The following is a 112,473-nucleotide window of genomic DNA, read 5'->3' on the forward strand; positions in this document are numbered from 1 at the left end:
TTTAGAGATAAATCAATAGGTTTTCCTAAATTCAAAAGTAAGAAAAGTAACTATAACAGTTATACAACCAATAATCAAAATGGAACAGTTTATATCAAAGATGAACATATTAAATTACCTAAATTAAAATCCATGATAAAGATAAAACAGCATAGAGAATTCAACGGAATAATTAAATCATGTACTGTATCCCAGGTTCCGAGTGGTAAATATTTTATATCTATACTGGTTAATTGTGAGATTAAAAAGCTGCCTGAAGTAAGTAAAAAAATAGGAATAGATATGGGGCTAAAAGAATTTGCAATATGTTCAGATGGATATAGAGAGGCCAACCCAAAATATCTGAGAAAATCAGAAAAAAGGCTTGTCAAACTTCAAAGGGATCTATCAAGGAAGAAAAAAGGCAGTAATAACAGAAAAAAAACTAGATTAAAATTATCTAAATTACACGAGAAGATAGTGAATCAAAGGGCAGACTTCTTAAATAAGTTATCAATAAAACTAATCAGAGAGAACCAATCTATAGTTATTGAGGACTTAAAAGTTAAAAATATGCAGCAGAATCACAGGCTGGCAAAGGCAATAAGCGAAGCAAGCTGGAGTGAATTCAGAAGAATGCTGGAATACAAGGCTGAGTGGTACGGCAGAAAAATAATAGTGGCACCCAGTAATTATGCAAGTAGTCAATTGTGTTCAGTTTGTGGATATAAGAATAGAGAGGTGAAAAATCTTGCACTCAGGGAATGGACCTGTCCTAAATGCGGCACACACCATGACAGGGATATAAACGCCAGTAAAAATCTGCTGAAATTAGCCATATAATTTTGGTAATACATTGAGGTTGGTTCGACCTTTAGAGCTTAGGTAAACTTGTTCCGTTAGGAATATTGACTAAGAAGCCATCCACTTCTATAAGTGGTGGTAGTTCACTAGCGGTTATTTCGGCTGAAATTAAAGGCCGGATTTTTTTATCCACTTATTTGTTTTCCAGATCGAGAGCATATATTATGTATTGTAAATTGAACAAGTATATCAGCCTTATGATGAATAAATAGAAAAATATACTAAAGCATATTGCATTTTTATAAGTATTTATGTATAATTATAAAATATATCAATGATTTGTGATAATGTATATATTTAATTGCTTAAAATTAAGGGGGATTGATAATGAAAAAGTTAATGGCGGCTTTAATTATGATTATTTTTAGTATAGTATTATTCACAGCTTGTGGGCAAACTACTAAAAATGGTACAAATTCAAATTTGCTGGATAAAGTAAAAAAATCAGGTAAAATCACTATAGGGACAGAAGAGGGATATCCTCCCATGGAATTTAGGGATAGCAATGGTAAATTAGTAGGATTTGATGTGGATTTTTCCAATGAAGTGGCAAAAAGGCTGGGAGTTAAAGCAAATTTCCTAGTTATGGATTTTAATGGACTTATATTGGCTCTTGATTCAAATAAATTTGATGCGGCTATTGCATCCATAAGCATAACAGATGAGCGTAAGAAAAACACGGATTTTTCTACATCCTATATAAATGGAGGGCAGATTATTGCAGTAAAAAATGGAAGAAAGGATATAAAGGGAATAGATGATTTAAAGGGAAAGGTCATAGCCTGTGAATTAGGTACTACAGGAGAAAAAGTGGCGAATGGAATTAAAGGCGTGAAGGAGTTAAAAAAATATGATAAGATAACGGAAGCCTTTCAAGATATGTCCATAGGCAGGATTGATGCCGCAGTAATGGATGAGCAGGTAGGTGGATATTACATCCAGAAGAAAAAAGGCCAATTTAAAATAGTACCGGGTGCGCTGAGCAAAGAACCTATGGGAGTGGCTTATAGAAAAGGTGATGATTCACTAAAAAAGGAAATAGATAAAATCATAGGAGATATGAAAAAGGATGGAACACTTTCAAAACTTTCAGTAAAATGGTTTGGATTTGACGCCTATAAAGAATGATTTCAAGGAGGAGATATTTGTGGCTGATTTAAAAGGAAGAAGTTTTTTAACTCTTAAGGATTTTTCACAGGAAGAGATAAGATATCTGCTGGATCTTTCTAAAAAACTCAAAGAGGAAAAGCACAGCGGAAAGGAAAAAAAGAGATTACAGGGAAAAAATGTAGCGCTTATATTTGAAAAGGATTCTTTAAGAACAAGATGTTCGTTTCAGGTGGGAGCTTATGATGAAGGTGCTACAGTGACTTATATAGGTCCCACTGGAAGTCATATGGGTAAGAAAGAATCGGTAAAAGATACTGCTAGGGTGATGGGTAGAATGTTTGATGGAGTGGAATACAGGGGATTCTCACAAAAAAATATGGAGATATTTGCAAAATATTCGGGAATTCCTCTGTGGAATGGACTCTCAGATGAGGATCATCCCACTCAGGTATTGGCAGATTTTTTAACCGTAGAAGAACATGTAAATAAACCTCTTAAAGATGTAAATTTTGTATATCTTGGCGATGGTAGAAACAATGTGGCAAATGCCCTTATGATAGGGTCAGCGAAAATGGGAATTGATTTTAAAATTGTAACGCCAAAGGAGTTGTTTCCTGAGGATGAATTGATTGGAGAATGTAAAAAAATATCGGATAAAAATGGAGGAAACATTACAATAAGTGATGATATATATGGCAGTGTAAAGGGCGCAGATGTCCTGTATACGGATGTATGGCTTTCCATGGGTGAAGATAAGAACTTGTGGAAAAATAGAATTGAAGCCCTGATGCCCTATCAGATAAATAGCAAACTCATTGAAGCCTGTGAAAATGAAAATGTAAAGTTTATGCACTGTCTTCCGGCTTTTCACAACAGGGAGACAGATACTGGTGAGGATATATACCAGAAGTTTGGATATGAAGCATTAGAAGTTACAGAAGAAGTGTTTGAGGGAAAACATTCTATAGTATTTGATGAAGCAGAAAACAGATTGCACACTATAAAGGCGGTCATGGTAGCAACTTTGTGCAGTAATATTTAGAAAGAAGGAATATTATGAATTCCATATTGTATTTAGAAGATGGAACTGTATTCATGGGAAAAGCTATAGGAAAAAAGGGTATAACTACAGGAGAACTGGTTTTCAATACTTCAATGACAGGGTATCAGGAGATACTTACTGACCCTTCTTACAGAGGACAGGTGATAACCATGTGTTATCCTTATATAGGAAATTACGGCGTTAACCATAATTTTAGCCAGTCCAAAGAAATACAGGTAAAGGGGATAGTATTAAAAAATATCTACAATGATACATCTCATTATTTAAGTGAAGATAGTTTTACAAATTTTTTAGAGAAAAACGGCATAGTGGGTATCAGCGGCATAGATACAAGGAGTATAACTAAGAAGATAAGATCCAAGGGAACTATGAAATGTGTGATATGTAATAAAAATGAGTCCATAAGTGAAATAAAAAATATGCTGAATTCCAATGATGATAAAGAGCTAGTTCAGCAGGTAAGTACTCCTTTTATAAAAAGGATTGAGGGAAAAGGGCCTAAAGTGGCGGTTTTAGATTTTGGTGCAAAGAACAATATAATTGAAAATCTAAAATATAGAAATTGTGATATAACTGTGTTTCCATATAATTCTTCTTATGAGAATATAATGGAGATACATCCCAGTGGAGTGCTTTTGAGCAACGGACCGGGAGATCCAAAGGACTTAAATGAAATTATACCCACTGTAAAAAAATTAATTGGCAGTATTCCCATATTTGGTATATGCCTGGGACATCAATTATTAGCTCTTGCGCTTGGAGGAGATACCTATAAAATGAAGTTTGGTCACAGGGGCGGCAATCATGGAGTATATGACAGAAATCTGGATAAGGCTTTTATAACATCTCAGAACCATGGCTATGCAGTTAGAAAAGAAAGTTTAAACAGAAATGTTGTTGAAGTAACTCATGTGAATTTAAATGACAATACGGTAGAGGGAATAAGACATAAAAAACTTCCTATATTTTCGGTACAGTTTCATCCAGAAGGCTCTCCAGGGCCTACAGATACAGCCTATTTATTTGATAAATTTTTAAAATATATGACTCTATAGTATAAATAGCAAGGAGAAGTGATATAATGCCGTTAAGAGAAAACTTGAAAAAGGTTTTGATAATAGGATCGGGTCCTATAATAATAGGTCAAGCTGCAGAATTTGATTACTCAGGAACTCAGGCTTGTGAAGCAATAAAAAAAGAGGGAGTAGAGACAGTTCTTGTAAACAGTAATCCAGCAACTATAATGACGGATAAAAATATTGCAGATAAAACCTATATAGAACCTTTGACTGTTGAATCATTAGAGGCAATAATAGCAAGAGAAAGACCAGATGGTGTTTTAGCAGGCTTTGGTGGACAAACAGCTTTGAATCTGGCAATGGAATTGAATAGGGCTGGGGTTTTAGAAAAATATGGGGTGGAGTTACTGGGAATAAAGGTTGAATCCATAGAAAATGCAGAGGACAGAAAGAGTTTTAAAGATCTCATGGGAAAAATAAACGAACCCATAGCAGTTAGTACCATAGCTACCAACCTGGATGAGTGCAAAGAATTCTTAAACAAAATTAGTCTGCCTATTATAATAAGACCTGCATATACTTTAGGAGGCACTGGTGGAGGTATTGCAAACAACTATGAGGAATATCTGGAAATATGCAAAAATGGTCTAGAAGAAAGCCCCATAACTCAAATATTGTTGGAGCAGAGTTTAGCGGGATGGAAGGAACTGGAGTATGAAATAATGAGGGATAAGAAGGACAACTGCATGGTAGTGTGCAATATGGAAAATTTAGATCCTGTAGGTATACACACGGGAGATAGTATAGTGGTAGCCCCTTCTCAAACACTAAATGACATGGAATACCAAATGCTCAGAAGATCTGCCATAAAGATAATAAGAACTTTGAAAATAGAAGGCGGGTGCAACATACAGTTCGCACTGGATCCAGAGAGCAGCAAATATATGGTTATAGAAGTGAATCCTAGAGTGAGCAGATCGAGTGCACTGGCGTCTAAAGCGGCAGGATATCCAATAGCTAAAATTGCGGCTAAAATTGCACTGGGATATACTCTGGATGAATTGAAAAACTATGTTACAGGAAGTTCCAGTGCCCTTTTTGAGCCGGCTCTTGATTATTGTGTGGTCAAAATGCCCAAGTGGCCTTTTGACAAATTCAAAACTGCAGATAGGAGTTTGAAAACCCAGATGAAAGCTACTGGAGAAGTTATGGCCATAGACAGGAGCTTTGAGAGTGCCCTTTTAAAAGCTGTAATAAGCCTGGAGGGAAAGATAATAGGACTTCAACTGGATAAACTGGAGAAACTTGATATACCGGAGATAATTGATAAATTGAACAGACAGGATGATGAAAGATTGTTTGCCATGGCGGAAGCTTTGAGAAAGGGAATAAGTGTAGATAGACTCTATGAAATAACTAAAATAGATAAGTGGTTTATAAATAGGATAAAAAATATAATAGAGATGGAGAATAAATTGGTAAACAATGCTCCAACTGTGGAAAATATACAACAAGCTGAACTTATGGGATTTACGGATGAGTATATATGCAAATTGATAGGTATGAAGCTGGAGGATTTGAAACAGATTAAGGAAGTAAACAGGATAAAGGTAGTGTACAAGATGGTGGATACCTGCAGTGGTGAGTTTCAGGCAAAGACTTCCTATTATTATTCCTGCTATGATCTGGAAGATGATAATATGGTGTCAGATGATAAAAAAATACTTGTAATAGGTTCCGGCCCAATTAGAATAGGTCAGGGAATAGAATTTGACTACTGCTGTGTGAATAGTGTATGGGCAATAAAAAAAGCAGGGTATAAGGCCATTATAGTAAATAATAATCCCGAGACTGTAAGCACGGATTTTGATATTTCAGATAAACTTTATTTTGATCCCCTGTATATAGATGATGTGATGAACGTTATAAATGAGGAAAAAGTAGATGGGGTTGTAGTACAATTTGGAGGACAAACAGCCCTGAACTTATCGAAAAAGTTAAATGATGCTGGGGTAAAATTGTTGGGAACTTCCTTTGAGTCCATAGATGTGGCGGAGGATAGAGAAAAATTTAGGGTTCTTTTAAAAAAATTGGGTATTAATTCGCCCATAGGGGGTTCTGTGACAAGTTTAAAAGAGGCAGATGAACTGGTGCATGAAATAGGCTACCCTGTAATTGTGAGACCTTCCTATGTAATAGGGGGAAGAGCTATGAAAGTTGTATACAACCACGGGGAATTATCCCAGTATTTAAAGGATGCAGTAAATTTGTCAAAAGAGTATCCAGTATTGGTGGATAAATATATATTGGGCAGAGAAATAGAAGTAGATGCCATATCTGATGGACAGGATTTGATAATTCCTGGAATAATGGAGCATATAGAGCGGACAGGAGTACATTCTGGAGACAGCATTGCAGTATATCCTGCCAGTGATTTACCAGAAGAGGTACTGAAAAAAATAGAGGATTATACGGTGAAGATATCAAGGGAGCTGAATGTAAAGGGACTTTTGAATGTACAATATGCTTATGACGGAGATAAAGTATATGTCATAGAGGTAAATCCAAGAGCTTCAAGAACTGTACCAATATTGAGCAAAGTTACAGATATACCGATGGTGGAAATAGCTGTACAGGTTATGTTTGGTAAGAAAATAAAAGATTTCAGCTACAGACAAGATGAATACAAATTCAGTGATATTTATGCTGTAAAGATGCCTGTATTTTCCAGTAAAAAATTGCCTGGGGTGGATGTAGCCCTGGGACCTGAGATGAAGTCCACAGGGGAAGTTCTGGGAGTCGATTTTAATAAGGATAAAGCTGTATACAAGGCCTTCAAGGCAGCAGGGTTTAAAATTTTTCAAAAAGGCAATGTCTATGTTTCTGTAAATGACAGGGATAAACTTGATTCCGTGCATGTAATAGAAAAATATGACAAATTGGGATTTAATATTTTTGCTTCTGCAGGAACCTGTGAATTTTTAGATAAAAACGGAATTAAGTGTACCAGAATTGATATACAAGATGTAGTAAAGTATATAGGAGAAAATAAAATAGATATAGTTATTGATATACCTACTCAGGGATATGACAGTAAAAAACCTGGTTTTGAACTAAGACGTACTGCATTGATTCATGATAAGATAATATTTACTTGTCTTGATACAGCCAATGCTTATATTGAGACTATAATAGTAGAAAAAAATGATGAGGATATAGAATACAGAACAATGAAGGAGTATTTAGAAAAAAGAGTTAAGAATAGAGAAATTGTCAAGTGTAGTTAAATAAAAATGGGACTAAAATTATATTGACTGTAAAAGTTGCTTAGGAAGTATCTTTTACAATCAATATAATTCCTATACATAATTGTGAGATAAACTATTTTTTAGGTATGGTCGTATTTTTAAGATTTTCGTATAAAAATTTTTCCAGCGCCTCATCCAGTTTGTTGTTCACCTCCGAGATTTTATCTGTACTTGCATTTTGACGGATCAACGACTCAAGTTTCCTTTTTAATTTATAAATTTCTTCTTTTGACAAAATTAACACCCCAAACTTAATTTAAAGTGTAAGGTACAAGCATAAAATATCAAATTCAGTTGATTTTCGGCTTTACCCGAAAATTTTCATTTATGTAATTTAATTTTATACAATAAATGAGCTAATTGCAAATTAAATTTAAATGCAAATAGCTTGTAAATATACTGCTTTTATATTATAACTTTTAAGAATTAAAACATTAACAATGATAACAAACTTTGATAGAATATAATTATTGATGTAAATTGTAAAAAATATTGCAAAATTGGAGTTGCTTTGTGAGAATTTGGGAGGAAGATGATTATATGGATTTTAAGACAATATGGACAGATCCTGAAGAGCTTGATGAAACTTACCCTGCGATGATACAGGGTGTTGATTATAATAGCGGTGGATCTAGAATTCTGGGGGTAATATACATAGCTCAGGGTATAGGCCCTCATGCCACAGTAATTTTATTACATGGATTTCCAGGATATGAACAAAATTTTGATCTAGCTCATGTGCTGTTGAGAAGTGGATACAACGTGTTGATATTTCACTATAGAGGAAGCTGGGGAAGTGGGGGAGATTACTCAATAGACCATGTACTTGAGGATGTTGAATCCTCAATTGAATTTTTAAAATCAGATTTTGCCAAAAAATCATATAGAATTGATGATAAAAATATAATTTTAATTGGACACAGCCTGGGAGGATTCAGTGCCCTTATAACTGCAGCAGGTCATGATGAGATCAAGTCAGTGGGGTGTATTGCAGGTTTTAATTTTGGCCTCTATGCGGAAAATATTTCTAAGAGTAAATCCCTAATGGATTCTGCTGCAAAAAAATGGGAAAAAGCAGTTATATCTCTTAATGGCATGACTGTGCAAAATTTTATTGATGATATTGTAAAAAATAAGTACAGATGGAATTTGTTAAATATATCGGAGAATTTAAAAAATCATTCTGTATTGATGATAGGCGGAAGAAAAGACGTAATAGCACCTTTAGAGGAGCATTATATGCCTCTTGTACAGTCACTTAAGGAGCAGAAAGTTGATCTCAAGGAAATAATTTTAGATGGTGATCATTCTTTTGTCAGCAGAAGAATAACTCTTGCCAAAGAAGTGCTTAAATGGCTTGAAGAGCAAAAAAGTAATTAGCTATTATTATAATTGCCATGCATAAAGTCAATATATGTACATACAATAATTGTTGATAATTGTAAAATTGGAGTGGTTCATTTTATGAGGAAAAGGATAATTGTATTTTTTATATTGATATGCATGTGTTTTAGTATACATGAAAAAGTTAGGGCCGTTGATTACAACACTACATTGAAGCAGGACATTTTGTGTCTTATGATGGCCTATCCAGGATATATTACAGATGTGGAAAAGGATAATGGCGGCAGTGTGTATATAGTAATGAAATCAGGTAAAAAAATTTTGTATGATGATAAAAGGGAAAAAAGTTTTGAAGAGAAATTTCAAAATACAGATCTACAGGATATGATGGAACAACCTTATCAGCTGGGAACTGTAGATGGAGCTGCACAGAAAAATTCTGATCCAGGAAGGCTTAGAGTTTACTCTCTTTTAAAAGAGGTGTATGGTGATAATAAAAATTCTGTGGAGTCAAATCTTGAAATGGCCAATTTAGGATATAGGAGATTTCAGTTTAATGGAAATAATGGCGCTTCAATATCTCTTGAAAATGCAATGAAGGAACTTATGCCTATTTCACAAAAAAGGGGAGATATTTCAAAATGTCTGTTCCCCAGCAGCGGTACTTTCAATTACAGGTATATTTCTGGAACAGGTATGTTGAGCCCTCATTCCTTTGGAATAGCTATTGATCTTGCTAGAGATAGAAGAGATTATTGGAAATGGGTGCCCAGGACAGAAGGAAGCCTGAGGATAAAAGAGTATCCCAGAGAAATTGTAGAAATATTTGAAAAGAATAATTTTGTATGGGGAGGAAAATGGAGTCATTTTGATACACTGCATTTTGAATATAGGCCTGAGATAATTCTAAAATCCAGATATTTTGACGATAAGTCCCAAAATAAAAAATATTGGTATGAAGGTGCCCCCTATAAAGATGAAAGTGTAAAAAATTATATCGGAAAAATCAATGAAAAATTATAGTGGATATTCTGTAATAAATATGAAGCTTTTATCAAAATTTACAGGGTGATTATTTTTACAATTGGGTACAATAAGTGTACAAATTATATGAAATTTAATCTATTATTAAATTGTATGAGGAGTATAGCTTATGAAACATTCCTTAATAAAAAGAGTTTTTATGATCACAATGGTAATTTTAGTTATATTTTTTGTATGCCCTTTTAAAGATATACATGGTGAAGAAATTGATGAGAAAAATGAGATCATAAATTCTGCGAAACAAATATTTGAAGATAGAAATAAAGCCATATTAAATGGTAATTTAAAGCTTATAGAATCTAAATATGACAAAAATACGAGATATGGTATCTGGGCTTATGAACATGAAGAGAAAAAGATGAAATATTTGAAGAATTGGGAAGAAAAACAAGGGGCTAAATTTATTGAAATAATACCTGATATAGTAATTAAGAGAGTGAGAGGCAGTGATGATAAATTTTCCATCAACTTGATATGTTCCACTGAATATAAATATATATACAAGGATGCTCCAAAATTTATAAACAGTTGTAGAATAGGAACTTCACATATATTGAACATGGTAAAAAAAGATGGAAGATGGATTATTACAAAAGAATGGTACAAAGATCCCTTTGAAGACTCTCTGAATTTAGATAATTTAAAGGTGGATTCTGTAAAGCAGTATATATTGTCTCAAAGTAAAAGAGATTTTTCCAGTATGACGGACAGGAGAAGATCTTCTGTGGAATACGCAGATAGGTACTGTGGTATAGCTTCAGAAAAAAAATATGGATATACCTATAATAAAAAATATAGAAACTATAATTCCAGAGGTGGTGACTGTGCTAATTTTGCCTCTCAGGTACTGCACGAGGGCGGAAAATTCAGAAAAAATTCTGCCTGGAATTATGACAGATCTGGAGCTACCAGTTCCTGGCTTAATGCAGATGGATTCAAAAATTATATGATATACAGCGGAAGGGCATCGGTCATCGCCCATGGGAGTTACGAAAAGGTCTATAAGGCTTCCTACAGGCTTATTCCAGGGGATTTCGTAGCATACGAAAAAAAAGGAGATATAACTCATATCTCTGTAGTAACAGGTGCAGATTCCAGAGGATATTCACTGGTGAGCTGCCATAATACAGATAGGAACAGGGTACCTTGGGATTTGGGGTGGAGCGACAAAAATATAAAATTTTGGCTTGTACATGTAAATTATTAACTGGTGCAACAGTTCATTTCTATTTAAATATTTATCCAGTGGCGTACCAGTTCTAAACCTGCCATGTTGTAAAACTGGCAGGTTTAGAACTGGTAACCGCCGGATAAGTTAGAATCTATTTGAACCTAAGAATTGCTTGATGAAGATAAACTGGTTTTGGAAAATTTATTTACTACATCCTCTATGTCTTTTTGAGAATCTTTTATAGCTTTGTCAATACCAACGGAAGATGTATCTGTGCCCTCAACCAGTATACTTTCAAATTTATTTACCCCCAGAAACTTAAATACATCTCTGAAATAATCAATGGCATGGTTGAATTTGGAATCAAATATTTTGGGGTAGATTTCTCCACAGGATTGTATATAGACCATGTTGCGAGTTTTATCATCTAAGAGTCCCACTGCATCATCCTGTGATATCTTAATGACTTTGTCATTTATCATAATACAGTCCAGATATGACTTAAGCCTTGAAGGATAACCTAAATTCCACATGGGAGCTGCGATTACATAAGTATCTGCATTTAAAAACTGATCACAGAGTACATTGATTCTGTCCACTGATTTTTTATCTTCTTCTGATAGGGCATTATAAATATCTCCAGAAGCCAGCTGTCCCCTTCCATTAAATATCCTGTGATTTATTTCAGGAATATTTTCATTGTATAAGTCTAATTCTTCTACAGTGTAGTTTTGAACTTTAGATATAAAATTGTTTATAAAACGTCTTCCTACGGTCTTGCTTGTAGATGTCTCTTCAGGTTTTGTATTTGCAGTAATATACAGTAGTTTTTCCATTTTATACCTCCTCGTAATGTTCAATTACATTCTGCTAACTATTTTTAGCTTATAAATTTAATTTATACTATTTTCAAAAATATAAACTTACAGATAATGCTCATAAGAAAATGTAATTGTATACATGGTAAGAATAAGAATATTCTATTTGATTGGCCTCTTTACAGGTAGTAGAATATAATTGCTTTTGTATAAAACTATAGAGGGGATGAAGTGCTGTAATGAGGAAAAGGATTAGATGTGTAACTGTTTTTTTTACCTTGTTGTTTTTTGCACTGGCAGTATCTGCCTGCAGCAATGGGCAGCAGAGTAAAAGTGATGAAGGCTATAAGAGTATTTCGACTAAAGAGGTAAAAGACAATCTTGGAAAAAGCAATTGGGTAGTAGTGGATACCAGAGAAAATGATGCCTATATTGGCTGGAAACTGGATGTAGTGAAAAGAGGAGGCCATATAAAAGGAGCTGTAGACTTTTCATCTGCATGGTTGAAGGTCAAGGATAAAGATAAGGACAAGAGATTGAAAGAGGCATTGAAAACGAAAAAAATATCTTCTGAGAAAAATATAGTACTTTATGCGGCAAATGGAAAAGATAATGTTGAAGTGGCCAAGTACTTATCTAAAAATGGATATAAGAATTTATATACTTATGATGTAAAAGATTGGGCTAAAGACACCAGTCTTCCTATGGAATCCTACCCTAATTATCAGGAATTGGTTCCAGTTTCGTGGGTTAAGGATTTAGTAGATGGAAAGAAGCCTGAAACCTATAATGGTGGTAAATATAAAATTTTTGAAGTTTCCTGGGGCGATGAATCAAAATCTCCAGATTATTTAAAAATAGGACATATAAAGGGAGCTGTACATATAAATACAGATGAAGTAGAGGAGGGCCCACTTTGGAATCGTCTATCCGATGCTAGGCTTCAGAAATTTGCTGAGAATAATGGAATAACTACAGATACTACAGTTGTATTGTATGGAACTGATTCCATGCCATCTTTTAGAGTAGCTGTAATATTAAAATATATGGGTGTTAAAGATGTCAGAGTAGTGAATGGAGGATTTACTAAATGGCAAAATGCAGGATACGCACTGCAGAAGACTTCAAATCCGAAAACACCGGTAAGTTCTTTTGGGGCAACGGTTCCTGTGAACAAAAATTATATTATTGATCTGCCGCAGGCAAAGGAAATACTGGCGGATAAAAAGGGCAGCAAGCTGGTAGATGTGAGAAGTTGGGACGAGTATATAGGAAAAATCTCAGGATATGATTATATAAAGCCAAAGGGACGTCCTGCAGGTGCGGTTTGGGGACATGCTGGCACGGATTCTTCAAATCTACAGGATTATAGAAATTTGGATAATACGATGAGGAATAAGGATGAAATACTTGCTATGTGGAAAGAATGGGGAATTACGCCGGATCAGAGGTTAGCTTTTTTCTGCGGAACAGGATGGAGAGCAGCAGAAGCTTTAACTTATGCGGATGTAATGGGATTAAAAAATATTTCTCTTTATGATGGTGGATGGAATGAATGGAGTGGAAATACGGGTAATGCTCCTAATCCAATAGAAACAGGAGATCCTAGAAAATAAGAGGCAGGATATGACGAAAATCAGAGCTGTTTTCAAGAAATTCCTTTCCGTTGTTCAAATATGCCTTGTTTTATTTTCTGCAATCTTTTGGCATTTGTCCAATGAGAAAATGGGTATAATGCGTTGGCTTGTATATGAAAATGAAAGATATGATAATTTTTTTATGAGAAATAAAATTATCTGGACTTTGGTGATAATTTTGATTTTGTCTATAGCAGCTGCAGTGAAAATTCATAGAAAGCCGGACAAAAAGTATATATTATTTGTAATGGTCAATTTTATTGTGATTTTATTTGCATTTAAGTTTGATTCGGAAAAAATAATATGCTATTTTGTAATCAATGTAATATTTATTATTGTATTGATTGTACAGTTGATAAAACTTATTTTTTATTGGAAATAGTAACAGCCAGGTAGCTAAAGACTATCTGGCTGTTATTTTTTTTGACAGCTGCATTTGAACTATAGATGTATAAATTAATAGAAGGAGGATATGCTACAGTAAGAATATATTTTATTGTTTAAAAAAGATATGGTGGAATTAGGAGGGAATATATATTGTTTAAATTGGGGAAGACACAAAAGCTGACAGGAAATATATATGTAGTGAGAACATTGATTTCTAATTTCTTTATATATTCTGATTGTGAAACTACTATATGCTTTAATGCAGGTTTTATGCCCTCTGTTATAGATAGAGAACTGAAAAAAATAGATATTCACCCCCAATCAGTTTGTGGAATATTTTTAACTTATCCCAATTTTTATCATATGGGAGGAATTAAATTATTTAAGAATGCGGATATTTATTTTTCAGCGGATATATCCATAGAGAAATCGAAGAAAATATGTTTTCATATTGAAAATACTGAAAGTTTAAATTATGAAAGGCTTAAAGATGGAGATGAAGTCAATATAGGCAAGATAAAAATAAAATCCGTTATATTTCCAGGGCATAAAAGAGGAGTTATTTCTTACATAGTCAACGATAGCATTTTGTTTGTATAGAATTTGTTAAAAAAATTATATTTATTTAAGAGAAACAAAATAGGCAATTTATGGACAAACAGTGCATATAATAGATGTATATTGACATTATCATAAGCTTAGTGTACTATTATAATAGTACACTAAGCTTGATAACTTGATGTGGAGGTGAGAGGATGGATAGCGAATTTGATCCCAATATACCCATATATGTTCAGATAATGAATATTGTAAAGAAAAAAATAGTAAATGAGGAATTAAAACCCGAGGATAAATTATTTTCTGTAAGGGAGATGTCTGTAAAACTTAAAGTCAATCCCAATACTATTCAGAGGGCTTATCAGGAATTGGAAAGGCAGGGTATTGCTTATAAGCAAAGAGGTATGGGTACTTTTGTAAGTGGAGACATTTCTATTATAAAAAAGTTAAAAAAAGAAATGGCTCAGGATATATTGTGTAATTTTATAAGAGGTATGAAAGAGCTGGGCTTTTCGTCAAAAGAAATAGTTGAAGTAGTAAGAGAAAATATACAGGAGGATGTTTAAAAATGGAAACAATACTAAAATGTACTGATCTAAAGAAATACTATTTCAGGAAAATTGCTTTAAATGGACTCAATTTGGAAATTAAAAGAGGGAGAATAATGGGACTTCTAGGACCAAATGGAAGTGGGAAGACCACTTTTTTAAAAATAGTGGCAGGAATACTAAGGCCGAGTTCTGGAGAAATATTTATAAACGGAAACAAGCCAGGAAGAAAAACGAAGGCTCAGGTTTCATATCTGCCTGACAGGGATTATCTTTATAAATGGATGAGAATAAGTGATGCCATAGACTTTTTTAAAGATATGTATGATGATTTTGACGAAGGAAAAGCAAAAGAGCTGCTGGAGTTCATGGATCTAAATGAGGACAGCAAAGTCAAAGAACTGTCCAAGGGCATGAGTGAAAAGCTCTATCTCACTTTGGTGCTTTCAAGAAAATCACAGCTTTATGTTCTGGACGAACCTTTAGGAGGAGTGGATCCCACTACTAGAGAAAAAATATTGGATGCAATACTCAAAAATTATACAGAGGACAGCTCCATACTTATAACTACACATTTGGTAAGTGATATTGAAAGATTGTTTGACGATGTGGCCTTTATATCTGAGGGCAAGATAATATTATTTGGAAATGCAGAAGAACTCAGGTCAGAAAAGAAAATGTCCATAGATGAAATATACAGGGAGGTATTCAAGTAATGTTTAAATTTGTAAAATATGATCTTCAGGGATGTTTTAAGGATTTTATAATAATGATCTGCACTATAATAATTTTGAATATACTGCTGTTTACAAGAATAAATACTTGGACGTGGGAACCACAGCTTATAGTTTTTTTGAATCTTGCCATAAACTTTGCAGCGGGTATAGTAGTTATAATATGGAATATAAGGCTGTTCAGCAGGGATATATATGAAGACACTGCCTATCTTGTCTTTACTACGCCTAAAAGCGGCGTGAATATATTGATGAACAAGATCATTACAGCTATCCTTCAGTGCCTGATAATATCATTTTTTTCATTGGCATTTACGGCTATTTTGATTCAAATATTAAAGCTGACCCCGGGATTTGCACTTTATACGGGAATATCTTTCAGTCAGATTTTTAGTGCTGTAACTCTGCAATTTATAGTATATTCCATATTGATATTAGTTATAGTGTATATTTCATTTTTACTCACTGTATATTTATCTCTTGCATTGGGCAGGGTTGCCATTAAAAACAGAAAACTGGGTAAAATAGGCACATTCGGCATATTTATAGTACTGTGCATTATACAGGCCAAAATAGAAAATCTTTTTTCAAGTGTATTTCCCCAGGGTTTTATGCTGAGGATATTTAACTTTGATAATGGAGAACCATTGATAAAAAGTACAGTAAATACTTTTGCTAATCCAAGTAATATTTTTTCCTCAGGAGTGGTAAATCTGAATGTAGCTGAGACTGCTGTATCATTGATCTTCATTGCGGCCATGTTCTATGCCACAGCTTATCTTATAGAAAATAAATTGGATTTATAGTCCAAATTATTAATAATAATTTAAATTTTATAAATATTTGAAGGATTTATGTAAAAGGGGGAGAATATAAAATATAGAGAGGGGTTGGTTATATTATGGGAAAAGTACATGTTTCAAAATCACAGCTAATAAAAGATAAAACCGATAAAATTGAAAAAATATTTGGTGATTTAAAAGAAGATTCCAGCTTAGAGGGATTTATAGGAATGTTTAAGCAGAATTATCCTGAAGATTGGAATAGGATAGTGAAACGTTATGATGAACATAAAAAACTGAGGAAAAAAGGGAAGAATTATCCTATGCCTGAACCCAAAAAATATCTTGAAAATATCTACAATAGCTATATTGATAAAAAAAATTGATGGATTGGAATATTGGAAAAGAAGTTGCCTCAAAATAAATCTTGAGGTATTCTTTTTTATATAATATAAAAATTTCTGTACAAATTATTTTATTTCCTATATTATATTAATGTAAATGGATAAAATGATTTGTATTTTTAAAATAATATATTTAGGGGATATATATAAGATGAATAGAACTATTTTGATGGTGGACGATGAACAGAGGATGAGAGTTCTCATAGAGGCATATTTGAAAAGAGAGGGATTGAATGTCATTTTGGCGGAAAATGGCCGGGATGCGCTTGAAAAATTTAAGAAAAACCAGGTGGATTTGGTAGTACTTGATATAATGATGCCTGTAATGGATGGATGGGCAGCCTGTAAGGAGCTTAGAAAAATTTCAAATGTTCCAATAATTATGCTTACTGCTAGAGCTGAAGATGAAGATCAACTTTTGGGATTTCAATTGGGTACAGACAGTTATGTTACCAAACCTATAAGTCCTAAAATTTTAGTAGCTAAGGTAAAGGCGCTTTTAAAAAGAGTTTACGATGAAGATGACAGCGTGAGAGAAAATATTTATGGCGGTATTTTTATAAATGAGGAAGGACATGAAGTAAAAGTAGATGGGGAAACCGTATATCTTTCACCAAAAGAGTTTGAACTGCTGTGCTATTTAATAAAAAATAAGAACATAGTCTTGAGCAGGGAAAAAATTTTAGATTCTATATGGGGATTGGACTACTATGGAGATCTTAGGACAGTAGATACTCATGTTAAAAGATTGAGAGAAAAATTAGGAGTAAAGTCCTATTTAATAACTACAGTCAGGGGAATTGGTTATAAATTTGAGGTAAAAAATAATGAAGATAAAAAACATTTTCTGGGAAAATAGATTTATATTAAAGATAAGAAAAAATATAACCTGGAAATTATTTATAATAACCACTTTGGTGTTTATAATTTTTATAAGCAGCACTCTGATTTTTCAATCGTTATTTTTTGGAAAATTCTATATAAATAGGAAGGAAAAAAGTTTACAGAATGAGACACAAAAATTTAAAGCAGTTTATAATAGGGCAAAGGATGAAGATGAAGTAATAGATATTATAAGAAGTTTTGAAGAAGATAATAATGCTAAATTGGTTATAATGGATAAATATGATAAAATAAAATTTATAACAAAATTGAACAATGAAAATTATGATGCGGTTAGAATAAAGATAATAGATGATATTATAGTAAAATGGGCAGAAAATTCTAACCTTTTAAATGAGATGAAAAAATACAATAAAGCTGTAACTGTAATTACTGATAGAGAAATCTATGGGAGAAAAAATATCCTCACGGCTGTTCCAGACAATAAAAAGGAAGAGATAATATTTGCAGTGACTTCACTTCAGCCGGTGGATGAAGCATCTTCCGTAATAAAAGAATTTTATATATATTTTTATATAGGTGCAGTAGTATTAATACTCATGCTCTCTCTTATATATACAAATATGGTATCAAAGCCTCTGGTTAAGTTAAATGATACTGCAAAGAAGATGGCGTCACTTGATTTTTCGGAAAAATGTGATATTAAAAATGAAGACGAAATAGGAAATTTAGCAAATACTATGAACTTTTTATCTGATAACTTAGATAAAGCTTTAACTTCACTTAAAAAGGCCAATGAAAAATTGGAAAAAGACATAGAAAGGGAGAGGAGAATAGAAAAAGTTAGAAAAGAATTTGTGGCTTCCGTATCTCATGAACTTAAAACTCCAATAAATTTAATAGAGGGATATGCGGAGGGGTTAAAGGATAATATATTTAAAGCAGATGAAAAGGACTATTACATTGATGTCATAATAGATGAAAGCAACAAGATGGCAAATCTGGTAGCAGATATGCTCAATTTATCTCACCTTGAATCCGGTACGATTAAATTGGATAAGGAGATATTTTTTATGGATGAACTCATAATTTCTGCATCCAGAAAATTTTTAAAGATTATAAAAGATAAAAATATAAGAGTCGATTTTAAAATGCTGAAGAATGTTAAGGTGTATGCTGACTGGAATAAAATGGAACAGGTTATGGTCAATTTTACTACCAATGCTATAAAAAATACAGAAGAGAGTGGAAATATAAACTTTTCCATGACAGAAAGTGGAAATGAGGTTATTATATCTGTAGAAAATACTGGAAAGAATATACCAGAAGAAGATATGGATAAGATATGGAACAATTTTTATAAAATAGATAAGTCCAGAAACAGGGAATTAGGCGGTACTGGCATTGGTCTTGCCATAGTTAAAAATATATTGGAATTGCACGGTTACAAATATGGTGTAAGAAATACAGATAAAGGGGTTATATTTTATTTTGTTATGCATAAAATACATGAATAAGAAGCTTTTATTAATAATAGATTATGAATTTGTTAACAGAATGTTAAAAAACCTGTCATTTAAGTGTCACGTAAATGATATAAAATATAATCTAAGATCTAACTTATATTTAAAGTGATTGCTTAGAAGAGAGGAAATAAAATGAGGTTTATACATGTTAAAAACAGAAGAATGTTTGATGGATTATTTAATTTATTGGCTAATAATATAGATGTTATTTTATTTTTTAGCATAGTTTATGTAAAACTTATCTCCTATGAAAAGAGCATATCTTCAGGCTATATGGACAAGTCTGTGATTTTCCCAATAGCTGCATCAATATTGATATTAATAAGTTTTTCATTTCTTTTTAAAGAAAAAAATAGGACTAGTTTTTTATACATAGTCGATATTGTGTTAAGTGCAATACTTGTGGCAGATTTGATGTATTATAGATATTTCAAGGATATAACCACAGTGGCTGCTATAAGGAATGCTAAATTATTACAGGGAGTGTCATCAAGTGTAGGCAGTGTGGCTAGTGCAAAAGACCTTTATTATTTTTTGGACTTGTTTATTTTACTTCCTTTAGGAAGAATTTATAAAAAGAGGAGAAAAAATTCGAAGCCTCTACCTAAAAGAATATTGAGCTTTTTAATAATATTTGCATTGGGAATTGGAATAAATGCCGGTGTTTTTTACAGGGTTTCTAAAGAACAGCCTACACTGCTTACAGCTATGAGCAATAGAATATATTTAACCAATATGATAGGAAATATAGATTTTCATTTGGTAGATTCTTATAATTATATAAACAATGCTGTAAAAAATTCAAAAGACTTGCCTGAGGAAAGGGTAAAAGATATCAAAGCATTTTTACAGAAAAACAATAGTTCTACGGAGGAAAGTAATTTTAAGGGCATAGGAGAGGGAAAAAACCTGATAGTGATTCAGGTAGAAGCACTGCAGGGTTTTGTGATAAATCAAAAGGTAAATGGTCAGGAAATTACCCCAAATTTGAATAAATGGGTAAATAAATGCATGTATTTTGACAATTACTATTATCAGGTTGCAGGAGGAAATACATCAGATGCAGAGCTTATGTCCAACAATTCACTTTACCCAGCACAGTCCGGGGCTGCCTATTATACTTACAGTGGTAACAAATATGATTCCCTGGCAGCTGCACTGAAGGATAAAAATTATTATACTGCAGCTTTACATGGTAATAGTGAGGGATTTTGGAACAGAAATGTTATGTATAAAGCTCAGAGTTTTGACGATTTCTTTGGGGAACATAGTTTTAATGTAGATGAAAAAATAGGATTAGGGTTAAGCGATAAATCCTTTTTAAATCAATCACTGGAAAAAATGAAGAATTTCAAACAGCCCTATTATTCTTTTTTAGTCACATTAACGAGCCATTTCCCCTATGAAGCAGTAGATAAATATGGAGATTTTAATGTGGGCGAATATGAGGGAACATTTATTGGAAAATATTTAAAAGCCATACACTATACAGATGCACAACTTGGGAAATTTTTAGATAATCTTGAGAAAGATGGGATAATGCAAAACTCTATTATAGCCTTGTATGGAGATCATTTTGCCATTCCCAAAGACAATGCCCAGCAGCTTTTTAAATTTGAAAATGAAAGCAGCAGCGATGATTATACCTGGTTTAAATATCAAAAAGTACCTTTATTGCTTCATTTTCCAAATGATGAGTATGCAGGGGTAAACCATAGGTATACCTGCCAGATGGATTTATACCCTACACTGGCTAATATGTATAATTTACCCAAAAATTATATGTTTGGTAAAGACATGCTAAACGGAAACAGCCAGAAAGTTATTTTTAGAAATGGTTCTTTCATAGATGGACAAAACTTATATGTATCCTGGTCAAACACTTACTATGATTTGAAATCTGGGACTAAAGTAAATGAGACAGAAAAACTGAAGAAGGAAAAGGACGAGTATACAAAAGAACTGCAGTATTCGGATGATCTGCAGAATCATAATCTGATAAGTGAGTTCAGCCAAAAAAAATGAAAAGGGTATTGCAGTAAGTAAAAAAATAAACCACATCATAGTTAATTTTTCTATGATGTGGTATTTTATCTGCTATATTCCGTTTTAATAATTGTTGGCGATATCTTTTAATATTTGAGAACTGGCTGAGAGTTCTTGTAAAATGGCATTTATGTCTTCAAATTTTGAAACTTCATCGTTGAAGGTACCGTTTATACTATTCATATTTTTGTATATATCCGATATGGAATATTGAATCTTTTTTAAAATCTCGTCAATTTCTTTTAGAGAATCTGAACTGGAAGAGGATAGCTTTCTAATTTCATGGGCTACTACATCAAATCCCTTACCATATTCCCCAGCCCGGGCAGCTTCTATAGAAGCATTTAGGCCAAGTAAATTAGTTTGATTGGCTATATTTTTTACAAACGCCAATATTTCATCTGTTTCACTGGATTGATTTTTTGTATCTTCAATGCTGCTCTTTATGCTGCTGTTAGTTTTTGCCATAGCTTGTATATCTATTGACATGCTGTTGGTAGATTCACTGATTTTAGATAATGCATCTGAAAGAGATTGTGATAAATTAGATATTTTATAACTTCTGCTTAAATCTTTTACTATTGCGGCAGATCCTACTACTATACCCTTATCATCTATAACTGGAATGGACGTGGATTCAACTTCTTTCCCGAAAATTTTTTCTGGAATTCGTTCTGTGGCAATTTTTTTGGATTTCATTGCAGTGTAATCAGAACCTGAATTTGTTATTTTATCGCCAGGTTTTACATTTAAATTGAATTTTTCATTTCCAAATATATATGTATATTTTTCAGTGTCAGAAGTGGATATCAAGATGTCCTCTTTGAAAAAATTTTGTAAAAAAGGAGCTATGGAGGTAAATGCCTCTGATTGCTTAGTAGTAAAAAAAGTTTCCATTTGATTGTATTCCCCCTAGATATAAAGTTAGATCGTCTTGTAATTATGATTATATCATATTATATAGATATGAAGATAATATTTTAGTAAAACTGTATTAATTAGTATATGTAAAAAATTTAAAGCATATTATTTATAAATAGTACATATATAATTTTTTATTTTAATGGACATATTTTATTTATGAATTATTTAGCCGGCTGTAGTGGGGAGGAGTTTCATTTTTGAAACTGAAAAATCAGTTATGTTGATAGAAAATATATTACAGATCATTTTTGTTATATTTATATGTATTATACCTTTGAGTTTATTAATTCTGGTGTGGTGTGATGTAAGAGAATTTATTGAAGAAATACGGAATATTCATAAAAAATAGCAATTTGTAGGAGAATAATATGACAGATGGAGATTTTTTTACTTTTAGTGAATATATGAAAAAGGAATATGATGTTTTGACAGCATCTATGGAAGATTATCTTGAAATGACTTATAGATTAGCTTATAAAGAAGGTTTTACAAGGATTCATGAACTGGCAAAGGCCTTGAATGTGCAGCCTCCTTCGGCTACAAAGATGATTCAGAAACTTGCTGAGTTAAAATTTATAAAATATGAGAAATATGGTATAATAATTCTCACAGAAGAGGGCAAGAATATGGGACAGTATTTGCTGAACAGGCATAATATTGTGGAAAGTTTTTTAAAAGTTATTGGCATATCGGAAAATGTATTAGAACAAACAGAAAAAGTGGAGCATACCATAAACAATCAAACTATAATGCATTTAAAGGATTTTATAGACTTTGTGCATACAAGACCTGATGTAATTGAAGATTTTATAACCTTTAGAAATAAAAGAGCTATCTTAAATAAGAATTCTAAATGAAAGATACAATACTTTATTAAAACTTATTTTATGATATAATCAATTTATAATAATAATTATAAAGGTATAAAGGGATGAGTAATATGGATTTTATATTTAAAAATTTTTCTTTGGTTTGCAAGGTTTTGTTGGCATTAGCTGCTGTATTTATATTCATAAGGATAATACCTTTAGTTGTGATAACTGGTGTTGCTGTATTTGCTTTCTTTAATGTGAAGAAATATTTTAAAAATAGAAAAATAGATAAATTCAGGCATAAAAACGTAAATAATATAAGAAAAAAGGAAGATATACCTTTTGACATCTCACGTGAGAAAATTGTAGATGTGGATTATGATGAAATTAAAAAATAGCCAATAATAAATAAGAGAATGTTATGATTTTAAGGATTAGCTGGGAAAGGAGCTGAAAACCTTTTAGGTTATACTATGATAGAAACTGCTGTAATTACAATAAGTGATAAGGGGTCACAGGGGAAGAGAATCGATAAAACTGGACCTGAAATAAAAAATATTTTGGATAAGTCTAAATACAACATTGTATATTACAAAATAATACCTGATGAAATTGAGGATATAGAAAGTGAATTGTGTTATGTTTGTGATGAGCTGAAAGTAAATTTAGTACTTACAAATGGTGGGACAGGCTTTTCACCTAGAGATGTTACTCCAGAGGCTACTTTAAAAGTTATAGAAAAAAATGTGCCGGGAGTAGCAGAGGCTATGAGAATGAAATCTATGGAGATAACTCCAAAGGCCATGCTTTCCAGATCAGTGTGCGGCATAAGAAAAAGTACATTGATTGTAAATCTGCCTGGAAGCCCTAAGGGGGCAGCGGAGAATCTTCAATTCATATTGCCTGCACTACCCCATGGTATTGACATATTGATGGGCTGGGATTCTGAATGTGGTGAGAGAAAATGAAGAAAGGGAGAATAGCTTATGGAGTTGACACATATAAATAAACAGGGTAGAGCGAGAATGGTAGATGTAAGCGAAAAGGAAAATACAAAAAGATATGCGGTAGCTATAGCTTCCGTATATATGAAAAAAGAGACATTATCCATTGTAGCAGAGGGAAAGGCAAAAAAAGGTGATGTTTTATCGGTAGCCCAGGTGGCAGGGATTATGGCCGCAAAGAATACTGCCAATATAATTCCAATGTGTCATTCTTTAAATATAACAGGGTGTGACATAAAATTTACACTGGATTTTGAAAAGTCCAAAATTGACATAGAGGCTTCTGCAAAAATTTCTGGAAAAACGGGAGTTGAAATGGAAGCATTGGTGGCAGCCAGTACAGCAGCTCTTACCGTATATGACATGTGTAAGGCTGTGGACAGGGGAATGGTAATATCGGATATAATGCTTGTTGAAAAAAGTGGAGGTAAGTCTGGTCTATTTAAAAGAAAACTTTAAATATGTTCTGTAGGAGATGAAGAAAGAAACTATGGCAAAGGTTGTTTCGGTAAACATAAGTGAAAAAAAAGGAGAAATAAAAAAACCTATAGGTAAGGGATTATTCAGGCAAAATAATGGATTGGAAAATGACGCTCATGCTGGAAATTGGCATAGACAGGTAAGTCTACTTGGAAAAGAGAGCATTGATAAGATGAAATCCCTCGGAGTGAAAGGTTTATCCAGTGGAAAATTTGCAGAAAACCTTACTACGGAAGGTATCGTTTTATATGAACTTCCAGTGGGAACTGTACTCAAAGTAGGGGAAGTGCTTTTGGAGATTACACAGATTGGAAAAGAATGTCACAGTGGATGTGCCATACGTAAACAGGTGGGGGATTGTATCATGCCCAGAGAAGGTGTGTTCGCCAAAGTAGTTAAAGATGGATGGATAGGTGAGGGAGATCCTATAGATTTAGTTAAAAAGTAAATGAGTAAAAAAGATGGATTTTTCCAGAAATTATTTTTCGGAAAAATCCATCTTTATTTTATATATGGAAATTGCTATTCGTCAGTTTTTACACCTAGAAGATTCAATATGAAAATAAACAGGGGTATACCTATGAGAAGACCCCATATACCCATAAGGTGTTCAGAAACTATCAGCACTATAAAGGTAAAAAATATAGGAAGCTGTACTTTAGAAGACATCAGTTTAGGATTCAAGATATAGCTTTCAATAGCATGAATTATTGCAATCATGATCAATACATATACCACTTTAGTAAAGCCGCCTATGCTAAAGGCAATAATACACAATGGAATAAGGGATATTATCACTCCGGCTATTGGTATTAAGCTCAATATGAATATCATAAAGCCAATAGTTACCAGCTGAGGAAAATTCAATATGGAAAGCATTATTATAGATACAATGGTATTGAAAAAGGCTATTAAGATCTGAGCCTGAATTACCTTACCAAAAGTATTTAAAAAATTTTCCCCAAAGAAACATAGATATTCATATAATCCAGATATCTTACTGTGTTTGAATTTTTTTAAGAAGGAAATAATTTTATGTTTTTCCAGCATAAAAAATAAACTGAGCATTATGGAAATAAAAGTGTTAAGACTCCATTTTCCTATATTTGCAGCAAGCTGTATAGATATATTGAATCCTGATTTCAAATAACTTTTTATATCTATTTCACTTAGCATGTTTATTAAATAGCCTTGGACCGTATTTGAATAAGATTTCGAATTTATTTGAAAATCTGATATATTATTTATTATATATTTTGTCTGATTTATAAGCTGTGGAACTAATTTTACAACAATTAATACTATGGATACAAATAAGAGTGTATATAAAATTACAGTAATAAATTTCTCTTTTGCTACAGTTACTTTATGGACCTTTCTTAATATCAGATTTTGAAGGCTGTTCATTATATAGGAAAATAAGAAAGTAAGTAAGAATATGTCAAACACGGATTTAGACCAATAGAAAAAGAGAAGTATAGCAATAAAAAAAAGTATTCTTTTTATGGAATCTTTTGAAAAAAAATCTTTTAGGGAACTCATATCATATCTCCTTGGTATATATTATATAGTATGTATAAAGCATATAATGTATTAATAATAACCTTTTAAAGGAATATTGTCTATATAATATTATAAAAATTATCCTATGGAAATTTCAAGTGATATTTAATAAAAAATTATGGTGAATTAAAAAATATAAAAAGGTTTTGAAATTTATTATTGCATATTTATAATATATAATGTATAATTATAAAAAAGTAATTGGGGGGAAAAGCATGAGAAAAATAGGTATAATAATATTAAGTGTAATTATGGTGTTCGCACTTTTTACAGGCTGTGGCTCAAACAGTAAATCTAGTAATAATGAAACAGATAATTCACTTCAGAGAGTGAAAGATTCTGGTAAACTTTCTATAGGATTAGATGATTCCTATCCACCTATGGAATTTAGAAATGATAAAAATGAATTGGAAGGATTCGATATAGATTTGGGGAAAGAACTTGCTAAAAAGTTGGGAGTAAAATATAATCCTGTAGTTACAGATTTTAATGGAATAATTTTAGCATTGCAATCCGGAAAATTTGATGCCATATTAGCTACATTGAGTATAACCGATGAGAGAAAAAAGAATATAGATTTTGTAGGACCATATATCAATGGAGGACAGATAATAGTAGTTAAATCCGGAAACAAATCCATGAGCACTAAAGAGGATTTGAAAGGTAAAGTAGTTGGAGTTCAGCTTGGAAGCACGGGAGAGCAGGCAGCAGGGAAAATAGAAGGTATTAAAGAAATTAAGAAATATGACAAGATAACGGAAGCTTTTCATGAAGTCAATATAGGCAGAGTTGATGCTCTCATATGTGATTCTGAGGTAGGTGAATACTATGTGGCAAAGGACAAGGTAAATTACACTGTACTTAAAGATAAACTTACTAAAGAGCCCGTTGGAATAGGTGTAAAAAAGAAAGATAAAAAATTACAAGAGGCTTTAAATAAAGCACTGGATGATCTTAAAAAAGATGGTACATTATCTAAGCTCTCCATAAAGTGGTTTGGACACGATATATATAAAGAGAGTAATTGATATTTAAAGAAGGATAAAAGCTACAGATGCACTTTTATCCTTCTTTAATATGTTATAAAATAAAAGAAATAGGATAGGCAATGTTAAATTTGAAAAGGAGGGAAACTCTCTGTGATAGAACAAATAAAAAATGATTTGCAGGATATAGCGGAAACTATCAAGGCAGTAATAGACATTGATATCACTATTATGGATAGAAGGCTTTTGAGAGTGGCAGGTACTGGAAGACTCAAAAAAAAGATTGGATTGAGTGCACCTAAAAATTCCGTGTTCGAAAAATGTTTAAAAAGTGGAAAATCATATTTTATTGAAAATCCAGGAGGTTGTACTGAATGTATAATTTGTGAAACAAAGACTCAGTGTGATGAAAAGGCAGAAGTATGTTTCCCAATAATCATAGATGGTAGGGCAGAAGGTATTATAGCCATGATAATATTTGATGAAGATAAAAAGGAAATGTTTTTAAAAAAAAGGGATAGCTATAAAAATTTTGATAGGAGGATGGGAGAACTTATTTCTTTTAGGATAAAGGAAAAAAATATGCATCATAAATTGGAGTATAAATCTACCGAACTTTTAACTATAATAGATTCTGTAAATGAGGGAATTATAACTATAGACAGTAATAATAGAATATTGAATTTAAATAGATATATAAAAGAAAAATTTAAGTTAAAAGAAACCTATCTTATAAATAAGGATGTAAGTAGAATTATACCGGAAAAAATAGTAAATAAATTCCAACCCAATAATTATTATATAGAGGAAGAAACTGTAACTGTGGATTTTAATAAATCGAGATTTAATTTTTTATTATCTGTGAGACCCATAAATTTTGATAAAGGGATATATGGTGCAGTAATAACTTTTAAGGATTTTAACAAATTGCAGCAGTCTGTATTTAAGATGGACGGAAAGAATTCCATGTTTAGATTTAAGGATATAATAGGAAGCAGCGATGTTTTTGTCCAGGTTAAAGATCAAGTAAAGCAAGTGGCCAAAAAGGATATGCCTGTTTTACTTCTGGGTGAAAGTGGCACTGGAAAAGAATTGTTTGCAAGGGCTATACACTATGAGAGTTATAGAAAAAATGAGGTGTTTATGCCCATAAATTGTGGTGCTATACCTGAAACGTTGATGGAAAGTGAATTATTTGGATATGAAAAAGGAGCTTTTACCGGTGCAAGTAACAGCGGAAAGATGGGTAAATTTGAGATAGCGAAAGATGGAACTATATTTTTAGATGAGATAGGAGATTTGCCCCTTCACATGCAGGTGAAGCTTCTGAGGGCGTTAGAGGAAAAAGAGATTGTGCGAATAGGCGGCATAAGCACTATAAAGGTAAATCCTAGAATAATAGCGGCTACTAATAAAGATTTATACGGCATGGTTGAAAAAGGACAGTTTAGAGAAGATCTTTTTTACAGGTTGAATGTGATTCCAATAAGGATACCTGCCCTCCGGCAAAGGGGAAATGACATATTAGAGCTTTCGCAGTATTTCTTAGATAGATATAATAATATATATGATAAAAATATAAGAGATTTTTCTGAAAAAGTGAAAGAAATGTTTTTAGAATATTCCTGGCCTGGAAATGTAAGAGAGCTTCAAAATCTTATAGAATATGCTATAAATTTTGAAAAGGGAAGTATTATAACTTCTGAAACTATAAGGAGAAGGACAGGAAAATTTAATGACAGGGTTGTGGAAAATGAAAGCCTTAGGGATATGGTATTAAAATATGAGAGGGGGATTATAAATAGTTTTATAGAGAAGTATGGTTCAGATACCGATTCGAAAAAATTAATAGCTAAAAAGCTAAAAATAAGTACAGCTACTTTATACAGAAAAATAGGTGACGAGAAGTATCAAAAATGAGAATTAATTATCATTTTTGATATGTAAAGTAAATTTAAAGCAATAGGAGATAGAGGATGCATATGACGAATATACATCCTCTATATTTTTATCATTATTGAGAATTAATGTGTATAATATGGGTTAAAGTACTGGCATGAAAAGTGCTAATAATATTTAATAAGAGATTTTCTATATAGGATTTACAGCTTATGGGCTATGATATACATTCATCTGTATAAAGTATATAAATATTTAATTGTAGAGGAGGTTATTATCTGTGAAAGATTATGAATTGTTAGTAAATATATTGAGAGATCAAGTAGTGCCGGCTTTAGGCTGTACGGAACCGACAGCAGTAGCTTATGCTGTTGCCAAAGCCAAGGAAGTTTTAGGGGAGGATATAACTGGACTGGAGATATATGTGGATAGAAATATATTTAAAAATGGTAAAGAGGTGGGAATACCTGGTACGGATAAAAAAGGTATTTTGACAGCAGCAGCTCTATCTATGGTCATAGGTAAATCGGAATATAAATTACAGGTATTAAAGGATGTTTCAGATGAAAGCTTAAAAAGTGCACTTGATATAATAGATAGGAATATGATTAAATTAAACCTGAAAAAGGATGTAAAAGGTCTATATATAGAAGTAATTGCAAGAAAAGGCAGAAATTCTTCCAGAGTTATCATAAGAAATAGTCACTTAAATATAGTGATGATTGAGAAAAATGGAACTCAAATTTTTTCAAAAGATAGCGGAAATAACATTGCTGATAAGCCATCTTTGAGAGATAAGATCAGAGAATTTACCATAGAAGATTTTAAAGATTTTGTGGATAATGTCTCTTATGAAAAAATAAAATTTATTGAAGATGGGATAAATATGAATGAGGAAATAGGGAAAACAGGTCTAAAATTGGATCTTGGAATAGGTATCGGGCATTTATTCAATAACAGCTCTAATGCAGAGCAGTATGCTAAGGCCATTACATCTGCTGCTTCGGAAGCAAGGATGTCGGGCTATCCTCTCCCGGTAATGAGCAGTGCAGGAAGTGGAAATCATGGATTGGTGGCTATACTTCCTATAGCTATAATTGGAGAAAAAATGGGAGTTAAAAGGGAAAAGATAGTTAGAAGCGTTGCCTTAAGTCACCTTGTAACTATTTATATAAAAAGCTATACGGGAGCACTTTCGCCAGTTTGCGGATGTGGGGTAGCAGCTGGTGTAGGAGCTAGTGCAGGACTTTCTTATTTAATGGGTGGGAATCTAGCCAAAATAAAGGGAGCCATTAAAAATATGATTGCAGGAATAAGCGGAATGATATGTGATGGTGCAAAGATTGGATGTTCCTATAAATTGGCCATATCAGTAAATGCAGCTTTAGATGCAGCTAAGATGGCAAATAGAAATATCTTTATACCGTCTCAAGATGGCATACTGGATGAATCAGCGGAAAAAACCATACGAAATTTAGGAAGGATATCTGTTGAAGGAATGGCAAATACAGATGGAGTGATTTTAGATGTAATGATGAAAGAATGTAAATAGTGTAAAATTATTCTCCAATTAGATATTTTATGGTAATATTAAATTAAGGAATAGGGAAAGGTTTTATAAAAAGGAGATGTAAACGTTATGAATACAAACAATAATTGTCCAGAGAAGATCACGTATGGGTGGGATAATTTTTCTAAGATCCTAACTTTTATTGGATGCATTTTCTGTTTACTTACTGCCTATGAAGCTTTTTTAGGATTGCTTATGATATCGTATGCTTTTTGGAGAAGCCGATCTAAAAATGTCATGAAAAGAACTAGGGAAGAAAGGTCACTGCTGAAGTTTTTAAATGATGCGTTTCGTGTTATCTATAATATTAGGCATGGTAGAATATCTCTAAAAAATTTGAGGTTGAAGAATAGAAAAAGATATAAAAAATGTCCTAGATGCGGCAATCTTATCTTGTTGAAAACTACAACTAAAAATAATGTGCTATCATGTCCTAAATGCTCTTTAAAATTTAAGGCAAAATAAAGTTAGTGCAGCAGTCTGTTTATAGGCTGCTGTTTTTTATCCAGTTAATTATCAATAGTGATATATATCACTATTGATAATTGAGCAAAAGGTGATATAATTATTATGTTGTAAAAATTTAATTAAAATTTTATAAAAAGTGGAGGGAATAAAGTTTGGAAAAAATTGCATTGATAACGGATAGTACAAGTGATATGCCTAAGGATGTGGCGGATAAATATAATATAAAAATACTTCATTATAGGATAATATATAAAGACAGGGAATTTGTTGATGGGATAAATGTAGATTCAAAGTATATTTATGATAATTTAGATAGGGAAATACCTACATCTTCATTGCCTTCTATGAATGAAATGGAGAACTTATTCAACAATTTACAAGATGAAGGATATACTCATGCCATAGTTGTAACTCTTTCTGGTGGTTTGACTGGTATTTTTAATGGGGTAAAGCTGGTCAGTGAGAATTATCCTAATATTAAGACGTACATATATGATTCCAAGTCCATCTCTGCAGGAGAGGCCATGCTAGTAGAAGAATGTGCAAAACTTATAAAAAAAGGAATGACTTTCGATGAAATAGTAAATAGTTTGCCTTCTTTAAGAAAAAGACTGCATTTGTATTTTGTAGTTGGTACTTTAGAATATTTAAAAAAAGGCGGGAGAATAGGCAAGGTAGCAGGTACTATTGCAGAACTTTTAAATATAAAGCCTATTGTAGCCATTGATGTAAATGATGGAAAATATTTTACTTATGACAAAGTGAGGGGAAGAAAAAAATCTTTAAATAGAATTGTTGAAATTGCAAATAACATTCTTAAAACCAAAAAATGCAGGATGAGTATACTACATGGATGTGCTCTGGAAGATTCTAAAAAAGTATTTGATGAAATTAAAAAAAATCCAAATGTAGTTTCTGCCACTTTTGGAGGAAATATAAGCCCTGTGGCAGGAGTGCACAGCGGACCTGGCCTAGTGGGTTTAGTATTATTTGAGGAAGAATAAATTTTATGGATAAATTTGATTTGGAAAAGAGTACAAAAGAAGAAGAAAAGCGTCTATATAGAGAATACAAGCAAAAGTTAGCTGAGCTCAAGAAGGTGAAGAAAGAGAGGGAAGCTGTAGGACAGGTATTTACAAAAGGTCTTTTACAAATATATGTTCTTTATATTTTAAGCTTGGAAGCTACTAATGGAAATGATATATCCCGAAAAATAGGAGAGAGAACTGGCGGCAGGTGGATACCTAGTACGGGGGGAATTTACCCATTGTTAAAAAAACTGGAGAAAAGTAAATTAATTGAAGGAAAGTGGGATGATTCTAAAAACAAAATGCAAAAAATATATACTTTAACGGATTTGGGTGTCAGTGAATTGAAGAGTAAGAAGAAACTTTTAAAAAATAAAATAGAAGAATCATTAGAAGTGTTTAATATAGTCTATAAAGATCTGTATGGTACTTCAGAGGAATAAAAATTTCCCCTGAAGCCTATTTTTGATTCTAGTTTACTAATTTATTTGATAGAATGCTGTTCTTTAAACTCTTTTAAAGAAAGGGAAACTGGCCTGCTAGTTCTATAAACTCCATAGAGCAGTACAATTAAAGCAAAACCGAAAGATATTACATTTGTTATTATGGGAGAAGTGTAATTATGTAAAAGTCTGTCCTCTAATAGCATTTTAAAAGCTGTATGGGCAAGTATAGCACCTCCCAAGTATATTATCATAGGGTGTTTATTCATAAGTTTTGCTACGTATTGACTTCCAAAGAATATAATGGGGATATTCAACAGTAATCCGAAAATTATAAGAAATATATGACCTTGGGCCGCACCGGCAATCGCCAGCACATTATCCAAACTCATAGTAGCATCAGCTATAACTATATTAGAAATTGCAGTAAAGTATTTACCCGTTGGATTTATATGCTTCTTTTTCGCTTTTTTTGATTCGGGTTTTATAAAATTCCAGGTTATTTTTATAAGTAAAATTCCACCGATTAATTTTATGGGAAGCCATTCTATTAAGAGTATATAGGTAATAAGACATGCAAACAGTATTCTCAGGAAAACTGCAGCAAACACTCCAATCATTGAAGCGGATTTTGCATGTTTTTTTGGCAAATCTCTTGTTGCCAGAGCGATTACTCCTATATTATCACCACTTAAGACTATGTCGAGTAAAGTTATCTGTAAAGCTCCTGATAAAAAGGCAGCTAAATTTTCCATTCTAAAGTACTCCTTTTAACAGTATATTTTGATATTTAAGTTAATTTATATTTATTATTTCTACAGAGTAATATATTCTCTAAATGTGCTAAATATTACCTTAAGGTTATCACTCACATTATTGTAACATATACACTGTATAATGTAAAGTATATTATATAATATGGTTTTAATGTCTATATAATTTAGATTATAATATATGAATGTTGGAGCATTTTATTATGTGAAGTTCCGTAAATAAATTCAGATTAGTTAGAGACTTCATGAGAAGAAGGTGAATTAAAATATTAAGAGCAAAAAATACTTCAGTTATTTTAATGATTTTTATATTGCTATTTTCGAGTATATTTTCTGTAAAAGCCGTATCTGATGAATATAACAAACCCATCCATGGCATGGTTGTTAAAATAGAATCACAGGGAGACAAAAATTCTCAAAGGTTTTCCAATGTGGATGTAAAAATAATTTCGGGAAAGCTCAAGGGCAAAACGGTTACCGTGCAAAACTTTGTAGGAGGGAAGATAAAAGATGAGAACAGCAGCACTCAAAGTTTTGTGAAAGTTGGAGACGAGGTTTTGATAAATGTTGACAAATATGATAAAAGCGGTAATGTGAAGAGTGCATATATATATGAAATAGTCAGGTATAAATACCTCTATAAATTGGGAATATTTTTTATTCTGCTTTTGATAATTATTGGGGGCAAAAAAGGACTCAAATCAGTTATAACTTTGGCTATAACCGGAGTTATGGTGTTGAAGGTTTTAATACCTCTTGTAATACAGGGGTTTGATCCGGTAGTTGTTTCTTCAATTATATGCATGTTTGCGATTGTGGTAAATCTTGTTATAATAGGCGGGAAAAATGAAAAGACACTGGCAGCTATTATAGGCACTTCAGGAGGCGTGCTGATTGCAGGAATTATAACGATGTTTTCGAATTCTATAATAAGGGTAAATGGACTTACAGATGATCAAATGCAATCTATTATCTATACTGCGCAAAATTCTAATTTTGATTTTCAAGGCCTTTTGTTTGCAGGAATAATTATGGGGGCTCTGGGTGCGGTTATGGATGTGAGTATATCAATAGCTTCTTCGGTAAAGGAAATTGAAGATGCTAAACCGGATATAACAGTGAGGGAATTGATAAAATCTGGTATGAATGTAGGTAAGGATATAATGGGAACTATGGCTAATACTTTAATACTCGCCTATGTGGGAGGAGCTATGTACATAATGATTATGGTTTCTTCCTATTCCTACAGCACTTCTATTACTACTGCCATTGATCAGGACGTGATTGCTTCGGAAATATTAAAAGCTTTAGCTGGAAGTATTGGACTGATTTTGGCAATACCCATTACAACAGTTGCAGCTGCACTGCTTGTTAAAAGACATAGAGAAAAAATGCAGGGAATATCTGAAGAGGGAAAGTGAAAGTAACATTTTCTCATCTGAATAAATATAATACAGTGAAACAAATTGAAAAGAAAGGATGAAGTACAATGGAGATCACTGTAAATTTTTACATTGTTTCAGATGAAGATTCCGGAGAATCGGAAAAATTCCACAGCCAGATAAAATCAGAGAATCCTATATATTTAACTCTTCAGGAAGGTGACATTATAGTATCTGAAAAGGATAATTTAGAGTATGCTGTAGTTAAGACCGTAAAAAATCTTTATAAAAAGGAATTAGACGTATATATAACTGGTATAAAAAGTAAAGAAGAGATAATGGATGAAATAGAAAATCTGGCTAATAAAACTGTAAAATCTGTATTGGAGTCCATTAAAGATACATTGGGTTTTGATGAAAAAAAGGATTTTAGTGAGGATTAAGGTTAAAGGCACTGTTGAATTCATTTACTTTTTATGATTTCAATGGTGTTTTTTGATCATAGAAAAATTAAATTTAGGAGTATGAAATATGAATAAAAGCGCACTTAAAAACTTGGCTTGTGAAGGCAGAACTGAACTAATTGAAAAAGTACATATTAGGGCCCTGCAATGTGGCATACACGGAGATGATGCTGAAAGATTTAACCCTGAGGCTATGAATGGAATTACCCTCAGCAATGAGGAAGAATTACAGAGGGAAAAAATAATTGAGAAAATTGAGATCCTGAATAATAGAGGTGAAAATGGATATAAAAAGGTAATTGAGAGAATTGCCTATATCTGGTTTAATAGATTTGTAGCATTGAGGTTTATGGAAGTGAATGATTATCTGCCTACAGGAGTAAGAGCATTGTCTTCTTCTTTACCGGGATCTGTAGAGCCAGATTTAATGAAATACGCTTTTAAAGTGAAGCTCCCTGTAGATACTGAGAAAATATACAAGATGAAATTAAATGGTGATATGGAGGGCCTGTTTAAATATATGATAATAATTCAGTGTAATAGTTTAAGCAACTCTCTTCCATTTGTGTTTGAAAGGCTGGAAAGCAGCTGTGAATTATTGTTTCCAGAGGGAATTTTAATAAATGGAGATTTTATAAGGAAATTGACAGATACTTCCCTTATACCAGAAAAGGATTGGAAAGATGTAACTGTTATAGGGTGGCTCTATGAATACTACATATCCGAGGAAAAAAATAAGCTGATGAAGGCAAAGAAAAAGTATACTAAAGGGGAAATACCATATGTGACACAGCTCTTTACTCCAGATTGGATAGTCAAATACATGGTTGAAAATTCCCTGGGAAGGTATTGGGTAGAAGCCCATCCGGAGCATGGCGATCTAAAAAGAAATTGGGAATTTTATATTGAAGATCTACGGCCTGGAGCTTATGAAAAATTACGGCCTCATATTGATAGAAAATTAAGTATTGAAAATGTTAAATGTTTTGATCCGGCTTGCGGATCGGGACATATACTTATATACATGTTTGATGTATTGTATCAGATATATGAAAGATGTGGTTATGATCGAGGGAAAATACCAGAATTGATTATAGAGAATAATCTTTATGGAATGGACATAGATGACAAGGCATATAGGCTGGCGTGTTTTGCTGTTGTCATGCAGGGAATGAAATATAACAAAAAACTTCTCAAAAATATAGAGAGAAAATCAAGAGACGGGCAGTTTAAAAGCATTGATTTAAATATAGTGTCTATACAAGAGAGCAATGACCTTAATGAAGATGATATAGTTTATATAGCAGGAAGTAAATTTGGTGAAAATTATGTAAAGACGAAGGCATTTATAGAAACATTTAAAGATGCTAAAATATACGGATCATTAATACAACTGAGAGGATTTAAAAAGGATTTTTTTATAAATAGATTGAAATATATGATAAATAATTCAGATTACAATTTAATTCAACATAAAAGAAGGGAAAAAATCATTAAATTATTGTCTGAATTTGTAAAGCAGGCTGAGATAATGTCAGAAACTTATGATATTTTAGTGACAAATCCACCTTATATGGGGAACAGGTATTTTAATCCACTGCTAGGAAAATATATTGCTAAAAATTATCCAGCGGCAAAGACGGATATGTTTTCTGCTTTTATGCTGTATAGTTTTTCAAAAGTTAAATGTAATGGACATCTGAGTTTTATGGTACCTTTTGTGTGGATGTTTATACAGTCCTATGAAGAGTTGAGAAAGATTGTAATTCATACCAGAAATATAAGCAGTTTGATTCAGCTCGAATACTCTGGATTTGAAGAGGCTACAGTGCCTATTTGCACATTTACCTTGAGAAATTACAGTGTGGATATACCGGGAAATTATATAAGATTGTCAGATTTTAAGGGGGCAAAAAGGCAGCCGGAAAAAACCAGAGAGGCAATAGCCAATTCCTGTGTGGATTACAGATTTACTGTGGAACAGAAAAAGATGAAAAAGATTCCAGGAAATAGATTTGGATACTGGCTTACAGATAGGGAGATTGAAATATTGAATAGATCGAAAGTTGTAGCTGATGTTGCGTATCCTTGCACGGGCATGCAGACAGGTAGCAATGATAAATACATAAGACAGTGGTTTGAGGTAGACTATAATCACATAAACTTTTCTGGAGTGAATAGGAATGATAAGTATTGGATTCCATATCAAATGGGCGGCGAGGCAAAAAAATGGTATGGAAATATATCTGAGATAATTTATTGGAAGGACAACGGGCAGAAAGTAAGAGAGGAAAAAGGTTCCATCATACGAAACGAAAAATTTTTTTTCCACAAAGGCATAAGCTGGAAGAGAATAACCTCTGGAAAAAATACCATAAGAATACTGAATGAGGGTTTTATTTTTGACCAGTCTGCTGATTCAATATTTGTGAAAAATGAATTGGACTATGATTATATGTTGAGTTTTTTTAACACCAAGATAATGGCAAATATCTTTGAGTTTATTGCCCCTACGTTAAATCTCACTGCAGGCACTGTTAAGCAGATACCGATATATATGGAACATAATCCATCCATAAGAAAAAAAATTGATCTGCTCTGCAGGGAATGTATATCCATATCCAAAAATAACTGGGATTCTTTTGAAACCTCCTGGAATTTCAAAAAACATCCTCTGCTGATCTACAAGGGGAATTCAAATACCATAGAGAAAGCCTATTACAATTGGGAGAATTTTTCTGAAAAACAATTTTATAGAATGAAGTGTATTGAAGAGGAATTAAATAAAATATTTATAAAAATTTATGGTTTTGAAAATGAAATGACTGCAGAAATTGGGGAAAAAGATATTACAATAGAGAGAGCCAATAGGGAAAGGGGAATAAAGTCCTTTATATCCTATGCAGTAGGATGTATGTTTGGAAGGTATTCTCTGGATATGGAGGGAATTGTGTATGCAGGAGGCAGTTTCAATTCACGGTTTACAATTAACAATTCACAATCTGGAGATAGAATATGGCGGATCAGAAAGGTGGATAAAGATGATGAGGGCCATGTTATATCTGGTTTGTGGACAGATGCTTCCTTTGCTCCGGAGGAGGACAATGTAATTCCAGTATTGTATGAGGATTATTTCAGAAATGACATAGTATCCAGGTTTGTAGAATTTGTGGGAATAGCTTTTGGAAAAAAGAATTTATCTCAGAATATTGCTTTTATAGCACAGACTCTTAAAAAAAAGAGAAATGAAAGCGACAGGGAAACTTTGAGAAGGTATTTTATGAATGATTTTTTTAAAGATCACCTTCAGAGGTATAAAAAAAAGCCCATATACTGGCTGCTTACTTCCGGTGAATACAAAGTCTTTAACTGTTTGATCTATGTACATAGATTTGATAAGAATATATTATCCAAAATTAGAACTGATTATATACGTAAACTTCAAAGCAAATTGTATGAAAAAAAGAATGCCCTGTGTCTTGAAAAAGGAAACACAGCTCAAAAACTTTCAATTCTCCATAATCAGCTGGATGAATTGAGAGAATATGATAAAAAACTGCATCATATGGAAAACATGCAAGTAGAAATTCATCTTGACAGTGGAATTAGAGCCAACTATGAAAAATTCAAGTTGATTTTGAAATGAAATTATGAATTACAAAATAAAAGGGGGTAAGAATGTGAAAGACAGACTTGAGAGAGATTTGCTGGGAGAGAAAAAAATTCAGAGTTCAGCTTATTTTGGCATCAATACTCAAAGAGCCATGGAAAATTTTAATCTGGGCGGCAAAATAGTGAATTTGAATCTGATTAGAGAAATTGCACTAATAAAAAAGGCAGCTGCAATAGTAAACAGGGATTTAAAAGAGATGAGCTCTGATAAGGCTGATGCCATAATTAGAGCCAGCGAAGAGGTTATAGAGGGCAGATTTGATGATCAATTTAATCTGAGTGCGTTTCAGGGGGGAGCAGGTACTTCTACAAATATGAATGTAAATGAGGTTGTAGCCAATAGAGCTATAGAAATACTTGGCGGTAAAAAGGGCCAGTACACTCTGGTACATCCACTAAATGACGTGAACATGTCACAATCAACCAATGATGTGTATCCTACGGCTCTTAGAATTGCAGCTATACGACAGATAAGAAAATTGAGCAATTGCCTGACGGATTTACAGGAAGAACTGCAGGTAAAGGAAAATGAATTTTCTGATATGATAAAATTGGGGAGAACTCAGCTTATGGATGCACTTCCAATGATGGCAGGCCAGGGGTTTGGTGCCTATGCCAAAGCAATAGCAAGGGACAGATGGAGAATTTACAAGGTGGAAGAAAGACTGAGAGAAGTGAACATAGGAGGTACTGCCATAGGCACAGGTCTAAACGCCCGAAATAAATTCATATATGAAATAACGGATGTACTTCAGAATTTAACAGGGCTTGGACTTGCCAGATCCGATTATCCCATGGATATAACCCAGAATTGTGATGTATTCGTAGAGGTGTCGGGGCTTTTGAAAGCTCTGGCTGTAAATCTGATGAAGATTTCCAATGATCTGAGATTGCTGAATTCAGGACCCAGAGGGGGAATTGGAGAGGTAGTACTTCCCGAGGTACAGGCAGGATCTACTATTATGCCGGGCAAAGTAAATCCAGTCATAGCGGAAATGGTGGGTCAGGTCAGTATGAGAGTCATATCAAATGATACTGCCATCACCTTAGCCAGCGGTTCGGGACAGCTGGAGCTGAATGCTTTTACACCGCTTATTGCGGAGTGTCTGCTTGAATCTCTTGAATTGCTGGAAAGATCGGTTACCATATTTAAGGAAAAGTGCATTGAAAATATTAAAATAAATGAAAAAAAATGCAGAAATAACCTGGAATCATCTACGGCGTTGGTAACAGCTCTTGTGCACTATATAGGCTATGACAGGGCTGCACAACTGGCAAAAAAGGCATTGAGAGAAAACAAGACAATAAAAAAAGTGCTTTTGGAAGAAGAAGTGCTGACAGAGGAAAAAATAGATGAGATAATGAATCCATATCAGCTTACAAAACCAGGGATACCTGGCATATAAATATTTGGAGGTGTAATTATGAGCTTAAATGAAACCCCCCGATCTGTGAGAGTACATATAGCCCTGTTTGGAAAAAGAAATGCAGGGAAATCAAGTATTATAAATGCAATAACCGGGCAGGATATAGCTATAGTATCGGATGTAGGGGGAACTACTACAGATCCAGTTTATAAATCCATGGAGATTTTACCTATAGGACCCTGTGTGATAATAGATACGGCAGGACTTGATGATGAAGGCAAATTGGGGCATTTGAGAAAGAAGAAGACCGTGGAGGTACTGAATAAAACTGACATCTCTCTGGTGGTGATAGATTCTGTTCTTGGAATTACCGATTATGACAGATATATAATAAATGAAATAAAAGATAAGGACATACCGCTTATAGTGGTACTGAACAAAATAGATATCCTAAAGAAGGATAATAATTATATCAAAAATGTAAAAGAGGAATTTAATGCTCCGGTAATATCGGTGTCTGCTGTATCAGGTGAAGGAATTAAGAAGCTGAGAAATGAAATAGCAGGTATATTGCCCCAGGATGAAGATAGATTTAAAATAGTAGGAGATCTGATAAGCCCCGGAGATTTTGTGGTGCTCGTCATTCCAATTGACAAGGCGGCACCTAAGGGAAGGCTCATACTTCCACAGCAGCAGACCATAAGGGATATCTTGGAAAGCGATGCCATGGCGGTGGTGACAAAGGAATATGAGCTCAGAGAGACTTTGGAGAATTTGGGCAAAAAACCTAAAGTGGTGATTACGGATTCCCAGGTATTTTTAAAAGTTTCAGCAGATACTCCCAAAGATATTTTAATGACATCTTTTTCCATATTGTTTGCCAGATATAAGGGAGATCTGGTGGAACTTATAAAGGGAGTAAAAGCTGTAAAAAAATTAAAAGATGGTGACAAGGTATTGATTGCAGAGGGATGTACCCATCATAGACAGTCCGATGATATAGGAAAAGTGAAGATACCCAGGTGGATAAGGCAGATCACGGGGAAGAAGATAGATTTTGAGTTTTCTTCAGGCGTTTCTTTTACAGATGATATAAAAAAATATGCACTCGTAGTTCACTGCGGCGGGTGTATGTTGAATAGATCTGCTATGATTTACAGGATAAATACTGCAAAACAATTCAATGTACCTATAGTCAACTACGGCATTTTGATTGCATATGTTCAGGGAATATTGGACAGGGCTTTAAAACCATTTCCGCTGGCTAAAATGGCATGGGACAGCACCGAGGATTAATTATTTTAAATCAAATGTAGAAATTATTAAAAAATTATATATATATATTCTTAATTATTATTGAATAGGTAAAGCATGATTAATATCACATTAGTGAATTAATTATGCTTTTTTAAATGGGAAAAAGAAAATTTAAATTTAAAAATTTTTTAAAAGCACATGATAATTTGCAATTATGAATAAATGCCGTAATTTATATTCATTAAACGTATACATGATTGATAATATTTAAAAAAATAGAATGATTATATAAGAAAATAATAAAAAATATAACATAAAAATATTAAAATATTATTGAATTGAATAATAAATGGTGATATTTTTATAAAAACATTCATTTGAATTTGTTTTTTTAGTATAATTTTGGGAGGATGACTAGAATGAAAAGAAATAAGGGAATTAAAAGTAAAATATTAATTTCGCTGGTATGTATTCTTGCACTTATTTTACCTGCCTGTGGAAGTTCAGGTGGAAGTTCCGGAAGTTCTGGAGGAGAGAAAAAGATCATTAATATAGGAATGATGAATGCACCAAGTGGTTTCAATCCTTTGGAGTGGACAGACGTAGCCCAGGAAGTAAGCTGTGGACTATTATTTCAAGCTCTAGTAGAATTGGATGACGATATGAAATATAAGCCTATGCTGGCCGATTCCATTACAACTAAGGACAATAAGACATTTACAATTAAACTCAATTCAAAGGCGAAATGGAGTGACGGGAAGCCTGTAACAGTAGATGATGAATTGTATACTATTGGTCTTATATCCAACCCTAAAGTTCCATCCACTGTGGCATCAAATTTTAACATAGTTGAAGGTTTGGATGAAAAAGGGAAAAATGCTGCAGGGGGTACAGATATATCTGGTGTGAAAAAAGTTGACGACCACACCATGACAATCACTACAAAGCAGCCTATGGAATTGACACTGTTTGAAGATACAATTGGAACTAAGCTTAAGGCTCTTCCTAAACACGTACTTCAGAGTACTGCACCGGAAAAGATCTATCAGAGTTCTTTCATTCAAAAGCCAACAGTAAGCGATGGACCATTTACACTTGAAAAATATGTAAAAGATCAGTATGTACAGTTTACAGCCAATAAAGGCTATTTTAAAGGCACACCTAAACTTGATGGGTTGATTTTCAAAATAATGCCTGGAGCTAATATAACTGCTCAGCTGCAGAGCGGAGAAATTGACATGAATGACCCTAACTTAGGACAGATACCTTTTGAAGATTACAGCAAGGTAAAAGGTATGAGCAATTTGACCACTGATTCAAAGGGAGTTCAAAGTACTATTCAGACTTTGATGATAAATACAAAGACTATAACCGATCCAAAGGTTAGGAAAGCTATTTCCTATGCTATAGACAGAAATATGATAATAAACAGTTTATTAAAGGGTCAGGGACAAATAATCGAGCTGCCATATTTGAAGGAAAGTAAATTTGTAAATAAAGATTTAAAGCCTACTTCTCATGATACTGAAAAAGCTAAAGCACTTTTGAAGGAAGCAGGATGGGATCCAAATAAGGCAATAAACTTTGATATACCTACAGGAAACAAAGTTCGTGAACAGGTAGCAGATATTATAACTCAGAACCTGCAGAGTGTGGGAATAAAAGTTAATCCTCAAAAGTATGATTTTGTTACAAGCCTTGCTACAGCTAAAAAACATAATTTTGATATATATCTGGTAGGTATACCTGTTTATCCTATGAATCCTGATGTATCGTCTATATTAAAAACTGGACAGGGACTTAATTTGTCACAGTACAGCAATCCGGAAATGGACAGCCTGCTTTCAAACGGCTTACATCAGACTGATCCAGCTCAGGTAAAAGCAACTTATGATAAAGTACAGGAAATATTTGCGCAGGATTTACCTTGTCCATCAGTATATGTTCAGAACCAGCTGAAAGCTGTAAATAAGAGAGTAACTTATGGAAAACCTAAGAACTACGGTATGTTCATTGATGTATATAAATGGGATGTACAGAGTAAATAGTAAAAATAATTGATCTATGCAAAAGATTATACGTTTATTAAAGACTATAATCTTTTGCAATATAAAATACAGTAGAATTTATTATAAAATTATAGAAAGGATGGTAAATATTATGAGTTGTTTGCTTTCGGTAAAACACCTCCAGACGGCATTTAAGTCCAATAAAAAAGAAGTTGTATCTGTAGAAGATGTGAGTTTTGATATAAATCGAGGGGAAACAGTGGGAATAGTTGGAGAATCAGGATGTGGTAAGAGTGTAACTTCTCTATCTATAATGAGACTTTTAGGCAAAAGAGGGTATATAAAAAATGGTGAGATAGAGTTTGACAATATAGATCTCGTAAATTTGGAAGATAAAGAGATGAGAGACATCAGGGGAAATAAAATATCCATGATATTTCAGGAACCAATGACATCTTTAAATCCTATTTTTACCATAGGAGATCAGATAACGGAAGCTATAAAGCTGCATCAGAACATGAACCATAAAGAAGCAGAGGAATGTGCAGTGAAGATGCTGAAACTGGTAGGTATACCAAGGGCAAACAAAATAATAAATGATTATCCTCACACACTGTCTGGAGGAATGAGACAGAGAGTGATGATTGCAATGGCGCTTTGCTGCAAACCTGAACTCTTGATTGCAGATGAACCCACTACTGCACTGGATGTTACCATTCAGGCTCAGATTTTAGATTTGATTAAAAAGCTCAGAAAAGAAATGAAAATGTCGGTTATGCTTATTACCCATGATTTGGGAGTTGTAGCAGAAATGGCAGATAAGGTTATTGTAATGTATGCTGGACAGGTAGTTGAAGAAGCGGATGTTTTCACTCTGTTTGACAATCCAAAACACCCTTATACAAGGGCACTTATAAAGTCAATTCCTCAAATTGATGCAAAATCCGATGAACGTCTGGAATCTATAAAAGGGATGGTTCCATCTACTTATCAGGGGATAGTTGGATGCAGGTTTCATAATCGCTGTCCTTATGCATCTCAACGATGCAAGATGGAGACGCCAGCTTTAAGTTCTAATAGAGAGGGTCATAAAGTACGATGCTTTTTAGCTGAAAATGTGGAGGAAGTAGATAAGGAGGCAATATAGCTTATGATTAAAGACATAGAGAAACAGGCAGCACCAGTGCCTTTGCTTTCCATTAAAAAATTGAAGACCTATTACCCTATAAAAAGGGGCATTTTATCCAAGACAGTTGGATATATAAAGGCAGTAGATGGTGTGGATTTGGAAATATATCAAGGGGAGACTTTGGGACTTGTGGGAGAATCAGGATGCGGAAAATCTTCGATGGGACGTACAATTGTAAGACTTGAAAATCCCACTGAAGGAAGTATAGTTTTTAATAATGAAGATATTGCAGGGTATTCCAATAAACGCATGAGCAGTATTCGCACCGATTTACAAATGATATTTCAAGATCCATATTCTTCGCTGAACCCTAAAAAACGTGTCTATGATATACTGGCGGAACCTCTTAAAGTTCATAAAATTGTTTCTGAAGACAAAATATCTGAGGAAATTGACAAGCTCTTGGATGAGGTAGAGCTTCCCAAAAATTTTAAAAACAGATATCCAAATCAATTTTCTGGGGGCCAGAGACAGCGTGTGGGTATTGCAAGGGCTCTTGCACTGAGACCCAAGCTCATCGTCTGTGATGAACCTGTATCTGCACTTGATGTGTCTACTCAGGCACAAGTGTTAAATCTTTTAAAAGACTTGCAGAAGAGATTAAATCTCACCTATCTTTTTATAGCTCATGGATTAGGGGCAGTAAAATATATAAGTGATAGAATTGCAGTTATGTATTTGGGAAAAATTGTAGAACTTGCAAGCACGGATGAAATTTTTAAAAATCCCAGACATCCTTATACTAAGGCACTTTTAAGTGCCTATCCAGTACCTAATCCACATATGAGAAACAAAGAGAGAGTCATATTGGAAGGGGATGTACCTAGTCCAGCTAATCCACCACAGGGATGTAGATTTCATACCAGGTGTAAATTTGCCAAGAAAAATTTATGCGATAAGGACATACCGGAGTTAAAACAAGTAGAAGGGGCAGATGGGAAACATCTGTCGGCTTGCTTTTTTCAAGATAGTTTTTAGCTAATGTTATTTAAGGAGGACTTTTAAATGGGTAACTATATTTTACGAAGAATATTGATAAGTATTCCAGTATTAGTTGGTGTAACTATAATAAGTTTTGTAATTATAAATATGGCACCAGGCAGTCCGCTGGACAAAATGGTTGATCCAAATCTCACAGCAGCTGATATTGCGGCTAGAAAAGCTGCACTTGGCTTAAATGGACCGTTGTATGCCAGGTATTTAGCTTGGTTAGGAAATGTGCTTCATGGGAATTTAGGGTATTCAATGACATCTTTCCAACCTGTATCCGAATTAATTGGTCAGAGAATACTTCCTACTTTTGTTCTCATGGGGGCTGCACTTCTCATTGGATTTGTCATTGCCATTCCACTTGGAGTATTGAGTGCTACTAAACAGTATTCAAAATTAGATTATATTTCTACAACAGGATCACTTATTGGAATATCAGTTCCAACTTTTTTTCTAGGTCTTGTATTTATATATATTTTTTCATTGAAGTTAAAATTATTGCCTTCTGGAGGCATGATAACACTGGGACAGGATAATGGTTTTGTGGACAGACTGAGGCATTTGATATTACCTGCTGTTGTCCTTGGAGTAAATGAAGCGGGAACACTTGTAAGATATGTACGCTCCAGTATGCTTGAAGTGCTGAATCAGGATTATCTTCGTACTGCAAGATCAAAGGGCCTAAAGGAATCTATAGTTATAAACAAACATGCTTTTAAAAATGCAATACTGCCTGTTATAACTATAACGGGTGTAGAAATTGTAACTTTATTAGGAGGATCTGTAGTTACTGAACAGATATTTCAGTGGCCGGGGATAGGGCAGCTCACTATAGCCTCTGTAATGAGTCGTGATTATACTACTTTAATGGGTCTTATTCTATTTGGTTCAGTAGTTGTTATAGTAGCAAATCTATTAATTGATGTTATATATTCTATTGTTGATCCGCGTATTAGATATAACTAGGAGGTTAATATTATGAGCAAAATGGAAGCGGAATTAAAAAATGGTTCAAGCGATTTAGCTATTGAGGCCACCGAATCTAGTGAAAATTATGCGCGCTTGATTCTAAAGCGTTTTAAGAAACATAAAATGGCTGTAACCGGAGTTATATTTATAGCAATATTAGCTGTAATTGCAGTAGCTGCTCCATTGTTGGCTCCACAAAGCCCGTATGCCGTAGAGAATTCTTTTGGTGCCTCACCTTCTGCAGGACATATCCTTGGAACTGATCAGGTAGGAAGAGATGTGATGAGCCGTCTTATATATGCTGCACGTGTTTCTCTCGTTGTTGGTATTGGAACAGTGATTTTAAGTGTGGGCATAGGTACAGTTCTCGGACTTATATCAGGATATTTTGGTGGAAAGGTAGATATGATTATCATGCGTATAACAGATATTTTCATGTCATTTCCCCAGATGATGCTCATATTGGTTGTAGTGAGCATTGTGGGTCCGGGCCTTTGGAATATTATATGGGTTTTGGGTTTTCTTGGATGGCCTAGTGTAGCACGTTTGGTAAGAGGAAATGTACTTTCAATCAAAGAAATGGATTATGTAAGATCTTCTGTAGCACTGGGGTTTAGTACCCCTAGAATATTGTTTTCTCATATACTTCCGAATACTATGGCGCCAATACTTGTAAATGCCACTTTCGGAATTGCCAGGGCTATTATATATGAAGCTTCACTTAGCTTTCTAGGTATGGGAGTACAGCCTCCTACAGCAAGCTGGGGAAATATGCTTACAGATGCCCAGGCTATTACGGTTTTGACTACAAAACCATGGCTTTGGTTTCCACCAGGAATTATGATTGTAATTACTGTTTTAGCATTTAACTTCATTGGTGATGGGTTGAGAGATGCCTTTGATCCGACAAATGAAAGATAACTAATTTTTAAGAAGTGAGGCATAATTTTATGGCAAATAAAGATGAAATAATAGATATTGTAGAAGAAAAAAGGAATTTATTTATTGATGTAAGTGATAGAATATGGGAATTTGCTGAAAACAGCTTTAGAGAATTTAAATCCTGCCAGCTTTTATATAATGTGCTTGAAAAAGAAGGTTTTACAGTTCATAGAAATGCAGCGGGAATTGACACTGCATTTAAAGCGGTTTACGGTAGTGGCAGTCCGGTAATCGGAATCCTGGGCGAATATGATGCACTGTACAATTTAAGTCAAGGAGGAAAAATTGCCACAAAGGAACCCATAGTTGAAAATGGAAATGGACATGGATGTGGACACAATGCACTGGGGGCGGGCTCTCTAGCGGCTGCAGTGGCAGTTAAAGATTATCTTAAGAAGCACAATATGAGCGGGACTATATGTTATTTTGGATGCCCTGCAGAAGAGGGTGGCTCAGGTAAAACCTATATGGTTCGTGAGAAAGTATTTGATGGAGTGGATGCAGTCTTTGGATGGCATCCACAAAGCATAAATACAGTACTGGGCAGCAGTATGACTGCTAATATAGAAGCTTATTTCAGATTTTATGGTGTAAGTTCCCACGCGGCCGACTGTCCCCACCTTGGAAGAAGTGCACTGGATGCAGTAGAGCTTATGGATATAGGCGTAAATTATTTGAGAGAACATGTAATTCAGGACGCCAGGATACACTATGCCATCACAAACAGCGGCGGATCTTCACCTAATGTTGTACAATCCTATGCAGAAGTACTTTATCTGGTGAGAGCACCTAAAGTGGGCCAGACAAAGGATATTTACGAGAGAATTAAAAGTATTGCCAGAGGAGCCGCACTTATGACAGGTACCAGAGTGAAAGTGATTTTTGACAATGCTCTTTCAAATCTCATCATAAACAGCACTTTAAGCAAGATAATGTATGAAAAGATGCTGGAAATAGGACCTGTTGTCCCAGACGAAAAAGATCTCAAATATGCTGAAGCCATAAGAAGTACGTTGACAGAAGAGCAGAAAAATTATTTTCCCGTCTCCCTGGATGATAAACTCAAAGACAAATTGAGAAAAAAAGCTATTGCGGATTTTATTATACCTTATAGAGAGAGCCAGAATATAATTCATGCCTCTTCAGATGTGAGTGATGTGAGCTGGGTTGTACCCACAGCACAGTGTTTTACAGCCTGTTATGCATTTGGAACACCGGGACATTCCTGGCAGGTGGTAGCTCAGGTAAAAGCCGAGTTTTGTCACAAAAGTATGCTGATGGCAGGAAAAGTTATGGCACTTTCTGCATTGGAGCTATTTGAAAAACCTGAGCTAATTGATAAAGCTAAAAGAGAATTAAAAGAAAGACTTCACGGAGAAAAATATATATGCCCCATACCTCCAAATATTAAACCTTCTTTAAATAAAAAGAATCGTCAAAGTTTTAATGAGAATTATCTAGTTCGGAGATGATAAAAATGGCCATCATGGAAGAAGCTCAAAAAATTAAACCCTGGATGGTGGACCTCAGAAGGGATTTTCACATGCAGCCTGAACCTTCTTTTGAAGAAGTGAAGACCTCAAAAATTATTGCTGAGAAACTCAGTAAAATGGGTATAAAAACAGTACTTACGGGAAAAACTGGAGTAATTGGACTATTGGAAGGTAAAAGGCAAGGCAGGGTCATTGGACTTAGGGCTGATATCGATGCATTGTCAGTTACAGAGGATACAGGGCTCCCATACAGTTCAAAAAATCCGGGCTATATGCATGCCTGTGGACATGATACACATATCACAGAACTCCTGGGGGCCGCAAAAATATTATCTGATTTAAAAGATGAGTTGTCGGGAAGTGTCAAGTTCATCTTTCAGCCTGCAGAGGAAGCTGGAGCTGGTGCTGCATATATGATAGAACATGGAGTTCTTGAAAATCCAAAGGTGGATATGATTGTTGGCATGCATACTTTTGGATTGATTGAAACCGGAAAAGTAGTAGTTCAAAAAGGACCTCTAATGGCTTCTATAGATGTATGGAATCTTACTATAGAGGGGAAATCATGCCATGGTTCTTCACCCTGGCAGGGAGTGGATGCAATGCCCTGTGCAGTAGCCATCATGGAAGGATTCCAGACCATTGTCAGCAGATTCAATGATGCCAGGAATCCCATAGTTATAAATGTGGGAACTGTAAAAGCAGGGGAGAGATTCAATGTTGTTCCTGGAAAAGTTCAAATGACTGGAGCAAACAGGGCATTTTCAGATTATTCCAGAAAAATGATACCTAAATGGATGAAAAGAATGATAGACAATGTATGTGATGCCTATGGCTGCAAGGCTGAATTTGAATATAAAAATGGCTGCAGCCCTACGATTAATGAGACTGATTCTACTGAGCTGGTTAAAAAGTCTGTAGTCAAAGTAATAGGAGAAGAAAATGTAATTCAAATACCGCCCGTCATGGGCTCTGAAGATTTTTCAACCTACCTTGAGAAAGTACCTGGGACTTTTATGATACTTGGTGGAGGAAACAAGGAGAAAGGGTGGATGTATTCTCAGCATTCCAATCATTTTATTGTCGATGAAAATTGTCTTGTCGTGGGGTCCTCTGTTTATGCTCAAACAGCCCTGGATTTTTTGAAGAATTGATTGAGTTATTATAAGAACTTTTTCTGGATTATCTACATAAATTAATATATGAAGTGATAATAGGAGGCTTTTTGTGCTTATTTATGTAGTTAAACCGGGGGATTCACTTTGGACAATATCAAATTATTATAATGTTTCAACTGCTCAAATGATCAGCGCTAATGGACTTCAATATCCTAACAGTCTACTTGTTGGACAGTCATTGATAATTCCTGTGGAGGATACTGTTCATGTTGTAAAAACAGGAGAATCCTTATGGCAGATTGCTCAAAACTATGGAATTTCTGTGCAGGCCATTGTAGATGCAAATAGGATAATCAATCCGCAAAATATTTATCCTGGGCTTCAATTATATATTCCTGCAACCAGATATCAGATAAAACAAGGAGAAACTTTAGAGCAGATTGCTGAAAGATACGGTATTTCATTGGAAAGGTTAATGAATACAAACAATATCCAGGATTCATCTCTTATATACCCAGGAGCTGTAATTGTTATTCCAAGGCAAAGACCTTCTATATATGTAAATGGTTATATTTATGATTTTACTGAAAATTCTTCTAATGTTGTAAGAGAAGTGGGAGATTATCTAACCTATTTGAGCCCATTTGCTTACAGAATCAGAGAGGATGGCAGCTTAGAGACCATAGATGATTCTGCACTAATAAATGCTGCCTATGCTGAAAATATAGTTCCCATGATGGCTATAACAAATTTTACAGCTACGGAACTTGGCCATAACCTGGCACATGTGGTTCTGTCCAATGAGAGCATCAGAGAAAATCTTATCACCAATATACTTGATATAATGAGAAATAAGGGGTATTTAGGAGTGAATATTGATTTTGAAAATGTGCTTCCATCAGATAGAGAAAATTACAATACATTTCTTGAACTCACAGTCGAAAGACTTCACAGGGAAAATTTTTTTGTATCCACTGCATTGGCTCCCAAGACGGGGCCAGGACAGCAGGGATTGTTGTATGAAGCCCATGATTATGAGGCTCATGGAAGGATTGTGGATTTTGTTGTACTTATGACTTATGAATGGGGCTACAGGCTTGGACCACCACAGGCTATTTCGCCTTTAAATAGAATAAAACAGGTGCTTGACTATGCAGTCACTGTTATACCGAGAGAAAAAATTTTATTTGGTTTTCAACTCTACGCCAGGGACTGGATTGTTCCTCATCTACCGGGTATGGAGGCGGAGACCTTTAGCATGCAGGAAGCTGTGGCAAGGGCAGTCAGATATCAAGTGGCTATACAATTTGATCCAGTCAGCCAGACACCTTTTTATAACTATATCGATGAACAGGGAAGGCAGCATCAGGTGTGGTTCGAAGATGCAAGAAGTGCCCAGGCAAAATTTGATACGGTTAAGGATTATAGGCTGAGAGGCATTAGTTACTGGGCTCTTGGTTTCCCATTCCCGCAAAATTGGACTTTGCTTCAAGATAATTTTGATATTATAAAACTTTTATAAAATGATTTATTCAAAATGATAAAAAAGAGAAGTACTGCAAAATTACTTTAAAAAGTGGTTTTGCAGTACTTCATCTGGTAAAATGTATGGAGAAGAAAGATTATAAGTTATAAAATAATTAGACAGGTGAATGGAAAAATGATAAAGAGTTTAATCATATTGTGCAGTATAATAAGTGTCTGTGGTGTTGTAGTGGTGATAATTGTATTTATTACATTATTTTCTGGAAAAAAATGAATAATAAGATATCTGTTATATTTCATGCATTTGCCTGGACAAGCAGGGGCTGATCAAGTCAAAAAATTTGCTCAGTCCCTTTTGCCTGTGAGAAAGTTATCATCTAAGCTAATTAATATTGCTACGATTTCTTTTAATCCTATTGTTATAGAGTCTAAAACCTGTTAGACATACTCCTATAATACAAAATAAAGCTGCAGATATATATACATATTTCATCCCGTAGATGAATACATCATCTCTTCCCTTTATATAGTCAATTACTCTGTATCCCATTTTATGACTCATTCTATTGTATAGAAGGAGGGTAGCAAGAGATGTCCCGACAACAAATCCCAAATTTCTCACAAGTGCATTTACGCTGCCTGCAATACCAAGTTTGTCCTTTGATACAGTAGACATAACGAGTACGTTGTTAGGTGACTGGAACATTCCGTTCCCTATAGTCATGATAATTATGTAAATGACTATCATAGTTAAGGGTGAAATTTCACTTATGGTGGATATTAAAAACAATCCTAGGCTGGTAATGGAAAGTCCCAATAATGTGAGCACTTCCGAACCAATTTTATCTGACATATGCCCGCTTAAAGGTGCCACTATAGAAAGTACTATAGGTGATACCATCATAAATAGTCCTGTGGCTGCCGGCGAGAGCTTCATTGTATCCTGAAAATAAAAGGGCAATATTATATTGGAGGCACCTATGGCACAAAACGAAATAAAAGCGCAGATTATGCTTATGGAAAACAGGCTGTTGTGGAAAATGTTTAATTGCAGAAGGGGCAGTTCCGTTTTACTCTCTATAATAATAAATATGATGAAAGTTATAGCAGATATTATGAATGCAGAGATCATAATTGGATTGTTATATCCTGTGCTCTGTCCCTGAACCAAGGCGCCAAATAACAGTACAGTGGATATCATAAACAAAAGAGAACCTTTTCCGTCCAGGCTTTCATCTGTTCTATGAGATTTTGGAAATATCTTAAGACCTATTATAAATACGGCTATTCCTATAGGCACGTTTATCCAGAATATATATTTCCAGCTGAAAGCCGAAACGATAAAACCTCCTAGAGGTGGTCCTGCCATAGAACCTAAGGCCACAAATGTTCCCAATATGCCCAGTGCACTGCCCCGTTCATTGGGAGGAAAAACCTGGGTTATAATTCCCTGGTTGGTAGCCATGGTTGCAGAGGCGCCAACAGCCTGTATGCACCTGGCGGCTATTAAAAATACAAGCGAATTGCTCAAACCACATAGAAAAGAACCAAGGACAAACAGTATTACTCCAAAACTGAATACCCTGGTCTTACCCTTTATATCACCTAGTCTTCCAAAAATTAAAATAGTGGCTGCAATAACTATTAAAAATCCCGTCACAACCCATTCAATGCCTGCCATAGGTGTGTGCAGTTTGGAAGACATATCCGGCAAGGCCACATTTACAATGCTTCCGTCTAAAGTAGACATAAATGTGGCAGAAAGAACGGTGAACAGAATTATCCACCTTCTCTTGTATGTCACTTTGTCAGTATTATTCAAATTTTATTCATCCTTTCACAGCATTTTTCTCTATATATAGTCCCATTATTCAAAACTCGTTTTAAAAATTCTATGGAAATTGCAGTTTCCTGATCATCGGCTCCCTCTACTAAAATATGAATCCATTCCTGTATGATTTCAATGATTTTAGGTATCACGTCTTCTGCTTTATTTGTTATATATAATTTATGGGCCCTTATGTCCTCTTTATTTTCCTCCAACCTTATATAATTCAACCCTATCAGCTTTTTAACAGTTCTGGAACAAAGAGACTTGTCTATATTGAGTTCCCTGCTCAGTTCATTTTGGTTTATGCCTTTACATCTTTTTAGCACGAGCAAATAGGGATATGTACCTGTAGTCAGGTTGAATTTTTTAAGCCTTTTGTCAACATACATTTGTGTACACCTGTATATATTGTTGGTCAATTTAATCAAGACTGATACATTACTGCTGTCCATAATATCTCCTTCCTGTTTCCACAGTATACAATAGCATAATATAGTTGATTAGTCAACTATATATGCTTTCTTTGTCTTAACAAGTTGAAAGTGTTTTAGCTTGTAGTCAAATTTAAAGGAAAATGCATTATAAATGTGTTTGCATGACTAAAATAGGATGATTTGTAAATAAGTGTCTATCTTACTTTTGAAGTTAAGGTTTACATTATTTTTTTCGAAAAAATTTATAAAAAAATATTGACAGGATAATTGTAGCAGTGTATATTAAATATCAATAAATAAATATGAAATGTGATAGACATAGACAATGAATTTTAAAAATAGTTAAAAAATTTCTTATCTAGAGAGACAGAGGGACTGGCCCTATGATGTCCGGCAACCGACATTTTTCATTAGAATGTGTGGTGCCAATTCCAGCAGGTGGAGAACCTGAAAGATGAGAGAATACAAGGATTGAAACTTCCTGCATTTTCTCAGAGGGAAGTTTTTTTATTTTATAAAATTTAGTTTAGCCAAATTAGTCGACTAGATAAACGAGAGACTGATCAAATCAAAAATTTGATCAGTCTCTTTCATTTAATCTCTTGTGCTATTTAATTATTTTAGCATAATCTACAGATAGAAAAACCCCAACATAATGTGTTAACCTTTCATTAAAAATGACCAAATAATTAAGAAAGATAACATATATTATGTCAGAGCTTTTTAAACACGACATTATTATACCATAGGTATCAAATATTTAAAAGACTTTAAAAATCGAAATAATGAAAGTACATGCTTTAAATTTTAAGAGTACAAGAGATTAAGTTAAGTATAAAAATTATATTATAAAATAGGAGGAATAATTATTATGGCAGGTAAGGAAAAAAAGGAAATAAATCTCGATCAAAGCACTAGCCCAATTAGAGAAGATCGTTTAGGAACTGTTAAGGCTTTTTCGGGAAAAGTAAGTGATTTGATAAATGGCAGACATCTTGGTGACGAGCTGCCTTGGCGTGAACGTAAATTTCAACAAGGAACTGGATGCCTTTTAACTCAAACTGTGGGAAGACTTGTAACAATCAGGGATTCCGCTCTTATAGTTCATGGACCTGTAGGGTGCGCTCAAGGTACGAATGCATATAAAGAGATATACCAGGGAATTCCTGAAAAATTTAGGGCATGGAATGGAGATGTGGAGCTTCATGCAGTGAGCAGCAACCTTACAGAAAGTGATATTGTGTTTGGAGGTGAAAAAAAACTCAGATTAGCAATAACAGAAGCAACTGAAAGATATAATCCAAAGGCAATTATAATTGCTTGTTCCTGTACATCAGGAGTCATGGGTGATGATATAGACGGTATAGTGGCATCGGCTCAACATGAAGTGAAACCTGTACTTGTACCTGTTCACTGTGAGGGTTTCAGATCTCAGATATCCCAGAGTGCTTTTGATAGTTCTTCTCATGCTATAGTGAAGTATATAGTTCAAAAGCCTAAGAAGAGACAAAAAGATGTTGTTGGTATTATAGCACCGATGAGTGTAACTCTGGGAGATAAAAATGATTTAGTGAGAATGTTCAATAAAATTGGTTTGAAAGCAAGGTTTATTCCTGATTTTGCCACAGTAGACGAATTGAAGGAAATTTCAGAAGCAGCAGTGATTGCTCCTACATGTCAGTCATATGGAGAGTATATGCAGAAAGCTCTTTATGAGAATTATGGAACTCCTTATTTTACGGATCCTGCTCCACTTGGTATTGAAAATACCAAGATATGGTTTAGAAATATAGCGAAATATACAGGTAAAGAAAAAGAAGTGGAACAGCTTATCAAAGAAGAATTGAATTTTGTATTACCCAGATTAGAAAAACTTAAAGAATCAATTAAAGGTAAAAAGACAAGAAGCATTTATGTCTCAGCAGGGCAAGCTAGGGCTGTGTTTATTCCAAAATTTGCTACTGAATTGGGTATTAATGTGGCAGCTGTAAATACACTAGAATTGGATCACAATATAGTGGATGAATTTGAACAGGTATATAATGAAATCGGTGATTTTGAAGTACATGCTTCAGACCATCAGCCTTTTGAACAAAGTCATTTGATTAATAGGCTAAAACCAGATATTCATACAGTTTGTGCATTTATGGGACTTTACAAAAGAGAGTGCAGTCAGGCAAGGAATCATTCTTTCCTTTCTGATTTTTCACCTCAGTCAAATCAGTTTTTCTTTAGGGGAGTATTAAATTATGGATATATTTTACAGCGTGCTTTAAATAATCCTTCATTGAATAAAACATTGCATAGAGAGACGCCAAGTCCATATAAGTCATGGTGGTATGAACATGATATTGATACCTATGTTAAAGAAAAGGTATATTCTGGAAAAAAGTCTGTCTAGGGGGTTTTAAGATGAGCGAAGAAGCAGTTGAGAATATTTTACAACCCGATTTCAACACTGATGTCAAATTGCAAGTTAAAAATATTGTGAAAAAATTTGTTATAAACAAAAAGAAAAGCGGTGAAAGTTCTACTGTAACCATATTAGATGATATCAACCTTGAGGTAAGAAAAGGAGAGTTTCTTGTGATTGTGGGCCCGAGCGGTTGCGGTAAGACTACGCTTCTTGATATTTTTGCTGGACTTTCCAAACCAACAGAAGGTGCTGTCAGTATTGATGGTAAAGCAGTGGATGGGCCAGGTCTAAATAGGGGAATAGTCTTTCAGCAATATGCATTGTTCCCATGGCTTACAACTGCTGAGAATGTGGGATTTGTACTAGAAAGTCTAAATGTGAAAAAAAAGGAAAGAGATAAAATTGTAAATAGACTTTTAGCACTGGTAGGACTTTCAGGGTTTGAAGATCATTACCCACATCAATTGAGTGGTGGCATGAAGCAAAGGGCAGCTATTGCAAGAGCATTGTCTTTTGATCCTGATATACTGCTTATGGATGAGCCTTTTGGGGCTCTGGACTCTCTTACCAGGGAAATTTTACAGAGAGAACTTCTCAGAATAAGAAATGAAACAAATAAGACAATAATATTTATAACTCACAGCATTGATGAAGCGGTATTTCTTGCGGATAGAGTGGTGATTATGACAGCAAAACCGGGTACTATAAAAAAAATTGTAAGAATATCATTGTCCCGTCATTCCAGGTTGCAAAATGAAGATATTAGATCGTCGAAAGAGTTTGTACAAATTCGTCAAGAATTGTGGAATTTGATAAAAGAAGAAGTTATAAAGTCAAAAAATTTTTAAACTAGTGGGGTAAAAAGAATGCAAAAAAATGGATTTTCGGAAATAAATAAAAGCATTGACAGAATTAAATCAATATCTTCAAATATTTATCAACGAACTATTGTTATTATTGTTGTTTTAGTTGTATGGGAAATTGCACCACGTTTAAATCTAATTGATCCCGTATTTATTCCGCCTCCATCTACAATTGCGTATGCATTTATAAAACTCATTATATCAGGCGAATTGATAAGGGCAATAATTATTAGCATGAGTAGAGCCATATGTGGATTTGGTATAGCAATGATTCTAGCTATTCCACTAGGCTTTTTTATGGGATGGTTTAAGAAATTTGAAAAATATATGGATCCTTTGTTTTCTACTTTGAGACAAGTAAACACTATGACTATTTTACCACTATTTATTCTTTTACTTGGAATAGGGGAGGCATCAAAAATAGCCATAATAGCTTATGCCAGTTTTTGGTCCACTTTTTTAAATACAGCTAGTGCAGTTAGAAATGTTGATCCACTATATATAAAGTGTGCCAAATCTATAAAACTCTCCAATGGTAAAATATTTAGAAAAGTGGTTTTACCATCGTCCATTCCATCTATTTTTACTGGATTAAGATATAGTGCTTCTGTATCACTTATATTATTGGTAACTAGTGAAATGCTTGGTGCTACTAATGGGCTTGGATATGCGATCAATAATTGGCAAATGCTTTTTCAAACAGACAATATGTGGGCAGGCATTGTCACAATGGCTTTAATTGGATTGATTATTAACAACATTTTTGTATGGATTGAAAAACGATTGACACATTGGAAATATGTATAAAATTTAAGAGGTAATTGAAATTATAAAAAATAGAGGAGTTTATTATGAAAAACAAGTTTAAATATCTAAAGTCATTTAAAATTTTAGTAGTTTTTGTAGTATTGGTGTTGGGGCTAACGGCATGTGGAACAAGCAGTGTAGAAAATTCGAAATCATCGTCTGGTAAGTCAAATAAGGTTGTGACTATAAATGTAGCAGGATATTGGGGAACATCAGGAGGTATTACAACATATGATCCGTTAGTAATTGCGCAAAAACTTGGATATTTTAAAAACATTAAAATTGTAGATTCAAGTGTACCCACAGGGCCTCAGACTCTTTCAGCACTTACATCTGACCGTATTCAAGCAGCTATGCTTCAATACTCTATTGCTGCTAGTGCGACAGCAAAAGGAGCGAAATTAAAAGCAGTTGCTACTGCCCACGGAGGAAAAAATGATTCTAATTTTCATTTTTATGTTCCAAAAGATAGCTCAATTCATAGTCCAAAAGATCTAATAGGAAAATCGGTTGGTGGAATTCAAGCTGGTAGTACCGAATATTATGCTTGGGTGGATTGGTTAAAAAAAGGTGGAGTATCTCCAGATGATGTTAAATTGGTTACAGTACAAAAAGGAACAGTATTTCAAGTCTTAGAAAAAAAGCAGTTAGCTGGAGTGGGAACTTGGAATGATTTTGAGCAAAAGCCTGTAGAAGAATCAGGAAAATATCGTCTTTTATTTACTACTTATGATGTTTTTCCAGGAGATCTTAATCATTGTGGATTATTTCTTACTCAAAAATTTATAGATGAAAATCCTGAAGCTGTTAAAGAACTTGTTACCGGATTTGTAAAAGTAAATAATTGGCTGAAGAAAAATCCAGAAAAAGGAAAAGAAATGCACATTCAACTTGCAAAGGAAAGACATGTAGATTCATCGTTAGTAGAAAAATATTATACTGTAACTGATATTAGAGCTAATTGTTTAGTTAAAAAAAATGATGCCCAGTATTTTATAGATAAATTAGAGGAGTATAATTATATTCCCAAGGGAAAAGTTAAGGCATCAGATTTATATACAAATGAATTTAATCCTTATGCTAGTCAGGGTGATAAATAAGTAGGCAATAAAATTATTCAAGGCTAGGTGTTGAATTTAATTTCTATAATTAAACATAATAAATAAAATATGGTTTTTCTTAAAATCTTGTATTTTCAATTTAGTAAGAGGAGAGGGTAAGTTTGTCAAATAGTATTCAAAAAACAAAATTACAAGAAGTAGAAACTGATAAAAAAATTTTAGAAAATCCTAAATATACTTGTGCACTGGGAGGGGCACTGTCGGTAATTACAAATATCCATAGGGCTATACCAATAATCAATTCGGGAATAGGTTGTGGAATGAATCAAATGCTTAACTATAGAGTTGCTGGAGGAGAGCAAGGGATGGGATATATTGGGGGGTTGAGTATACCCTCAACAAATCTTTCTGAAAGAGATGTTGTATTTGGAGGGGAAGCAAGACTTAGGGAAGAGATTCGCTCTACAATAGATCTAATTGACGGAGATTTCTATTTTGTGGCAAATGGATGCATTGCTGGGATGATTGGAGATGATGTGGAAGGAGTTGTAAGTGAATTTTCAGAGGAACCAACTCCTGTATTATACGTCAATTCAAGCGGGTTTTTGGGGAATACCTATTTTGGCTATGAAGCGGTATTTGAAGCTGCTGTTGAACAGCAGCTAGTTAAGTCCTTGCCCAAGGAAAAAGGACTGGTAAATATACTGGGTTTTGTACCCTATCAGGACATATTCTGGAGAGGAAATCTGCGTGAAATAAGAAGACTGCTTAATAAGATTGGGCTTAGAACAAATCAGGTAATAGGGGATTTCAGCGGACTTGAGGGTTTGAAAAAACTTTCTGCGGCAGAATACACCATAGTGGTGTCTCCCTGGGTGGGGAGGAAAACCGCAAGGCTTTTGAAAAAGAAATTTGACATACCTTATATAAATTTTCCCAATATACCTGTAGGACCCAGGGATTCGAGTGAGTTTTTGCGTGTAATAGGTGAAAGATTGGGTATATCCAGATCAAGAATTGAGAAAGTAGTGGCAAAAGAGGAGAGAGAAGCTTATGAAGACCTAAACATCATAGGAGATGTTTCCTCACGATTTTCAGCATCGCTTCCCTTTGCCGTAGTCTCTGGTTCAGCTACAGCAGTGGGAATTACCAGATTTTTGACAAATGAAGCGGGGTTTACTCCAAAGATTGTGATTATAAACGACAATCCACCAGCTGATACCAGAGAAGGAATATTAGATAGGCTTAAGGGCCTTGGCGACAAAGACACCGTGGCTGAGACTGGAGGAATTAGCCCTAAGGTTATTTTTGAAATAGATTCTTATAAAATACATGAACATTTGAGAAATACTTATTTCAGAGTACTTTTTGCAAGTTCTCAGGAGAGATACGAAGCTGAGAATAAAAGACAGATACATTTAAGTGTAACATTTCCGGCAGAGAATCGCGTTGTCGTAAGGGATACTTACACAGGATATGGTGGAGGAATTTCACTTATAGAAGATTTCTTGAGCAAATTTGTGCGACCATAATGTGGAGGAGGTTAATATATGGCGAAAGTTGCTGTAGCTAGTAGCGATGGTATTTTTATAAATGAACATTTTGGGAAGGCGGATAAATTCTTTGTTTATGAAATTCATCAGAATGAAGAATATGAATTCATAGAGACGCGGGAAGTTCATCTCAATGATTCCAAAACTGGAGAGGATAAGTTAAACAAGATTATAAAATTGCTGGGTGACGTAAAATTAATATTGGCCAGCGACATTGGCTCTGGAGCAGTAAGTGTACTTCATGACAGGAATATTGTAGCTATAAGTTTGAGTGGTTCTATAGAAAAGGCGCTTAAATCCTATGCTAAAAGAGGAAGGATACTCGAATATCTTGTGGAAAAGGATACCTTTGGAAGTTCAGCAAATAGGGATGATTGTCCAATTAGGGCAGCAAAGATTCTGGCAAATGTACATCGCTTTGATGATTAAAAAATTGAATCTGACAAATACAGTAATATTAGGAGGAATATTTACATGAGACAAATAGCAATTTACGGCAAGGGCGGAATAGGTAAATCCACTACAACACAGAATTTGACAGCAGGATTGTCCGAACTTGGCAAAAAGGTTATGGTGGTAGGTTGCGATCCCAAAGCGGATTCTACCAGGCTTCTTTTAGGGGGACTTGCACAAAAAACAGTGCTGGATACTCTAAGGCAGGAAGGAGAAGATGTGGAACTAAATTATATTTTAAAGGAAGGATTTAATGGCATAAGGTGTGTTGAGTCAGGAGGACCTGAACCAGGAGTAGGTTGTGCTGGGAGGGGAATAATAACTTCCATAGACATGCTTGAAAGGTTGGGAGCATATACGGATGATCTGGATTATGTATTTTATGATGTACTTGGAGATGTTGTATGCGGCGGATTTGCCATGCCTATTCGTGAGGGAAAGGCCAAAGAAATATACATTGTGGCCAGCGGTGAAATGATGGCACTTTATGCTGCAAACAACATATCCAAAGGGATAAGGAAATATGCCAAAAAAGGTGGAGTGAGACTGGGGGGAATTATCTGCAACAGCAGAAAAGTAACCAATGAAAAAGAATTACTGGAAGCATTTGCAGAGGAGTTGGGTACTCATCTTATTTATTTTGTCCCAAGGGATAATGTGGTGCAGAAGGCAGAAATTCACAAGGAAACTGTAATACAATTTGATTCAAATGCAGATCAGGCTGAAGAGTACAGAGCACTTGCCAGAGCGATAGAAGAAAATAATGATTTTTCTATTCCAAAACCTATGTCTCAGGAAAAACTTGAGAAGATACTTTTAGAACATGGTGTTGTAGAATAAATTATTGTCTGTAAATATAGAAGAAAATGTAATTATGAGGATATTAGTAATAAGAGTCTGAGAGTATACTTAGACTTTTATTACTATATAATAAGTTGTAGAAAAAGGAGTTTTACCGTGGACAAAAGTAAATTGAAATTATTACTTGTGATAGTTTTTATGGTGGAAATTATATTGCTTTTTATTATTTTAAAATATATTCTATATAATGCCCTACCGATGAGCGAAAATATTTTTTTCGTTGTGATTATAATTGTAAGTGTAATTTTGTATAGGGTGATAATGGACTTGATATTTAATTCTTTGAACAAAGAAAGAAAAATATAAATTTATTAAAAGAATTTTTACGTTTATCAGAATGAAACAAATATATCATTATGAAATAAAAATAATCTCATAATGATATTTTTCTTTATTTTTTTAACTGGTTTAAATAATACAATTTGTCGCTATTTTCATAATGGTAGAGATATAGTACTGTATTGACAAAATTTCTGTATATATTTGTGATTTTGGCATGAGTATTGCTATTTAATTAAAAGGGGTTATCGTAATTTTAAACAATTTTATACTCAGGATGACAATGAGTTTTATATATATGTGGGAAAAAAGATTTTAGATAGGGGGGAATTTGGTGGAGACGATTATTCAAGATTACTGGGACAATAGGGCAGATACATACAGTGAAATGATAAGTGGAGAGATGAATAGTTTCAAAAGGAATAGCTGGAGTGAAATTATTAAAAACAAGGTTGCTTTGAAAGAGAATATAAAAGCACTGGATGTGGGAACTGGACCGGGTTTTTTTGGAATTATCATGGCTCAGATGGGATATCAGGTAACTGCAGTGGACGGATCGGAGGCCATGCTTCAGGAAGCTGAAAGAAATGCAGAAGTGGCGGGAGTGAATATAGATTTTATAAGAGGGGATGTGGAAAATCTTGATTTATCTCCGGAAAGTTTTGATTTGATTATCAGCAGAAATGTCACCTGGACATTAAAGAATCCCGTTAGAACCTATGAAAATTGGTTTAAGCTTCTAAGGACTGGAGGAAAGCTTATTATATTTGATGCAAACTGGTATCTTAGATTATGCTGCACTGAGCTGCAGGATAGATATGTCAGGGACATGGATGCAGCTTTGAAACTGGGCTATGACTGCAAAATCCATGAAAAGCAGATTAAAGTATGTGAAAATATTGCGAGGGATCTTCCGCTGACTTATAAGCTGCGTCCTGCATGGGATGAAGAGGTATTGATGAAGTGCGGGTTTTCAAAGGTTGATCTGGAAAATGATATTTCAGAGAAGATATACACTGAAGAGGAAAAAATGGCCTATAGAACTACGCCTATGTTCAGCATATGTGCATGGAAATTGTAGAATGCAGCCGCTGTATTCGAGACATTGAGGGAAAGAGGCGGTGAGGTGGATGCGTAAATACATATTTAAAAGATTGTTGTATTTGTTTCCAGTTCTATTTGGAATTACATTTTTAACATTTGCTCTTACATATTTTTCACCGGGTGACCCTGCAGTGCTTATGCTGAATGCTACAGGGGTAACTCCTTCTCCTGAACTTGTAGAGAAAGTGAGGGGTGAATTGGGACTTGACAGACCTTTTCTGCTTCAGTATTTTAGCTGGCTGTCCGGTGTGATTAGAGGAGATTTTGGCATTTCCTACAAGTACAATAAACCGGTGCTGGATTTGATATTTGAAACACTTCCGGCTACTTTTAAACTTGCGGTCGTGTCCATCTTTCTGATGCTGCTCATAGCACTTCCGCTTGGCATTTTATCTGCACTTTATAAAAACAAGCTGGCTGATTATGTAATAAGAACTGTATCATTTTTTGGCATATCCATGCCTGGATTCTGGGTTGGTTTATTGTTAATGTATATATTTTCATTGAAGTTAAAAATTTTACCGGTCATGGGTGACTCAGGATGGACAAGTATTATACTGCCTTCGGCAACTTTGACTGTTGCAATGGCATCAAAATATACAAGGCAGCTGAGAGCCTCCATACTCGAGGAAATATCCCAGAATTATGTAGTTGGCGCCAGGTCGAGAGGAATTGGTAAATGGTGCATATTGCTTAAACATGTACTCAAGTGCTCTCTTTTATCAATTATAACTTTGCTGGGCTTGTCTCTTGGATCACTTCTTGGAGGAACAGCTATAGTTGAAACTATTTTTTCCTGGCCAGGAGTGGGGAAACTTGCCGTGGAGGGTATATTTACCAGAGATTATCCTCTGATACAGGGATATGTGGTGTGGATGACATTGATCTATGTATTTGTCAATCTTGCTGTAGATATTTCATACTACATTTTAGATCCTCGTATTCGATTGGAAAAGGGGGCTTGATATGAAGAGATTTGAAACATTTTTAAAGGATAATAAATTGTTTGTATTTCTCTGTATACTGGCATTGACTTTGATTGCGGCAGCTGTCACAGCACCTTTTCTGGCACCTAATGATCCCTTTAAAACGAATATGGCAAATTCCCTTCGGGAAAGCGGCGGCAGATTTCCACTGGGTACTGATAATCTTGGCAGGTGTATTTTTTCGAGACTGCTCTATGGAGGTCAGAATTCTCTGAAGATGACTTTCAGCCTTGTTGTATCCGTATTTATAATTGGCACGGCGGTGGGAACAGCAGCGGGGTATTTTGGAGGACTGGCCGATAATATTATAATGAGATTTTCCGATGTTTTTCTCGCTTTTCCTGGAATTATTTTTGCCATTGCCATTGCAGGAGTGCTTGGACCTAGTTCTATTAATACAGTTATAGCTTTGATTGCAGTAAATTGGGTAAAATATGCCAGGGTGAGCCGGAGCCTGGTCATGGCTGTAAAAGAAAAGGAGTATGTTAAATTGGCAAAAATGGGGGGTGCCAGAGAATATCAACTGATCTTGAAATATGTAGCGCCCAATATAATACCATCTCTTGTGGTAATGGCCACTATGGATATAGGCACTATGATGCTTGAAATATCGTCCCTGTCATTTTTGGGACTGGGTCCGCAGCCGCCTACTCCAGAGTGGGGTTATATGCTCAGTGAAGGCAGAAATTATATGCAGACCTCACCAGAGCTTATGATATATCCGGGCATTGCCATATTTATAACCGTCATGATATTTAATTTACTGGGAGATAGTATGAGAGACATACTGGATCCTAAAAAATAATATTGAGGAGGACTTGGTGAAAATGAAAATAAAAAAATATCTAGCAGTTATACTTTCAATGATTTTTTTATGTGCAGGTTTTATAGGGTGTAAAAGTGAGAGTACTGCTGAAAAAAATGACAATGGACAATCAAAAAATATTGTATTTGGAGTAAATCAGTTTCCCAGCACTCTGGATCCGGCAGAAGGATTCAACGGCTGGTTTGTTTCCATGTATGGTGTAGGAGAGACACTGGTGAAGCTTGATAAAAATATGAAAATAGAACCACTGCTTGCCGATTCATGGAAAAGAGTGAATGATTTAACCTGGAAGTTTCATATTAAAGATGGAGCTAAGTTTCAAGATGGTACACCTGTCAACGGTAAAACTGTAAAGGCTTCTCTGGAAAGGTCCCTGAAGTTAAATCCAAGAGCAGAGTCAATATTACCTATAGACTCTATAACAGAAGATGGACAATATGTTAGTATAAAAACAAAAACTCCCTATGAGGCATTTTTGGGAAACATTGCAGATCCGGTTGCCATAATAGTAAATACCGGTGCTTCAAAGGATACATTTACCAAAGCCCCCGTGTGTACAGGACCTTTTAAAGTTAAATCCTATGTTCCAGATTCAAAAGTGGTGGTGGAAAAGAACAAAAACTATTGGGGAGATGAAGCCAAAATAGACGGAGCAGCTTTCAAGTACATCAAAGATGCCAATACCCGGGCAATGGCGCTTCAGTCGGGAGAAATTGATGCGGCACAGAGTATTTCAAGCGACAACATATCCTTATTTGCCGACAAGTCCGAATACAATACAGATAAGATTACCAGCCTGAGAATAATAATGTCCTATGAAAATCTGAACAATGAATTTTTGAAGGATCCTGCAGTCCGCAAAGCCATAGCTCTGGGAGTGAATAGAGAATCCTATGCCCAGGATGTTTTAAAAGGCACTGCTGAAGCTGCAGTTGGACCTTTCCCTAAATCCCTGCCCTTTGGAGAAAAAAAACTTACGGCATATAAATATGACAAGGAAGGGGCAGCCAAACTTTTAAATGATGCAGGATATACGGATACTGACGGAGACGGCATAAGAGAAAAAAACGGGAAAAAGCTGGAATTGAACCTGGCATTTTACACAAGCCGTTCCGAGCTTCCGGTAATTGCACAGGCAATGCAGTCTGAGCTTAAGGAAATCGGCATAGCTGTTAAACTGCAGTCCTATGAATCAGTGGCCAATGTGCTTAAAAGCGGCAGCTTCGATCTCTGTTTGTATAGTGTGAATACTGCAACATCGGGAGATCCTCAGTCTTTTCTGGAATTGTATTTCAAGACCGGAGGAAGTGAAAATTATGGTAAATACAGTGATCCTGAAGTTGATTCTCTTATTGACAAGCTAAAAAATGAAAAAGATACTCAAAAAAGAAATTCTATTGCCATAGATGTACAGAAAAAATTGCTGGAGGATAATTCCGATATATTTTTAGTTACGCCAATGCTCAATCTGGTAAGTAAAAGTGACGTGAGCGGGCTGACAATGTATCCTGTTGATTATTATCTGCTTAACAGCAGTGTGGATATAAAATGATAGCTAAAAGTGTACTGGATATAAAAAATATATCTATAAAATACGGAGAACAGGCACCTGCAGTTGAAAATGTAAGCATGACAGTTAAAAATAAAGAAATAGTTGGAATTGTAGGCGAAAGCGGAAGCGGAAAATCCACGATTATAAGGGCCGTACTTGGACTTTTGCCTGCAGGAGCAGCTGTTTCCTCGGGAAATATAATTTTTGAAAATGAAGATATTCTCAATTATTCTGAAAAAAAATGGAGAGAAATACGGGGAAACAGGATGGCAGTGATATTTCAGGATTCAGGCGGATTTTTGACTCCTGTAAAAAAAGTAGGGAATCAATTTGTAGAAACTATAAGGAGTCATTTTCATATTTCAAAAAAAGAGGCTTTTGATAAAGCTGGTTTCATGATAAAAAAAATGGACATGGCAGATGCAGCTGCTGTAATGAATTCATATCCCTTTCAGCTGAGCGGCGGTATGAAACAGAGGGTTGCCATAGCCATGGCCATGGTTATGAAACCTGAACTTCTTCTGGCAGATGAACCTACCAGCGCTTTGGATGTAACTGTTCAGGCCCAGGTTGTGAAGCAGATGGTTGAACTCAGAAAGAATTTTAATACAAGCATAGTGCTGGTTACCCATAACCTGGGAGTGGCAGCCTATATGTGCGATAAAATAGGAGTAATGCAGGAAGGAAGGCTGGTGGAGTGGGGAACTAAGGATCAGGTGATAAATAATCCCAGGAACAAGTATACTATGGAATTATTATCGGCGGTACCTGAATTGGAGGGATGTGATTTTGGAGGAAAAGAAGCAGCCTATACTGGAGATTGAAAATCTTACAAAACAATTTCAAATGGAGGATAAAAGAAGACTGACTGCAGTGAATGATGTGAGCCTGAAGCTGTATGAAGGGGAGTGCCTGGGTCTGGTTGGAGAAAGCGGCTGCGGTAAAAGCACCCTGGCAGATATGATAGTTCATCTTGAAGAACCTACTTCCGGAAAAATTATTTTCAGAAATCAGGATATTACCAATTTAAGAGGAGAAAAATTGAGGCAGAACAGGAGGAAAATTCAGATGATATTTCAAGATATCTCTGAAACCTTCAATCCCCGGATGAAGGTCCGGGAAACTATAGCTGAGCCTCTTTTGAATTTTAAACTCATAGATAAGCACAGTGCCCGTAAAAAAGCGGCAGAGCTTCTTGAAGCAGTTGGCATGAGTGAAAATTTTGCAGATAGATATCCCCATCAGCTGAGCGGAGGACAGCGGCAGAGAGTGGCAATAGCAAGGGCGGTATCCTTAAAACCTGAAATTATAGTATGTGATGAAGTCACTTCAGCCCTGGATGTTTCCGTACAAAAGCAGGTTCTTTCTCTCCTCGAGGATCTGCAGAGGAAAGAAAAATTGTCCTATATTTTTATCTGTCATGATCTGGCAGTGGTAAAAAATATAAGTCATAGGGTTGTGGTTATGTATCTTGGAAAAATTGTTGAAATTATTGACAGCTGTAAACTCATTTCAAGTGCATGCCATCCTTATACAAAAGCCCTGCTGTCATCCGTGCTGTCTGTTAAAAAAGCTGATAACAGCAGAATAGAAATAATTAAAGATGAGCCGCCAAGTCCTTATTGTCTACCTCCAGGATGCAGTTTCAGCTCCAGGTGTGAAAGATGCAGTGATGTATGTTTGAAAGAAAAGCCTGAATTAAAAGTAATAGGAAAAAGTCATTTAGTGGCTTGTCACTTATTTGATAAATAATGTATAGGCTGCGTACATATTATGAAGAGTTAATGCCTTATGTATATTATGTGGGAGCAGCTGCAGCGGAAGTTGTTGAAAAATCAAAGGCCATGGCAGAAGTGGTGGATGTTCCCTGTTTGGTACGTTCTCCACATGGCAGCGGGGGTTCCTATAATTATGCAGGCTCCTGTGGTATTCCGAGTATTTTGATTGAGAGAGGATGTACAGGTGTCTGGTCAAAAGAAGAAGTGGAATTGGGAAAAGAAGATGTTAGAAATGTGCTGCGTTATCTTAAAATTCTGGAGGGAAAGATCTCTGGGAAAATCTATAAACCTGTAGATGTAGAAAATGTAATTTACAAAAATGCATCACACACGGGATGCTGGTATCCGACAAAAAGGGCAGGAGATACCTTGAAAAAAGGAGAAATATTAGGCTGGATTAAGGATTATTTTGGAAATGTACTGGAAATATGTGTTGCTGAAGCAGATGGAATTCTGCTCTATCAGGTTGTCAGTTTGTCTATTATCAGGGGTGGCCCCATGGTGGCTTACGGAGAGAATGTAGATTGTGGCCAGATAGATAAATGGTGAAAGAAACAAATATTTCGGAATAGTTATTGCTATGATGTCTTTTTCATGTAAGTATTTATGTTCTTGTTTATGCTGGACCAGGAATGTTTGCAGAACATTACTGTGATATTATTTCGTTTTGATTGTTGTTTTACTATTTCAGCCATATTATGCCCTATGTAGTCTATAAGAACCACAACTATATCCGTATTTGATGGAATTTTTATTTTTCTGTCTCCTTTTTTTCTCCCCGTAACATGTACTATTTTATTAAATCCGTTTTCCCTCAATTTGTTTTTTATTTTTTCAATTCTGTCTCCGCCTACCACTAAAATCCCCATCAGACATACCTCCAATTTTTATTTTGTAATATAAAAAAGCTATTTTCCTTTTATAAGAAAAATAGCTTTTGATAGCAGGTTATAGAATTAGTATTTTTCTTATCTTTCAAAGTGACTTAAAACAGTTTAATTCACTTTGCAGGAATTGACACCGATACATCTAAAAATTGATGCCGGTTGTCGGGTTTCAAAGGGCCAGTCCCTCCACCGCTCTTGATAAGAGAACCTTATTAAGTTATATGAGCTTTATTATACTACAATATGATTGATAATGCAAATAAATATTGAAAATAAGTCAGAACCTTTTAAAATTGAATTTTTTCAAAAAGTATTGACTCTGACTCCGCGTCATAGTGCAATATATATGTAGAGATTATTTATATCAACAAAGATTACAGCCGGCAGAGTATTAGACAATAGTGATAGTTCTAAAATCAGATTTTGAGGTGTGGAAATGAGAACAGTAAAACAGGTTTCAGATTTGACGGGAATAAGTGTGCGCGCACTGCATTACTATGATGAGATAGGATTGTTAAAACCAAGTAAAATTACAGAGGCAGGTTACAGGCTTTATGATGACAGGGCTCTTGAAGCTTTACAGCAGATCTTATTTTTTAAGGAGCTTGAATTACCTTTAAAGGAAGTAAAAAAAATCATGACAGAACCAAGCTTTGATAAAATGGAGGCACTAAAAAATCAGAAAAAACTGCTTGTTTTGAAACGCAATAGATTAAACGAATTAATTGGACTTATAAATAAAACGTTGAAGGGAGAAAGCACGATGAGTTTTAAGGAATTTGATATGACCGAATATTATAATGTGTTAGAAGAATTTAAAACAGAAAATAAGACTAAAGTAATTAGGCAGTGGGGAAGCATAGATAAATTTGATGAATTTATTGAAAAAGTTAAAACTAAGGAAAGTGAAATTGCTAAAGACGCTATAAAGCAGTATGGAAGTATAAAAAAATTCACTGAAGCTTTAAAGAAAAATTTAAATAGTGATGCTTTAACTAAAGCAGAACAGATTGATGAGTTTAAGAAAGATTGTCTTTATGACGGGAATCCTAAATTAAAAGAACTATATAAAAAACTTGTATCTGATTTAAGTAAAGATCCTTCTTCGTGGGAAATTCAACGGATTGCTGAAGAAATAACTAATACAGTTAAAAAGGATTATGAAGTTTTTAAAGCTGATATGGGAGATTATTACTGGCACAGTATGGTGCAAATTTATTTGGTATTTCCTAAATGGATAGAAGAAGTTGATAAGAAATATGGAAGCGGTGCGTCTAAATTTATAGGAAAAGCTTTGAAAATTTATTCTGAAAATAATTTGCCTAAAATAGATACATTATATAAAAAGCTTGTATCTGATTTAAGTAGAGATCCTTTTTCAAGAGAGATTCAACAAATTGTTTTTGAAATAGCAAATGAAACCAGGCAAATAAATGAAGCTTTGAAAGTAGATGAAGGAGAAAATTATTTTGGGTATATGGCAGATTTTTATTTATCAAGTCCTGAATTTATAAAAGCAACAGATAAAAGATATGGAAGCGGTGCATCAAAATTTATAGGAAAAGCCCTAAAATTTTATTCTAAAAACAAGTTGAACTAGGGTAAATTTCTATTATATATTTCATTGAAATGTACAAACTATTGTAGAGGAGATGATAATTTTATGTCCAGAAGAAATAAGATATTGGTTCCCGAAGCTAGAATTGGCATGGAGAGATTAAAAATAGAAGCGGCCAGGGAGCTTGCTGAAAAGAACAGAGATCCTAACGCAGTAAATAATTTTTCAGTAGGTGGTCAGATGGTTAAAAAAATGGTTGAAAAATATGAAAAAAAATTAAAGTAATATCAAAAACCCCGTCCGAAAAGGATGGGATTTTTTAACTCCATTCAATTTATTTATAAATGTGAATTAAGTTAGCCGGAAAACAATTTTAGCTTTTTAGCTGTCTTCCATTGCTTTCTCAATATTTAAAATAAAATCGCTGGCCTTTATATCTAAACTTTTGCAGATTTTAAAAATGATATTTAAAGTAGGATTTCGTTTCTGACACTCTATCATGCTTATATAAGTCCTATCAATATTACATTTATGAGCAAGATCTTCCTGCGATAATCCACATTTTATTCTGCGGTTTTTTAAAGTTACAGCAAGTGCATTTTCTAATGTCACATAAACCACCTCTTGAATTTAATTTTAAAAAAAATGTTGCAAATTATCAGCATACTATAGTCTACAATAGAGGATTTTTATGCTATAATTTAAAAGTGTTTTGAATTATAAACTTTAATTTGTTATTTATAAGAAAGGCGGTTTGAAATTTACGTGATGGATGATAAGGTAAACGATTTAAGAGAGAGATTACATAAATTGATTGAGGAAAGGGCGGATTATAGGGAAATATTAAAGGCAAGCCAAAAATTAGATAAATACATAAATCAAATCATAAAAAGTACAAGCAGTTAATTATATAAAAAGCAGAGATCTGCCTTTTTTGAGGTATAGGCAGACATTAAATGTACTGGATTCAGCGGCAGGAAGCGGACTTATTAAAAATAATGTTAAAATAGTGAAAGGTCTCATCTCAAAAGGATGGGGCTATATTTCAAATATCAAATTTTAATTAAATCTTAATCAGTTCAATAAGTGTTTCTTTAGAAATTAATATTAGAATTTATATATAATAAAAATTAAAAAAATAGGGAGATATTTCTACATGAAGAAAAAGTATAAAATTCTAATCATAGTGTTTATATTGTTTATTATAAGTATGATATCTTTAAATGTGCTGATAAAACCCAATAATGCATTAAATAAAGGTACTGCTGGAATTGCTGTAAAAGTGACACCGGCAGATTGGAAGGTTGGAAAATTAAATAAGCTGCCACAGTTGAGCTCAAATTTTAAAAACAGTAAAGGAATGGACTTGCGTTCAAAGGATTTATCGGAAGCTGATATTGATGGAAGGGAAAAAGAACTTTTAAATTCAAGCTTTGATAGTAATACAAAATGGCCAAAAAATATTACATCAGTTTTTTCACCTGAAAAAATTATGTCATTAGGGAAAAATCCAGGACTTGGCATAAGAACTCTCCATAGTTTAGGAGTGAATGGGAAAAATGTTGGTATTGCAATAATAGATCAGCGTCTTCTTGTAAATCATGCTGAATATAAAGATAATGTCAAATCTTATGAAGAGCTCCACTGCGGACGTGAAACTTCAATGCATGGAGCTGCAGTAGCTTCAATAGCTGTTGGTAAAAAAACGGGTATCGCTCCAAAATCTGATTTATATTATATAGGACAAGATCCTGTGGATATATGCCAAAAATCAAAAGTCAATTTTAATTACATTGCTCATGCCATAAACAGAATAATAGAACTCAATAAAAAGTTACCTCAAGGTAAAAAGATAAGGGCTATTTCCATTTCAATAGGATGGAGTCCTAGAGATGTGGGGTACAGTGAAGTGATAAAAGCAGTGGACAGAGCCAGAGAAGAAAATATATTTGTAGTTTCATCATCACTTAAAGATACTTATGGATTTAAATTTAACGGGCTTGGAAGAAACCCTCTGTCTGATCCCGATACCTCTTCATCCTATACTCCGGGCTTATTCTGGCAGAAGGAGTATTATGAAGGAAAATATAACTTGAATAATACACTGCTTATTCCCATGGATTCAAGATGTACAGCAAGTCCAACAGGATATAGGGTATGTTTTCTACCGAGAAGGTGGCTGGAGTTGGTCAATTCCTTATATAGCAGGTGTTTATGCTCTTTCCTGTGAAGTCAAACCAAGTATAACTCCCGATGAATTTTGGAAGACGGCATTAAGAACTGGAACTACTGTTGAATTTAGAAGAAATAGTAAATTACATAGTTTAGGTAAGATAATTAATCCTGTAAAATTAATTCAAAGTTTAAAAAATAATTCATGAGAATTTTCTTTGTTATAGTTCTGATAATTTACAGCTTAAATATTATGACAAATGAATTCAGCAGATAAATTTGAGAAAATATATTGACAAAGAAGAAATTATTGCTAAAATAAAATTAGCACTCAAGTAATATAAGTGCTAACAAAAAAATATTCAGGTGACCATGAATCCGGGAATCACTTGACTGTATGATAATTGTGACAGAGGTGTCGTGCCCTGCCATTAGTATATTATATATAATTGAAAGGAAATGATAAAATGGCTGTAAAAGAATTTAAGGCAGAGTCGAAAAGACTGCTTAATTTAATGGTTAACTCAATATACACAAATAAAGAAATATTTTTGAGAGAACTTATATCAAATGCCAGCGATGCAATTGACAAAAGTTATTATCGATCACTTGTTGATGAAAATGTTAATTTCAACAAAGATGACTTCTATATCAGAATTGCTGCAGATAAGGATAAGAAAACACTTACAATTACAGACACGGGTATAGGCATGACAGAAAAGGAGCTTGAAGATAATCTTGGGACTATTGCAGAAAGCGGCTCTCTTGCGTTTAAGAATGAAAATGACATAAAAGATGGAGTAGATATTATAGGTCAATTTGGAGTTGGCTTTTATTCCGCATTTATGGTGTCTGACAAAGTAACTGTAAAAAGTCGTTCTGCTGATTCGGATAAGGCCTATAAGTGGGAATCAGAGGGGGCTGAGGGATATAGTATTGAGCCCTGTGAAAAGGAAACTACAGGTACCGAAATTATCTTAAAAATTAAAGAAAATACTGAAGATGAAAAATATGATGAGTTTTTGGATGAATACAAAATAAAATTGCTGGTTAAGAAATATTCTGATTTCATAAAATATCCAATCAAGATGATGGTAAAAAAGAGCAGGCCTAAAAAAGATAATGAAAAAGAATATGAGGATTATTTTGAAGATGAAACTTTAAACAGCATGGTACCTATCTGGAGAAAAAATAAAAATGAATTAAAGCCTGAGGATTATGATCAATTTTATATGGATAAGCATTTTGGATATGATAAACCTCTCAGGGTAATACATTCAAGTGTAGAAGGTGTGGTCAGCTACAAGACACTGCTCTTTATCCCGGCCAGAGCACCTTATGATTTCTATACAAAGGAATTTGAAAAGGGGCTGGAGTTATATTCAAATGGCGTTTTGATAATGGAAAAATGTGCTGATCTTCTTCCGGATTATTTTAGCTTTGTCCAGGGTCTTGTGGATTCAGCAGATCTTTCCCTTAATATTTCAAGAGAACTTCTGCAGCATGACAGGCAGCTTAAATTCATTGCAAAAAAGATAAAAGATAAAATAAAGAGCGAACTTCTTTTGATGCTTAAAAACAATCGTGAAAAATATATTGAATTTTACAATAGTTTTGGAAAACAGCTTAAGTATGGAGTTTATTCTGATTTCGGGGCCAACAAGGAAGTACTGCAGGATCTGTTGTTGTTTTATTCTTCTACAGAGAAAAAACTTGTAACTCTTGACGAATATGTTTCGCGAATGAAAGAGGATCAGAAATATATATATTATGCAGCAGGTGAGAATGTAGAAAAAATCGAAAAATTGCCTCAAACTGAATTGGTTAAAGACAAAAATTTTGAAATATTGTATTTTACCGACGATGTAGATGAATTTGCCATTAAGATGCTTATGAAATATAAGGAAAAGGAGTTTAAATCTGTTTCCAGTAAGGATCTAGGTTTTGATTCTGATGATAGAGAAAGTAAAAAGGAAACTGAGGAAAACAAAGAGCTATTTGATTTCATGAAGGAAGTATTGAAAGATAAGGTAAAAGAAGTAAGGGCTTCAAATAGACTTAAGACTCATCCTGTGTGTTTGGCAAATGAAGGGGAAGTATCCATTGAAATGGAAAAAGTACTTAAAATGATGCCAAACAATCAAAATATTAAAGCCGATAAAATTCTTGAAATCAACACAAACCATCAGATGTTCAAGGCCATCAAGAAAGCGTTTCAAGAGGATAAGGATAAATTAAAGGTATACTCCAATCTGCTGTACAATCAAGCGCTTTTAATTGAGGGACTTCCCGTGGAAGATCCAGTGCAATTTGCAAATGATGTGTGTACTTTGATTAAATAATTGATGTTCTACTTTCCTTTTGAGGAAGAAGAATACGGCAAGTAAGAGACATAGTATTTCTGTGTCTCTTTTTTGCTTTGAATATTGAAATAACAGCTAATTGTTTCACGAGTATGAGAATTAGAAAACTGTTAGAATAATCAAATTGCAACAGTGAATATAACAAATAATCTCACATTTTTAAATTAATCTAACAGAATGTTTTAATGGATAATATAAGTAAAAGCTTTATCTGTGCATTTTAAAAGAATTGCTATAAAAAATAATCAGTTGGTATGATTATTGCTGAATAAAATAATTATAATGGTTAAATGTTTTTATCTGATATGAAAACATTTAATTAGTATACTTAGCCATAGTAGTAAATTTACTACTTTATATATAAATAAATAGCATTTTTTACTACTAAAGGTCAATAAAGTTTCTCTAGAGGAATTATATTGGTATTTCATATTGATTTGTACCTGGCATCGAGTAAATGATATATATGTAAAATTTCTGAAAACGGTTTATGCAATTGCAAATTATATTTTGAGTTTTAAGTTTTCAAAACAGATGATATGCAATTTTTAAAATTTTACTAAAAACACTGAAAAGGAGAGTAAAAAAATGATAAAAAAGATTTGCAAATTGATTACAGGGTATTTTCCAGTGTGGGTAGTTATTGGCTCGGTTTTAGCTTTCTTATTTCCAACGCATGTTAAGCCTTTAAGTGCTTATACTGCTTGGTATTTGGGAACCGTAATGCTTTGTATGGGGCTTACTATGACGACTAATGATTTTAAATTGGTATTTTCCCGCCCCCTTGATGTACTATGGGGTGTTGTGCCGCGTTTTTTAATTATGCCTTTCGTCGCATTTGCTATATCGAAGATTTTGCACTTGCCAGCTCCTATAGCTGCTGGACTTATTTTGGTTGGATGCTGTCCTAGTGCTGTTGCTTCAAACGTTATGACATTCTTGTCCAAAGGTGATGAGGCACTTTCAATTACAGTTTCAAGTGTAAATACTGTTTTGGCGCCTGTACTTACACCGGCACTTTTCTTATTTCTCGCAGGATCGATGGTCAAGGTAAATACAGCATCGATGCTTTTAAGTATATTAAAAAGTGTAGTCATTCCGGTTTGTTTGGGAGTATTAATTCGCAGGATTGCAGATAAACCAGTACAAAAGGTTGTGGAATATGTGCCGGTTATATCGACAATTGCTCTTATGTTTATCATAACTACAGGCATTGCAGTAAATGCAGAGAATTTGGCTAAGATAGCATTTATAGCATTTTTGGCGGTAGCACTTCACAATGCAACCGGATTATTCCTGGGATATAATGCTGCTCGTAGATTGGGCAAACTCAGCAAACGTAAATCCAAGGCAATTGCTTTTGAAATAGGTATGGAAAATTCAGGACTTGCAGTTACACTGGCTTTAATGAATCTAGATCCTCTATGTGCTATTCCTGGTGCCATTTTTAGTGCTTGGCACAACGTTACAGGATCTGCGTTGGCATCCTACTGGGCTAAGAGAGCAGATAAGGATGATGCTTTAGATTCTAAAAAAATCAAGAGTGAGAATGGTACGGCTTAAGAAAATGTGTGTTATATTAAAAGAAATATTGGTATTTTGCGAAATTATATAAGAATTTATGCAGGTGATGTAATTTAAATTGAAATTTATTCTTGTAAGGAGGTTTATTATGCTTGATATAAAAATGCCGGTAATTCATAAAATAATTACTGAAGAGAGCTGCAGCTGTTTGTCAGAAAAAGAGATAATTGAAGCAGTTCAAAATGGGATTGACAGAGAAGTTGCAGGAAAAGACATTAAGGGGAAAAAGGTAGGTGTATTGGCAGGAAGCAGAGGTATACGTGACATTAAACTGATTATCAAACAGGTCATAATTAACTTAAAGGCACGTGGAGCCGATGTAATAGTTTTACCCGCTATGGGCAGTCACGGAGGTGCAACAGCAGAGGGCCAGCGTTCCATTTTGGATCATTATGGCATCAATGAAAAGGAGCTTGGAGTTCCCATAGTGTCAAATATGGAAGTGGCAACTATCGACCATATAGGAAAGCAGCCAGTTTACGTGGATAAAAAGGTGCTGGATCTGGACTATATAATTCCAGTGAACAGGGTCAAGGCCCATACTGATTTCCATGGGGAACATGAAAGTGGAGTTGTAAAGATGTTGGTTATTGGAATGGGAAAACAGGCACAGGCGGAAGCAGTTCATCAGCATGGTGCCAGTGGACTTAAAAATCTAATTCCAAAGGTGGCCAAAAAGGTGTTAGAACATGTTCCACTATTGGCTGCAGTGGCCATTGTTGAAAATAAAAGGGATATGACAGCGGCTGTAGAAGTATTGAATGCCGAAAATATTTTTGAAAGGGATGCAGAACTTCTAAAGTATTCAAAGAAATTGCTGCCTAAGCTGCCATTAAACAATCTGGATGTTCTAGTAATTAAAGAAATGGGAAAGAATATTTCCGGTGTGGGAATGGATCCGAATGTAATTGGCCGTATGAGAATTAATGGCATTCCTGATGAGGAGGGAACTGCAAGTAGAATTGCCATACTGGATTTGACAGAGGGATCTGAAGGAAATGCACTAGGTATGGGTATTGCCGACGTGACTACAAAAAGACTTTATGATAAAGTAGATATTCAAAAAACTTATATGAATACTATAACTTCCGGATTTTTGGAACGATGTTTTATTCCAGTAGTAGCTCCTACAGATAAGGAGGCAATAAGAATAGGGTTACAAACTTGTGGACGGGCTGTAAGTGAGAGGACAGCACGTATTATGCTGATAGAGAGCACTCTTGAACTTTCACAGATATATATATCTTCAGCACTGCTGCCAGAAGTTCCTCCAGAATATAAAATTTGTGAAACCGATGTTACAGATGTATTTGACAAAGACGGTAATTTAAGATTGTTTTAAAAAATTAAATCCTGTTAAAAATTATTTTCCATGGGATATTGAAAAGTGGCTGTTTCAAAATTGACGAATTTTGAAACAGCCACTTTTAACATTAAAGCTATTCTATCATTATGCTATAATGATCAGTATACAGATATGATGTTATTTGATTTGGAGGAAAAATCAATGAGAATTTTACATACTTCTGACTGGCATCTGGGCAAAAATTTGGAGGGGCACAGTCGTATGGATGAACAGGAAGCTTTTCTTGAAGACTTTGTAAAGATAGTAAATGACAATAGTGTGGATTTAATTATTATTGCTGGGGATATTTACGACAGTTATAATCCACCGGCCAGGGCTGAAAAAATGTTCTATGATACATTAAAAAAATTGTCCTCGAATGGAAAGAGAATAACTTTGGTTATATCGGGTAATCATGATAACCCGGATAGGTTGGTGGCAGCGGGTCCTTTGGCAAGAGACCATGGCATTATAATGGTGGGTACGCCAAAGTCAGTGGTACCTTGTGGTGATTATGGCAGTCATAAGGTTGTAAATTCCGGTGAGGGTTTTGTTGAAGTTGAAATAAATGGTGAGAGAGCTGTAATTGTTACAGTGCCTTATCCCAATGAGAAAAGGTTAGATGAAGTTTTATACAGTGAAATGGAAGAGGAAAAGGATAAAGTTGTGTCCTACGGTAATAAAATTAAAACCTTATTTGACAATTTGAGTAAAAACTATAGAGAGGATACTATAAATATTGCGGTTTCACATCTGTTTGCAATGGGAAGTGCTCAGGCTGGATCAGAGAGAAGTGTCCAACTTGGAGGAAGTTTTATTGTAGATGGGAGCTGCTTTCCTGTTAAAGCTCAATATATCGCCCTAGGACATGTCCATAAACCTCAGATAGTGCCTGGAACGGAAAGAAGGGCAAGGTATTCAGGTTCTCCCCTTCAGTACAGCAAAAAAGAAATTGGCTTTAAAAAAAAGTGCTTTGTAATAGATGCAAAGGCAGGAGAGGACTGCAGGGTAAAGGAAGTTGAATTTAAGGTATATAAACCCATAGAAGTTTGGAAATGTAACAGTATAGAGGAGGCCATTTCAAGATGTAGGGAGAATAGTGAGAGAGACTGTTGGGTCTATATGGAAATAACCACTGACAGATATATAGGGGAAGATGAAATAAAATTGATGAAGACCGCTAAAAAAGACATATTGGAAATTGTTCCTAAAATATCAGATGATAATTGCAGTGATCTTGATATAAATAGTTTTTCACATAAATCTTTTGAAGAGATATTCAGGGAGTTTTATATAAAAGAAAGAAAAGTGGAACCTGAACCGGAGGTATTAGACTTGCTGCTGTCCATTATTAGGGAGGAGGAAAATAATGAAACCAATTAAGCTTAAAATAAAAGGATTGAACAGCTTTATGGATACCCAGGAAATTGATTTCAAAAAGTTGACCTGCAGAGGTATATTCGGCATATTCGGACCTACGGGAAGCGGAAAATCCACGGTGCTTGATGGAATTACCCTGGCACTTTACGGTGAGATCGCAAGAAAAAGTTCCAATTTTATGAATGTGAACTGCACAGATTTGATGGTGAGCTATGAATTTCAGATATCGGATAGGGTAGTGAGGATATACAGAGTGGAGAGGGAATTTAGGAGAGAAAATAGAACCGGGAAAGTGAGAAGTAAATCTGCCAGAATATTGGATATTACAACTTGTTCAGAAAAAATATTGGAGGAAGGGGCCAAAAGCGTAACTGAAAAATGCGAGGAAATACTAGGACTTAAACTGGAGGACTTTACCAGAACCGTGGTGCTTCCTCAGGGAAAGTTCAGTGAATTTTTAAGGCTTGAGGGAAAAGACAGGAGAAATATGCTTGAGAGATTGTTTGGACTACAAAAATACGGAGATGAACTGTCTTTTAAACTTGGATCAAAAGTAAAGAAAGAGAGAGAGAAGGAGAATCTTATCCAGGGACAGCTTACTGGCTATGAGGGAATTGATGAAAAAATTCTGAAGGAGAAAGAAAGCAGCCTTGAGGAAATAAAAAAACAGTATCACCAGTGCGAAACTGAGTACAATGATGTGGAAAAAAAATTTAATATTGCAGGAGAACTCTGGAAACTTCAAATGGAATTAAATGAAAAAATAAATCAGCAGAAGTCCATGCTGAAAATGGAAAGCTATATAGGTAAATGTGAAAGAAAAGTGACACTGGCTGAAAGTGCATTGAAAGTAAAACCTTATATGGACAGCTGTGAAAATACTCTCAGACAGGTGGAGATTTTAAGAAAAGAACTTTTGGACTTAAATGGAAGTATGGATAGTATGACACAGTACAAAAATGAAATGGATACCAGATTGAGTGTCATTGAAGAGAAAAGGCACAGGGAGCTGCCAGAATTGAAGGTGAAACAGCAGAAGATTTTGGATGCCATAGCTGAAGGTGTGATTTTAAAGAAGCTTCAGAGTCAGGAAATGACTTTGAGAAAAGATATTGATTTTTTGAAAGGAGAGCTGCAGACAAAAAATAATGAAGGAATGGAGAATAGAAAACATATTGAAAAATTATTGGATAGTATAAAATTCAAAGAAGAATTAGTGAACTGCCTTAAAATTTCTGAAGAATATAAAGAGAAAATAGATGATGGAATTATTGTCTTAAAGGATTATGAAAATATACAGAATCGAAAAAACAGTTTGCTTGAAGATATAAAAGACAGCAGTACAAATATTGAAAATGAACGTAAAAAAGGCAAGACTATGCAGGAGAATATGGATGAGAAGCAAAAGTTAATAGATAGAGCTGAAGATCAATTAAAAGAGCTCATGAAAAATTGTCCGGGAGATGAAAATACACTTCTGGATTTTCAGAAAAAGGTGGTGGAAATAAAAAGTAAATGGGATAAATACGGAGATTACAAGAATATTATAGAGAAAAATAAAAAAATTTTACATAATTTGAAGAAAGAATTAAAAGATAAATCCAGTACAGAATCCGCTCTGAGGTTTAGAATCCACAAATTAGATGAAGAAATAAAAAAATGTGAAAGACATAGTATGGCAAATATTCTCAGAAATACGCTGTCAGAAGGTGATTTATGCCCTGTATGCGGTTCTGTTTACTGTGGTGGGAGAACTCTGGATGAAATTGATACAGGTTCTGTGGAAAAATTGAGAAAACATTTGGGGGAAAAACAGCGAGATCTCGAAAATATGTCTGAGGAGATAATAAAGATACGAACAGTTGTTGAATCAGAACAGAAAATCATAGGAGAAAATGGTAAAAAACTAAATGAGCTGGGAGAAAGTTTCAAGTCAACTCCGGTTGAGTTTATTCAAAATGAATTCACTCAGTTGAGAAACAGAGTTTATCTATTTAACAGCAGAAAGTCCGAACTTGATAAAAAGATCAAGAGTTTGAAGGAAGAAAAGAATTTTTTGAATATAGAATATAATAAAATTAGTGCGGCACGAAGTCAAAATGAAATCCAGATGAAAAAATTAAAACAGAATCTCAAGGAGGAGGATGAAAAATTTAAAATAGAAGAAAAAAAGTTATGTTCACTCAAAGCTGAATTGGGGATTGTAGATTTTAAAGGCAAAAAAAATGAGATAAATGAAAATGAAAGGAAAAAAGCTGATCTGGAAATTGAAATAAGAAAACTCAGGGACAATTTAACTGCAGCTCAATTGCAGGGAGAAACACTCAGCAGCGAAATTGCAAGTTTGAAGGGAAAATTGAATGAGAGGCAAACTGAATTTAGGGAAAAAAATAAAAATATGCTTGAAAAGAAAAGAAGTATAAAAAATAGAGTGGGAGAAGTAGAGGATCTTGAATATCTCAATAAACAAGTATCAGCACATATAGAGAAAATAGAAATGGAATATGTAAAAGTTAAGGGAGACAGTAAAAAGGCACAGGTGAAATACGATGAATATAAAAATAAGATAATAGCATGCCAGAGCAATTTGGTAAGTTCTAATGAAAGAAAGTCAGATGAAAGTGAAAAACTTGAAAGAGTTTTAAATGATCAGCATTTTGAAAACACTGACCAGGTCAAGAAGAGTTTTATAAATAAACTTGAGATCAATGAGCTCAATAAAAAAATACATGAGTACAGGGATTCACTGGTTAAATTAAAGGGTACCGTAGAAAATCTCCGTGAGAAGATAGGTGGAAAAACTTTGACGGAGGAGCAGTGGCTTGAGATACAAAATATTAAAGACAAAAAAAGTTGTCAGTTGAAAAATTTATATGAATGCAAAATAAGGTTACAGGAAGAGGTTAATTCAATAAATACAAAGCTTCTTCAATTAAAAGATGTTCTAAAGAAAAAGGAAAAAGTTGAGCATAAACTGGCGCTCCTGGATGATCTTGAGAAGTTATTCAAGGGGAAAAAATTTGTGGAATTTGTTGCAGGCAATCAACTGAAATATATATCCCTGGAAGCAGATAAAAAGTTAAAGGAAATCACATGCGGGAACTATGGGTTGGAAGTTGATGAAGATGGCAGATTTTTTATAAGGGATTATAAAAATGGAGGCAAAAAAAGAGATGCGTCCACTTTGTCGGGAGGAGAGACTTTTGTGACCTCATTGGCACTGGCGCTGGCATTGTCATTACAGATACAGCTAAAAGGCAGGGCGCCTCTGGAGTTGTTTTTTTTAGATGAAGGCTTTGGAACACTGGATGAAAATTTACTTGAAACAGTCATGGATTCACTGGAAAAGATCCATAATGACAAATTGTCAATAGGTATAATAAGTCATCTAGAATCCATAAAGGAAAGGATGCCGGTGAAGCTCATCGTTACTCCAGCTGAATCTGGAATGGGCGGGAGTAAGGCTAAAATTGAATTAGGTTAGAACATTTTATTAAAATACAGAGAGTATTCAGTATAATGATAGGGGGAGTTTATGGTGAAAAGTATAAAGAATATATCTGCTATAGGGATGGGAGCTATTGGCTGTGCCTATGTTAGCAAGTTGTACGATCTGAATCCTGGGGGATTGAAAGTTATAGCAGGCGGTGAAAGAGCTGAAAGATATAGAAAACATGGATTTATAATAAATGGTAAAAGATATGATTTTAAATATGTAGCACCAGAAGAGAAAACTGAACCTGCAGATTTGATTATTGTTTCCGTGAAAGCAAATCAACTTTCCCAGGCTGTGGAGGATATGAAAAATCAAGTTGGGGAAAATACAATTATAATATCTCTCATGAATGGAATTACCAGTGAAGAGATAATAGGAAAAAGATATGGAATGAATAAGATGCTCTATTCTCTCTGTATTGCCATTGACGGAAACCGCAGAGGAAATGTCATCTCTTTTTCCAGTTATGGAAATATAGCTTTTGGTGAAAAAACAAATAGTACTTACTCAGAAAAAGTACAGATTGTAAAAGAACTTTTTGACAGGGCAGATATACCTTACAGCATTCCAAAGGATATGATTCATTCCCTGTGGTATAAATTTATGATCAATGTAGGAATAAATCAGGCTTCAGCAGTTATAGGGGGAAATTATGGAGTATTTCAATCTGTAGGTGAAGCGAAAGAATTGATGGAGTCAGCTATGTGGGAAGTGGTAAGATTGTCTCAGAAAATGGGCATAAATTTGAGTGGACAGGATATTGAAAAATGGAATGAAGTACTTGCCACCATGCCTCCTCACAGCAATACTTCAATGTGTCAGGATATTGAATATGGAAGAAAGACTGAAGTTGATATGTTTGCGGGAACCGTATGCAGACTGGGAGGAAAATATGGAATAGACACTCCGGTAAACAGGACACTTTTAAATATAATAAAAGCAGTGGAGTCGAAAAATGATTTAAAGGTATAGATTTTATACTTTATAGGAGAAAATAGATGGAAGAGGATTATAAAAATCTTAAAATTGCAGAAAAGAGAACTAAGGTAAATGTGGTAGTATATGTGTTTTTATCTTTATTTAAACTCGGTATAGGATATTTTTTTAATTCCAAGGTTCTTTTTGCAGACGGCATTAATAATTCCACGGATATCATAGCCTCCCTTGCCATTGTTATAGGGCTTAAAATATCGAGGAAACCTGCCGATGAGGACCATGCCTATGGACATTTGAGGGCACAGACGGTATCTACCCTGGTGGCCTCTTTGATAATGATAGCCGTTGGAGCAGAGGTTTTTTACAATGCAGTATACTCTACAGTTTTTTTTAAGACCAAAGCACCGGATATGATGTCTGCAGTAGTTTCCATTATATGTACTGTACTGGTATATGCAGTGTACAGGTATAACAGGAAAGTGGCAGTTAAAATCAAGAGCCTGGCACTTATGGCTGCTGCAAAAGACAATCTTTCAGATGCTTGGGTCAGTTTTGGGGCCGCCTGTGGAATTATAGCTTCGCAGTTTGGTCTTCCCTGGATAGATCCACTGGCGGCGGTAATAGTGGGAATACTTATAATAAAAACAGGTATAGGGATCTTCAAGGAGTCCGCCCAAAGTTTAACTGATGGTTTTGACAGCAGGCAGCTGGACAAAATAATTGGAAAAATAAATCAAATTGAAGGCGTAGACAGCGTCAAGGATGTAAAGGCTAGGGTACATGGAAATAATATTTTACTTGATATTATAATAAGTGTCAGCTCTAAATTGACCGTACTGGAAAGTCATGGTATTACGGAAAAAATAGAAAATATGCTGAGCAGTGAATTTCAGATAAAATATGCAATTATACATGTAGAGCCGGCTTTGAAATAGGCCGTCATATCCAGATATCAAAGTTCAGAGTTGAAATATAAAACTCTGCAGATTTTCAAATTTGTCTGAAAACTGTTATTTTTGCTATAATGATAATAGGTAAAGGGGTGTGATATCGTGAAAGATAAAGAATTCTTTAAGAAGTTCAGGGAATATGCCTTTTACATTATTCTGGCTATTGGACTGGCACTTGTATGCAGAAGTTATGTTTTTGCCCGGACTGATGTAATAGGATCTTCCATGCAGCCGACTTTTAATGATAAGGATGTTATATTTATGGAAAAGATAAGCACTGAAACTGGACATATAAACAGAGGAGAAGTGGTCGTTTTCAACTCTCATGACGAGAATGAGGACAACTATATAAAAAGGGTTATAGGAATAGCTGGAGATAAAATTGAGATAAAGTCCGGAGAGGTTTATTTAAATGGAAAAGTTCTCACTGAAAGTTATCTTCCAGAAGAAGTTGTAACTGAGGCCAATTCAGCTGTTGCGGAGTATGTTGTGCCCGAAGGTTATATTTTTGTGCTTGGGGATAATAGGAAAAATAGTACCGACAGCAGAATAATAGGGCCTGTAAATTTAAAGGATGTTAAGGGACATGTAATTTTAAGAGTGTATCCTTTTAAGAATATAAACTACTTTAAATAATTACAAATGGAGTTTGCTTATTATTTTAATGAGGGCGATTTGATAATTGATAATTTAAGTTACGAAGTTAAAAAATCAGGGGAAACAGTCAATCTTACCCCCATAGAATACAAAATACTTTCAGTTATGGTAAACCATCCTGAAAAGATTTTTACAAGGGAGGAACTTATATCTATTGCGCTGGAGAAAAATTTTGATGGATACAACAGAGCCATTGATTCACATATAAAAAATTTAAGACAGAAAATAGAAACTGATTCCAAAAAGCCTGCATATATTTTAACTGTAAGGGGAATAGGATATAAGTTTGGAGGAATAAAGGGCAAAGCTGAATAATTGATTACAGGTTTAACATGATGTATAATGAGTTCTACAGGAGGCGATATTGCATGGATAAAATTTCAAGTTTCACTGTCAATCATTTAAAATTAATACCAGGTGTTTATGTTTCCAGAAAAGATAAATTTGGAGATGTAGTTCTAACCACATTTGATATAAGAATGACAAGCCCTAATGACGAACCTGTTATGAATACAGCTGAAGTTCATACTATTGAGCATTTGGGAGCAACTTTTTTGAGAAATCACAGCACTTATGGAGGTAAAACCGTATATTTTGGACCCATGGGTTGCAGAACCGGATTTTATCTGATTTTGTATGGAGACTATGAGTCAAAGGATATCGTGGATTTGCTGGTGGAAATGTATAAATTTATCTTGAATTTTGAAGGTGACATACCCGGTGCTGCTCCAAAAGACTGCGGAAATTATTTGGATATGAATCTTCCTATGGCGAAGTACTGGGCAGATAAATTTCTCAAAGAGGTCTTGACAGACATCTCGGATGAGAGGTTGAATTATCCTGAATAATACAATACAATTTATAAAAGGTTGCTTCTATCTATTTTGAGCAGAAGTAACTTTTTTAAATTTTATATGTAAAATTATACTTGATTAATTAAAGTTTATGTAGTATTATCAGATTGTAGATTATATAAATGTAATGATGGGAAGAGTAGATTGTACGATGCTATTTTAGAGAGAATTTTCGTGTGGTGTGAGAAAATTTTAGCGGGAGACAATTGAAATGCATCCTGGAGCACTGAATTGAACTTGAGTAGGTTTCAGCGGAAACAGCCGTTAAAATGTTAAGGTATGATTGTACCGACAATGAGTTTTTCTTTCCTGCATAGGTTGTTTTTATGCAGTACTTGAGGGATAAACAGAGTGGAACCGTAGAAGTAAAACCTTCTGCCTCTGTAAGGGGCGGAAGGTTTTTTGTTTTTCATAATTCCGGAATTTGAAAAATATTAAACAACAGCTTCAACAGCGAAAATTTGTAATTTAAAGGAGATTGTTATATTATGGAAGTTTTTAATGATATTAAGGAAATGATAGGAAAAACACCTATACTGAAAATAAACAAATTTGATCTAAAAGATGGAGTTAATATATATGCCAAACTTGAAAATTTTAATCCAGGAGGCAGTGTAAAAGATAGAATTGGCGATTATATGATAAAAAAGGCAGAGGAAAGCGGTAGATTGAAGAAAGGCTACACTATAGTTGAAGCTACTGCAGGCAATACTGGTCTTGGAATTGCGCTGGGAGCTTTAAACAGAGGATACAGGGTTATATTTGCAGTACCGGAGAAATTTTCCATAGAAAAACAGGTATTGATGAGGGCGCTTGGAGCGGAGATAATTCATACTCCAGAAGAAGATGGAATGAGAGGTGCTATTGAAAAATCCAAGGAGATTTTAAATCAGATACCAAATTCCATAGCTTTGGGACAATTTGAAAACAATGATAATCCCGAGGCACATTATGCTACTACAGGTCCTGAAATATATGAACAGTTAGGTGGGAAAATAGATTATTTTGTGGCTGGAGCAGGTACCGGCGGAACTTTTACAGGTGTGGCAAAGTATTTAAAGGAAAAGGACAGCAGCATAAAGACCATACTGGCGGATCCGGAAGGTTCTACCCTTGGCGGTGGTACTGAAGAGCACGGTTATGCTATTGAAGGCATAGGAAATGATTTCCTGCCGGACACTATGGATATAAAATTGGTTGATAAAGTTATAAAGGTAAATGATGATGAAGCTTTTAGATTGGTGAGAGAGTTGGCAAAAAAGGAAGGCTTGATAGTTGGATCTTCCTCTGGTGCAGCTCTTGCAGCAGCGTTGAAATTGGCAGATACCATAGATGGAGGAAATATAGTAACTATATTTCCAGATAGGGGAGACAGATATTTCAGTAAAAATTTGTATGAATAGAAAGATTTCTATTGACAAAAAGAATAAAGAATTGTATATTGAATATAAATTAAATATAAGTGATTTACAATATTTGTAGACTTTCTTATCGAGAGAGGCGGAGGGACTGGCCCTGTGATGCCCGGCAACCGATTGTAATTTGTACAGTAAATGGTGCCAATTCCAGCAGGTAAAACCTGAAAGATGAGAGATAATGGAATTTATACTTCCTGTGATTTCTCACAGGAAGTTTTTTAATGTAATTATATAAAATCAAATATTATAATTCTTATCAAGAGTGGTTAAGGGACTGGCCCTATGATACCCGGCAACCAGATATACATTTAGTTCGTACATCTAGGTGCTAATTCCAGCAGGTATATCCTGAAAGATGAGGGACAATGGAATCTATATGTCTTCTCACATATAGATTTTTTACTTGGAGGTATAAATAAGATGTACAATAATGCAGGCAATAAATTACTAAAAAAAGATCTTAAAAATAGGCATATTCAGATGATAGCTATTGGAGGTGCCATAGGTGTAGGATTGTTCTATGGCTCTGCAGATGCTATTAAGACAGGCGGACCTGCCATTATTCTGGCATATTTAATAGGAGGACTGTTCATTTTTTTCATTATGAGGGCCTTGGGTGAGCTGGCTGTAGATGAGCCAAATTCGGGTTCCTTCAGTGCTTATGCTACTCGTTACCTTGGAAATTTTGCAGGATTTTTTTCAGGCTGGACATATTGGTTTCAGGCTACAGCTACTGTTATGGCAGAACTCACTGCCATGGGGGTATATGTTCAATTTTGGCTTCCCCAGTTTCCAAAATGGATTACTGCACTTATATTTTTGATCATACTCATTGCAGTCAATTTAGTTGGAGTTAAAGCTTACGGTGAATTTGAATTTTGGTTTGCCCTTGTGAAAGTGGTTGCCATAGTATGCATGATTATTTTTGGAATGCTTATTATATTATTTGGATTTAATAATGGAGGGCATTCTATTGGATTTTCTAATATATGGAATAATGGAGGATTTTTCGCCAATGGATTTAAAGGGTTTGTGCTTTCTTTTGTTTTTGTGAGTTTTGCATTTGGAGGGGTGGAACTTATTGGCATAACGGCGGGAGAGGCAAGGGATCCACAAAAATCCATTCCAAAAGCTATCAACGATGTATTTTGGCGTATACTTATCTTCTATGTGGGTTCTGTGTTGGTGATGCTGGCACTTTATCCCTGGAATAAAATTGGGGTTGCAGGAAGTCCCTTTGTATTGGTGTTCTCTAAAGTAGGTATTCCTGCAGCTGCTTCAGTCATAAATTTTGTAATTTTGACAGCTGCTCTTTCAGGCATGAACAGTGCCCTGTATATAAATGGCAGAATGCTTTACAGTCTGGCACTAAATGGTAATGCTCCCAGAGTATTTGGAAAGTTGAATAAATCCGGGGCACCCTATGTGGGAACACTCTTCAGTACGGCTGTGGCATTGATTGCCGTAATTTTAAATTATTTCATACCGGAGAAATTTTTTACATATATTTCCTCAACAACAACTATAGCCATTTTGACTGCCTGGGGTACGATTCTTATAACACAATTGAAGTTCCGCAGAAAAAAAGCTATGGAAGGGCAGAAAATTGCTTTTAAAATGCCTTTTTACCCTTTTTCTTCATACATTACAATAATTTATCTGCTGGCTATTGTTGTTACAATGGCGTTTTTGCCAGCTACCCGCATTGCCCTTTATATTGCGCCTATATGGGTATTGGCCATGGTGGGAATATATAAATTACTTCATCATAGTGAACAATCAAAATTATCATATATAAATAGTAAATAGAAAAGTTAAATAAATTGGAGGGATAAAGATGAGTAGATTATTTACATCAGAATCAGTTACAGAGGGACATCCTGATAAAATTTGTGATCAAATATCGGATGCAGTTCTAGATGCTGTTATTGAACAGGACAAATATGGAAGAGTAGCTTGCGAAACAGTTGTAAATACAGGGCTTGTGCTTCTAGTTGGAGAGATATCCACTAAAGCCTATGTGGATATACCTAAGATAGTGAGGAAAACTATCGAAGAAATAGGATATACAGGTTCAAAATTTGGATTTGATGCCAGCAATTGCGCGGTTATAACATCAATAGATGAGCAATCTTCAGATATTGCCTTGGGAGTAAATGAATCACTGGAGGCAAAACTGGGAGAAAAAGATGATATAGAGGCAATAGGTGCAGGGGATCAAGGGATGGTGTTTGGATTTGCCACAAATGAGACACCTGAATATATGCCACTTCCAATAGCACTGGCTCATAGACTTTCGAGAGGATTGGCCGATGTCAGGAAAAATGGCATTATTCCATATTTAGGACCAGATGGTAAAACCCAGGTTACAGTAGAATATGAAGGAGAAAAACCTGTGAGAGTAGATACAATTTTGATATCCTCACAACATGAAGAAAATGTGGAACATGACCAGATTGAAAGAGATATAATAGATAATGTCATAAAAGAGGTAATACCTGAGAAATTTATAGATTCCAATACCAAATATATTGTGAATCCTACAGGAAGGTTTGTAAAGGGAGGTCCGGAGGCTGATTCAGGACTTACTGGAAGAAAGATAATAGTTGATACCTACGGTGGATATGGAAGGCATGGAGGAGGAGCTTTTTCGGGAAAAGATCCGACGAAAGTCGATAGATCCGGAGCCTATGCGGCAAGGTGGATAGCAAAGAATTTGGTGGCAGCAGGTGCTGCGGATAAGATAGAAGTGGAGGTTGCCTATGCTATAGGAGTGGCAAGGCCTGTGTCCATAAGTGTCGATACTTTTGGAACAGGTAAGGTATCTGATGAGAAAATAGTGGATATTGTAAAAAAGCTTTTTGACTTGAGGCCGGCAGCCATTATAAGAGATTTGGATCTTAGAAGGCCAATATATAAAAAGACAGCTGCTTATGGACATTTCGGAAGAACCGATATAGAGCTGCCCTGGGAAAGCCTTGATAAAGTGGATAAGATAAAAGAAGAATTAAATAAGGTGGTTGTATATTCTTAAGCCACAAATGCTGTGAATTTTTATGAAAGGTTGACCAGAAATACTGGAGGCCAGGCAAACTAAATTTTTAAGTTTGTCTGGCCTTTTTATATTTTAATTATGCAAAAAAGGAGATAATAAGATATGCCTATAAATTTTGCAAGGGAGATTGAAAAAAAGACATTTCAACATCCCTGCTATAACTGTATTGCACATAAGTATGCTAGAATGCACATACCTGTAGCTCCAAAATGCAATGTAAGCTGTAATTTCTGCAATAGAAAATATGATTGTGTAAATGAATCCAGGCCTGGAGTTACAAGTGGAATTCTATCCCCAGAGGAAGCAAGAGATAAATTCAAGATAGTAAAAAATAAAATAAAAAATTTGACGGTGGTTGGAATAGCTGGTCCAGGAGATCCACTTGCAAATTTTGAAGAAACCAAAAAGTCCATAGAACTTATAAAAGAAGAATGCCCGGATATTACATTTTGCCTTTCCACCAATGGATTGATGCTTCCTGCTTATGCGGAGGAACTGATAAAATTGGGAGTCACACACGTTACAATAACCATAAATGCTGTAGACCCTGAAATAGACGCACAGATCTATAAATATATAAACTATAGGGGAAGCACTTTTGTAGGGCCGCAGGCAGGAAAAATTCTACTTGACAATCAGCTTACAGGTCTTAGATATCTTACAGAAAAAGGTATTGTGTGCAAAGTAAATATTGTGATGATAAAGGGAATCAATGATGCTCACATTCCTGAAATAGTAAAAAAAGTTAAGGAATGTGGTGCCTATATGACAAATATAATGCCTCTTATACCTGTAAAGGGAAGTGTATTTGAAAACAGGGATACTGTAGATGAATCTGAATTGAAAAGCATGAGGAAAAAATGTGAGCCCTATTTAAAACAGATGTATCACTGCAGGCAGTGCAGGGCAGATGCCATAGGGAGTTTGAATGAGGATGTATCGGCTCAATTTAGGAATTATAAGAAAAATGTAATTTCTATTGACAAATCTGAGAAAATATATAAAGATGACAATAAAACAGGTAAGGTGAACAGAGGTTATAGATTTGCAGTGGCCAGCAGTTCCGGAGATTATGTAGATGAACATTTTGGGCATGTATCTCAGTTTTATATATATGATGTATTAGATGAGAATATTAAATTTTATGAGAAAAGGGATGTGGAGAGGTATTGTAATGGCCAACAAGAATGTACTGGACATGATGATAGGATATCGGGTATTATAAAGTGCATAGAGGACTGTAATGGAGTGCTTGTACTGCGTATTGGCTTCGAACCTGTAATTAGGCTTCATGAGAAGGGGATAAAGGTATTTCAGATGTACAGTACTATAGAAGAGGGCATAGAAAAGGCAGTAAAATTGATGAGTCAGGTTGATAAATCAAGCGATTCTTAGATTCAGATGGAGGTTATGATTTAATGAAGGGAAAAATTTTGGTGAGTGCGTGTTTACTTGGAGAGAAGGTACGTTATGACAATGGAGATGTAGCCTGTCATGATCCGCGATTTTTAAGGTGGGCTAAAGAGGGGCTGCTTATAGGAATTTGTCCAGAAGTATCTGGAGGACTTCCTGTGCCGAGGCCGGATTCCCAAAGAAAAGGAGATAGGGTAGTCACTGGCAAGGGTGTTGATGTGACTTATGAATATAAAAGTGGAGCACAGAAAGCTCTTTCTCTTGCAAAAGAAAATGATGTTTCCGTTGCTATTTTAAAACAAGACAGCCCTTCTTGCGGGAGCTTGTATATATTTGATGGTACATTTAAGGGTGTTAAAAAGTCAGGCCAAGGTGTTACTGCTGAATTGCTGAGAAGGAACGGTATTAAAGTGTTTGGCGAAGATCAGCTGGATGAAGCTGAAAGAGAAATTAAAAAAATTACCTCAAATTCTTGACAATATGTGTATTAGATTATATAATTAGCCTTATATAGAAAAATAAACAAAATTCTTATCAAGAGAGATTGAGGGACTGGCCCTATGACGTCCGGCAACCTAAATTTATTTAACGGTGCTAATTCCAGCAGATTATATGTCTGAAAGATGAGAGAACAAGTACTTTCTTGTATTTTATCTTTGCAGGAAAGTTTTTTATTTGCAGGAGAAATTAGTGTGTATGTATTTTGTAAAAATTGAGATTTGATAATAATATTGAAAAGAGTTGACTAGAAACACTAGAGACTTATTTCTTGTTAGATGTAAGCTTCTGGTGTTTTTTGTATTTTGAAATATTTAGATAAAAAGGAGGATGATAATGAATGGATATAGATAGTAAAACTTATCTGGAAAATAAAAGTCATGAAAAAAATGCAGGGAAAATACTGAGCAAAATTTTTAGAAAAAGTATAGCTGTAGTGCTGTTTCTGGTTTTCTGGCAGGTTGCACCTATACTCGGGATAGTTGATCATCAATTTATACCTACTTTTACAGAAACAGTGGGTACTATTGTGAGTCTTACGCTCAAAAATGAAATGCTTGTTCATGTAAAAGTAAGTCTTTTAAGAGCTGGAGTGGGATTTTTGTTGGCCGGAATTATAGCCGTGCCTCTGGGATTTTTACTTGCAGGAGGATTTAGAAAGCTGGAGGAAATACTGGATCCGTTGCTGCAGATTCTGGCGCAGGTAAATCCTTTCTCATTGTTCCCGGTTTTTATACTTCTTTTTGGAATAGGAGAAGTCGCCAAGATCTCTATAATATTCTGGGTGTCCATATGGCCTATATTATTTAGTACTATAACGGGAGTGAAAACTATAGATCCGCTGTTGGTTAAGGCAGCTCAGGACATGGGCACATCGAAAATAAAACTTTTTTGGAAAGTAGTTTTGCCGGGAGCTGCTCCAAGTATATTTTCAGGACTCAGGATGAGTGCAGGTAATGCATTTTTGATGCTCATAGCTGCGGAAATGATAGGAGCAAGCGCAGGACTTGGATGGATGGTGCTCAATTCAGAAGTTAATTTCCAAATTAACAGGCTGTTTGCAGCAGCGCTTACAATTGCCCTGTTGGGTATATTTATAAATAAAGCCATAGGTTTTGCAGAAAAAAAGTTGTAGTGTGGAAACAGGATTCTTTTGTATCTTAAAAATTTAATTATTTTGGGGGGATTTTCAATTGAAAAGTAAAAGGTTAATTTCAACAGTGGTTTCAATAGTTTTGGCAGCATCGTTTTTTTCCGGCTGTGGAGGAGAGAAGCAGGCTTCAACGAAAAAAAGCGGAGAACTTCAAGTTCTTAAGACCTGGAGCAGGAAGGATTGTACAGCTGCACCTATTATAGTGGCAGATAAGCTGGGATATTTTAAAGAACAGGGATTAAAAATACAGTACACAGGAGATACTCAACCGGCACAGCGTCTTCCTTCAATATTAAATGGAAATAATGATTTTGGAGATGCTCATCCTAACAATCTGGCAATTGCAGCTGAAGGAGGTGCAAAGGTGAAAGGGGTGGCCAGATCTATTGTGGAACCTCCGGACAGCGTAACTGACACCCATCTTCAGCATATGTGGTGGATAAGTAATAAAAACGGGCCTATAAAAACATTGGCAGATATCAATAAGTATCCAGGGAAAGTAAAAGTAGGTGCCAATTCAAGAAATTCCTGCGTAGATTTCCTGTCAGATATATTATTTGCTAAAAACAACATCTCCCTGGATAAAATTGAGTGGATTCAGATGCCGGATATAGAACAGGTATTGTCTTTAAAAAAGGGACTTATTCAAATTGCAGTAGTTCATCCGCCTTTTTATAAATCCATCGAGGAAAGCGGCATAGGGAATATATTGACTACAAGCAGACCTATAGCTGGTGAAAACGGAGGAACTTATCTCTACTATTTTTCTGATAAATTTATAAAACAGCATCCAGATGAAGTTGCCAAATTTATAGTGGCGGTTAAAAAGGCAGAAAGGTATATAAACAAAAGCATACCTGTTCCAAAGGAACGTGCTAAAGTCAACCAATGGGTATCAGATGCCATAGGAGTACCTGTAAGTGCCAACCACTATTATGCAGATGACGGGGTTATAAAGGACAAGGATATACAGCAGTGGATAGATGGAAGTAAGACAAGCGGTGCACTTCCTAAAAATGCAAAGGTGAAAGTCAGTGATATAGTTACTCATGAGTTTGACAAGTATGGAAATTTAGGGTCACAGCCAAATTATGTAGTTAAAGAATAATGTAATCATACTCAAATTTATAGAAGGGGAGTTTTAAATGAGTAAGATAATTGAAAAGTCAAAACAGGAAAGTGTAAATCTGAAGGATAAGCAGTATAAAATTGTTGTAGATAATATAAGAAAAGTCTACGATGTAAGGTCACAAAATGGACAGGGCAATGAAAAGTTTATAGCAGTGGATAATTTTAATTTAAAGGTGAGAAAAGGCGAATTCATTACAGTGGTGGGACCCAGCGGCTGCGGGAAATCAACCTTTCTGGACATACTGGCAGGATTGTCAAAACCTACTTCTGGAAATGTATATATAGATGGAAAATTGATCACAGGACCTGCACTGGATAGAGGAATCATTTTGCAGGGGTATGCACTGTTTCCATGGAGGACTGTAGAAAAAAATATTGAATTTGGCCTTGAGATAAAAAAGATACCTAAAGAAGAGAGAAAAAAGATAAGTGAAAAATTCATAGATTTAGTGGGACTAAAGGGATTCGAAAACAGGTATCCACATGAACTTTCAGGAGGAATGAAGCAGAGAGTTGCTATTGCCAGAGCACTGGCCTATGATCCTGAAGTGCTGCTTATGGATGAGCCTTTTGCTGCGGTGGATGCACAGACAAGGGAATCACTTCAGGAAGAGTTGTTGAATATATGGGAGAAGACCAATAAAACCATTGTATTTATTACCCACAGTATAGAGGAGGCTGTTTTTCTTGCAGACAGGGTGGTTGTTATGGCAACTAATCCGGGAAGAATCAAGGAAATCATAAATGTAAAACTTCCTAGACCAAGAATCAATTCTCAAATCAGAACTTCCCAGGAATTCAATTCCAATAGGAATAGGATATGGGAACTGCTTCACGGAGATGCTGATAAAAGACAGGCAGAAGTTTCTGTATGATGATTTTAAATTGAGGGGAGTAATATAAGACCGTGCATGAGGAAATATATGAAATTAAAAATGGCCTTCATTATTATATTTTGAAATATTTTGGAGTAATAGTGATTTTGATTCTGTGGCAGGTTCTTCCTGAAATTGGCATACTAGACTCCCAATTTATTCCCTCATTGTCAGAAGTACTGGTTCAATTATACGAGATGTGTCTAGAAAGTGAATTGCTAGTACATGTTGCTGTAAGTCTTTGGAGGGTACTTATAGGACTTATTATAGCAGCTGTCATTGCAATACCTCTTGGATTTCTACTGGGAGGATGGCTGACTCGGGCAGCGGATATACTGGATCCACTTTTTAGAATATTTTCTCAGGTGAACCCATTTTCACTGATGCCTGTATTTATATTGTTTTTTGGCATAGGGGAAGCGGCAAAATTAGCAGTGGTGGCGTGGGTGTGTCTGTGGCCTGTTTTGTACAATACCATATCGGGAGTAAGGAGAGTGGATCCTATTCTCATTAAAACTGCATTGTCCATGAATGTGTCCAAATCCGAGATGCTTAAAAAGGTGATTGTGCCGGGAGCAGCGCCTTCCATATTTTTAGGACTTAGAATAGGAGTTGAAATGTCGTTTTTTATGCTTATAGCAGCGGAGATGATAGGTGCTACTGCAGGAGTGGGATGGCTTTTCCATAATTCTGCCATGAACAATCAAATACCAAGAATGTATGCAGCAGGTGTTTGCATTATAGTTCTGGGAATTATTTTAAATAGATTTTTGATATACATCCAGAATAAATTGTTTTTCTGGAAGGATTCAACACATGTCTTTAGTTTTGCCAGATGGAAGAAAAGCGTAACTAGATTTAACAAAATGCAGGTGGTATCCATAGTTTCAATTGTTGTTGTAGTTATAGGTATTGGAAGTTATGCCGCCCATATTTCCAAAGTTACGGACATTGACAGTGATACCCAGATGAATCATATGAAGATGGATGAGGATAAGCACATGAATATGAAAACAGATGACAATATGAAGATGGATGAGGATAAGCATACAGACATGAAGACAGATGATCATATGAATATGGACAAATAAGTTATATAGGTGGAGATTTAAGTGAAATATAACAGAGATATTTTTTATAAGCTGTTGGTGATATTTGCATTTATTGCAGTATGGGAAATTGCAAGTAGACTGGAAATAGTAAATCCTCTTTTTATTCCGCCATTTTCAAGTGTGATTTTAACTTTGAGGAATATGTTTATATCTGGAAATCTTGCTGCAAATATAGGCATAAGCGTGGAAAGGGCACTAGTGGGTTTTATTATATCCATTATAATTGGAATACCGCTTGGATGCCTGCTTGGAGGATGGTTCTCAAAAGTTGATTTGATGGCAGAGCCTGTTATAGAAATATTTTCACAGGTAAATCCGTTTATATTGTTTCATGTACTTATCTTGTTTTCAGGTATTGGTGAAATTCCCAAGATCGTCATAATTGCATGGACATGTACTTGGCCTATAATGTTCAACACAATATACGGAATCAGACATATGGATTTTTCCATAATAAAAACTGGAAGGGGATTTGGACTTGAAAGGTGGAAACTTTTTTGGAAAGTAGGTATGCCTTCAATTTTACCTTCAGTGTTTGTGGGAATCAGAATAAGCGGCGGGTATTCATTTTTTATGCTCATAGCAGCAGAAATGATGGGAGCAAGTTCAGGACTTGGATGGCTGATTTTAAACAATCAGGAGAATTATGCCATAAAAAACATATTTGCAATTGCCATTATAATAGCCTTCCTTGGGTTGCTTATGGATACTGTAATAAAATTTGTTGAAAATAAATTGTTGGGGTATAAAAGCGAAAAAATGTCCAATGGTATCAATTTGAATGGAGGGTATAATTTATGAAATTTGATTTAAATACTTCTGTAGTGAAAACAAGGGAAGAACGACTGGGCACTATTATAGGATGGAAAACTGGAAAAGCTTCAGAGCTTTCCAGGGATTCTGCCTACACTTGTGCAGGGTGCAGAGGAAATGGAGGGAAAAGACTTTGTGAGACCATAGGACCCTTTACTCAGGGTTCAGGATGCAGTGAACAGATGGTGGAGTGTCAGGCGGGAAATATAAGAGATGCGGTTTTGATTCAGCATGCTCCCATAGGCTGTGGTACAGGACAGGCGTGCTATAACTCCATATACAGAAATGGGCTGGCTATTAGAAATCTGCCCGTGGAAAATATCAAGATAATAAATACAAATATAAAAGAGACCGATATGGTGTTTGGGGCACTTGGAAAATTGGAGCAGTCAATAAAAGATGCTTGGGACAGACATCACCCAAAGGCAATCTTTATTGCCACATCCTGTGCTACGGGAATTATAGGAGAGGACGTAGACAGTGTGGCATCTAAAATGCAGGAAAAATTAAAAATACCTGTCATTCCAATGTACTGCGAAGGGTTCAGATCCAAGCACTGGAGTACGGGTTTTGATGCAGCACAACATGGAATATTGAGACAGATAGTACGTAAAAATCCCAAAAAGAAACAGGAGGATCTGGTGAATGTAATAAATCTGTGGGGCAGTGATGTCTTTACACCAATATTGTCTAGACTCGGGCTAAGAGTCAATTATGTAGTGGATATGGCTACAGTGGAGGATCTGGAGCAGATGTCAGAAGCTGCAGCTACGGTTTCATTTTGTAATACGCTGTCTTCTTATCTGGCAGCAGGCCTGGAACAGCAGTTTGGAGTTCCAGAAGTAAAGGCGCCTCAGCCCTATGGAATAGCTGGAACTGATGCATGGATAAGGGAAATCGGAAGGGTTACTCACAGAGAAAAGAGTGCAGAGATATATATAGAAGAAGAACACAGGAGAATAACCCCTAAAATTGAAGAGCTCAAAAAATCTTTAAAGGGCAAAAAAGGTTATGCAGCTACAGGTTCAGCCTATTCCCATGGACTTATTGCAGTGCTTAAGGAATTGGGAATTGAGGTTGATGGTTCATTGGTATTTCACCATGATCCATCTTATGATGACAATGATCCTAAAAAAGATTCTCTGAAATTTGTAGTAGATAATTATGGTGATGTACCAAATTTTAGTGTTAGCAATAGACAGCAGTATCAATTTTATGGACTGCTTAAGAATATAAATCCTGATTTTATTATAATAAGACACGGTGGACTTGCACCACTGGCTGCAAAGATGGGAATTCCAGCAGTCCCTCTGGGAGATGAACATTTTGCAGTAGGCTATCAGGGTATTATAAATTTGGGAGAAACTATATCGGATATACTTGCCCGTAAAAAATTCAATGAAGATCTTAGACTGCATGTGAAGCTGCCTTATACGAAATGGTGGCTTCAGCAGAAGGATCCTTATATACTTCAAAAACAACATTGATATTTGTAGAATAGGAGTGAATAAATTGCCAGATATAAAACTGAAATGCGAAGATAAAGGTTCTAATAGAGCTGTGAAAAAATCAAATTCCATTGAACAGATAAGATATGGCTGTGCTCTTGGAGCCATGCATACTGCTTTTGCAATTCCAAGGGTTATACCAATTGCCCATTGCGGTCCTGGCTGTGTTGACAAACAGACGGCCAATATAGCTTTTTATAATGGCTTCCAAGGCGGCGGCTACGGCGGGGCTTCTGTTGTACCCAGCAGCAATATCTATGAAAAGGAAGTGGTGTTCGGAGGAGAGGACAGACTTCGTGAGCTTATAGATGCCACTTTTAAGGTACTGGATGCAGATTTGTTTGTAGTGATGACAGGTTGTATACCAGACACTGTAGGAGATGATGTGGGGTCTGTGGTAGGAGAGTTTCAGGCAAAAGGTCTTCCTATAGTTTATGCGGAAACAGGAGGATTCAAGGGGAATAATTTTATAGGACATGAGTTGGTTACAGAAGCTATTATAGATCAATATGTTGGGGATTATAGTGGTCCTCTTGAAAAAGGGCTTGTAAATGTATGGTCTCTTCTGCCTTTTCACAATACTTTTTGGAGGGGTGATCTGGTGGAAATAAAGAGGATATTGGAAGGTGTTGGGCTTAAAGTAAATATTTTATTTGGCCACGAATCCCAGGGGGTATCGGAGTGGAAAAATATAAAAAAGGCCCAATTTAATCTGGTCTTATCTCCATGGCTGGGACTTAAAACTGCGGAACACTTAAAAGAGAAATATGGTCAGCCATATCTGCATATCCCCACGATTCCAATAGGAGCGAAGGAAACCAGCAGTTTTTTGAGAAAAGTAGTTGATTTTGCAGGTATTGATAAAAGCAAAGCAGAAAAATTCATAGAAAATGAGGAGAAAAAATACTATGAATATCTTGAAGATTTTTCTGATTTTTATGCTGAATACTGGTGGGGACTTCCGGCGAAATTTTCCGTTATAGGTGACAGTGCGTATAATCTGGCACTTACAAAATTTTTGGTAAATCAGCTTGGGCTCATACCTGCCAGGCAGATTATCACTGAAAATCCACCTGAGAAATACAGAGAAGCCATTAAAAATGAATACAAGCATATAGCAGATGATGTTTCTACAGATGTGGAATTTGATGAAGACAGCTATGTTATTCATGAAAAGATAAGAAACACTGATTTTGGACATAAGCCCCCTATTATTTTTGGAACCACCTGGGAAAGGGATCTGGCCAAAGAATTAAAAGGATTTATAGTGGAAGTCGGATTTCCTGCATCCTATGAAGTTGTACTATCTAAATCCTATATAGGATACAGGGGAGCACTTACTTTAATTGAAAAGATATATACAACCATAGTCAGTGCCAGTGCGTAATTTGTTATTTTGCAGTTTATTAAAAAATTTAAAATAAAAAAGATAGAGATATGGAGGAATAATATATGAGACAAATAGCTATTTATGGAAAGGGCGGCATAGGAAAATCTACAACTACACAAAATCTCACAGCAGGATTGTCTGAAATCGGCAAGAATGTCATGGTAGTGGGCTGCGATCCAAAGGCAGATTCCACGAGGCTGCTTTTAGGAGGAGGGCTGGCACAGAGAACAGTTTTGGATACTCTGAGAGAAGAGGGTGAAGATGTAGATTTAGATTATATAATGAAAAGAGGCTTCAATGGTATAAGGTGCGTTGAATCCGGAGGACCTGAGCCGGGAGTTGGCTGTGCAGGAAGGGGAATTATAACTTCTATAAATATGCTGGAAAGACTGGGTGCATATACGGAAGATCTTGATTATGTTTTCTATGATGTGCTGGGTGATGTGGTGTGCGGAGGTTTTGCTATGCCTATTCGTGAAGGAAAGGCCAAGGAAATATACATTGTGGCCAGCGGTGAGATGATGGCACTATATGCAGCCAACAATATATCGAAGGGTATAAAGAGATATGCCAACAAAGGCGGAGTGAGACTGGGAGGAATAATATGTAACAGCAGAAAGGTAGATAATGAAAAGGAACTGCTGAAGGCATTTGCTGAAGAACTTGGTACACAACTTATTTATTTTATTCCCAGGGACAACGTGGTGCAGAGAGCTGAAATTCATAAGCAGACTGTAATACAGTTCGATCCTGATTCGAATCAGGCGGAGGAGTACAGATCTCTTGCGAAAGCAATAGAGGGAAACAAGAAATTTGCGATACCGAAACCTATGTCGCAGCAGAGGCTGGAGGAAATATTTCTGGAACATGGACTTATAGACAAAAATCTAAGTGCTGTCTAATTTCCATATGAGATAGGTGATAATAGTATATTGATAGAGATGAGCTTGATTAACGTTAAAATTAAAAAATTATTTTGTCATCAAGTAATTATGACGCCTATGGTAATCTATTTTTTAGCACAACGAACTAAACTAAATATTTTATAAAGTTGACTAGAAATGCTAGAGACTGTTCTTATTTTAAATAATGAGGTCTCTAGCATTTTTATTAGGTGAGTTATTTACAAAGAATAATGATGATATATGGGTATAGATTCCGAGAAATTATGGTTCAGCTTTTGGACTACAAATTTTGAGGGAACTATTCCCTAATTTTTATGCATTATTAAAAAAGAAGGAATAATCCTTGGAAATAACTCCTGAATAGATATTCCTACTTCCTGAGAAGGAAGATTGCAGAATAAATAATTTATTTGCGGCAGCTCCTTTTTCTTTATGCCTGAAAAGTAGTTGGAATTTGAAGGATTAGTTACCAAAACTAGTTTGCCGGTTGCAAAATGATTGCACTGATACTCTATTTTTGTTAATGGAATAAATGAATAAACTATATCTAAAATTTCATCTTTCAACATCTGAAGTAAATCAAGAGAGTGAGCAATTGTTATTTTTATGGATATGTCATTGGTGCTTTTTAGAAAACAGCTAATTTAACAATTCTTTTTGCATTATACAGATGATCTCAAATATATATATAATATTGGAGTGAAATAAAGGAGTGATTCAAATTGGAATCAAATATTATTCTATTGGTAATATTGGCAGCTTCAATATTAGGAAAAGCTAATTCTGTGGCAATTGCAGCCTGTATACTATTAATTATTAAACTCTTAAATATAGATAAGTATACTTTCCCGTATATAGAGAATCATGGAATGTTTATAGGACTAGTATTGCTTATAGCTGCTATTTTAATTCCAATTGCAAATGGAAAGGTTACATCTACAAATATAAAAAATGTATTTACTTCCTGGGTTGGTATCGCAGCATTATTGGTTTCTCTATTTACTACCTATTTAAGTGGACTTGGACTACAGTATCTTACTGTTCAAGGTCATGGTGATGTAATGCCAGCCCTAATATTAGGTGCAGTAATAGCTGCTGCTTTTCTGGGTGGAGTACCAGTAGGACCTTTGATTACTTCTGGTATACTTGCATTGGGACTCAAGTTATTTCATAGATAATATGAACTCATGGAGGTTATAAAAAATTGTTTTGTTGGCAATCCAACACTTAAGGTGACATTATCACAAGTTAATAACACATATATTAATTAAATTAATCTGTTTTTTAAACAAATTTGACATAATTAAAAAGGCAAGAAATGCGCTATCACTGATAGAAGCCTTTCCTGCCTAAAATTTTACATTCCCTCCAGCTTGACAGCTGTTTCAGTATTAATTTCTGATATACTCAATCTTGCCGTCAATCATGGTCATATCAACATCTAGGTTGTAAATATCCATTGGATCAATGGATAGGATGTCCCTAGATAAAATAATCATATCTGCTAATTTACCTACTTCAATGCTGCCCTTAATTTTCTCCTCAAAAGAAGCATAAGCTGCATTATAAGTAGAGCATCTGATGGCCTCCGGAACGCTGACAGACTGTGTTCTGTCACACTGAACATTTTTATTTCTGTCATAACGGTTTACCGCACCGTCAATTGCCTTCAGTCCATAAGGACCTGAAGGTGCATCACTGTGTAAAGAGCACGTAATCCCCGCATCCAGCATACTCCTAAGGGCTCCGAAATATTTCATTCTTTTTTTCCCATAGAATTTTTCATAATTTGCACCAAATGCTGCCACTAATCCGGCATTTACACTGGGACAAATGTTCATTTTTGCCATACGGTCAATCAAATCTTGATCAGTTAATGTGCAGTGTTCTATTCTATGCCTTAAGTCAGGGCGTGGATTAGTTTTAAATGCTTTTTCATATCCTTCCACCATAAATTCTACGGCCATATCTCCGATGGCATGAGCAGAAGCTTGACATTCGGCATCATTTATTTTTTTGATATACTCTGCAACTTCTTCCCTCTCCCAGCCTCTTTCACCTTTTAATTCAGGATCATGGCTGTATGGTTCTCTGGTAGCACATGACGGTGCTCCGCTGCCTCCGTCAATCATGAATTTGCAGGTACCGATCTTAAAATGTTCATCTCCTAAACCCGACATAAGCCCCAGATCCATCCAGTGTGCATTTTGTTCAAGAGAATACGGCTTTCCGAAAATGCTGTGAAGCATCATGTATGAACGTACTCTAAAGATTTTATTCCGGCAGAGCTTCTGCATGGTGTGATAAGATGAGGGCCCGCATTCCCCACAATCATGAATTGAAGTGATACCGGCTTCTAAAAGCTGCTTGTGGGAAATCATTGCTGCCCTGATTTGTGCTTCTTCAGTATAATCCACCTGACCCCACAGCCAAAAATGTGTATGTCCACGAACCAGTCCGGTTAATTTTCCATCTGCAACTTCCACTTCACCATCAGGATACTTTTTTGCATCCTCCGGTTTGTATACGTTTAGATAAGCCAATGCCTTGCTATTATACATGCAAATATGTCCGCCAACATGCATGCAGTGAACAGGATTGTCCGGAGCCGCTGAATCCAATTCCTCTAAAGACGGAGGACGCTTCTCCTTCAAAAGCAGCGGTTCATATCCCATCATAGATATCCACTGTCCCGGCTTTTTCAGTTTCACAGCTTGACGAATTATATCCAGTATTTCTGAGACTGATCTGCGATTACGAGTATCGATCATTGCCGCATCTATTTTTGCTTCCAGCAAACCATTAAGGATAGGATGGTAATGAGAATCAATAATTCCAGGCATCAAGGTACGTCCTTTCAGGTCTATGACCTTTGTGCCTTGGTCTATTATTTTCTCCAATCCTTCGTCGGTTCCTGTATAAACTATCTTATTACCTTTCACTGCCACGGCCTCAACTATTTCATCTTTTTCATTAACTGTGATTACCTTTCCATTTTTGAAAGCGTAGTCAGCATAGGAATAATCAAATTTCATTTAGCTCCCTCCAATTTTAATGTGCTTTAGTAATTTCTACGTTGTTCAGTTCTATCTGTTTTTTGCCCTTTTTAAATGCTTTAGACGGGAATGCATACATCATGATGACCATTATTATAAGTGAAAGAATGATTCCAGTTGTCTGTGCATTCAATATCTTGAATAATTTAAATGCAGGAAATATATAAGTGATTATAAGTGTAAGGGCAACACCTGCTACTGCCGATACCGAAGCCGCAGCTGCAGTTGGCCTTGTTGAAAAAATACCGAAGAGCAGTGGTGCCGTTAGTGATACTGACATCAATGTATAAAATATTGTAAGTGCCGTTATTATATTAGGAAGAAATAGCGCAAGTATTACTCCGATAACTCCACTTGCAAATGTAACGCCTCTGCTCATTTTAAGTACTCCTTGATCCGACAGGTCTGGGTTTACAAAAGTCTTATAGATATCATTTGTAAATGAACCATTGAGCATATAAAGTACTGTATCTGCAGTACTGATTTCTGCAGCAAATACTGCTGCAAGAGCTATAGCTGATATTCCTGTAGGCAGCAGCTTCATCATGGCAGTAGGCAATGCTGAGTCCTGTGAAGCCAGATGAGGGAACATTGCAAATGAACACATACCTATTATTGCCGGTATGAATGCGAATAAAAACTGTACTACTGCATTGTACATCGTTCCTTTTCTTATAGTTGATTTGTCTTTTGCACCATAAACTATGCCTACCAGACCCGGGGATACAAAGAATGAAGGCGTCAGCATAAAGAAATATCCTAGTATCACAGTGGCTCCTAACCCGAAGAAACTGAAATATTTTGTGGTACTAACTGCGTTATTTAGATTAGCTGCAACTAAAGTCTCAAGTCCGCTAAAACCTCCCACGTGAGACAGCGCAAAGGGCACAGCAATGATAAATCCGGTTAATACTACTACTAATTTCAACACTCCAACATAAGCTGAAGATACAAGCCCTCCGAAGGCAAAGTATACGGTTACAACTATGGCACCTACGATAATTCCGGTTGTTTTAGGAATGCCGACGGTTACATTTAATATCCACGAAACACCCATTAATTGTGCTGCAAACAAAGCCAGGGTTCCTACAAACATCATAGTAGAAAATACACCTTTGAAATATTTTGAATATCTTTTATCCAGGAAGTCACCGCAAGTCATCAAATTATATTTGGTGGACAGCTCCCAGATTTTAGGCCCTACAAAATAAGCCAGAACCACACTGCCAATAGCAGAAGTTATCATCCACCATACGGCAGAAATACCTGATGTATAAGCAAGACCGGTGATACCAACTGTAGAACCGGCACCGATGTTCCCACCGATAAGCGTTGCAAACAGCAACCCGGGACCAAGCTTTCTTCCAGCTACCATAAAATCGTTTCCGCCCTTGACCCTTTTGGAAGCAACATAACTTATTAAAATAAGCGCCGCAATGTACAATACGATGGCTAAAACATAAATATTCATTAACTAATTTCCTCCTTTCAATTCATAATCCAGAATAAATATGAATTGAATATTAGTTTTTAAATTTAATATCCTTCTACCTTAGCATTAAAGCTGTATTCAGGTGAAGGAAAAGTTCCGTCCAAGGTTTCCTTATGAAACTGATTCAAACCCTCTACCATACTCTTCCTGATCTGCGCAAATCGTTTAACAAATTTTGGTTTGAAATCTCTATACATCCCCAGAAGATCCTGGGTAACCAGTACTTGGCAGTCAACATAAGGGCCAGCACCTATTCCAAGTACAGGAACTTTTATTGCTTTACTTAAAGCTTTTGTAACACAACTTGGAACACATTCAACCACCATAGAAAATGCACCGGCTTTTTCTATTACCTTTGCATCTTCAATCAGCTGTGCGGCACTCTCAGGAGTTCCTCCCTGAATTCTGAAGCCACCAAGCTGACTGGAAGTTTGGGGAGTGAGACCTATATGGCCCATAACAGGTATTCCCGCTTTTACAATAGCTCCAATTTTATCTGCCATTTCCACTCCGCCTTCAAGCTTTATACAGTCACAGCCTGTTTCTTTCATAAGCCTGTTTGCATTCATAATAGCCTGCTCACAGCTTACATTATATGACCCAAAAGGCATGTCACCTACAACAAAAGTATTCGGGGCACCTTTTACAACTGGTTTTATATGATGAACCATATCATCCATTGTAACACCTGCAGTTTCCGAATAACCAAGCATAACCATACCAAGAGAATCTCCTACAAGAATAACTTCAGACTCGCTATCGTTTACAATAGATGCTGTAGTGTAATCATATGCCGTAACATAAGTAAACTTTTTTCCCTCATCTTTATACTTTTGAAAATCCAATACAGTCATTTTTTTTTTCATTTTTTATCTCTCCTCATCTTATAATAATTTAGGCCTGACCTCATAATATAATTAAATTTACCGACAATAATTTAGTTATACATGAGGGACATTTTGGTTCTGTATAATAGAACTAAGTTCTATTTTATCTCATAATAGATTATATTCTACACAAAACTCATTATTCCTTCTTGAAAAATAAAAATTTTTTAAATATTTCAATACTTATTTTTAAGAATATTCATAAAATACTTGGTAAAATAAAAGAACCGACACCATTAAAATAGTGCCGGCTATTATGAACAATACTATTCTTTTATTATACCTATCTTGTACACTATTTCCTGAAGCAGTTTTATAAACTGTTTTTTCCTCTCATCGTTCATTCTTATGGTAGGCGTTGCAATACTAATTGCCGCAACTGATTGATTAAACTGATTTTTTATTGGAACTGCTATGCATATAAGACCCTCTATATATTCTTCATATTCAATCGCGTACCCATTTTGCTTGACAGCCTTTATTTGTTCCATTAATTTTTCGGGTGAGTTCACTGTATTATCAGTTATTTTTTCAAAGTTCAATTTTGTTATATCCACGTCCCCGGAAAAAGCAAGAATTGCCTTACCCAAAGCGCAGCAATAGACAGGAACCCTCTTTCCGATCTCCAGTTCAATTCTTAAAGGCTCTGCCGTTACTATTTTATCTATGAATACCACTTCATCTTTATCCAAAATAGCGAAATTTACTGTCTCATGGGATTTTCTATAAATTTCCTCCAAATAAGGCCTTATAATTTTCTTTAGTGGAATTCTGTTTGCTACCTTTGTTCCCAACTCAAATATTTTTAAAGTTGGATAATACTTGTTGTTATCCTTATTTTGATCTACATAGCCCATCGTCTTAAAGGTGCCCAGTATCCTGTGAACCGTGCTTTTTCCAAGCCCCAAGTTACTAGACAGCTCAATTATACTAATTTCACCATGCTCTATGAGATCTTCTAATACATTTAATGATTTTAGTAATGAATTAATGTTATAATCGTTTTTTCGAGCCATTATTTGCCTCCCTTGGATATATTAAGAATATTTTATTTGCTTTTCTCCAAAGCTTTAACAAGATTAGTCAATATTAAATTAACAGGGGTATCAATTGAAAATTTTTCTCCTTCATTGACAATAGCTCCATTAATTGTATCTATTTCAGTTTTTCTTCCATTTAGAATATCCTGCAGCATGGAAGATTTGTTTTCACTGGTAGCAAAGGCCACATCCATTACCTTTTTTACCATGTCGCTGCCATTGAATTCTGTCCCTTTGGCTTTAGCCACTTTTACAGCTTCATTTACGGACATTCTCATTAAATCCTTCGTTTCATTTCCAGCCAAAAGATCTCCATTTTTAAGCTTTAATATGGCTGTAAGAGCGTTGATTCCTACATTGATAATCAATTTTGACCATATAAGCTCCATAACATTATCCGAAACAACTGTTTTAAAACCTGCACTATTCAATACCTCTGATATTTCATATATTCTTTTATCATTTTTACTTTTGGCCCATCCAATATTAGTCTCGCCACAGCCTGCGTGCTTAATATGTGCCGGCTCTATCATAGTTGCTCCATGTGCAGTAGTGCCGGCTATTATATTATTGATATCTGCATACTTCGCTATTTTTTCAATGTTACCATATCCGTTCTGTAAGCTAAGTATTAAGGTATTTGGTCCAAAAATGACTGCATTCTTTTCCATAGCCGCTGGCGTATTGATGGATTTTACAAATATTATTGCCAAATCCACAGGACCAACAGACGCTGCATCATTCACAGCCTCAGGTTTAACGATTACAGCATGGTCTTTTTCATCAATTTTTAAGCCTTCTTCATTTATAGCATCTACATGCTGCTGCCACACATCTACCAGATAGACTTTCGAAGAAACCCTTGAAAGATATCCACCATAAAGACTCCCCATGGCACCTGCTCCTATTATTGCTATTTTCATTTAAATCCCTCCACATATTATTATGTATGCTCTCGAAAGCTCAGAGAGCTTGATTCTTATATATTACAAGGTTTAGCATTTCTGCTTCACCTATAATATTCTAATAAATATCCACCAACTTAGTTGGTGGTTTTTCCTAAGCCCTATAAGGGCATATTACTAGCATTATGCCTTAGGGCAAAAAATCCCGCTAGCCGCAAATTATATTACTTGATGTATTCTTTTATACTTAATTTCCAGCTACCTTTTGATTATCTTCTATTCTGCATAGAGAAACTATATTCTATTATATATAATATTCTGCATAACTCGAACAATTCCTTTAAGAATGGGAACTAAAATTTATATATGAGTAAAATAAATATCCCAGTCAAGCTCAACAGTATAAACTCAAGAAAATTTGATTAACATTTTTGTTTATTTTGGGTAAATTTAAAACAATCAACTCATTTATGACTCAATAATTCAATATTGGGTTATAGAAATAATTCAATATTGAATTATAGAATCAAGATGACAATGGCTTTTTAATAGCTCTTATTTTTGAAAATGGTTGCGATTGCTGGTTTCATGTATAAAAAGCTATATTTGAACTGATGAATATTATAATTGGTACGGAAGTTGCTCTTATTTGTCAATGAGCATAAAATAAAAAAATTTAGAAGGGAGTGCTTTTAATGAATTTTGAGTTAACTGATCAACAAAAGCAGATCGTTGATACAGCGAAGAGACTTACCGAAGATCGTTTACTTCCAGGTGTTTTAGAAAGAGATGAAAATAGCGAATATCCTATAGAAGTATATAGAGAAATGGGTAGAATTGGATTAATTGGTTTGCCATATGCTAAAGAATATGGCGGATCAGGAGCAGGATATATGGAATATGTGCTTGCTGTTGAGGAAATATCCAAAGTTGATGGATCAATGGGAATTTCTTACTCTGTAGCTACATCCCTATATGGTGGACCTATAAATAATTTTGGGTCGGAGGAACAAAAGAAAAAGTATTTACCGCCAGTTTTATCTGGAAGATCATTGGGAGCTTTTGGATTGACAGAACCAAATGCAGGTTCAGATGCGGCAGGGGTTATAACGAGAGCAAAAAAAGAAAATGACTACTACATTTTAAATGGATCAAAATGTTTCACCACAAATGGACCATTGGCAGATTACTATGTTGTGTTTGCTTCTACGAATCCGGAAGCTAAAACTAGGGGCTTATCTGCATTTATTGTTGAAATGGATACACCAGGAATAAGAATTGGAAGAATAGAAAATAAAATGGGTATACGTTCTGCACAAGTTTCGGAGGTTTTCTTTGAAAACGTAAAAGTACCTGAAGAAAATTTAATAGCAGAAGAAGGTAAAGGATTTAAAATTGCCATGAATACATTAGATGGAGGTAGAATGGGTGTTGCTGCCCAGGGAATAGGAATTGCAGAAGGAGCGTTTGAAATTGCAAGAAAATATTTAATGGAAAGAGAACAATTTGGCAGGCCTTTATATAAAAATCAATACCTGGCATTTAAAATGGCAGAATTAAAAATAAAGATTGAACAAGCAAGACTGATTTTATATAAAGCAGCTTATGAGAAAGATGCAGGAAGATCATATACTATTCCGGCTGCCATGGCAAAGTATGCTTGTACAAATACCGCAATGGAAGTTACAACTGAAGCGGTACAGATGCTTGGCGGAAATGGATATATGAAGGGTTACAACGTGGAGAGAATGATGAGGGATGCAAAAATAACTCAAATTTATGAAGGGACTAATGAAATTCAAAAACTTGTTGTAAGTGGAAGTATTTTTAAATAAAAATTAGATTAGAAGGAGAGGATTTAAAATGATAGGTAAAAAGGTAAGTTTAAAAGTGAGAATGTCTGCAGGAGAAGCGCATTATGCGGGTGAGCTAGTAAATGGATCGCACATAGTGGATTTCTGGGGGGATGTAGGAACAGAATTGATGATAAGAAGTGACGGAGATGAAAGTTTGTTTGCAGGGTACAAGGATATTGAATTTACAGCACCTGTGTATGCAGGCGATTTCATGGAATATGTAGGCTGGATAGAAAAGGAAGGGAAAACTTCAAGAACATGCAAATTTGAGGCATATAAATATATTGAGCTTACAAGAGATAAAAACGACGCTATTTCAGCAGCAAGGGTGCTGGAAAAACCACTTCTTTGTGGCAGGGCAACAGGGACCCTAGTGGTTAAGAAGGAATTCCAGAGAGGAGTTCAAGATGAGGCATTTAAAGTAGAAAAGTAATATTTAATGTGTGTAAAAGATTTGCCTTTGTTTAGGCAAATCTTGAATTTATAAAGTTTAAATTATTTTAAGAGGAAGGATAAAAATGACTAAGGCTTTAGATGGAGTTAAAGTGCTGGAGTTATGCCATGCCTATAATGGACCTTTCTGTGGAATGATACTGGCGGACCATGGGGCACAGGTTTTAAAAGTTGAATCTCCAAAGGGAGATCAATGTAGGACTTGGGGACCTTTTGATAAAAAAAGTGGTGAAAGTGGTTTTTTTGCTTTTTTAAATAGAAATAAAAAAGGAATAACTCTGAATTTGAAAAATGAAAAAGCTCTCGAAATGTTTTATGAATTGGTAAAAGATGCAGATGTGGTTATTGAAAATTATAGAACTGGAGTGGCAAAAAAATTGAAAGTGGATTATGCCGCGCTTAAAAAAATAAATCCAAGGATCATATATGGTTCCAGTTCAGGATTTGGGCAGACAGGACCACTCTCAAACAGACCCTGTTATGATATAGTGGCCCAATCCATGGGTGGAATGGTAAATATGACGGGATTTCCGGATGGACCCCCTACCAAAGTGGGGCCTTCAATTGCGGATAACGTTACAGGAGTGTTTCTGTGTGTAGGAGTTTTGATGGCACTTTATTCAAGAGAAAAGACAGGCGTGGGACAGCAAATTGACGTTGCTATGCTTGATACTATTTTCAGCTTGCTTGAAAATGGAATAGTGAACTATACCGTTGCAGGTAAAATATCTCAAAGACAGGGGAATATAGATCCTTCTATTGCACCTTTTGATATTTTTAAGGCCGAGGATGGATATATAGCTATTGGAGTGGGTAATGATAAGCTGTTTAAAATATTTTGTGAAACCATAGGACATGAGGAACTTTTAGAAAATCCAAAATTCAGAACCAATGATCTGAGATGCAAAAATTATGTGGGAAATTTGCAAAATATTATACAAGAATGGGTATCTGCTAAAAAGAGAAAATATATAGAAGAGCTTTTTGATAGTGCAGGACTTCCCTGTGGACCTGTACTTGATATGAGAGAAGCTATTGAGCAGCCCCAGATAAAG

Annotated in this window: 102 protein-coding genes, 1 pseudogene and 5 riboswitches; of the genes and pseudogenes, 88 read left to right on the forward strand and 15 right to left on the reverse strand. The window is 35.1% G+C overall.

Features of this window, described 5'->3' with window-relative positions; genetic code table 11:
* The 5 genes from LN736_RS09715 to carB all read left to right on the forward strand — a co-directional run.
* On the forward strand, positions 1-822 hold an 822-nt coding region (locus LN736_RS09715), incomplete at its 5' end, for a transposase (protein ID WP_229981475.1).
* Positions 823-1,170: 348 nt separating this feature from the next.
* Complete coding sequence (locus LN736_RS09720; protein ID WP_150355991.1) at positions 1,171-1,971, forward strand: ABC transporter substrate-binding protein; 801 nt, start codon at positions 1,171-1,173, stop codon at positions 1,969-1,971.
* Between the two features lie 19 nt (positions 1,972-1,990).
* On the forward strand, positions 1,991-2,995 hold the full coding sequence (gene argF, locus LN736_RS09725) for an ornithine carbamoyltransferase (RefSeq protein WP_150355992.1): 1,005 nt from the start codon (positions 1,991-1,993) through the stop codon (positions 2,993-2,995).
* A gap of 14 nt (positions 2,996-3,009) precedes the next feature.
* Positions 3,010-4,071: a glutamine-hydrolyzing carbamoyl-phosphate synthase small subunit gene (gene carA, locus LN736_RS09730; protein WP_179977609.1), complete on the forward strand. Its 1,062-nt coding sequence runs from the start codon at positions 3,010-3,012 to the stop codon at positions 4,069-4,071.
* 26 nt (positions 4,072-4,097) lie between these two features.
* Complete coding sequence (carB, locus tag LN736_RS09735) at positions 4,098-7,322, forward strand: carbamoyl-phosphate synthase (glutamine-hydrolyzing) large subunit (protein WP_229981476.1); 3,225 nt, start codon at positions 4,098-4,100, stop codon at positions 7,320-7,322.
* A gap of 94 nt (positions 7,323-7,416) precedes the next feature.
* Here carB and LN736_RS09740 read toward each other — a convergent pair whose 3' ends face one another.
* Positions 7,417-7,578, reverse strand: a complete 162-nt coding sequence (locus LN736_RS09740; RefSeq protein WP_229981477.1) for a hypothetical protein — start codon at positions 7,576-7,578, stop codon at positions 7,417-7,419.
* A gap of 278 nt (positions 7,579-7,856) precedes the next feature.
* Between LN736_RS09740 and LN736_RS09745 the strand changes: the two genes are divergently transcribed.
* From LN736_RS09745 to LN736_RS09755, 3 genes are all read left to right on the forward strand, one after another.
* The gene (locus LN736_RS09745) at positions 7,857-8,723 is read left to right on the forward strand and encodes an alpha/beta hydrolase family protein (protein ID WP_229981478.1); all 867 of its coding nucleotides are present in this window, start codon (positions 7,857-7,859) and stop codon (positions 8,721-8,723) included.
* Between the two features lie 84 nt (positions 8,724-8,807).
* Positions 8,808-9,710, forward strand: a complete 903-nt coding sequence (locus LN736_RS09750) for a M15 family metallopeptidase (protein ID WP_229981479.1) — start codon at positions 8,808-8,810, stop codon at positions 9,708-9,710.
* A 130-nt stretch (positions 9,711-9,840) separates the two neighbouring features.
* Positions 9,841-10,938: an amidase domain-containing protein gene (locus LN736_RS09755; protein WP_229981480.1), complete on the forward strand. Its 1,098-nt coding sequence runs from the start codon at positions 9,841-9,843 to the stop codon at positions 10,936-10,938.
* 125 nt (positions 10,939-11,063) lie between these two features.
* On the opposite strand, the gene LN736_RS09760 is transcribed toward LN736_RS09755, so the two are convergent.
* Positions 11,064-11,738 (reverse strand): FMN-dependent NADH-azoreductase, encoded by a 675-nt coding sequence (locus tag LN736_RS09760; RefSeq protein ID WP_150355998.1) that lies wholly within the window; start codon positions 11,736-11,738, stop codon positions 11,064-11,066.
* 221 nt (positions 11,739-11,959) lie between these two features.
* Here LN736_RS09760 and LN736_RS09765 point away from each other — a divergent pair, with 221 nt between their 5' ends.
* The 10 genes from LN736_RS09765 (at position 11,960) to LN736_RS09810 (ending at position 21,164) form a co-directional block, all read left to right on the forward strand.
* On the forward strand, positions 11,960-13,336 hold the full coding sequence (locus tag LN736_RS09765; protein WP_229981481.1) for a rhodanese-like domain-containing protein: 1,377 nt from the start codon (positions 11,960-11,962) through the stop codon (positions 13,334-13,336).
* A gap of 10 nt (positions 13,337-13,346) precedes the next feature.
* Complete coding sequence (locus LN736_RS09770) at positions 13,347-13,739, forward strand: hypothetical protein (RefSeq protein ID WP_150356000.1); 393 nt, start codon at positions 13,347-13,349, stop codon at positions 13,737-13,739.
* Between the two features lie 155 nt (positions 13,740-13,894).
* Entirely contained in the window at positions 13,895-14,344 is a 450-nt protein-coding gene (locus LN736_RS09775) for an MBL fold metallo-hydrolase (protein WP_229981482.1), read from the forward strand.
* 155 nt (positions 14,345-14,499) lie between these two features.
* Entirely contained in the window at positions 14,500-14,868 is a 369-nt protein-coding gene (locus LN736_RS09780; RefSeq protein ID WP_150356002.1) for a GntR family transcriptional regulator, read from the forward strand.
* A gap of 2 nt (positions 14,869-14,870) precedes the next feature.
* Positions 14,871-15,566: an ABC transporter ATP-binding protein gene (locus LN736_RS09785; protein WP_150356003.1), complete on the forward strand. Its 696-nt coding sequence runs from the start codon at positions 14,871-14,873 to the stop codon at positions 15,564-15,566.
* Positions 15,566-16,390: a hypothetical protein gene (locus LN736_RS09790; protein ID WP_229981483.1), complete on the forward strand. Its 825-nt coding sequence runs from the start codon at positions 15,566-15,568 to the stop codon at positions 16,388-16,390. The genes LN736_RS09785 and LN736_RS09790 overlap by 1 nt, the downstream gene beginning before the upstream one ends.
* 95 nt (positions 16,391-16,485) lie before the next feature.
* Complete coding sequence (locus LN736_RS09795; protein WP_150356005.1) at positions 16,486-16,752, forward strand: hypothetical protein; 267 nt, start codon at positions 16,486-16,488, stop codon at positions 16,750-16,752.
* A gap of 169 nt (positions 16,753-16,921) precedes the next feature.
* The gene (locus LN736_RS09800) at positions 16,922-17,629 is read left to right on the forward strand and encodes a response regulator transcription factor (protein ID WP_150356006.1); all 708 of its coding nucleotides are present in this window, start codon (positions 16,922-16,924) and stop codon (positions 17,627-17,629) included.
* Positions 17,598-19,130, forward strand: a complete 1,533-nt coding sequence (locus tag LN736_RS09805) for a HAMP domain-containing sensor histidine kinase (RefSeq protein WP_150356007.1) — start codon at positions 17,598-17,600, stop codon at positions 19,128-19,130. Before LN736_RS09800 ends, LN736_RS09805 begins: the two co-directional genes overlap by 32 nt.
* Before the next feature lie 141 nt (positions 19,131-19,271).
* Positions 19,272-21,164 (forward strand): LTA synthase family protein, encoded by a 1,893-nt coding sequence (locus tag LN736_RS09810; RefSeq protein WP_179977606.1) that lies wholly within the window; start codon positions 19,272-19,274, stop codon positions 21,162-21,164.
* A gap of 84 nt (positions 21,165-21,248) precedes the next feature.
* Here the strand turns inward: LN736_RS09810 and LN736_RS09815 are convergent, their stop codons facing one another.
* Positions 21,249-22,082, reverse strand: coding sequence for a methyl-accepting chemotaxis protein (locus LN736_RS09815; protein WP_179977605.1), 834 nt, complete (start codon positions 22,080-22,082; stop codon positions 21,249-21,251).
* A 395-nt stretch (positions 22,083-22,477) separates the two neighbouring features.
* Between LN736_RS09815 and LN736_RS09820 the strand changes: the two genes are divergently transcribed.
* The 5 genes from LN736_RS09820 (at position 22,478) to LN736_RS09840 (ending at position 24,853) form a co-directional block, all read left to right on the forward strand.
* Positions 22,478-22,966, forward strand: coding sequence for a metal-dependent transcriptional regulator (locus LN736_RS09820; RefSeq protein ID WP_150359089.1), 489 nt, complete (start codon positions 22,478-22,480; stop codon positions 22,964-22,966).
* Between the two features lie 83 nt (positions 22,967-23,049).
* On the forward strand, positions 23,050-23,319 hold the full coding sequence (locus LN736_RS09825; RefSeq protein WP_150359011.1) for a hypothetical protein: 270 nt from the start codon (positions 23,050-23,052) through the stop codon (positions 23,317-23,319).
* Positions 23,320-23,394: 75 nt separating this feature from the next.
* Complete coding sequence (locus LN736_RS09830) at positions 23,395-23,889, forward strand: MogA/MoaB family molybdenum cofactor biosynthesis protein (RefSeq protein WP_150359012.1); 495 nt, start codon at positions 23,395-23,397, stop codon at positions 23,887-23,889.
* Between the two features lie 18 nt (positions 23,890-23,907).
* Complete coding sequence (gene moaC / locus LN736_RS09835) at positions 23,908-24,384, forward strand: cyclic pyranopterin monophosphate synthase MoaC (protein WP_150359013.1); 477 nt, start codon at positions 23,908-23,910, stop codon at positions 24,382-24,384.
* Positions 24,385-24,415: 31 nt separating this feature from the next.
* Positions 24,416-24,853: an MOSC domain-containing protein gene (locus LN736_RS09840; RefSeq protein WP_150359014.1), complete on the forward strand. Its 438-nt coding sequence runs from the start codon at positions 24,416-24,418 to the stop codon at positions 24,851-24,853.
* A 74-nt stretch (positions 24,854-24,927) separates the two neighbouring features.
* On the opposite strand, the gene LN736_RS09845 is transcribed toward LN736_RS09840, so the two are convergent.
* Entirely contained in the window at positions 24,928-25,947 is a 1,020-nt protein-coding gene (locus LN736_RS09845) for an AI-2E family transporter (RefSeq protein ID WP_150359015.1), read from the reverse strand.
* Positions 25,948-26,183: 236 nt separating this feature from the next.
* Here LN736_RS09845 and LN736_RS09850 point away from each other — a divergent pair, with 236 nt between their 5' ends.
* The 6 genes from LN736_RS09850 to LN736_RS09875 all read left to right on the forward strand — a co-directional run bounded on the left by LN736_RS09850 (position 26,184) and on the right by LN736_RS09875 (position 32,362).
* Entirely contained in the window at positions 26,184-26,996 is an 813-nt protein-coding gene (locus tag LN736_RS09850) for an ABC transporter substrate-binding protein (RefSeq protein ID WP_150358260.1), read from the forward strand.
* A gap of 111 nt (positions 26,997-27,107) precedes the next feature.
* Positions 27,108-28,874, forward strand: a complete 1,767-nt coding sequence (locus LN736_RS09855; RefSeq protein ID WP_150358261.1) for a sigma-54 interaction domain-containing protein — start codon at positions 27,108-27,110, stop codon at positions 28,872-28,874.
* A gap of 259 nt (positions 28,875-29,133) precedes the next feature.
* Positions 29,134-30,405: an L-cysteine desulfidase family protein gene (locus LN736_RS09860; protein WP_179977603.1), complete on the forward strand. Its 1,272-nt coding sequence runs from the start codon at positions 29,134-29,136 to the stop codon at positions 30,403-30,405.
* An 87-nt stretch (positions 30,406-30,492) separates the two neighbouring features.
* Positions 30,493-30,888: a hypothetical protein gene (locus LN736_RS09865; protein WP_179977602.1), complete on the forward strand. Its 396-nt coding sequence runs from the start codon at positions 30,493-30,495 to the stop codon at positions 30,886-30,888.
* 155 nt (positions 30,889-31,043) lie between these two features.
* Positions 31,044-31,895 carry a DegV family protein gene (locus LN736_RS09870; RefSeq protein ID WP_150358264.1) on the forward strand — a complete coding sequence of 284 codons (852 nt, stop codon included), beginning with the start codon at positions 31,044-31,046 and terminating at the stop codon, positions 31,893-31,895.
* 5 nt (positions 31,896-31,900) lie between these two features.
* Positions 31,901-32,362: a PadR family transcriptional regulator gene (locus LN736_RS09875; RefSeq protein WP_150358265.1), complete on the forward strand. Its 462-nt coding sequence runs from the start codon at positions 31,901-31,903 to the stop codon at positions 32,360-32,362.
* A 41-nt stretch (positions 32,363-32,403) separates the two neighbouring features.
* On the opposite strand, the gene LN736_RS09880 is transcribed toward LN736_RS09875, so the two are convergent.
* A complete protein-coding gene (locus LN736_RS09880; protein ID WP_150358266.1) occupies positions 32,404-33,117 on the reverse strand; it encodes a TerC family protein in 714 nt (237 codons plus the stop codon).
* 317 nt (positions 33,118-33,434) lie between these two features.
* Here LN736_RS09880 and LN736_RS09885 point away from each other — a divergent pair, with 317 nt between their 5' ends.
* The 13 genes from LN736_RS09885 to LN736_RS09945 all read left to right on the forward strand — a co-directional run bounded on the left by LN736_RS09885 (position 33,435) and on the right by LN736_RS09945 (position 51,509).
* The gene (locus LN736_RS09885; RefSeq protein ID WP_179977601.1) at positions 33,435-34,556 is read left to right on the forward strand and encodes a YibE/F family protein; all 1,122 of its coding nucleotides are present in this window, start codon (positions 33,435-33,437) and stop codon (positions 34,554-34,556) included.
* A gap of 68 nt (positions 34,557-34,624) precedes the next feature.
* Entirely contained in the window at positions 34,625-34,960 is a 336-nt protein-coding gene (locus LN736_RS09890) for a hypothetical protein (protein ID WP_150358267.1), read from the forward strand.
* 88 nt (positions 34,961-35,048) lie between these two features.
* Entirely contained in the window at positions 35,049-38,627 is a 3,579-nt protein-coding gene (gene pglX / locus LN736_RS09895; RefSeq protein WP_229981484.1) for a BREX-1 system adenine-specific DNA-methyltransferase PglX, read from the forward strand.
* Positions 38,628-38,631: 4 nt separating this feature from the next.
* A complete protein-coding gene (locus LN736_RS09900) occupies positions 38,632-40,059 on the forward strand; it encodes an aspartate ammonia-lyase (protein WP_268253832.1) in 1,428 nt (475 codons plus the stop codon).
* Between the two features lie 18 nt (positions 40,060-40,077).
* A complete protein-coding gene (gene hydF / locus LN736_RS09905) occupies positions 40,078-41,316 on the forward strand; it encodes a [FeFe] hydrogenase H-cluster maturation GTPase HydF (protein WP_150358270.1) in 1,239 nt (412 codons plus the stop codon).
* 380 nt (positions 41,317-41,696) lie between these two features.
* Positions 41,697-43,325 carry an ABC transporter substrate-binding protein gene (locus tag LN736_RS09910; RefSeq protein WP_179977598.1) on the forward strand — a complete coding sequence of 543 codons (1,629 nt, stop codon included), beginning with the start codon at positions 41,697-41,699 and terminating at the stop codon, positions 43,323-43,325.
* A gap of 112 nt (positions 43,326-43,437) precedes the next feature.
* Positions 43,438-44,433 (forward strand): ABC transporter ATP-binding protein, encoded by a 996-nt coding sequence (locus LN736_RS09915; protein ID WP_150357066.1) that lies wholly within the window; start codon positions 43,438-43,440, stop codon positions 44,431-44,433.
* Between the two features lie 3 nt (positions 44,434-44,436).
* Complete coding sequence (locus LN736_RS09920; RefSeq protein ID WP_229981486.1) at positions 44,437-45,453, forward strand: ABC transporter ATP-binding protein; 1,017 nt, start codon at positions 44,437-44,439, stop codon at positions 45,451-45,453.
* Positions 45,454-45,480: 27 nt separating this feature from the next.
* Positions 45,481-46,431 carry an ABC transporter permease gene (locus LN736_RS09925; RefSeq protein ID WP_190972207.1) on the forward strand — a complete coding sequence of 317 codons (951 nt, stop codon included), beginning with the start codon at positions 45,481-45,483 and terminating at the stop codon, positions 46,429-46,431.
* A gap of 12 nt (positions 46,432-46,443) precedes the next feature.
* The gene (gene opp4C / locus LN736_RS09930; protein WP_179977595.1) at positions 46,444-47,355 is read left to right on the forward strand and encodes an oligopeptide ABC transporter permease; all 912 of its coding nucleotides are present in this window, start codon (positions 46,444-46,446) and stop codon (positions 47,353-47,355) included.
* A gap of 29 nt (positions 47,356-47,384) precedes the next feature.
* Positions 47,385-48,848 carry a M20 family metallopeptidase gene (locus LN736_RS09935; protein ID WP_229981487.1) on the forward strand — a complete coding sequence of 488 codons (1,464 nt, stop codon included), beginning with the start codon at positions 47,385-47,387 and terminating at the stop codon, positions 48,846-48,848.
* A gap of 5 nt (positions 48,849-48,853) precedes the next feature.
* Entirely contained in the window at positions 48,854-50,023 is a 1,170-nt protein-coding gene (locus LN736_RS09940; RefSeq protein WP_229981488.1) for a M20 metallopeptidase family protein, read from the forward strand.
* A 73-nt stretch (positions 50,024-50,096) separates the two neighbouring features.
* A complete protein-coding gene (locus LN736_RS09945; RefSeq protein ID WP_150357061.1) occupies positions 50,097-51,509 on the forward strand; it encodes a LysM peptidoglycan-binding domain-containing protein in 1,413 nt (470 codons plus the stop codon).
* Positions 51,510-51,854: 345 nt separating this feature from the next.
* Here LN736_RS09945 and LN736_RS09950 read toward each other — a convergent pair whose 3' ends face one another.
* Both LN736_RS09950 and LN736_RS09955 read right to left on the reverse strand, forming a co-directional pair.
* Positions 51,855-53,294, reverse strand: coding sequence for an MFS transporter (locus LN736_RS09950; protein ID WP_229981489.1), 1,440 nt, complete (start codon positions 53,292-53,294; stop codon positions 51,855-51,857).
* Entirely contained in the window at positions 53,291-53,755 is a 465-nt protein-coding gene (locus tag LN736_RS09955) for a MarR family winged helix-turn-helix transcriptional regulator (RefSeq protein WP_150357059.1), read from the reverse strand. The genes LN736_RS09950 and LN736_RS09955 overlap by 4 nt, the downstream gene beginning before the upstream one ends.
* Before the next feature lie 333 nt (positions 53,756-54,088).
* Positions 54,089-54,198, forward strand: a riboswitch (SAM riboswitch).
* Between the two features lie 410 nt (positions 54,199-54,608).
* Here LN736_RS09955 and LN736_RS09960 point away from each other — a divergent pair.
* From LN736_RS09960 to LN736_RS10025, 14 genes are all read left to right on the forward strand, one after another.
* Positions 54,609-56,138 (forward strand): nitrogenase component 1, encoded by a 1,530-nt coding sequence (locus LN736_RS09960; protein ID WP_179977590.1) that lies wholly within the window; start codon positions 54,609-54,611, stop codon positions 56,136-56,138.
* 11 nt (positions 56,139-56,149) lie between these two features.
* A complete protein-coding gene (locus tag LN736_RS09965) occupies positions 56,150-57,001 on the forward strand; it encodes an ABC transporter ATP-binding protein (RefSeq protein WP_229981490.1) in 852 nt (283 codons plus the stop codon).
* A gap of 18 nt (positions 57,002-57,019) precedes the next feature.
* Positions 57,020-57,823 carry an ABC transporter permease gene (locus LN736_RS09970; RefSeq protein WP_229981491.1) on the forward strand — a complete coding sequence of 268 codons (804 nt, stop codon included), beginning with the start codon at positions 57,020-57,022 and terminating at the stop codon, positions 57,821-57,823.
* Between the two features lie 44 nt (positions 57,824-57,867).
* Positions 57,868-58,923, forward strand: coding sequence for an ABC transporter substrate-binding protein (locus LN736_RS09975; RefSeq protein ID WP_179977587.1), 1,056 nt, complete (start codon positions 57,868-57,870; stop codon positions 58,921-58,923).
* Positions 58,924-59,045: 122 nt separating this feature from the next.
* Complete coding sequence (locus LN736_RS09980) at positions 59,046-60,416, forward strand: nitrogenase component 1 (RefSeq protein ID WP_179977586.1); 1,371 nt, start codon at positions 59,046-59,048, stop codon at positions 60,414-60,416.
* Positions 60,417-60,434: 18 nt separating this feature from the next.
* Positions 60,435-60,866, forward strand: a complete 432-nt coding sequence (locus LN736_RS09985) for a NifB/NifX family molybdenum-iron cluster-binding protein (protein WP_179977585.1) — start codon at positions 60,435-60,437, stop codon at positions 60,864-60,866.
* A 45-nt stretch (positions 60,867-60,911) separates the two neighbouring features.
* On the forward strand, positions 60,912-61,730 hold the full coding sequence (gene nifH, locus LN736_RS09990; RefSeq protein ID WP_150357052.1) for a nitrogenase iron protein: 819 nt from the start codon (positions 60,912-60,914) through the stop codon (positions 61,728-61,730).
* Positions 61,731-62,364: 634 nt separating this feature from the next.
* Positions 62,365-63,111 (forward strand): class I SAM-dependent methyltransferase, encoded by a 747-nt coding sequence (locus LN736_RS09995; protein ID WP_179977584.1) that lies wholly within the window; start codon positions 62,365-62,367, stop codon positions 63,109-63,111.
* 49 nt (positions 63,112-63,160) lie between these two features.
* A complete protein-coding gene (gene nikB / locus LN736_RS10000; protein WP_106009188.1) occupies positions 63,161-64,099 on the forward strand; it encodes a nickel ABC transporter permease in 939 nt (312 codons plus the stop codon).
* Position 64,100: 1 nt separating this feature from the next.
* Positions 64,101-64,925 carry a nickel transporter permease gene (gene nikC, locus LN736_RS10005; protein WP_229981492.1) on the forward strand — a complete coding sequence of 275 codons (825 nt, stop codon included), beginning with the start codon at positions 64,101-64,103 and terminating at the stop codon, positions 64,923-64,925.
* Positions 64,926-64,947: 22 nt separating this feature from the next.
* A complete protein-coding gene (locus LN736_RS10010; protein WP_229981493.1) occupies positions 64,948-66,498 on the forward strand; it encodes an ABC transporter substrate-binding protein in 1,551 nt (516 codons plus the stop codon).
* Positions 66,495-67,322: an ABC transporter ATP-binding protein gene (locus LN736_RS10015; protein ID WP_229981494.1), complete on the forward strand. Its 828-nt coding sequence runs from the start codon at positions 66,495-66,497 to the stop codon at positions 67,320-67,322. The genes LN736_RS10010 and LN736_RS10015 overlap by 4 nt, the downstream gene beginning before the upstream one ends.
* The gene (locus tag LN736_RS10020; protein ID WP_229981495.1) at positions 67,282-68,250 is read left to right on the forward strand and encodes an ABC transporter ATP-binding protein; all 969 of its coding nucleotides are present in this window, start codon (positions 67,282-67,284) and stop codon (positions 68,248-68,250) included. Before LN736_RS10015 ends, LN736_RS10020 begins: the two co-directional genes overlap by 41 nt.
* Before the next feature lie 32 nt (positions 68,251-68,282).
* Complete coding sequence (locus tag LN736_RS10025) at positions 68,283-68,825, forward strand: succinylglutamate desuccinylase/aspartoacylase family protein (RefSeq protein ID WP_229981496.1); 543 nt, start codon at positions 68,283-68,285, stop codon at positions 68,823-68,825.
* Between the two features lie 29 nt (positions 68,826-68,854).
* Here LN736_RS10025 and LN736_RS10030 read toward each other — a convergent pair whose 3' ends face one another.
* The gene (locus tag LN736_RS10030; RefSeq protein WP_150357044.1) at positions 68,855-69,145 is read right to left on the reverse strand and encodes a DUF2325 domain-containing protein; all 291 of its coding nucleotides are present in this window, start codon (positions 69,143-69,145) and stop codon (positions 68,855-68,857) included.
* A 96-nt stretch (positions 69,146-69,241) separates the two neighbouring features.
* Positions 69,242-69,368: riboswitch (SAM riboswitch) on the reverse strand.
* Positions 69,369-69,599: 231 nt separating this feature from the next.
* Here LN736_RS10030 and LN736_RS10035 point away from each other — a divergent pair.
* Entirely contained in the window at positions 69,600-70,763 is a 1,164-nt protein-coding gene (locus LN736_RS10035) for a MerR family transcriptional regulator (protein ID WP_150357043.1), read from the forward strand.
* A gap of 63 nt (positions 70,764-70,826) precedes the next feature.
* Positions 70,827-71,006, forward strand: coding sequence for an alpha/beta-type small acid-soluble spore protein (locus LN736_RS10040; RefSeq protein ID WP_150357042.1), 180 nt, complete (start codon positions 70,827-70,829; stop codon positions 71,004-71,006).
* A 96-nt stretch (positions 71,007-71,102) separates the two neighbouring features.
* On the opposite strand, the gene LN736_RS10045 is transcribed toward LN736_RS10040, so the two are convergent.
* Entirely contained in the window at positions 71,103-71,333 is a 231-nt protein-coding gene (locus LN736_RS10045; protein ID WP_150357041.1) for a helix-turn-helix domain-containing protein, read from the reverse strand.
* Positions 71,334-71,489: 156 nt separating this feature from the next.
* Between LN736_RS10045 and LN736_RS10050 the strand changes: the two genes are divergently transcribed.
* The 26 genes and pseudogenes from LN736_RS10050 (at position 71,490) to nifH (LN736_RS10170) (ending at position 101,726) form a co-directional block, all read left to right on the forward strand.
* Positions 71,490-71,627 carry an aspartyl-phosphate phosphatase Spo0E family protein gene (locus LN736_RS10050; RefSeq protein ID WP_229981497.1) on the forward strand — a complete coding sequence of 46 codons (138 nt, stop codon included), beginning with the start codon at positions 71,490-71,492 and terminating at the stop codon, positions 71,625-71,627.
* Between the two features lie 28 nt (positions 71,628-71,655).
* Complete coding sequence (locus tag LN736_RS18975; RefSeq protein WP_268253835.1) at positions 71,656-71,784, forward strand: hypothetical protein; 129 nt, start codon at positions 71,656-71,658, stop codon at positions 71,782-71,784.
* A 93-nt stretch (positions 71,785-71,877) separates the two neighbouring features.
* Positions 71,878-72,951, forward strand: a complete 1,074-nt coding sequence (locus tag LN736_RS10055) for a S8 family serine peptidase (protein ID WP_229981498.1) — start codon at positions 71,878-71,880, stop codon at positions 72,949-72,951.
* A 409-nt stretch (positions 72,952-73,360) separates the two neighbouring features.
* Positions 73,361-75,235: a molecular chaperone HtpG gene (gene htpG, locus LN736_RS10060; RefSeq protein WP_179977577.1), complete on the forward strand. Its 1,875-nt coding sequence runs from the start codon at positions 73,361-73,363 to the stop codon at positions 75,233-75,235.
* Positions 75,236-75,844: 609 nt separating this feature from the next.
* Positions 75,845-76,819: a bile acid:sodium symporter family protein gene (locus LN736_RS10065; protein ID WP_179977576.1), complete on the forward strand. Its 975-nt coding sequence runs from the start codon at positions 75,845-75,847 to the stop codon at positions 76,817-76,819.
* A gap of 109 nt (positions 76,820-76,928) precedes the next feature.
* The gene (locus LN736_RS10070; protein ID WP_229981499.1) at positions 76,929-78,182 is read left to right on the forward strand and encodes a nickel pincer cofactor-dependent isomerase, group 22; all 1,254 of its coding nucleotides are present in this window, start codon (positions 76,929-76,931) and stop codon (positions 78,180-78,182) included.
* Between the two features lie 165 nt (positions 78,183-78,347).
* Entirely contained in the window at positions 78,348-79,568 is a 1,221-nt protein-coding gene (locus LN736_RS10075) for an exonuclease SbcCD subunit D (RefSeq protein WP_150355595.1), read from the forward strand.
* On the forward strand, positions 79,555-83,049 hold the full coding sequence (locus tag LN736_RS10080; RefSeq protein ID WP_229981500.1) for an AAA family ATPase: 3,495 nt from the start codon (positions 79,555-79,557) through the stop codon (positions 83,047-83,049). The genes LN736_RS10075 and LN736_RS10080 overlap by 14 nt, the downstream gene beginning before the upstream one ends.
* 54 nt (positions 83,050-83,103) lie before the next feature.
* Positions 83,104-84,033 carry a ketopantoate reductase family protein gene (locus LN736_RS10085; RefSeq protein WP_150355649.1) on the forward strand — a complete coding sequence of 310 codons (930 nt, stop codon included), beginning with the start codon at positions 83,104-83,106 and terminating at the stop codon, positions 84,031-84,033.
* Positions 84,034-84,059: 26 nt separating this feature from the next.
* A complete protein-coding gene (locus LN736_RS10090; RefSeq protein WP_179977573.1) occupies positions 84,060-84,932 on the forward strand; it encodes a cation diffusion facilitator family transporter in 873 nt (290 codons plus the stop codon).
* A 117-nt stretch (positions 84,933-85,049) separates the two neighbouring features.
* Positions 85,050-85,583 carry a signal peptidase I gene (lepB, locus tag LN736_RS10095; protein ID WP_150355598.1) on the forward strand — a complete coding sequence of 178 codons (534 nt, stop codon included), beginning with the start codon at positions 85,050-85,052 and terminating at the stop codon, positions 85,581-85,583.
* Between the two features lie 18 nt (positions 85,584-85,601).
* Positions 85,602-85,919: pseudogene (locus LN736_RS10100) on the forward strand (winged helix-turn-helix domain-containing protein); the annotation flags it as partial.
* Positions 85,920-85,972: 53 nt separating this feature from the next.
* On the forward strand, positions 85,973-86,452 hold the full coding sequence (locus tag LN736_RS10105) for an S-ribosylhomocysteine lyase (RefSeq protein WP_150355600.1): 480 nt from the start codon (positions 85,973-85,975) through the stop codon (positions 86,450-86,452).
* 494 nt (positions 86,453-86,946) lie between these two features.
* Positions 86,947-87,861: a cysteine synthase A gene (gene cysK / locus LN736_RS10110; protein WP_150355601.1), complete on the forward strand. Its 915-nt coding sequence runs from the start codon at positions 86,947-86,949 to the stop codon at positions 87,859-87,861.
* Positions 87,862-87,943: 82 nt separating this feature from the next.
* A riboswitch (SAM riboswitch) is annotated at positions 87,944-88,051 on the forward strand.
* 75 nt (positions 88,052-88,126) lie between these two features.
* Positions 88,127-88,238, forward strand: a riboswitch (SAM riboswitch).
* A gap of 58 nt (positions 88,239-88,296) precedes the next feature.
* Positions 88,297-89,685, forward strand: a complete 1,389-nt coding sequence (locus LN736_RS10115; RefSeq protein ID WP_150355602.1) for an amino acid permease — start codon at positions 88,297-88,299, stop codon at positions 89,683-89,685.
* Positions 89,686-89,713: 28 nt separating this feature from the next.
* On the forward strand, positions 89,714-90,910 hold the full coding sequence (metK, locus tag LN736_RS10120) for a methionine adenosyltransferase (protein WP_150355603.1): 1,197 nt from the start codon (positions 89,714-89,716) through the stop codon (positions 90,908-90,910).
* A 123-nt stretch (positions 90,911-91,033) separates the two neighbouring features.
* A complete protein-coding gene (nifB, locus tag LN736_RS10125; protein ID WP_150355604.1) occupies positions 91,034-92,326 on the forward strand; it encodes a nitrogenase cofactor biosynthesis protein NifB in 1,293 nt (430 codons plus the stop codon).
* A gap of 23 nt (positions 92,327-92,349) precedes the next feature.
* Positions 92,350-92,820: a DUF523 domain-containing protein gene (locus LN736_RS10130; RefSeq protein ID WP_150355605.1), complete on the forward strand. Its 471-nt coding sequence runs from the start codon at positions 92,350-92,352 to the stop codon at positions 92,818-92,820.
* Between the two features lie 52 nt (positions 92,821-92,872).
* A riboswitch (SAM riboswitch) is annotated at positions 92,873-92,974 on the forward strand.
* A gap of 208 nt (positions 92,975-93,182) precedes the next feature.
* Positions 93,183-93,977 carry an ABC transporter permease gene (locus tag LN736_RS10135; RefSeq protein WP_229981501.1) on the forward strand — a complete coding sequence of 265 codons (795 nt, stop codon included), beginning with the start codon at positions 93,183-93,185 and terminating at the stop codon, positions 93,975-93,977.
* A gap of 58 nt (positions 93,978-94,035) precedes the next feature.
* Positions 94,036-95,103: an ABC transporter substrate-binding protein gene (locus LN736_RS10140; RefSeq protein ID WP_150355607.1), complete on the forward strand. Its 1,068-nt coding sequence runs from the start codon at positions 94,036-94,038 to the stop codon at positions 95,101-95,103.
* A gap of 37 nt (positions 95,104-95,140) precedes the next feature.
* On the forward strand, positions 95,141-96,001 hold the full coding sequence (locus LN736_RS10145; RefSeq protein ID WP_150355608.1) for an ABC transporter ATP-binding protein: 861 nt from the start codon (positions 95,141-95,143) through the stop codon (positions 95,999-96,001).
* 32 nt (positions 96,002-96,033) lie between these two features.
* A complete protein-coding gene (locus LN736_RS10150) occupies positions 96,034-97,092 on the forward strand; it encodes an ABC transporter permease (protein ID WP_150355609.1) in 1,059 nt (352 codons plus the stop codon).
* 21 nt (positions 97,093-97,113) lie between these two features.
* A complete protein-coding gene (locus LN736_RS10155) occupies positions 97,114-97,914 on the forward strand; it encodes an ABC transporter permease (RefSeq protein ID WP_150355610.1) in 801 nt (266 codons plus the stop codon).
* Positions 97,911-99,413, forward strand: a complete 1,503-nt coding sequence (locus LN736_RS10160; RefSeq protein ID WP_229981502.1) for a nitrogenase component 1 — start codon at positions 97,911-97,913, stop codon at positions 99,411-99,413. The genes LN736_RS10155 and LN736_RS10160 overlap by 4 nt, the downstream gene beginning before the upstream one ends.
* 25 nt (positions 99,414-99,438) lie before the next feature.
* Entirely contained in the window at positions 99,439-100,821 is a 1,383-nt protein-coding gene (locus tag LN736_RS10165; protein WP_229981503.1) for a nitrogenase component 1, read from the forward strand.
* A gap of 65 nt (positions 100,822-100,886) precedes the next feature.
* A complete protein-coding gene (gene nifH / locus LN736_RS10170) occupies positions 100,887-101,726 on the forward strand; it encodes a nitrogenase iron protein (protein ID WP_150355613.1) in 840 nt (279 codons plus the stop codon).
* A gap of 308 nt (positions 101,727-102,034) precedes the next feature.
* Here the strand turns inward: nifH (LN736_RS10170) and LN736_RS10175 are convergent, their stop codons facing one another.
* Positions 102,035-102,298 (reverse strand): hypothetical protein, encoded by a 264-nt coding sequence (locus LN736_RS10175; protein ID WP_179977570.1) that lies wholly within the window; start codon positions 102,296-102,298, stop codon positions 102,035-102,037.
* Between the two features lie 153 nt (positions 102,299-102,451).
* On the opposite strand from LN736_RS10175, the gene LN736_RS10180 reads away from it, so the two are divergent.
* A complete protein-coding gene (locus tag LN736_RS10180; RefSeq protein ID WP_179977569.1) occupies positions 102,452-102,907 on the forward strand; it encodes a DUF441 domain-containing protein in 456 nt (151 codons plus the stop codon).
* Between the two features lie 213 nt (positions 102,908-103,120).
* On the opposite strand, the gene LN736_RS10185 is transcribed toward LN736_RS10180, so the two are convergent.
* The 5 genes from LN736_RS10185 to LN736_RS10205 form a co-directional block, all read right to left on the reverse strand.
* Positions 103,121-104,764: an amidohydrolase gene (locus LN736_RS10185; protein ID WP_229981504.1), complete on the reverse strand. Its 1,644-nt coding sequence runs from the start codon at positions 104,762-104,764 to the stop codon at positions 103,121-103,123.
* A gap of 16 nt (positions 104,765-104,780) precedes the next feature.
* On the reverse strand, positions 104,781-106,256 hold the full coding sequence (locus LN736_RS10190; protein ID WP_229981505.1) for a sodium:solute symporter family protein: 1,476 nt from the start codon (positions 106,254-106,256) through the stop codon (positions 104,781-104,783).
* A gap of 65 nt (positions 106,257-106,321) precedes the next feature.
* Entirely contained in the window at positions 106,322-107,143 is an 822-nt protein-coding gene (panB, locus tag LN736_RS10195; RefSeq protein ID WP_229981506.1) for a 3-methyl-2-oxobutanoate hydroxymethyltransferase, read from the reverse strand.
* Between the two features lie 287 nt (positions 107,144-107,430).
* On the reverse strand, positions 107,431-108,180 hold the full coding sequence (locus LN736_RS10200) for an IclR family transcriptional regulator (protein WP_229981507.1): 750 nt from the start codon (positions 108,178-108,180) through the stop codon (positions 107,431-107,433).
* Positions 108,181-108,212: 32 nt separating this feature from the next.
* The gene (locus LN736_RS10205; protein ID WP_229981508.1) at positions 108,213-109,127 is read right to left on the reverse strand and encodes a ketopantoate reductase family protein; all 915 of its coding nucleotides are present in this window, start codon (positions 109,125-109,127) and stop codon (positions 108,213-108,215) included.
* 677 nt (positions 109,128-109,804) lie between these two features.
* Here LN736_RS10205 and LN736_RS10210 point away from each other — a divergent pair.
* From LN736_RS10210 to LN736_RS10220, 3 genes are all read left to right on the forward strand, one after another.
* The gene (locus LN736_RS10210) at positions 109,805-110,944 is read left to right on the forward strand and encodes an acyl-CoA dehydrogenase family protein (RefSeq protein WP_179977563.1); all 1,140 of its coding nucleotides are present in this window, start codon (positions 109,805-109,807) and stop codon (positions 110,942-110,944) included.
* A gap of 28 nt (positions 110,945-110,972) precedes the next feature.
* Positions 110,973-111,398: a hotdog fold domain-containing protein gene (locus LN736_RS10215; protein WP_179977562.1), complete on the forward strand. Its 426-nt coding sequence runs from the start codon at positions 110,973-110,975 to the stop codon at positions 111,396-111,398.
* Positions 111,399-111,483: 85 nt separating this feature from the next.
* Positions 111,484-112,473 (forward strand): CaiB/BaiF CoA transferase family protein (locus tag LN736_RS10220; RefSeq protein ID WP_229981509.1); only part of this gene is annotated, 990 nt, incomplete at its 3' end.

Source organism: Clostridium aromativorans (assembly GCF_020908015.1).
GTDB lineage: Bacteria > Bacillota > Clostridia > Clostridiales > Clostridiaceae > Clostridium_B > Clostridium_B aromativorans.

Excerpts from the sequence above, each read along its gene's own strand:
- LN736_RS09720 (WP_150355991.1), top strand. The coding sequence starts at position 1,171 with ATGAAAAAGTTAATGGCGGCTTTAATTATGATTATTTTTAGTATAGTA.
- carA (WP_179977609.1), top strand. The coding sequence starts at position 3,010 with ATGAATTCCATATTGTATTTAGAAGATGGAACTGTATTCATGGGAAAA.
- carB (WP_229981476.1), top strand. The coding sequence starts at position 4,098 with ATGCCGTTAAGAGAAAACTTGAAAAAGGTTTTGATAATAGGATCGGGT.
- LN736_RS09750 (WP_229981479.1), top strand. The coding sequence starts at position 8,808 with ATGAGGAAAAGGATAATTGTATTTTTTATATTGATATGCATGTGTTTT.
- LN736_RS09755 (WP_229981480.1), top strand. The coding sequence starts at position 9,841 with ATGAAACATTCCTTAATAAAAAGAGTTTTTATGATCACAATGGTAATT.
- LN736_RS09760 (WP_150355998.1), bottom strand. The coding sequence starts at position 11,738 with ATGGAAAAACTACTGTATATTACTGCAAATACAAAACCTGAAGAGACA.
- LN736_RS09765 (WP_229981481.1), top strand. The coding sequence starts at position 11,960 with ATGAGGAAAAGGATTAGATGTGTAACTGTTTTTTTTACCTTGTTGTTT.
- LN736_RS09770 (WP_150356000.1), top strand. The coding sequence starts at position 13,347 with ATGACGAAAATCAGAGCTGTTTTCAAGAAATTCCTTTCCGTTGTTCAA.
- LN736_RS09780 (WP_150356002.1), top strand. The coding sequence starts at position 14,500 with ATGGATAGCGAATTTGATCCCAATATACCCATATATGTTCAGATAATG.
- LN736_RS09785 (WP_150356003.1), top strand. The coding sequence starts at position 14,871 with ATGGAAACAATACTAAAATGTACTGATCTAAAGAAATACTATTTCAGG.
- LN736_RS09790 (WP_229981483.1), top strand. The coding sequence starts at position 15,566 with ATGTTTAAATTTGTAAAATATGATCTTCAGGGATGTTTTAAGGATTTT.
- LN736_RS09795 (WP_150356005.1), top strand. The coding sequence starts at position 16,486 with ATGGGAAAAGTACATGTTTCAAAATCACAGCTAATAAAAGATAAAACC.
- LN736_RS09800 (WP_150356006.1), top strand. The coding sequence starts at position 16,922 with ATGAATAGAACTATTTTGATGGTGGACGATGAACAGAGGATGAGAGTT.
- LN736_RS09805 (WP_150356007.1), top strand. The coding sequence starts at position 17,598 with ATGAAGATAAAAAACATTTTCTGGGAAAATAGATTTATATTAAAGATA.
- LN736_RS09810 (WP_179977606.1), top strand. The coding sequence starts at position 19,272 with ATGAGGTTTATACATGTTAAAAACAGAAGAATGTTTGATGGATTATTT.
- LN736_RS09815 (WP_179977605.1), bottom strand. The coding sequence starts at position 22,082 with ATGGAAACTTTTTTTACTACTAAGCAATCAGAGGCATTTACCTCCATA.
- LN736_RS09820 (WP_150359089.1), top strand. The coding sequence starts at position 22,478 with ATGACAGATGGAGATTTTTTTACTTTTAGTGAATATATGAAAAAGGAA.
- LN736_RS09825 (WP_150359011.1), top strand. The coding sequence starts at position 23,050 with ATGGATTTTATATTTAAAAATTTTTCTTTGGTTTGCAAGGTTTTGTTG.
- LN736_RS09830 (WP_150359012.1), top strand. The coding sequence starts at position 23,395 with ATGATAGAAACTGCTGTAATTACAATAAGTGATAAGGGGTCACAGGGG.
- moaC (WP_150359013.1), top strand. The coding sequence starts at position 23,908 with ATGGAGTTGACACATATAAATAAACAGGGTAGAGCGAGAATGGTAGAT.
- LN736_RS09840 (WP_150359014.1), top strand. The coding sequence starts at position 24,416 with ATGGCAAAGGTTGTTTCGGTAAACATAAGTGAAAAAAAAGGAGAAATA.
- LN736_RS09845 (WP_150359015.1), bottom strand. The coding sequence starts at position 25,947 with ATGAGTTCCCTAAAAGATTTTTTTTCAAAAGATTCCATAAAAAGAATA.
- LN736_RS09850 (WP_150358260.1), top strand. The coding sequence starts at position 26,184 with ATGAGAAAAATAGGTATAATAATATTAAGTGTAATTATGGTGTTCGCA.
- LN736_RS09865 (WP_179977602.1), top strand. The coding sequence starts at position 30,493 with ATGAATACAAACAATAATTGTCCAGAGAAGATCACGTATGGGTGGGAT.
- LN736_RS09875 (WP_150358265.1), top strand. The coding sequence starts at position 31,901 with ATGGATAAATTTGATTTGGAAAAGAGTACAAAAGAAGAAGAAAAGCGT.
- LN736_RS09880 (WP_150358266.1), bottom strand. The coding sequence starts at position 33,117 with ATGGAAAATTTAGCTGCCTTTTTATCAGGAGCTTTACAGATAACTTTA.
- LN736_RS09885 (WP_179977601.1), top strand. The coding sequence starts at position 33,435 with ATGATTTTTATATTGCTATTTTCGAGTATATTTTCTGTAAAAGCCGTA.
- LN736_RS09890 (WP_150358267.1), top strand. The coding sequence starts at position 34,625 with ATGGAGATCACTGTAAATTTTTACATTGTTTCAGATGAAGATTCCGGA.
- pglX (WP_229981484.1), top strand. The coding sequence starts at position 35,049 with ATGAATAAAAGCGCACTTAAAAACTTGGCTTGTGAAGGCAGAACTGAA.
- LN736_RS09900 (WP_268253832.1), top strand. The coding sequence starts at position 38,632 with ATGAATTACAAAATAAAAGGGGGTAAGAATGTGAAAGACAGACTTGAG.
- hydF (WP_150358270.1), top strand. The coding sequence starts at position 40,078 with ATGAGCTTAAATGAAACCCCCCGATCTGTGAGAGTACATATAGCCCTG.
- LN736_RS09910 (WP_179977598.1), top strand. The coding sequence starts at position 41,697 with ATGAAAAGAAATAAGGGAATTAAAAGTAAAATATTAATTTCGCTGGTA.
- LN736_RS09915 (WP_150357066.1), top strand. The coding sequence starts at position 43,438 with ATGAGTTGTTTGCTTTCGGTAAAACACCTCCAGACGGCATTTAAGTCC.
- LN736_RS09920 (WP_229981486.1), top strand. The coding sequence starts at position 44,437 with ATGATTAAAGACATAGAGAAACAGGCAGCACCAGTGCCTTTGCTTTCC.
- LN736_RS09925 (WP_190972207.1), top strand. The coding sequence starts at position 45,481 with ATGGGTAACTATATTTTACGAAGAATATTGATAAGTATTCCAGTATTA.
- opp4C (WP_179977595.1), top strand. The coding sequence starts at position 46,444 with ATGAGCAAAATGGAAGCGGAATTAAAAAATGGTTCAAGCGATTTAGCT.
- LN736_RS09935 (WP_229981487.1), top strand. The coding sequence starts at position 47,385 with ATGGCAAATAAAGATGAAATAATAGATATTGTAGAAGAAAAAAGGAAT.
- LN736_RS09940 (WP_229981488.1), top strand. The coding sequence starts at position 48,854 with ATGGCCATCATGGAAGAAGCTCAAAAAATTAAACCCTGGATGGTGGAC.
- LN736_RS09955 (WP_150357059.1), bottom strand. The coding sequence starts at position 53,755 with ATGGACAGCAGTAATGTATCAGTCTTGATTAAATTGACCAACAATATA.
- LN736_RS09960 (WP_179977590.1), top strand. The coding sequence starts at position 54,609 with ATGGCAGGTAAGGAAAAAAAGGAAATAAATCTCGATCAAAGCACTAGC.
- LN736_RS09965 (WP_229981490.1), top strand. The coding sequence starts at position 56,150 with ATGAGCGAAGAAGCAGTTGAGAATATTTTACAACCCGATTTCAACACT.
- LN736_RS09970 (WP_229981491.1), top strand. The coding sequence starts at position 57,020 with ATGCAAAAAAATGGATTTTCGGAAATAAATAAAAGCATTGACAGAATT.
- LN736_RS09975 (WP_179977587.1), top strand. The coding sequence starts at position 57,868 with ATGAAAAACAAGTTTAAATATCTAAAGTCATTTAAAATTTTAGTAGTT.
- LN736_RS09985 (WP_179977585.1), top strand. The coding sequence starts at position 60,435 with ATGGCGAAAGTTGCTGTAGCTAGTAGCGATGGTATTTTTATAAATGAA.
- nifH (WP_150357052.1), top strand. The coding sequence starts at position 60,912 with ATGAGACAAATAGCAATTTACGGCAAGGGCGGAATAGGTAAATCCACT.
- nikB (WP_106009188.1), top strand. The coding sequence starts at position 63,161 with ATGCGTAAATACATATTTAAAAGATTGTTGTATTTGTTTCCAGTTCTA.
- nikC (WP_229981492.1), top strand. The coding sequence starts at position 64,101 with ATGAAGAGATTTGAAACATTTTTAAAGGATAATAAATTGTTTGTATTT.
- LN736_RS10010 (WP_229981493.1), top strand. The coding sequence starts at position 64,948 with ATGAAAATAAAAAAATATCTAGCAGTTATACTTTCAATGATTTTTTTA.
- LN736_RS10015 (WP_229981494.1), top strand. The coding sequence starts at position 66,495 with ATGATAGCTAAAAGTGTACTGGATATAAAAAATATATCTATAAAATAC.
- LN736_RS10025 (WP_229981496.1), top strand. The coding sequence starts at position 68,283 with ATGCCTTATGTATATTATGTGGGAGCAGCTGCAGCGGAAGTTGTTGAA.
- LN736_RS10030 (WP_150357044.1), bottom strand. The coding sequence starts at position 69,145 with ATGGGGATTTTAGTGGTAGGCGGAGACAGAATTGAAAAAATAAAAAAC.
- LN736_RS10035 (WP_150357043.1), top strand. The coding sequence starts at position 69,600 with ATGAGAACAGTAAAACAGGTTTCAGATTTGACGGGAATAAGTGTGCGC.
- LN736_RS10040 (WP_150357042.1), top strand. The coding sequence starts at position 70,827 with ATGTCCAGAAGAAATAAGATATTGGTTCCCGAAGCTAGAATTGGCATG.
- LN736_RS10050 (WP_229981497.1), top strand. The coding sequence starts at position 71,490 with ATGGATGATAAGGTAAACGATTTAAGAGAGAGATTACATAAATTGATT.
- LN736_RS10055 (WP_229981498.1), top strand. The coding sequence starts at position 71,878 with ATGAAGAAAAAGTATAAAATTCTAATCATAGTGTTTATATTGTTTATT.
- htpG (WP_179977577.1), top strand. The coding sequence starts at position 73,361 with ATGGCTGTAAAAGAATTTAAGGCAGAGTCGAAAAGACTGCTTAATTTA.
- LN736_RS10065 (WP_179977576.1), top strand. The coding sequence starts at position 75,845 with ATGATAAAAAAGATTTGCAAATTGATTACAGGGTATTTTCCAGTGTGG.
- LN736_RS10070 (WP_229981499.1), top strand. The coding sequence starts at position 76,929 with ATGCTTGATATAAAAATGCCGGTAATTCATAAAATAATTACTGAAGAG.
- LN736_RS10075 (WP_150355595.1), top strand. The coding sequence starts at position 78,348 with ATGAGAATTTTACATACTTCTGACTGGCATCTGGGCAAAAATTTGGAG.
- LN736_RS10080 (WP_229981500.1), top strand. The coding sequence starts at position 79,555 with ATGAAACCAATTAAGCTTAAAATAAAAGGATTGAACAGCTTTATGGAT.
- LN736_RS10090 (WP_179977573.1), top strand. The coding sequence starts at position 84,060 with ATGGAAGAGGATTATAAAAATCTTAAAATTGCAGAAAAGAGAACTAAG.
- LN736_RS10105 (WP_150355600.1), top strand. The coding sequence starts at position 85,973 with ATGGATAAAATTTCAAGTTTCACTGTCAATCATTTAAAATTAATACCA.
- cysK (WP_150355601.1), top strand. The coding sequence starts at position 86,947 with ATGGAAGTTTTTAATGATATTAAGGAAATGATAGGAAAAACACCTATA.
- LN736_RS10115 (WP_150355602.1), top strand. The coding sequence starts at position 88,297 with ATGTACAATAATGCAGGCAATAAATTACTAAAAAAAGATCTTAAAAAT.
- metK (WP_150355603.1), top strand. The coding sequence starts at position 89,714 with ATGAGTAGATTATTTACATCAGAATCAGTTACAGAGGGACATCCTGAT.
- nifB (WP_150355604.1), top strand. The coding sequence starts at position 91,034 with ATGCCTATAAATTTTGCAAGGGAGATTGAAAAAAAGACATTTCAACAT.
- LN736_RS10130 (WP_150355605.1), top strand. The coding sequence starts at position 92,350 with ATGAAGGGAAAAATTTTGGTGAGTGCGTGTTTACTTGGAGAGAAGGTA.
- LN736_RS10135 (WP_229981501.1), top strand. The coding sequence starts at position 93,183 with ATGGATATAGATAGTAAAACTTATCTGGAAAATAAAAGTCATGAAAAA.
- LN736_RS10145 (WP_150355608.1), top strand. The coding sequence starts at position 95,141 with ATGAGTAAGATAATTGAAAAGTCAAAACAGGAAAGTGTAAATCTGAAG.
- LN736_RS10160 (WP_229981502.1), top strand. The coding sequence starts at position 97,911 with ATGAAATTTGATTTAAATACTTCTGTAGTGAAAACAAGGGAAGAACGA.
- nifH (WP_150355613.1), top strand. The coding sequence starts at position 100,887 with ATGAGACAAATAGCTATTTATGGAAAGGGCGGCATAGGAAAATCTACA.
- LN736_RS10175 (WP_179977570.1), bottom strand. The coding sequence starts at position 102,298 with ATGTTGAAAGATGAAATTTTAGATATAGTTTATTCATTTATTCCATTA.
- LN736_RS10185 (WP_229981504.1), bottom strand. The coding sequence starts at position 104,764 with ATGAAATTTGATTATTCCTATGCTGACTACGCTTTCAAAAATGGAAAG.
- LN736_RS10190 (WP_229981505.1), bottom strand. The coding sequence starts at position 106,256 with ATGAATATTTATGTTTTAGCCATCGTATTGTACATTGCGGCGCTTATT.
- panB (WP_229981506.1), bottom strand. The coding sequence starts at position 107,143 with ATGAAAAAAAAAATGACTGTATTGGATTTTCAAAAGTATAAAGATGAG.
- LN736_RS10200 (WP_229981507.1), bottom strand. The coding sequence starts at position 108,180 with ATGGCTCGAAAAAACGATTATAACATTAATTCATTACTAAAATCATTA.
- LN736_RS10205 (WP_229981508.1), bottom strand. The coding sequence starts at position 109,127 with ATGAAAATAGCAATAATAGGAGCAGGTGCCATGGGGAGTCTTTATGGT.
- LN736_RS10210 (WP_179977563.1), top strand. The coding sequence starts at position 109,805 with ATGAATTTTGAGTTAACTGATCAACAAAAGCAGATCGTTGATACAGCG.
- LN736_RS10215 (WP_179977562.1), top strand. The coding sequence starts at position 110,973 with ATGATAGGTAAAAAGGTAAGTTTAAAAGTGAGAATGTCTGCAGGAGAA.